Source organism: Staphylococcus sp. T93 (assembly GCF_016743875.1).
Classification (GTDB): Bacteria; Bacillota; Bacilli; order Staphylococcales; family Staphylococcaceae; genus Staphylococcus; species Staphylococcus aureus.
Map to the genome: position 1 here is coordinate 115,343 of NZ_CP068247.1, position 115,343 is coordinate 230,685.

Annotated in this window: 116 protein-coding genes (2 of these 116 running past the window's edge); 87 read left to right on the forward strand and 29 right to left on the reverse strand. The window is 31.4% G+C overall.

All coding sequences use genetic code 11. The annotated features are described in order from the left end of the window. From argS to JG553_RS00580, 9 genes are all read left to right on the forward strand, one after another. Nucleotides 1-572, forward strand: the 3' end of a protein-coding gene (gene argS / locus JG553_RS00540; RefSeq protein WP_001021145.1) for an arginine--tRNA ligase. Its footprint begins 1,090 nt before the window's first position; only the last 572 of its 1,662 coding nucleotides appear in the window; the start codon falls outside the window, past its left edge; the stop codon is at nt 570-572. 388 nt (nt 573-960) lie between these two features. Then, nucleotides 961-1,596, forward strand: coding sequence for an endonuclease III domain-containing protein (locus tag JG553_RS00545; protein WP_000901764.1), 636 nt, complete (start codon nt 961-963; stop codon nt 1,594-1,596). Nucleotides 1,597-1,974: 378 nt separating this feature from the next. Beyond that, nucleotides 1,975-2,862, forward strand: a complete 888-nt coding sequence (locus tag JG553_RS00550) for an ABC transporter substrate-binding protein (protein ID WP_000749059.1) — start codon at nt 1,975-1,977, stop codon at nt 2,860-2,862. A 147-nt stretch (nt 2,863-3,009) separates the two neighbouring features. Continuing rightward, nucleotides 3,010-3,960 carry a FecCD family ABC transporter permease gene (locus JG553_RS00555; protein ID WP_001790232.1) on the forward strand — a complete coding sequence of 317 codons (951 nt, stop codon included), beginning with the start codon at nt 3,010-3,012 and terminating at the stop codon, nt 3,958-3,960. A 54-nt stretch (nt 3,961-4,014) separates the two neighbouring features. Next, nucleotides 4,015-4,734 (forward strand): HAD family hydrolase, encoded by a 720-nt coding sequence (locus tag JG553_RS00560; RefSeq protein WP_000365354.1) that lies wholly within the window; start codon nt 4,015-4,017, stop codon nt 4,732-4,734. Beyond that, nucleotides 4,718-5,518, forward strand: coding sequence for an alpha/beta fold hydrolase (locus JG553_RS00565; protein ID WP_000362967.1), 801 nt, complete (start codon nt 4,718-4,720; stop codon nt 5,516-5,518). The genes JG553_RS00560 and JG553_RS00565 overlap by 17 nt, the downstream gene beginning before the upstream one ends. 135 nt (nt 5,519-5,653) lie before the next feature. Then, the gene (locus JG553_RS00570) at nt 5,654-6,160 is read left to right on the forward strand and encodes an SA0570 family protein (protein WP_000735558.1); all 507 of its coding nucleotides are present in this window, start codon (nt 5,654-5,656) and stop codon (nt 6,158-6,160) included. A 161-nt stretch (nt 6,161-6,321) separates the two neighbouring features. Continuing rightward, a complete protein-coding gene (locus tag JG553_RS00575; RefSeq protein WP_001222133.1) occupies nt 6,322-7,038 on the forward strand; it encodes a hypothetical protein in 717 nt (238 codons plus the stop codon). A gap of 168 nt (nt 7,039-7,206) precedes the next feature. Further along, on the forward strand, nt 7,207-7,995 hold the full coding sequence (locus JG553_RS00580) for an alpha/beta fold hydrolase (protein WP_001045421.1): 789 nt from the start codon (nt 7,207-7,209) through the stop codon (nt 7,993-7,995). Between the two features lie 250 nt (nt 7,996-8,245). Here the strand turns inward: JG553_RS00580 and sarA are convergent, their stop codons facing one another. The 4 genes from sarA to sroA form a co-directional block, all read right to left on the reverse strand. After that, nucleotides 8,246-8,620 carry a global transcriptional regulator SarA gene (sarA, locus tag JG553_RS00585; protein ID WP_001018677.1) on the reverse strand — a complete coding sequence of 125 codons (375 nt, stop codon included), beginning with the start codon at nt 8,618-8,620 and terminating at the stop codon, nt 8,246-8,248. 947 nt (nt 8,621-9,567) lie between these two features. Beyond that, the gene (locus tag JG553_RS00590; protein ID WP_001553862.1) at nt 9,568-10,497 is read right to left on the reverse strand and encodes a DMT family transporter; all 930 of its coding nucleotides are present in this window, start codon (nt 10,495-10,497) and stop codon (nt 9,568-9,570) included. Nucleotides 10,498-10,691: 194 nt separating this feature from the next. After that, entirely contained in the window at nt 10,692-10,916 is a 225-nt protein-coding gene (locus tag JG553_RS00595) for a DUF2922 domain-containing protein (protein ID WP_000169042.1), read from the reverse strand. Between the two features lie 16 nt (nt 10,917-10,932). Next, nucleotides 10,933-11,136, reverse strand: coding sequence for a sigS mRNA-stabilizing protein SroA (gene sroA, locus JG553_RS00600; protein ID WP_000036088.1), 204 nt, complete (start codon nt 11,134-11,136; stop codon nt 10,933-10,935). Between the two features lie 158 nt (nt 11,137-11,294). Here sroA and JG553_RS00605 point away from each other — a divergent pair, with 158 nt between their 5' ends. From JG553_RS00605 to JG553_RS00645, 9 genes are all read left to right on the forward strand, one after another. Further along, on the forward strand, nt 11,295-11,855 hold the full coding sequence (locus JG553_RS00605) for a tyrosine-type recombinase/integrase (protein ID WP_001044914.1): 561 nt from the start codon (nt 11,295-11,297) through the stop codon (nt 11,853-11,855). A gap of 18 nt (nt 11,856-11,873) precedes the next feature. Beyond that, on the forward strand, nt 11,874-14,276 hold the full coding sequence (gene mnhA2, locus JG553_RS00610; protein ID WP_000060776.1) for a Na+/H+ antiporter Mnh2 subunit A: 2,403 nt from the start codon (nt 11,874-11,876) through the stop codon (nt 14,274-14,276). Further along, nucleotides 14,263-14,688, forward strand: a complete 426-nt coding sequence (gene mnhB2 / locus JG553_RS00615) for a Na+/H+ antiporter Mnh2 subunit B (protein ID WP_000661906.1) — start codon at nt 14,263-14,265, stop codon at nt 14,686-14,688. Before mnhA2 ends, mnhB2 begins: the two co-directional genes overlap by 14 nt. Next, a complete protein-coding gene (gene mnhC2, locus JG553_RS00620; protein WP_001048985.1) occupies nt 14,685-15,029 on the forward strand; it encodes a Na+/H+ antiporter Mnh2 subunit C in 345 nt (114 codons plus the stop codon). Before mnhB2 ends, mnhC2 begins: the two co-directional genes overlap by 4 nt. Beyond that, nucleotides 15,019-16,515 (forward strand): Na+/H+ antiporter Mnh2 subunit D, encoded by a 1,497-nt coding sequence (gene mnhD2 / locus JG553_RS00625; RefSeq protein ID WP_000950548.1) that lies wholly within the window; start codon nt 15,019-15,021, stop codon nt 16,513-16,515. The genes mnhC2 and mnhD2 overlap by 11 nt, the downstream gene beginning before the upstream one ends. Continuing rightward, nucleotides 16,516-16,998 carry a Na+/H+ antiporter Mnh2 subunit E gene (gene mnhE2, locus JG553_RS00630; RefSeq protein ID WP_001071973.1) on the forward strand — a complete coding sequence of 161 codons (483 nt, stop codon included), beginning with the start codon at nt 16,516-16,518 and terminating at the stop codon, nt 16,996-16,998. It begins immediately after the preceding gene. Beyond that, nucleotides 16,995-17,297, forward strand: a complete 303-nt coding sequence (mnhF2, locus tag JG553_RS00635; protein ID WP_000616642.1) for a Na+/H+ antiporter Mnh2 subunit F — start codon at nt 16,995-16,997, stop codon at nt 17,295-17,297. Before mnhE2 ends, mnhF2 begins: the two co-directional genes overlap by 4 nt. Further along, nucleotides 17,272-17,709: a Na+/H+ antiporter Mnh2 subunit G gene (mnhG2, locus tag JG553_RS00640; protein ID WP_000406611.1), complete on the forward strand. Its 438-nt coding sequence runs from the start codon at nt 17,272-17,274 to the stop codon at nt 17,707-17,709. Before mnhF2 ends, mnhG2 begins: the two co-directional genes overlap by 26 nt. Before the next feature lie 339 nt (nt 17,710-18,048). Then, nucleotides 18,049-20,091, forward strand: a complete 2,043-nt coding sequence (locus JG553_RS00645; RefSeq protein ID WP_000402172.1) for a cation:proton antiporter — start codon at nt 18,049-18,051, stop codon at nt 20,089-20,091. Nucleotides 20,092-21,517: 1,426 nt separating this feature from the next. Here JG553_RS00645 and mntC read toward each other — a convergent pair. From mntC to JG553_RS00660, 3 genes are read right to left on the reverse strand one after another with little or no spacing between them, the layout of a single operon-like run. After that, on the reverse strand, nt 21,518-22,456 hold the full coding sequence (mntC, locus tag JG553_RS00650; protein ID WP_000737655.1) for a manganese ABC transporter substrate-binding lipoprotein MntC: 939 nt from the start codon (nt 22,454-22,456) through the stop codon (nt 21,518-21,520). After that, nucleotides 22,453-23,289 carry a metal ABC transporter permease gene (locus JG553_RS00655; protein WP_000889252.1) on the reverse strand — a complete coding sequence of 279 codons (837 nt, stop codon included), beginning with the start codon at nt 23,287-23,289 and terminating at the stop codon, nt 22,453-22,455. The genes mntC and JG553_RS00655 overlap by 4 nt, the downstream gene beginning before the upstream one ends. Next, nucleotides 23,283-24,026 carry a metal ABC transporter ATP-binding protein gene (locus tag JG553_RS00660; protein WP_000894461.1) on the reverse strand — a complete coding sequence of 248 codons (744 nt, stop codon included), beginning with the start codon at nt 24,024-24,026 and terminating at the stop codon, nt 23,283-23,285. The genes JG553_RS00655 and JG553_RS00660 overlap by 7 nt, the downstream gene beginning before the upstream one ends. Before the next feature lie 121 nt (nt 24,027-24,147). Here JG553_RS00660 and JG553_RS00665 point away from each other — a divergent pair, with 121 nt between their 5' ends. Further along, nucleotides 24,148-24,792, forward strand: coding sequence for a metal-dependent transcriptional regulator (locus tag JG553_RS00665; RefSeq protein ID WP_000954654.1), 645 nt, complete (start codon nt 24,148-24,150; stop codon nt 24,790-24,792). 79 nt (nt 24,793-24,871) lie between these two features. Here the strand turns inward: JG553_RS00665 and JG553_RS00670 are convergent, their stop codons facing one another. Next, the gene (locus JG553_RS00670; RefSeq protein WP_001108545.1) at nt 24,872-25,624 is read right to left on the reverse strand and encodes a M50 family metallopeptidase; all 753 of its coding nucleotides are present in this window, start codon (nt 25,622-25,624) and stop codon (nt 24,872-24,874) included. A 235-nt stretch (nt 25,625-25,859) separates the two neighbouring features. Between JG553_RS00670 and tarA the strand changes: the two genes are divergently transcribed. Beyond that, nucleotides 25,860-26,624: an N-acetylglucosaminyldiphosphoundecaprenol N-acetyl-beta-D-mannosaminyltransferase TarA gene (gene tarA, locus JG553_RS00675; RefSeq protein WP_000215388.1), complete on the forward strand. Its 765-nt coding sequence runs from the start codon at nt 25,860-25,862 to the stop codon at nt 26,622-26,624. 60 nt (nt 26,625-26,684) lie between these two features. Here the strand turns inward: tarA and tagH are convergent, their stop codons facing one another. Then, entirely contained in the window at nt 26,685-27,479 is a 795-nt protein-coding gene (gene tagH, locus JG553_RS00680; protein WP_001103232.1) for a teichoic acids export ABC transporter ATP-binding subunit TagH, read from the reverse strand. A gap of 346 nt (nt 27,480-27,825) precedes the next feature. Here tagH and tagG point away from each other — a divergent pair, with 346 nt between their 5' ends. The 4 genes from tagG (at nt 27,826) to tagD (ending at nt 31,359) form a co-directional block, all read left to right on the forward strand. After that, nucleotides 27,826-28,638 (forward strand): teichoic acids export ABC transporter permease subunit TagG, encoded by an 813-nt coding sequence (gene tagG, locus JG553_RS00685; protein ID WP_001273058.1) that lies wholly within the window; start codon nt 27,826-27,828, stop codon nt 28,636-28,638. Between the two features lie 98 nt (nt 28,639-28,736). Then, nucleotides 28,737-29,840 carry a teichoic acid glycerol-phosphate primase TarB gene (gene tarB, locus JG553_RS00690; protein ID WP_001101603.1) on the forward strand — a complete coding sequence of 368 codons (1,104 nt, stop codon included), beginning with the start codon at nt 28,737-28,739 and terminating at the stop codon, nt 29,838-29,840. Next, nucleotides 29,837-30,898: a glycosyltransferase family 2 protein gene (locus JG553_RS00695; RefSeq protein WP_001212874.1), complete on the forward strand. Its 1,062-nt coding sequence runs from the start codon at nt 29,837-29,839 to the stop codon at nt 30,896-30,898. The genes tarB and JG553_RS00695 overlap by 4 nt, the downstream gene beginning before the upstream one ends. Nucleotides 30,899-30,960: 62 nt before the next feature. Further along, complete coding sequence (gene tagD, locus JG553_RS00700) at nt 30,961-31,359, forward strand: glycerol-3-phosphate cytidylyltransferase (RefSeq protein ID WP_000832260.1); 399 nt, start codon at nt 30,961-30,963, stop codon at nt 31,357-31,359. 116 nt (nt 31,360-31,475) lie between these two features. Here tagD and pbp4 read toward each other — a convergent pair whose 3' ends face one another. Further along, nucleotides 31,476-32,771: a penicillin-binding protein PBP4 gene (gene pbp4, locus JG553_RS00705; protein WP_000793070.1), complete on the reverse strand. Its 1,296-nt coding sequence runs from the start codon at nt 32,769-32,771 to the stop codon at nt 31,476-31,478. 420 nt (nt 32,772-33,191) lie between these two features. Between pbp4 and JG553_RS00710 the strand changes: the two genes are divergently transcribed. The 14 genes from JG553_RS00710 to JG553_RS00775 all read left to right on the forward strand — a co-directional run bounded on the left by JG553_RS00710 (nt 33,192) and on the right by JG553_RS00775 (nt 47,267). After that, nucleotides 33,192-34,919, forward strand: a complete 1,728-nt coding sequence (locus tag JG553_RS00710) for an ABC transporter ATP-binding protein (RefSeq protein ID WP_000817954.1) — start codon at nt 33,192-33,194, stop codon at nt 34,917-34,919. A gap of 358 nt (nt 34,920-35,277) precedes the next feature. Continuing rightward, complete coding sequence (locus tag JG553_RS00715; RefSeq protein WP_000479279.1) at nt 35,278-36,507, forward strand: NupC/NupG family nucleoside CNT transporter; 1,230 nt, start codon at nt 35,278-35,280, stop codon at nt 36,505-36,507. Nucleotides 36,508-36,761: 254 nt separating this feature from the next. Then, nucleotides 36,762-36,854: a hypothetical protein gene (locus tag JG553_RS00720; RefSeq protein ID WP_001788321.1), complete on the forward strand. Its 93-nt coding sequence runs from the start codon at nt 36,762-36,764 to the stop codon at nt 36,852-36,854. A gap of 177 nt (nt 36,855-37,031) precedes the next feature. Then, nucleotides 37,032-37,865, forward strand: coding sequence for a YitT family protein (locus JG553_RS00725; RefSeq protein ID WP_001044662.1), 834 nt, complete (start codon nt 37,032-37,034; stop codon nt 37,863-37,865). Between the two features lie 281 nt (nt 37,866-38,146). Then, on the forward strand, nt 38,147-38,944 hold the full coding sequence (locus JG553_RS00730) for an ABC transporter ATP-binding protein (protein ID WP_001080809.1): 798 nt from the start codon (nt 38,147-38,149) through the stop codon (nt 38,942-38,944). Nucleotides 38,945-38,979: 35 nt separating this feature from the next. Then, nucleotides 38,980-39,984, forward strand: coding sequence for a FecCD family ABC transporter permease (locus JG553_RS00735; protein WP_000184741.1), 1,005 nt, complete (start codon nt 38,980-38,982; stop codon nt 39,982-39,984). Continuing rightward, nucleotides 39,981-40,997, forward strand: a complete 1,017-nt coding sequence (locus JG553_RS00740) for a FecCD family ABC transporter permease (protein WP_000625878.1) — start codon at nt 39,981-39,983, stop codon at nt 40,995-40,997. Before JG553_RS00735 ends, JG553_RS00740 begins: the two co-directional genes overlap by 4 nt. 233 nt (nt 40,998-41,230) lie before the next feature. After that, the gene (gene dhaK, locus JG553_RS00745; RefSeq protein WP_000976269.1) at nt 41,231-42,199 is read left to right on the forward strand and encodes a dihydroxyacetone kinase subunit DhaK; all 969 of its coding nucleotides are present in this window, start codon (nt 41,231-41,233) and stop codon (nt 42,197-42,199) included. A 41-nt stretch (nt 42,200-42,240) separates the two neighbouring features. After that, entirely contained in the window at nt 42,241-42,825 is a 585-nt protein-coding gene (gene dhaL / locus JG553_RS00750) for a dihydroxyacetone kinase subunit DhaL (protein ID WP_000867203.1), read from the forward strand. Then, the gene (gene dhaM, locus JG553_RS00755; RefSeq protein ID WP_001124167.1) at nt 42,818-43,180 is read left to right on the forward strand and encodes a dihydroxyacetone kinase phosphoryl donor subunit DhaM; all 363 of its coding nucleotides are present in this window, start codon (nt 42,818-42,820) and stop codon (nt 43,178-43,180) included. The genes dhaL and dhaM overlap by 8 nt, the downstream gene beginning before the upstream one ends. 115 nt (nt 43,181-43,295) lie before the next feature. Beyond that, nucleotides 43,296-43,793, forward strand: a complete 498-nt coding sequence (locus JG553_RS00760) for a hypothetical protein (protein WP_001164085.1) — start codon at nt 43,296-43,298, stop codon at nt 43,791-43,793. Between the two features lie 455 nt (nt 43,794-44,248). Continuing rightward, nucleotides 44,249-45,316, forward strand: a complete 1,068-nt coding sequence (locus JG553_RS00765) for a YkvI family membrane protein (RefSeq protein ID WP_000980137.1) — start codon at nt 44,249-44,251, stop codon at nt 45,314-45,316. A gap of 150 nt (nt 45,317-45,466) precedes the next feature. Next, nucleotides 45,467-46,510 (forward strand): alpha/beta hydrolase, encoded by a 1,044-nt coding sequence (locus JG553_RS00770; RefSeq protein WP_001030771.1) that lies wholly within the window; start codon nt 45,467-45,469, stop codon nt 46,508-46,510. Nucleotides 46,511-46,838: 328 nt separating this feature from the next. After that, the gene (locus tag JG553_RS00775) at nt 46,839-47,267 is read left to right on the forward strand and encodes a hypothetical protein (RefSeq protein WP_000198504.1); all 429 of its coding nucleotides are present in this window, start codon (nt 46,839-46,841) and stop codon (nt 47,265-47,267) included. A gap of 208 nt (nt 47,268-47,475) precedes the next feature. On the opposite strand, the gene JG553_RS00780 is transcribed toward JG553_RS00775, so the two are convergent. After that, entirely contained in the window at nt 47,476-47,982 is a 507-nt protein-coding gene (locus tag JG553_RS00780; RefSeq protein WP_000940134.1) for a GNAT family N-acetyltransferase, read from the reverse strand. A gap of 112 nt (nt 47,983-48,094) precedes the next feature. Here JG553_RS00780 and graX point away from each other — a divergent pair, with 112 nt between their 5' ends. The 7 genes from graX (at nt 48,095) to JG553_RS00815 (ending at nt 55,890) form a co-directional block, all read left to right on the forward strand. Further along, complete coding sequence (gene graX / locus JG553_RS00785; protein WP_000802946.1) at nt 48,095-49,018, forward strand: auxiliary protein GraX/ApsX; 924 nt, start codon at nt 48,095-48,097, stop codon at nt 49,016-49,018. A 15-nt stretch (nt 49,019-49,033) separates the two neighbouring features. Beyond that, nucleotides 49,034-49,708 carry a response regulator transcription factor GraR/ApsR gene (graR, locus tag JG553_RS00790; RefSeq protein WP_001166505.1) on the forward strand — a complete coding sequence of 225 codons (675 nt, stop codon included), beginning with the start codon at nt 49,034-49,036 and terminating at the stop codon, nt 49,706-49,708. After that, nucleotides 49,701-50,741, forward strand: a complete 1,041-nt coding sequence (gene graS / locus JG553_RS00795) for a histidine kinase GraS/ApsS (RefSeq protein ID WP_001061252.1) — start codon at nt 49,701-49,703, stop codon at nt 50,739-50,741. Before graR ends, graS begins: the two co-directional genes overlap by 8 nt. A 143-nt stretch (nt 50,742-50,884) precedes the next feature. After that, nucleotides 50,885-51,646 carry an ABC transporter ATP-binding protein VraF gene (vraF, locus tag JG553_RS00800; protein ID WP_000985996.1) on the forward strand — a complete coding sequence of 254 codons (762 nt, stop codon included), beginning with the start codon at nt 50,885-50,887 and terminating at the stop codon, nt 51,644-51,646. Beyond that, nucleotides 51,636-53,525, forward strand: a complete 1,890-nt coding sequence (gene vraG, locus JG553_RS00805) for an ABC transporter permease VraG (protein WP_000143623.1) — start codon at nt 51,636-51,638, stop codon at nt 53,523-53,525. Before vraF ends, vraG begins: the two co-directional genes overlap by 11 nt. A 724-nt stretch (nt 53,526-54,249) precedes the next feature. Beyond that, nucleotides 54,250-54,867, forward strand: a complete 618-nt coding sequence (locus JG553_RS00810; RefSeq protein ID WP_000491755.1) for a DUF47 domain-containing protein — start codon at nt 54,250-54,252, stop codon at nt 54,865-54,867. Nucleotides 54,868-54,882: 15 nt separating this feature from the next. Then, the gene (locus JG553_RS00815) at nt 54,883-55,890 is read left to right on the forward strand and encodes an inorganic phosphate transporter (protein ID WP_000120368.1); all 1,008 of its coding nucleotides are present in this window, start codon (nt 54,883-54,885) and stop codon (nt 55,888-55,890) included. 587 nt (nt 55,891-56,477) lie between these two features. Here the strand turns inward: JG553_RS00815 and JG553_RS00820 are convergent. Beyond that, nucleotides 56,478-57,275: a LysM peptidoglycan-binding domain-containing protein gene (locus JG553_RS00820; RefSeq protein WP_000731644.1), complete on the reverse strand. Its 798-nt coding sequence runs from the start codon at nt 57,273-57,275 to the stop codon at nt 56,478-56,480. Between the two features lie 360 nt (nt 57,276-57,635). On the opposite strand from JG553_RS00820, the gene JG553_RS00825 reads away from it, so the two are divergent. From JG553_RS00825 to JG553_RS00870, 10 genes are all read left to right on the forward strand, one after another. Beyond that, a complete protein-coding gene (locus JG553_RS00825) occupies nt 57,636-58,280 on the forward strand; it encodes a Bax inhibitor-1/YccA family protein (RefSeq protein ID WP_000081602.1) in 645 nt (214 codons plus the stop codon). Between the two features lie 696 nt (nt 58,281-58,976). Beyond that, nucleotides 58,977-61,127 carry a helix-turn-helix transcriptional regulator gene (locus JG553_RS00830; protein ID WP_001129754.1) on the forward strand — a complete coding sequence of 717 codons (2,151 nt, stop codon included), beginning with the start codon at nt 58,977-58,979 and terminating at the stop codon, nt 61,125-61,127. 145 nt (nt 61,128-61,272) lie between these two features. Further along, complete coding sequence (sarX, locus tag JG553_RS00835) at nt 61,273-61,632, forward strand: HTH-type transcriptional regulator SarX (protein WP_001090985.1); 360 nt, start codon at nt 61,273-61,275, stop codon at nt 61,630-61,632. Nucleotides 61,633-61,821: 189 nt separating this feature from the next. Beyond that, on the forward strand, nt 61,822-62,538 hold the full coding sequence (locus JG553_RS00840; protein WP_000532966.1) for a YebC/PmpR family DNA-binding transcriptional regulator: 717 nt from the start codon (nt 61,822-61,824) through the stop codon (nt 62,536-62,538). Continuing rightward, nucleotides 62,538-63,011, forward strand: a complete 474-nt coding sequence (locus JG553_RS00845) for a cupin domain-containing protein (protein WP_000833483.1) — start codon at nt 62,538-62,540, stop codon at nt 63,009-63,011. Before JG553_RS00840 ends, JG553_RS00845 begins: the two co-directional genes overlap by 1 nt. A gap of 91 nt (nt 63,012-63,102) precedes the next feature. After that, on the forward strand, nt 63,103-63,219 hold the full coding sequence (locus JG553_RS00850; protein WP_001789973.1) for a hypothetical protein: 117 nt from the start codon (nt 63,103-63,105) through the stop codon (nt 63,217-63,219). Between the two features lie 144 nt (nt 63,220-63,363). After that, nucleotides 63,364-64,008, forward strand: a complete 645-nt coding sequence (locus JG553_RS00855) for a ribonuclease FAU-1 family protein (protein ID WP_000865624.1) — start codon at nt 63,364-63,366, stop codon at nt 64,006-64,008. A gap of 115 nt (nt 64,009-64,123) precedes the next feature. After that, nucleotides 64,124-64,990, forward strand: coding sequence for a LysR family transcriptional regulator (locus tag JG553_RS00860; protein ID WP_000687411.1), 867 nt, complete (start codon nt 64,124-64,126; stop codon nt 64,988-64,990). 200 nt (nt 64,991-65,190) lie between these two features. Next, on the forward strand, nt 65,191-66,411 hold the full coding sequence (locus JG553_RS00865; RefSeq protein WP_000367064.1) for a sugar efflux transporter: 1,221 nt from the start codon (nt 65,191-65,193) through the stop codon (nt 66,409-66,411). Next, the gene (locus JG553_RS00870) at nt 66,408-66,896 is read left to right on the forward strand and encodes a DUF456 domain-containing protein (RefSeq protein ID WP_000152582.1); all 489 of its coding nucleotides are present in this window, start codon (nt 66,408-66,410) and stop codon (nt 66,894-66,896) included. Before JG553_RS00865 ends, JG553_RS00870 begins: the two co-directional genes overlap by 4 nt. Nucleotides 66,897-66,994: 98 nt before the next feature. Here JG553_RS00870 and JG553_RS00875 read toward each other — a convergent pair whose 3' ends face one another. Continuing rightward, on the reverse strand, nt 66,995-67,684 hold the full coding sequence (locus JG553_RS00875; protein WP_000842860.1) for a DUF1129 domain-containing protein: 690 nt from the start codon (nt 67,682-67,684) through the stop codon (nt 66,995-66,997). A 126-nt stretch (nt 67,685-67,810) separates the two neighbouring features. Here JG553_RS00875 and JG553_RS00880 point away from each other — a divergent pair, with 126 nt between their 5' ends. The 4 genes from JG553_RS00880 (at nt 67,811) to JG553_RS00895 (ending at nt 69,775) form a co-directional block, all read left to right on the forward strand. Beyond that, nucleotides 67,811-68,254: a GNAT family N-acetyltransferase gene (locus JG553_RS00880; protein ID WP_001259678.1), complete on the forward strand. Its 444-nt coding sequence runs from the start codon at nt 67,811-67,813 to the stop codon at nt 68,252-68,254. Between the two features lie 66 nt (nt 68,255-68,320). Next, on the forward strand, nt 68,321-68,716 hold the full coding sequence (locus tag JG553_RS00885; protein WP_000733431.1) for an SA0632 family lipoprotein: 396 nt from the start codon (nt 68,321-68,323) through the stop codon (nt 68,714-68,716). A 137-nt stretch (nt 68,717-68,853) separates the two neighbouring features. Further along, nucleotides 68,854-69,153, forward strand: coding sequence for a hypothetical protein (locus JG553_RS00890; protein ID WP_000545115.1), 300 nt, complete (start codon nt 68,854-68,856; stop codon nt 69,151-69,153). A 79-nt stretch (nt 69,154-69,232) separates the two neighbouring features. Next, on the forward strand, nt 69,233-69,775 hold the full coding sequence (locus JG553_RS00895) for a GNAT family N-acetyltransferase (protein ID WP_000638613.1): 543 nt from the start codon (nt 69,233-69,235) through the stop codon (nt 69,773-69,775). A 95-nt stretch (nt 69,776-69,870) separates the two neighbouring features. Here the strand turns inward: JG553_RS00895 and JG553_RS00900 are convergent, their stop codons facing one another. The 4 genes from JG553_RS00900 to JG553_RS00915 all read right to left on the reverse strand — a co-directional run bounded on the left by JG553_RS00900 (nt 69,871) and on the right by JG553_RS00915 (nt 72,630). Then, nucleotides 69,871-70,437: an LOG family protein gene (locus JG553_RS00900; protein WP_000820892.1), complete on the reverse strand. Its 567-nt coding sequence runs from the start codon at nt 70,435-70,437 to the stop codon at nt 69,871-69,873. 1 nt (nt 70,438) lies between these two features. Further along, on the reverse strand, nt 70,439-70,897 hold the full coding sequence (locus tag JG553_RS00905) for a YaiI/YqxD family protein (RefSeq protein WP_000148828.1): 459 nt from the start codon (nt 70,895-70,897) through the stop codon (nt 70,439-70,441). 2 nt (nt 70,898-70,899) lie between these two features. Beyond that, nucleotides 70,900-71,583: a hypothetical protein gene (locus tag JG553_RS00910; protein WP_000358498.1), complete on the reverse strand. Its 684-nt coding sequence runs from the start codon at nt 71,581-71,583 to the stop codon at nt 70,900-70,902. Nucleotides 71,584-71,754: 171 nt separating this feature from the next. After that, nucleotides 71,755-72,630 carry an undecaprenyl-diphosphate phosphatase gene (locus JG553_RS00915; RefSeq protein ID WP_000469890.1) on the reverse strand — a complete coding sequence of 292 codons (876 nt, stop codon included), beginning with the start codon at nt 72,628-72,630 and terminating at the stop codon, nt 71,755-71,757. 218 nt (nt 72,631-72,848) lie between these two features. Between JG553_RS00915 and JG553_RS00920 the strand changes: the two genes are divergently transcribed. Together JG553_RS00920 and JG553_RS00925 are read left to right on the forward strand one after the other, a co-directional pair. Then, nucleotides 72,849-74,480 carry an ABC transporter ATP-binding protein/permease gene (locus JG553_RS00920; RefSeq protein WP_000737143.1) on the forward strand — a complete coding sequence of 544 codons (1,632 nt, stop codon included), beginning with the start codon at nt 72,849-72,851 and terminating at the stop codon, nt 74,478-74,480. Continuing rightward, entirely contained in the window at nt 74,477-76,150 is a 1,674-nt protein-coding gene (locus tag JG553_RS00925; protein WP_000857602.1) for an amino acid ABC transporter ATP-binding/permease protein, read from the forward strand. Before JG553_RS00920 ends, JG553_RS00925 begins: the two co-directional genes overlap by 4 nt. Before the next feature lie 126 nt (nt 76,151-76,276). Here the strand turns inward: JG553_RS00925 and mgrA are convergent, their stop codons facing one another. Further along, nucleotides 76,277-76,720 carry a global transcriptional regulator MgrA gene (mgrA, locus tag JG553_RS00930; RefSeq protein WP_001283444.1) on the reverse strand — a complete coding sequence of 148 codons (444 nt, stop codon included), beginning with the start codon at nt 76,718-76,720 and terminating at the stop codon, nt 76,277-76,279. 226 nt (nt 76,721-76,946) lie between these two features. On the opposite strand from mgrA, the gene JG553_RS00935 reads away from it, so the two are divergent. The 5 genes from JG553_RS00935 (at nt 76,947) to JG553_RS00955 (ending at nt 82,501) form a co-directional block, all read left to right on the forward strand. Next, nucleotides 76,947-77,873 carry a CobW family GTP-binding protein gene (locus JG553_RS00935; protein WP_000794407.1) on the forward strand — a complete coding sequence of 309 codons (927 nt, stop codon included), beginning with the start codon at nt 76,947-76,949 and terminating at the stop codon, nt 77,871-77,873. Nucleotides 77,874-77,975: 102 nt separating this feature from the next. Then, the gene (locus tag JG553_RS00940; RefSeq protein ID WP_000435107.1) at nt 77,976-78,884 is read left to right on the forward strand and encodes an aldo/keto reductase; all 909 of its coding nucleotides are present in this window, start codon (nt 77,976-77,978) and stop codon (nt 78,882-78,884) included. A 34-nt stretch (nt 78,885-78,918) separates the two neighbouring features. After that, the gene (locus JG553_RS00945) at nt 78,919-79,206 is read left to right on the forward strand and encodes a hypothetical protein (RefSeq protein ID WP_000180419.1); all 288 of its coding nucleotides are present in this window, start codon (nt 78,919-78,921) and stop codon (nt 79,204-79,206) included. Between the two features lie 282 nt (nt 79,207-79,488). Further along, on the forward strand, nt 79,489-81,042 hold the full coding sequence (locus JG553_RS00950) for an SLC13 family permease (RefSeq protein ID WP_001288049.1): 1,554 nt from the start codon (nt 79,489-79,491) through the stop codon (nt 81,040-81,042). Between the two features lie 85 nt (nt 81,043-81,127). Beyond that, on the forward strand, nt 81,128-82,501 hold the full coding sequence (locus tag JG553_RS00955; protein WP_000952049.1) for a cryptochrome/photolyase family protein: 1,374 nt from the start codon (nt 81,128-81,130) through the stop codon (nt 82,499-82,501). A 154-nt stretch (nt 82,502-82,655) separates the two neighbouring features. Here JG553_RS00955 and JG553_RS00960 read toward each other — a convergent pair whose 3' ends face one another. The 3 genes from JG553_RS00960 to JG553_RS00970 all read right to left on the reverse strand — a co-directional run bounded on the left by JG553_RS00960 (nt 82,656) and on the right by JG553_RS00970 (nt 84,162). Next, nucleotides 82,656-82,940 carry a hypothetical protein gene (locus tag JG553_RS00960; protein WP_000154465.1) on the reverse strand — a complete coding sequence of 95 codons (285 nt, stop codon included), beginning with the start codon at nt 82,938-82,940 and terminating at the stop codon, nt 82,656-82,658. Continuing rightward, complete coding sequence (locus JG553_RS00965; RefSeq protein WP_001191874.1) at nt 82,937-83,554, reverse strand: DUF1361 domain-containing protein; 618 nt, start codon at nt 83,552-83,554, stop codon at nt 82,937-82,939. The genes JG553_RS00960 and JG553_RS00965 overlap by 4 nt, the downstream gene beginning before the upstream one ends. 185 nt (nt 83,555-83,739) lie before the next feature. Continuing rightward, nucleotides 83,740-84,162 (reverse strand): PPC domain-containing DNA-binding protein, encoded by a 423-nt coding sequence (locus JG553_RS00970; protein ID WP_000776018.1) that lies wholly within the window; start codon nt 84,160-84,162, stop codon nt 83,740-83,742. A 208-nt stretch (nt 84,163-84,370) separates the two neighbouring features. Between JG553_RS00970 and norA the strand changes: the two genes are divergently transcribed. From norA to csbB, 10 genes are all read left to right on the forward strand, one after another. Continuing rightward, a complete protein-coding gene (gene norA / locus JG553_RS00975; RefSeq protein ID WP_001041272.1) occupies nt 84,371-85,537 on the forward strand; it encodes a multidrug efflux MFS transporter NorA in 1,167 nt (388 codons plus the stop codon). 292 nt (nt 85,538-85,829) lie between these two features. Further along, the gene (locus JG553_RS00980) at nt 85,830-86,282 is read left to right on the forward strand and encodes a hypothetical protein (RefSeq protein ID WP_000216727.1); all 453 of its coding nucleotides are present in this window, start codon (nt 85,830-85,832) and stop codon (nt 86,280-86,282) included. Nucleotides 86,283-86,455: 173 nt separating this feature from the next. Beyond that, nucleotides 86,456-86,938, forward strand: coding sequence for a Cys-tRNA(Pro) deacylase (ybaK, locus tag JG553_RS00985; protein ID WP_001107241.1), 483 nt, complete (start codon nt 86,456-86,458; stop codon nt 86,936-86,938). Between the two features lie 249 nt (nt 86,939-87,187). Then, complete coding sequence (locus tag JG553_RS00990) at nt 87,188-87,952, forward strand: DeoR/GlpR family DNA-binding transcription regulator (protein ID WP_000972699.1); 765 nt, start codon at nt 87,188-87,190, stop codon at nt 87,950-87,952. Then, a complete protein-coding gene (gene pfkB, locus JG553_RS00995; RefSeq protein WP_000640743.1) occupies nt 87,949-88,869 on the forward strand; it encodes a 1-phosphofructokinase in 921 nt (306 codons plus the stop codon). The genes JG553_RS00990 and pfkB overlap by 4 nt, the downstream gene beginning before the upstream one ends. Nucleotides 88,870-88,874: 5 nt before the next feature. Continuing rightward, nucleotides 88,875-90,833 (forward strand): PTS fructose transporter subunit IIABC, encoded by a 1,959-nt coding sequence (locus JG553_RS01000; RefSeq protein WP_001266541.1) that lies wholly within the window; start codon nt 88,875-88,877, stop codon nt 90,831-90,833. A gap of 307 nt (nt 90,834-91,140) precedes the next feature. Further along, complete coding sequence (gene nagA / locus JG553_RS01005; RefSeq protein ID WP_001292245.1) at nt 91,141-92,322, forward strand: N-acetylglucosamine-6-phosphate deacetylase; 1,182 nt, start codon at nt 91,141-91,143, stop codon at nt 92,320-92,322. Nucleotides 92,323-92,542: 220 nt separating this feature from the next. Beyond that, on the forward strand, nt 92,543-93,892 hold the full coding sequence (locus tag JG553_RS01010; protein WP_000450257.1) for a hemolysin family protein: 1,350 nt from the start codon (nt 92,543-92,545) through the stop codon (nt 93,890-93,892). Nucleotides 93,893-94,113: 221 nt separating this feature from the next. Continuing rightward, complete coding sequence (locus JG553_RS01015) at nt 94,114-94,953, forward strand: aldo/keto reductase (RefSeq protein ID WP_000931237.1); 840 nt, start codon at nt 94,114-94,116, stop codon at nt 94,951-94,953. A 131-nt stretch (nt 94,954-95,084) separates the two neighbouring features. Next, nucleotides 95,085-96,068, forward strand: a complete 984-nt coding sequence (gene csbB / locus JG553_RS01020; protein ID WP_000702782.1) for a lipoteichoic acid-specific glycosylation protein CsbB — start codon at nt 95,085-95,087, stop codon at nt 96,066-96,068. A 71-nt stretch (nt 96,069-96,139) separates the two neighbouring features. Here the strand turns inward: csbB and saeS are convergent, their stop codons facing one another. The 8 genes from saeS to queC form a co-directional block, all read right to left on the reverse strand. Next, on the reverse strand, nt 96,140-97,195 hold the full coding sequence (gene saeS, locus JG553_RS01025) for a two-component system sensor histidine kinase SaeS (protein ID WP_000244412.1): 1,056 nt from the start codon (nt 97,193-97,195) through the stop codon (nt 96,140-96,142). Beyond that, complete coding sequence (saeR, locus tag JG553_RS01030; protein ID WP_000149344.1) at nt 97,195-97,881, reverse strand: response regulator transcription factor SaeR; 687 nt, start codon at nt 97,879-97,881, stop codon at nt 97,195-97,197. Before saeR ends, saeS begins: the two co-directional genes overlap by 1 nt. Further along, on the reverse strand, nt 97,856-98,329 hold the full coding sequence (locus JG553_RS01035) for a DoxX family membrane protein (protein WP_001037807.1): 474 nt from the start codon (nt 98,327-98,329) through the stop codon (nt 97,856-97,858). Before JG553_RS01035 ends, saeR begins: the two co-directional genes overlap by 26 nt. A gap of 341 nt (nt 98,330-98,670) precedes the next feature. Further along, nucleotides 98,671-99,111 carry a DM13 domain-containing protein gene (locus tag JG553_RS01040; RefSeq protein ID WP_001093553.1) on the reverse strand — a complete coding sequence of 147 codons (441 nt, stop codon included), beginning with the start codon at nt 99,109-99,111 and terminating at the stop codon, nt 98,671-98,673. A gap of 279 nt (nt 99,112-99,390) precedes the next feature. Next, nucleotides 99,391-99,975 carry a hypothetical protein gene (locus JG553_RS01045; protein WP_000637687.1) on the reverse strand — a complete coding sequence of 195 codons (585 nt, stop codon included), beginning with the start codon at nt 99,973-99,975 and terminating at the stop codon, nt 99,391-99,393. 98 nt (nt 99,976-100,073) lie between these two features. Continuing rightward, on the reverse strand, nt 100,074-100,787 hold the full coding sequence (gene queE, locus JG553_RS01050; RefSeq protein WP_001062972.1) for a 7-carboxy-7-deazaguanine synthase QueE: 714 nt from the start codon (nt 100,785-100,787) through the stop codon (nt 100,074-100,076). A gap of 3 nt (nt 100,788-100,790) precedes the next feature. Beyond that, complete coding sequence (gene queD, locus JG553_RS01055) at nt 100,791-101,210, reverse strand: 6-carboxytetrahydropterin synthase QueD (RefSeq protein ID WP_000941336.1); 420 nt, start codon at nt 101,208-101,210, stop codon at nt 100,791-100,793. Between the two features lies 1 nt (nt 101,211). Next, entirely contained in the window at nt 101,212-101,880 is a 669-nt protein-coding gene (gene queC / locus JG553_RS01060) for a 7-cyano-7-deazaguanine synthase QueC (protein WP_000446724.1), read from the reverse strand. 350 nt (nt 101,881-102,230) lie between these two features. On the opposite strand from queC, the gene JG553_RS01065 reads away from it, so the two are divergent. From JG553_RS01065 to JG553_RS01115, 11 genes are all read left to right on the forward strand, one after another. Then, nucleotides 102,231-102,824, forward strand: coding sequence for an anthranilate synthase component II (locus tag JG553_RS01065; protein WP_000604514.1), 594 nt, complete (start codon nt 102,231-102,233; stop codon nt 102,822-102,824). After that, nucleotides 102,808-103,959 (forward strand): chorismate-binding protein, encoded by a 1,152-nt coding sequence (locus JG553_RS01070; protein ID WP_001217785.1) that lies wholly within the window; start codon nt 102,808-102,810, stop codon nt 103,957-103,959. Before JG553_RS01065 ends, JG553_RS01070 begins: the two co-directional genes overlap by 17 nt. After that, nucleotides 103,959-104,567: an aminotransferase class IV gene (locus JG553_RS01075; RefSeq protein ID WP_001175781.1), complete on the forward strand. Its 609-nt coding sequence runs from the start codon at nt 103,959-103,961 to the stop codon at nt 104,565-104,567. Before JG553_RS01070 ends, JG553_RS01075 begins: the two co-directional genes overlap by 1 nt. Before the next feature lie 65 nt (nt 104,568-104,632). Further along, nucleotides 104,633-104,839 (forward strand): hypothetical protein, encoded by a 207-nt coding sequence (locus JG553_RS01080; protein WP_001790169.1) that lies wholly within the window; start codon nt 104,633-104,635, stop codon nt 104,837-104,839. Nucleotides 104,840-104,926: 87 nt separating this feature from the next. Continuing rightward, on the forward strand, nt 104,927-105,637 hold the full coding sequence (locus JG553_RS01085; protein ID WP_000708692.1) for a 5-oxoprolinase subunit B family protein: 711 nt from the start codon (nt 104,927-104,929) through the stop codon (nt 105,635-105,637). Next, the gene (locus JG553_RS01090) at nt 105,621-106,625 is read left to right on the forward strand and encodes a 5-oxoprolinase subunit C family protein (RefSeq protein WP_000022323.1); all 1,005 of its coding nucleotides are present in this window, start codon (nt 105,621-105,623) and stop codon (nt 106,623-106,625) included. The genes JG553_RS01085 and JG553_RS01090 overlap by 17 nt, the downstream gene beginning before the upstream one ends. Before the next feature lie 473 nt (nt 106,626-107,098). Then, nucleotides 107,099-109,039, forward strand: a complete 1,941-nt coding sequence (ltaS, locus tag JG553_RS01095) for a polyglycerol-phosphate lipoteichoic acid synthase LtaS (protein ID WP_000098285.1) — start codon at nt 107,099-107,101, stop codon at nt 109,037-109,039. Nucleotides 109,040-109,309: 270 nt separating this feature from the next. Beyond that, on the forward strand, nt 109,310-111,193 hold the full coding sequence (locus JG553_RS01100) for an ABC-F family ATP-binding cassette domain-containing protein (protein ID WP_000525111.1): 1,884 nt from the start codon (nt 109,310-109,312) through the stop codon (nt 111,191-111,193). 11 nt (nt 111,194-111,204) lie between these two features. Then, nucleotides 111,205-112,986, forward strand: a complete 1,782-nt coding sequence (gene recQ / locus JG553_RS01105; RefSeq protein WP_000983677.1) for a DNA helicase RecQ — start codon at nt 111,205-111,207, stop codon at nt 112,984-112,986. Between the two features lie 221 nt (nt 112,987-113,207). Beyond that, nucleotides 113,208-114,185 carry an ABC transporter ATP-binding protein gene (locus JG553_RS01110; protein ID WP_000589260.1) on the forward strand — a complete coding sequence of 326 codons (978 nt, stop codon included), beginning with the start codon at nt 113,208-113,210 and terminating at the stop codon, nt 114,183-114,185. After that, nucleotides 114,178-115,343 carry the 5' portion of an ABC transporter permease/substrate-binding protein gene (locus tag JG553_RS01115; protein ID WP_000180991.1) on the forward strand. 349 nt of this gene lie beyond the right edge of the window, so 1,166 of the gene's 1,515 nt are visible here — the first part of the coding sequence; it begins with the start codon at nt 114,178-114,180; its stop codon lies beyond the right edge, outside the window. Before JG553_RS01110 ends, JG553_RS01115 begins: the two co-directional genes overlap by 8 nt.

A 115,343-nucleotide genomic window follows, 5' to 3' on the forward strand; every position in this document is an offset into this window, starting at 1 on the left:
TTCAAATCATGCAAATGGTTCGTTTAATGGAAAATGGTAAAGAAGTGAAGATGAGTAAACGTACTGGTAATGCGATTACATTAAGAGAAATTATGGACGAAGTTGGCGTTGACGCTGCACGTTATTTCTTAACTATGCGTAGTCCTGATAGTCACTTTGATTTTGATATGGAATTAGCGAAAGAGCAATCTCAAGACAATCCAGTTTACTATGCTCAATATGCACATGCGCGTATTTGTTCAATTTTAAAACAAGCGAAAGAGCAAGGTATTGAAGTGACTGCTGCGAATGATTTTACAACGATTACTAATGAAAAAGCGATTGAATTGTTGAAAAAAGTAGCTGATTTCGAACCTACAATTGAAAGTGCTGCTGAGCATAGATCGGCACATAGAATTACTAATTATATTCAAGATTTAGCTTCTCATTTCCATAAATTCTATAATGCTGAAAAAGTGTTAACAGATGATATTGAAAAAACAAAAGCACATGTTGCTATGATTGAAGCGGTCAGAATTACATTGAAAAATGCATTGGCAATGGTCGGTGTAAGCGCACCTGAATCAATGTAAGAACATTTATATACACTCCAACGTAGAGTTTCTCGAAAGATACTTTGTGTTGGAGTGTTTTTTTTAGGTATGTGACATATTGGGGAATGCTTAGTATGTGAATAAGGTTAAGAGGAACACAGTTGGATGCTCTGCACAACTGCATAAGAGAGCCTGAGACATAAATCAATGTTCTATGCTCTACAAAGTTATAATGGCAGTAGTTGACTGAACGAAAATTCGCTTGTAACAAGCTTTTTTCAATTCTAGTCAACCTTGCCGGCGGGGCCCCAACAAAGAGAAATTGGATTCCCAATTTCTACAGACAATGCAAGTTGGGGTGGGACGACGAAATAAATTTTACGATAATATCATTTCTGTCCCACTCCCTCTAAAATGGAGGGTGTAAATGTTAGGAACTGATGAATTATATAAAGTTTTATATGAACATCTCGGACCACAATTTTGGTGGCCTGCTGATAATGACATTGAAATGATGTTAGGTGCAATTTTAGTTCAAAATACTAGATGGCGAAATGCAGAAATTGCATTGAATCAGATTAAAGAACATACGCATTTTAATCCAAATCATATATTAGAACTACCTATTGAAACGTTACAATCATTGATACATTCAAGTGGCTTTTATAAAAGTAAATCACTGACGATTAAAACATTATTAACATGGTTAGCACGACATCATTTCAATTATCAAGAGATTAATGAGCGATATAAAGGTGGATTAAGAAAAGAATTATTATCTTTGAAAGGTATTGGAAGTGAAACAGCAGATGTCTTACTTGTTTATATATTCGGACGTATTGAATTTATTCCAGATAGCTATACAAGAAAAATATATGATAAATTAGGATATGAAAACACTAAAAATTATGATCAATTAAAAAAAGTAGTCACATTACCAAATCATTTTACAAATCAAGATGCTAATGAATTTCATGCTCTGTTAGATGTATTTGGTAAACATTACTTTAGAGACAAAGATATAAAGAATTATGATTTTTTAGAACCTTACTTTAAAAAGTAAACGCTGTGAAGTTAGATAGATGAGTTTATATGAAATATAAAAAATAATTTACTATTTTCTTTTAGTATGTGGACTTATATAATAAATAGAAGCATATAAAGAAAAAAACAGTTGTTTGTTTGTGCAGCAACTGCATAAGAGCCCCTAATCGCTAAAGCTCAAGGGGAGTAAAGGAATACAGTTGTTTGTGCAGCAACTGCATAAAAGCCTCTAATCACTAAAGGTGAAGAGGAACGCAGTTGGATGCTAAGGCACAACTGCATAAAAGCCTCTAATCGCTAAAGATGAAGAGGAACGCAGTTGGATGCTACCGCACAACTGCATAAATCCCTCTAATCGCTAAAGCGAAAAGTGGGATTAAAAAGGAGATGTGATAGTGTGAAGAAATCGTTAATTGCTTTTATTTTGATTTTTATGCTTGTCCTGAGTGGCTGTGGTATGAAAGATAATGATAAACAAGGTAGCAATGATAATGGCTCGTCTAAATCGCCGTACCATAGAATTGTTTCGTTAATGCCTAGTAATACTGAAATTTTATATGAATTAGGATTAGGTAAATACATAGTTGGTGTTTCAACGGTTGATGATTATCCAAAAGATGTGAAAAAGGGTAAGAAACAATTTGATGCTTTGAATCTAAATAAAGAGGAACTTTTAAAGGCAAAGCCAGATCTAATTCTTGCGCATGAGTCGCAAAAGGCAACTGCTAATAAAGTATTGTCATCATTAGAGAAACAAGGCATCAAAGTAGTGTATGTTAAAGATGCACAATCAATTGATGAAACTTACAACACATTTAAGCAAATTGGGAAATTAACGCATCATGATAAGCAGGCTGAACAACTTGTTGAGGAAACTAAAGATAATATCGATAAAGTCATAGATTCAATTCCTGCTCATCATAAAAAATCAAAAGTATTTATTGAGGTTTCATCAAAGCCTGAAATATATACAGCAGGGAAGCATACATTTTTTAATGATATGTTAGAAAAATTAGAAGCCCAAAATGTGTATAGTGACATTAATGGTTGGAACCCTGTAACGAAGGAAAGTATTATTAAAAAGAACCCAGATATATTAATTTCGACGGAAGCTAAGACAAGATCAGATTATATGGATATCATCAAAAAAAGAGGTGGATTCAATAAAATTAATGCTGTCAAGAATACACGTATTGAAGTTGTAAATGGTGATGAAGTATCAAGACCAGGTCCACGTATTGATGAAGGATTAAAAGAATTAAGAGATGCAATTTATAGAAAATAAACCATTCTAATTATGCCCCTTATTGCTACATGTAAAAAATACATGTTTGAGATAAGGGGTTTTTAAAATATATTTAGTGAATGATAGCAACGCGAGTATGTGATTGCTATAATGAATGTAATTATCGATGAAAGAAAAGAGAATGCTATGACATTTAATAAAGTATTATTGAGCTGGATAGTCATATTGATTATAACAACTAGCATATATCTATTTTGGCAGTTGGGCGATATCAATGATGTATTTAACCAGTCTATTTTAATCAATGTTAGATTACCGAGATTATTAGAAGCATTGTTGACAGGTATGATATTAACTGTTGCAGGCCTTATATTTCAAACAGTTTTAAATAATGCATTGGCAGATAGCTTTACATTAGGATTGGCAAGCGGCGCTACATTTGGTTCAGGATTAGCATTATTTTTAGGTTTAACAACGTTATGGATTCCTGTATTTTCAATAACATTTAGTTTGATAACATTAATAACTGTATTAGTCATTACGTCGGTATTGAGCCAAGGCTATCCAGTTAGAATCTTAATATTAAGTGGTTTAATGATTGGTGCGTTATTCAATTCACTTCTATATTTTTTGATTTTATTAAAACCTCGCAAATTAAATACAATTGCCAATTATCTGTTTGGTGGTTTTGGTGATGCAGAATACTCAAATGTATCTATAATAGCAATCACATTTATCATTGCATTGTTTGGTATATTTATCATTCTTAATCAACTAAAGTTATTGCAATTAGGAGAACTAAAAAGTCAGTCACTAGGCTTAAATGTTCAATTGATTACATATATCGCGTTATGTATAGCTTCTATGATAACGGCGATAAATGTCGCATATGTTGGCATCATTGGATTCATTGGTATGGTGATACCGCAACTCATTAGAAAATGGCAGTGGAAACAATCATTAGGAAGACAATTGGCTTTAAATATTGTAACTGGAGGACAAATAATGGTTATGGCAGATTTTATTGGTAGCCATATATTGTCACCAGTACAAATACCGGCAAGTATTATCATTGCATTAATTGGTATACCAGTGTTATTTTACATGCTAATATCTCAGTCGAAACGGTTACACTAGCACACGACATTTGCTAAAATAAAAATAACTATAAACATAAAGAGGGCATAAGCGATGGATTTGAATCAAATTAAAGCAGTTGTATTTGATTTAGAAGGTACGTTGTTGGACAGAGTTAAATCTCGAGAGAAATTTATCGAAGAGCAATATGAACGATTTCATGACTACTTAATTCATGTTCAACTGGCAGATTTTAAAAAAGCATTTATTGAGCTAGATGACGATGAAGATAATGATAAACCTGATTTATATAAAGAAATCATTAAACGTTTCCATGTAGATAGGTTAACTTGGAAAGACTTATTTAATGATTTTGAAATGCATTTTTATCGTTATGTATTTCCTTATTACGATACTTTGTATACACTAGAAAAGCTATCGCAAAAAGGCTTTCAAATTGGTGTTATCGCAAATGGTAAATCTAAGATTAAACAATTTCGATTACATTCACTTGGTTTGATGCATGTTATTAATTATTTATCAACATCAGAAACAGTTGGTTTTCGTAAACCACATCCTAAAATTTTTGAAGATATGATTGATCAACTAGGGGTATTACCTGAGCAAATTATGTATGTTGGCGATGATGCGTTAAATGATGTAGCTCCAGCACGAGCTATGGGCATGGTTAGTGTATGGTATAAACAAGAAGATGCTGAAATTGAACCACTCGAAGAAGAAGTTGATTTTACAATTACAACAGTGGAAGAATTATTAACCATTTTACCAATAAAAAATGATAATAAAGGAGAAAATTATGGATCTATTTACTAGAAAAGATGGAACATCGATACATTACAGTACATTAGGTGAAGGCTATCCTATCGTATTGATTCATACTGTACTTGATAATTATTCTGTGTTTAATAAATTAGCAGCAGAATTAGCAAAATCATTTCAAGTTGTGTTAATTGATTTACGTGGACATGGCTATTCTGATAAACCTCGTCACATTGAAATAAAAGATTTTTCTGATGACATTGTTGAATTACTTAAATATTTATATATTGAAGAAGTTGCATTTGTATGCCATGAAATGGGTGGAATCATTGGTGCGGATATTTCAGTACGTTATCCTGAATTTACATCATCACTTACGTTGGTAAATCCAACATCTATTGAAGGTGAATTACCGGAAGAACGTTTATTTAGAAAATATGCCCATATTATTCGAAACTGGGATCCTGAAAAACAAGATAAATTTTTAAATAAGCGTAAGTATTATCGTCCGAGAAAAATGAATCGATTCCTCAAACATGTCGTAGATACAAATGAAATATCAACTAAAGAAGAAATTCAAGCAGTTAAAGAGGTATTCAAAAACGCTGATATTTCTCAAACTTATAGAAATGTCGTAGTACCGACAAAAATTATTGCAGGAGAATTCGGTGAAAGAACAACAAGATTAGAAGCTAAAGAAGTAGCTGATTTAATCCAAAATGCGGACTTTGAAGTATATCAAGAATCAAGTGCATTCCCATTTGTTGAAGAGCAAGAAAGATTCGTCGAAGATACAGCTGCATTTATCAACAAACATCACGATGAAAAGCATGTTTAATTTTTAGTGATAAGTGAAATATAAAAGTAGTAATTATTATTTGTAATATAATTGTAATATGACTGTTGTTTTAGAAATGATTGTTGTATAATGGTTGTGAGCACAAGACGATATAAATAAAAGGAGAGAGTGCTTATGAAAAAGCTACTAACGGCAAGTATAATTGCATGTTCTGTTGTAATGGGAGTAGGCTTAGTGAACACTAGTGCCGAAGCAGCAAGTGGCAACTCTATTGATACTGTTAAACAATTAATTAAGGGTGATCAGTCATTAGAAAATGTGAAAATTGGCGAATCTATTAAAGATGTTTTAACTAAGTACAAAAATCCGATGTATTCTTACAATGAAGATGGAACTGAACATTATTACGAATTCCATACTAAAAAAGGTATGTTATTAGTAACTACTGATGGTAAGAAAAACAATGGTAAAGTAACTCATATTTCAATGATGTATAATGATGCTAATGGTCCAACATATCAAGCTGTTAAAAATTATGTTGGCAAAGCAGTAACACATACGGAATATAGCAAAGTTGCTGGTAATTTTGGATATATTGAAAAAGGCAAAACGACTTATCAATTTGCCTCAGCACCAAAAGATAAAAACATAAAATTATATCGTATTGATTTGGAAAAATAATAATTAAATTAATCGTGCTTAACCGACAAGTTAAATCGCAATACTTGTCGGTTATTTTATTACATGGCATAATACAGTGAATATTAATTTTTATGATTTGCGAAGGGGAAATTAAACCAATACAATAAATAAAGATGTTTCATTTTAAAGGAGTACTACCAATGCGTATTAACGATAAAATTTTACTAGAAAATATAGAAGATTACTTTAATCATAAAGGTTTATCACCGCATTTGATTGATGATATTAAAGAGAAAGTAATTACTGATATAAAAAATTCTGAAAAGAAAGATCAAGATTATATTGAATATAAAAGAAAATCTCCAGCACAAATCATATTAATGATTCAAAGGAATTTGTTTGCTTTACAAATGAATCCAGTTATTTTCTTTATTATAAACTTCATTCTCATATCCTATTTATATGATAAACAGTATGTTCAGTTTCAAGCTATTACTGGAATGAGTCTATTTTATTGTTTAGTGATTTTTCCAATGACTATTGTTGTATACCTAAGGGTGTCTCAAAAGAATTACTTGCGTAGTAATAAAATAGAAATGATTATGGGTACAATTATCGCTATCATATCCTTGTTATTAATTATATTACAAGCATTTAATATTACTTGGGGCGTTATACCAATTACAAATTTTGGACATCAATTTTTCTTTTTCATTGGTATTATTTTAGTAATTGCCGGCATATTTTATAAGCGACTTGAGTTTTCGGGAATCGGGTTATTATTTTGTCAAAAAACCGTCGATGCAATGATTCATAATCCACAATCAGCCCAGATTTTTTCATTAATTATATGGATATTATTAGTAGTTCTAGTTATATATTTCACAATTAGATTATCTTCACGTACAAGATTATAAATATGATAAAACTATTCACTTGATTAATTGTATTAATTGAGATGAATAGTTTTTTTATTGTTGGAATAACTTTTGGTAATTTATAAATAATTTAAAAAAATTGTTTATAAAATGGAAGCGTATATAGAATGAAGGTTGGGTATATAGTTTATTGAGGGAGGTGTCACAATGAATAAAGTCACAATTAATCCTCAAATCCAATTAACTTATCAAATTGAAGGTAAAGGGGATCCTATAATATTACTTCATGGATTGGATGGTAATTTAGCTGGATTTGAAGATTTGCAACATCAACTAGCATCATCATATAAAGTACTTACTTACGATTTAAGAGGTCATGGCAAGTCTTCTAAAAGTGAATCATACGATTTAAACGATCACGTTGAGGATTTAAAAATTCTAATGGAGAAGTTAAATATTCATGAGGCACATATTCTAGGACATGATTTAGGTGGGGTAGTTGCTAAGTTATTTACAGATAAATATGCTTATCGTGTAAAATCATTAACTACCATTGCATCGAAGAAAGATGACTTAATACACAGCTTTACTCAATTGTTAATACAATATCAAGATGATATAGCGGGTTTTAATAAGTCTGAAGCGTATATTCTTTTATTTTCTAAATTGTTTAGAAATCAAGAGAAGACGATGAAATGGTATCAAAAACAAAGAATATATAGCATTAAGTCTGAGGATGATAGTGCGGTGGCAATTCGTTCATTAATTTTGCATAAAGATGAACCTATGTATTTAAAAAAACGTACATGTGTACCTACTTTGTTAATTAATGGGGAACATGATCCTTTGATTAAAGATAAGAATCATTTTAAATTGGAAGCGCATTTTTTAAATGTTACGAAAAAAATCTTCGAACATTCAGGACATGCACCGCATATTGAAGAACCAGAAGCATTTATGAATTATTATTTAAAATTTTTAAAAAGCGTATCATAATATGTGATATATAAACCTAGGGCATAAAGTCCTTAGGCAATGTGAAAAAGCTGATTACTATTCATTATTTGATAGAAATCAGCTTTTTTTGAAATGTATTTGATATATACTGCTCGTTATGCGGCTATCTTCCTTATATTAAGTGCCATTAGTGCAAAACCTCTTAACAATTAGGTAAAAAGAGCATAAAAAAAGGAAGTTTAATAGAATGTATCATCTATCAAACTTCACCAAATTGCGCTAAACAAAATTATAGTTCAATTTCGTTGTTTGCTTCAGTGATTCGTTTATTTACTCGACTCAATAATGATTCGATTTTTTTACGTTGTTGTGCATTAACAAGAATTAATACAGTTCTTTCATCATGCTCATTACGTTTTTTATCGAAGTAATCTTCTTGAGATAAAATTTTAACTGCTTTAACAACTTGTGGTTGTTTGTAGTTTAAATGATTAATAATATCTTTAAGATAGTATTCTTTCTCTTTGTTTTCGCTGATGTATGTCAATACAGCGAATTCTTCAAAGCTAATTGAAAATTCCTTTTTAATTAAACTTTTTAATTTGTCAGCATAAGTGACCATTGATAACAACTCAAAGCAATCATTGATTTTTGTAATTGCCATGTTTAAAACCTCCCTATTTGATGCATCTTGCTCGATACATTTGCCCGATAATATATTGATATCTAATCTTTATTTATTATAGATATGTTAGTCATAATTTTGCATTAAATAAGTTTTATTAAATATATTTAATGCTCTATTATTTAGTTAATTATAACTAATTAAAAATGAGAAGTAAACAAAAAAGTGTTTATAAAACAAATTATTCATTAGACACAGTGATTGTATTTCTGGGTTAGCATTTGGTTTAGTCAAAAATATCAGCATTTTTTATAATTTACCTTAATTTAATCGACAATACAAGGTAATTTATTTAATGAAACGATTTAGCGCAATTAAATGTTTCGATATTCAATGTGTGTCTAAAGAGATTCTTTGTTATAGCTTAACTCTTCCAAGTTAACTTCTTCTACTATTTATACCCATTTTTCAGAATTTTATCACTAAAAATGAAAAATTTTTATAATTTTTTTAATTTAGTAATTCTCAGTGCAGTTTTAATGATAAGAAAAACACATTAATTTAGTGATTAAAACCAATCTATAGCACGTTAAAGTGTCTATACGTTATTCCGATTGATAACGGGTAACAAATAATAGAAAGTACGATAATTGATCATGCATTAAAGCACTTTTATTTTTCAAACTCGACTCAATGAATTATAAAAAGTTGTGCATTTTGACTTATTTTTAATTAATTGAATAACCAACTATGAAATATTAGCACGAATAACATAATTTTTGCTATTAATTTGGTGTAAATTATTAAAAAATAACATTAATTTAGGTCTTAAGAATGAGTTGACTATCGAATTTGCTAAATTAAAATTTGTTGTGTCAAAGCATACTACCCAAATCAACGCTTTTCTAAAGATTTTTAGACCACAAAAAAATAGCTTATCACTTTTAAAAATAATTACAAGTTAAAATGATAAGCTAAAAGTTAATTTAAAATAATCTTAAAAGTATAATGCCTGTCAAAATACATAATAGACCAATAGTTTTTCTGGATGTCATTGCTATTTTAGGTGAACCAAATAATCCAAAGTGATCTATCAATATGCCCATTAGAATCTGGCCAAACATCCCAATAAGTGTTGTTAATGCTGCACCCATATGAGGCATTAAGATAATGTTAGCTGTTACAAAAGCCATGCCAAGTATACCGCCAGTAAAATAGATAGGCTTTAATTTACCGAATTTTAAATGACTTGTTTTTAGTTTTAAAGAACGATTAAAAATAGCGGTTAAAATCAATAGCGCTATTGACCCAATTGTAAATGATACTAATGATGCAAAGGCTGGTGAATGAGTATGACTAGCTAAAGCACTATTAATTGTCGTTTGAATAGGTGGAAAGAAACCAAAAATAAATCCTAATAGAAGCCAAAACAGTAAATACTTTTGATCAGTTAGTAATAAATTATTCTTGTTAAATTGATTCATTATGACGATGCCGACAATGAGTAACAATACTCCAATTGCTTTAATTAAATTAAAATCATGAATTGTAGCGCCAAATAATCCAAATGTATCAATAATGACACCCATAATAATTTGACCCGCAACTGTTGCAATTACAGTTAATGTTGCACCTAATTTTGGCAATAACAATAAATTGCCAGTTAAAAAGCTAACCCCAAGCAAACCACCGACTACCCATGTGTAGTTAAATGATTGATTATTGTAAAAGTGAATAGTAAATACTTCTGGATTGATAATGATATTTAAAATAATTAAACAAATTGTTCCAACTGAAAATGAAATGAATGAAGTATAGAAAGGCGATTTAGTATACAGTGATAGTCTTGAATTGACAGATGTTTGGATAGGAATAAGCATTCCAACTAGGACACCAATGATATAGAAAAGAAGCATATGAATAAAGTCTCACTTTCCAAAGTTAATAATAAAATCATATATTTACATTATCATTATAGAGAAAATATACAACTCATTTACAATAATGTTGAAAAAAACAGGACATTATTACAACAAAATCACCCTAGACAATCATGATGAAAGTCTAGGGTGTTAGTATTTATACTAAATTAATTGCGCTTTCTTTATATCTATTTCTTATCTTCAAATAAAACAGTTGTTGTTTTATCAATAATTTGAGCAGAATGTACTTTGGTGATAGTACCACTATTTGACTTTATAATATTTAAATCTACTAATGCATTCATACTATCACGTGCAACTTGCTCGGTCACTACGTTGTTTAATTGTGGTAATTGCAGTTTTACAGGCTTGTCTAGTGAAGATTTAAAACTTAATTCAAGTGTTTTAGTCATGAATATGTCCTCCTGATTAAATTGATAAAGATTTGATGAGTTCGATATTGCTATATGTTTCTCCAGTAAGTCGCTCAATAAGTTTGCTGAATGTTTTAATTTGGTCGTTTGATGCATCAGGGTTAATGTTAGCGAATCGACGCTTAAATTCTGTTTGTTTGCCGTTAGCGTCTACTTTAGTAAATGATAATACAATAGTGATGTGGTTTATTTTACTCATATTTTAAAACCTCCTTTCACACTATATATCGAAACAAAATAATAAAATGGCTAATTTTATTTTCTATGTTTAAAATCTATAAAAAAGGCAATAGATATATGTAACTAAAATATAATATAGCTATGATTAAGACACTTAAAGCAAGGGGAGGTTGAGTAATGAATAAAGTAGAAGCGATTAAATTTAATGATGATATTGTTAAAATGTATGAAGCGCTCAAGATAAAATCTGAACGTGACTATTTATTCTTTAAGTTAGCTATACATAGTGGATTGAAAGTATCAGAATTATTAACAATTACAGTCTCTCAAGTTAAGAGACTAATTGAAAAGTGTACGTTATCAGAAATGTGTAAAGCACATTTTCATTCGTTGATTAAAATTAGGTTACCAGAAACATTATCGAAAGAACTACTTCAATATATAGAGGACAGGAGTCTTTCGAATGAAGACGTTCTTTTTCAATCACTACGAACAAATCAAGTATTATCTAGACAGCAAGCATATCGAATAATTCACCAAGCATCAATTGAAGCTGGTATAGATAATGTAGGACTAACGACATTGCGTAAGACATTTGCATATCATGCTTATCAAAAAGGTATACTTATACCAGTCATTCAAAAGTATTTAGGGCATCAATCTGCTATTGAAACACTAAATTTTATCGGTTTAGAAAATGAGTGTGAACATAGTATTTATATTTCATTACAATTATAGAAACAAAGGAGGCTAATAATGAGTTTGGTTTATTTATTAATTGCTATACTTGTGATTATGGCGATGATACTTCTAATGTCTAAACGTAGAGCATTGGCTAAATATGCCGGGTACATAGCGTTGGTTGCACCTGTAATTTCATCTATCTATTTTTTGATTCAAATACCATCAGTAGCTAAACTGCAATATCTTTCTACCTCTATTCCATGGATTAAGACATTAGATATTAATTTAGATTTACGTTTAGATGGTTTAAGTTTAATGTTTTCTCTTATTATTTCACTTATTGGAATTGCAGTATTCTTCTATGCAACTCAATATTTATCCTCTCGAAAAGACAATTTACCAAGGTTTTATTTTTATTTAACGTTATTTATGTTCAGTATGATTGGTATTGTATTATCAGACAATACGATATTGATGTACATTTTTTGGGAATTAACGAGTGTATCATCATTTTTATTGATTTCATATTGGTATAACAATGGTGACAGTCAATTTGGTGCGATTCAATCATTTATGATTACAGTATTTGGTGGATTGGCGTTATTAGTTGGTTTTATTATGCTGTATATCATGACAGGAACGAATAACATCACAGAGATATTAGGACAAGCAGATCATATTAAGAATCATGGATTGTTTATCCCTATGATTTTTATGTTTTTATTAGGTGCATTTACAAAATCAGCACAATTTCCATTTCATATTTGGCTACCTAGAGCAATGGCTGCACCTACACCTGTAAGTGCTTATTTACATTCAGCCACGATGGTAAAAGCTGGTATCTTTTTATTACTTCGATTTACACCATTATTAGGTCTTAGCAATATGTACGTATATATCGTTACGTTTGTTGGTTTAATAACAATGTTATTTGGTTCAATTACAGCTTTAAAACAATGGGATTTAAAAGGTATCCTAGCGTACTCTACAATCAGTCAACTTGGGATGATTATGGCTATGGTGGGTATAGGTGGCGGATATGCTCAACACCAACAAGACGCAATAGCATCTATTTATGTATTTGTATTATTTGGTGCGCTATTTCATCTAATGAATCATGCCATCTTTAAATGTGCGCTTTTCATGGGAGTAGGTATTTTAGATCATGAAGCAGGTTCAAGGGATATACGAATTTTAAGTGGAATGCGTCAACTATTTCCTAAAATGAATCTAGTCATGACGATAGCGGCTCTATCTATGGCTGGAGTACCATTTTTAAATGGATTTTTAAGTAAAGAAATGTTTTTAGATGCATTAACACAAACTGGACAATTATCCCAATTTAGTTTGATTTCAATGATAGCTATCGTGTTTGTTGGTGTTATTGCGAGTGTTTTTACATTCACATATGCACTATACATGGTAAAAGAAGTATTTTGGACAAAATATGATTCTAAGGTTTTTACTAAAAAAAATATCCACGAACCATGGTTGTTTAGTTTACCATCTCTTATATTAATGGTGCTAGTACCTGTAATCTTTTTTGTACCAAATATATTTGGGAAGGGGATTATCGTTCTAGCATTAAGAGCTGTATCAGGTGGTAATCATCAAATTGATCAATTGGCACCACATGTTTCGCAATGGCATGGATTTAACATACCGCTTCTTTTAACCATCATCATTATTTTATTGGGTAGTGTACTAGCAATCAAAGTAGATTGGAAAAAAGTGTTCACAGGTAAAATTAGACAGATTTCAGTTTCAAAAAGCTATGAGATGGTATATCGACATTTTGAAAAGTTTGCTACGAAGCGATTTAAACGTGTTATGCAAGATCGTTTAAACCAATACATTATTATGACCTTAGGCATATTTATGATTATCATTGGATATGGTTATATTCGAATTGGACTTCCTAAAGTACATCAGTTACATGTTTCTGAATTTGGGGCATTAGAAATTATATTAGCAATCGTAACTGTCACAATTGGTATTTCTTTAATTTTTATACGTCAACGACTGACAATGGTCATTTTAAATGGAGTCATCGGATTTGTTGTGACCTTATTCTTTATAGCAATGAAAGCCCCTGATCTAGCATTGACTCAGCTAGTAGTTGAAACAATAACGACGATACTATTTATTGTCAGTTTTTCAAGATTACCAAACGTGCCAAGATCTAACGCTAACAAAAAAAGAGAAATAATTAAAATTTCTGTATCACTCTTGATGGCACTTATTGTTGTATCATTAATTTTTATTACACAACAAACAGATGGTTTATCATCAATATCAGACTTTTATTTAAAAGCTGACAAACTAACAGGTGGTAAAAATATTGTAAATGCGATACTTGGTGACTTTAGAGCATTAGATACATTATTTGAAGGATTAGTGTTAATTATTACTGGGCTAGGTATTTACACATTATTAAATTATCAAGATCGGAGGGGACAAGATGAAAGAGAATGATGTCGTGTTAAGAACGGTCACGAAACTTGTTGTATTTATTTTATTGACTTTCGGATTCTATGTCTTCTTCGCAGGTCATAATAATCCTGGTGGTGGGTTTATTGGTGGTTTAATATTTAGTTCAGCGTTTATTTTAATGTTTCTGGCTTTTAATGTTGAAGAGGTTTTAGAAAGTTTACCGATTGATTTTAGAATTTTAATGATTATTGGAGCATTGGTATCATCTATTACTGCGATAATACCTATGTTTTTTGGAAAACCATTTTTGTCTCAATATGAAACAACTTGGATACTTCCAATTTTAGGACAAATTCATGTAAGTACAATAACACTTTTTGAATTAGGTATTTTATTCTCAGTTGTTGGTGTTATTGTCACAGTGATGTTGTCGCTTAGCGGAGGTCGATCATGAATTTAATATTATTACTAGTTATAGGATTTTTAGTGTTTATAGGAACATATATGATTTTATCAATCAATTTAATTCGTATTGTAATCGGAATTTCAATATATACTCATGCTGGTAATCTCATTATTATGAGTATGGGAACGTATGGTTCTAGTAGATCAGAACCACTAATAACTGGTGGAAACCAATTGTTTGTTGATCCCTTGTTACAAGCTATTGTACTAACTGCAATAGTTATAGGGTTTGGGATGACTGCGTTTTTACTTGTACTTGTTTATAGAACTTATAAAGTAACAAAAGAAGATGAAATTGAAGGCCTAAGGGGGGAAGATGATGCTAAGTAACTTATTGATTTTACCAATGTTATTACCATTCCTTTGTGCCTTAATCCTTGTATTTTTAAAAAATAATGATCGTATTTCTAAATATTTATACTTAGGTACAATGACTATCACCACAATTATTTCATTAATGCTATTAATTTATGTTCAGCGTCACCGTCCAATTACGCTAGACTTTGGAGGATGGTCAGCGCCCTTTGGTATACAGTTTTTAGGAGATTCTTTAAGTTTAATTATGGTTACAACCGCTTCGTTTGTGATTACTTTAATTATGGCATACGGATTTGGGCGTGGCGAACATAAAGCAAATCGTTATCACTTGCCATCGTTCATATTATTTTTAAGTGTTGGCGTGATAGGCTCTTTTCTAACATCAGATTTATTTAATTTATACGTCATGTTTGAAATTATGTTACTAGCGTCATTTGTACTCATTACACTTGGACAATCTGTAGAACAATTACGTGCTGCAATTATTTATGTTGTCTTGAATATTATTGGTTCATGGCTATTCTTATTAGGTATAGGTTTACTTTATAAAACAGTAGGTACATTAAACTTTTCACATATTGCAATGCGTTTGAATGACATGGGAGATAATCGCACTGTTACAATGATTTCATTAATCTTCTTAGTCGCATTTAGTGCGAAAGCAGCGCTGGTCCTTTTTATGTGGCTACCCAAAGCCTACGCTGTGTTAAATACTGAGCTTGCAGCATTATTTGCAGCGTTAATGACCAAAGTAGGGGCCTATGCATTAATTCGATTCTTCACTTTACTATTTGATCAACATAATGATCTCATACATCCATTGCTAGCAACTATGGCTGCTATAACTATGGTCATCGGCGCTATAGGTGTCATTGCTTATAAAGATATTAAAAAGATTGCAGCTTACCAAGTCATAATCTCAATAGGATTTATCATTTTAGGTTTAGGAACAAACACGTTTGCAGGTATTAATGGTGCAATATTTTATTTGGTAAATGACATTGTTGTAAAAACATTGCTATTTTTTATTATTGGTAGTTTAGTTTACATTACAGGCTATCGACAATATCAATATTTGAATGGCTTAGCTAAAAAAGAACCTTTATTTGGAGTTGCGTTTATTATAATGATTTTTGCTATTGGCGGCGTGCCTCCATTTAGTGGCTTTCCGGGGAAAGTACTTATTTTCCAAGGTGCATTGCAAAATGGCAATTATATTGGACTAGCGTTAATGATTATTACTAGTCTAATTGCAATGTACAGTTTATTTAGGATACTTTTTTATATGTATTTTGGAGATAAAGATGGGGAGGAAGTTAATTTTAAGAAAATCCCGCTATATCGAAAAAGAATTTTAAGTATTTTAGTAGTTGTGGTTATCGCAATCGGAATTGCTGCACCTGTTGTGTTAAATGTTACAAGTGATGCAACTGAGTTGAACACGAGTGATCAATTATATCAAAAACTTGTAAATCCGCATTTGAAAGGAGAGGACTAAATGAATCAAATAGTTTTAAATATTATCATTGCATTCTTATGGGTATTATTTCAAGATGAAGATCATTTTAAATTCTCGACTTTCTTTTCTGGATATCTAATTGGTTTAATTGTCATTTATATATTACACAGGTTTTTCAGCGATGATTTTTATGTTAGAAAAATATGGGTAGCTATTAAATTTTTAGGTGTTTATTTATATCAATTAATAACATCTAGCATTAGCACGATTAATTATATTCTTTTTAAAACAAAAGATATGAACCCTGGATTACTTTCATATGAAACAAGACTAACAAGTGATTGGTCAATAACATTTTTAACAATTTTAATTATTATAACTCCAGGGTCTACAGTAATACGAATTTCTCAAGACTCTAAAAAGTTTTTTATTCATAGTATCGACGTGTCAGAAAAAGAAAAAGATAGTTTGTTAAGAAGTATTAAGCATTATGAAGACTTAATATTGGAGGTGTCGCGATGATACAAACAATAACACATATTATGATTATTAGTTCACTCATTATTTTTGGAATTGCATTAATCATCTGTTTATTTAGATTAATCAAGGGACCTACAACAGCAGATCGTGTCGTTACATTTGATACAACAAGTGCTGTCGTAATGTCAATTGTGGGTGTGTTAAGTGTACTTATGGGCACCGTTTCTTTCTTAGATTCAATCATGCTCATTGCCATTATATCTTTTGTAAGTTCTGTTTCAATATCACGCTTTATTGGTGGGGGGCATGTGTTTAATGGAAATAACAAAAGAAATCTTTAGTCTTATTGCTGCTGTGATGTTGTTGTTAGGTAGTTTTATTGCTCTTATTAGTGCAATAGGTATCGTGAAATTCCAAGATGTTTTCTTAAGAAGTCACGCTGCGACAAAAAGTTCAACTTTATCCGTGTTATTAACTTTAATCGGTGTATTAATTTATTTTATTGTGAATACAGGATTTTTCAGTGTGCGTTTATTACTGTCACTTGTTTTTATTAATTTAACTTCACCAGTCGGCATGCACTTAGTCGCTCGCGCTGCTTATCGCAACGGCGCTTATATGTATCGAAAAAATGATGCTCACACACATGCATCAATATTATTAAGTTCAAATGAACAAAACTCTACAGAAGCATTACAATTACGTGCTGAAAAACGAGAAGAGCATCGTAAGAAATGGTATCAAAACGATTGAAGTGTTGGCTAAATTGTTAAGCATAACAATGCTTTTGAAAATCTGTTTTCAAAATTAATCATTAAAAGAGTACTTTGAAATTGGTTAGTCGATTTTAAGGTGCTCATTTTTTGTATTATAAGTTAATGTTGTTATGTGAAAGCAAGTTGTTTATTTATACAAACAATTAGTGATAAAATAAAATTAAATAATTGCAAATTTAAGTACTGCAATCGTAGACATATATCTATATTAAAGTGCTTTTGTGGTCGCTAACTCAATTTATCCTCTAAAGTATAATTACAACGAGATGTGATACTTAATTTTCAATTAAACAATACTTTTTAGAGAGGTGAAAGTTTGGAAATATTTGAAACAATTCTTATATTTATAGCTGTTGTGATACTAAGTTCGTTTGTCCATACTTTCATACCTAAAGTACCCCTAGCATTTATACAAATTTTCTTGGGCATGTTACTATTTATTACCCCAATCCCTGTTCAATTTAATTTTGATTCTGAATTGTTTATGGTAACAATGATTGCGCCTTTGTTATTTGTAGAAGGTGTTAATGTTTCTAGAGTCCATTTAAGGAAATATATTAAGCCAGTGATGATGATGGCATTAGGATTAGTCATTACTACTGTGATAGGTGTAGGTTTATTTATTCATTGGATTTGGCCAGATTTACCTATTGGAGCAGCATTTGCAATTGCTGCCATTCTTTGTCCTACTGATGCAGTAGCAGTGCAAGCAATCACTAAAGGAAAGGTCTTGCCAAAAGGAGCAATGACAATTCTTGAAGGTGAGTCATTATTGAATGATGCTGCTGGTATTATTTCATTTAAAATAGCTGTTGGAGTATTAGTTACAGGTGCTTTTTCACTTGTTGATGCTGTTCAGTTGTTTTTAATTGCATCAATTGGTGGCGCAGTGGTTGGTTTACTTATAGGTATGGCATTAGTAAGGTTCCGATTAACATTGATGCGTCGAGGATATGAAAACATTAATATGTTTACAATTATTCAATTGTTAACACCATTTGTTACGTATTTAATTGCTGAATTGTTTCACGCATCAGGAATCATTGCAGCAGTAGTTGCAGGACTTGTACATGGTTTCGAACGTGACAGAATTATGCAAGTACGTACACAACTGCAAATGAGTTACAATCATACATGGAATATACTAGGTTATGTTTTAAATGGCTTTGTTTTTTCAATATTAGGATTTTTAGTACCTGAAGTTATTATTAAAATTATCAAAACAGAACCGCACAATTTAATCTTTTTAATAGGCATCACTATTGTTGTTGCTTTAGCTGTCTATCTATTTAGATTTGTTTGGGTTTATGTCTTATATCCTTATTTTTATTTAGCCATCAGTCCATTCCAAAAAATGATGACTAAAAATGATGATGATAATCCAACGACTGAGAAACCACCAAAGCGAAGTTTATACGCTTTAATTATGACGTTATGTGGTGTGCATGGAACAATTTCTTTAGCAATCGCATTAACGTTACCGTATTTTTTAGCAGGGCATCATGCTTTTACGTATAGAAACGACTTATTATTTATTGCATCTGGTATGGTTATTATTAGTTTGGTAGTTGCGCAAGTATTATTGCCATTATTAACGAAACCTGCACCTAAAACAGTAATTGGCAATATGTCGTTTAAAGTTGCTAGAATTTATATATTAGAACAAGTTATTGATTATCTAAATCAAAAATCTACTTTCGAAACAAGTTTTAAATATGGTAACGTGATTAAAGAATATCATGATAAATTAGCATTTTTAAAAACTGTAGAGAAAGATGATGAAAACTCTAAAGAATTAGAACGTCTACAAAAAATTGCTTTTAATGTAGAAACAAAAACATTAGAGTCTTTAGTAGATGAAGGACAAATAACGAATAGTGTACTTGAAAACTATATGCGTTATGCTGAAAGAACACAGGTATATAGACAAGCATCATTAATAAGAAGAATGATTGTATTATTACGAGGTGCTTTATTAAAACGAAGAGTACAAACGAGAGTGAACTCCGCATCTTCACTTAGTGTTACGGATAACTTAATGGAATTAAATAAAATTAATAAATTAGTCCATTATAATGTGGTTAGTCGTTTGTCTAAGGAAACAACAAAAGATAATACACTTGAAGTTGGAATGGTTTGTGACGGTTATTTAATGCGAATTGAAAACTTAACACCATCAAATTTCTTCAACTCAGCAAGTGAAGATACGATTACTAAAATTAAATTAAATGCATTGAGAGAACAACGTCGCATTTTACGTGAGTTGATTGATACAGATGAAGTATCAGAAGGTACAGCGTTAAAACTAAGAGAAGCCATCAATTATGATGAAATGGTTATTGTAGATAGTATGACGTAGTTCCTAATTATGCTAAAAGGGATTGATGAAAAACTGAAGGGCTTTTCATCAATCCCTTTTATTTTAGGGGAATTGAATAGATAGTTTTAAACTATACGAATTATTAATATTTGAGATTTAATTGAAATAAGTTTTAAAAATTGGAGGAGATAGATTAAGCGAAGTCATTTAAAGGTGAAGTTAAGTGTATTCACAAAAAATAGCCACACTCATATGACATCGGATGAGTGTGGCTTAAGGATCTATGGGGGGAGGAAACCATAGATGTTTACTTTGATAGGCCAGATTAAATATCAAAGTATGCGATTATTTATAGCTTGATGCAAAAGTGGTATGCCTATTAAAAGTTACTGCACATAGCTTTTAATATTCCGTTCAAAGGAAAGGGGCATACAATTGAACAATCTGTAATAGTACTTTTAACCAGCTATGCTAAAAGTCTAGTAGGGAGAACAGTTGTCCAATCACATAAGAACCTCTAACTTCGTTAGTACGATTAAGAAAAGCTTTTTAGTTAGTATGTAATACAATTTATTGACGCGCGTGAATCTCTTTTATAAGAGTGTGTAGGGAATGGCGTTGTATAAATTGTATTAGAAGAACTTCTAACGCATCTCTGTGGTTAAAAGAGATGAAGGGAACGACAGTTTAATTAAAACTGCATAAGAACTTCTAGCTTTTCTCTCTCGTTCAAAGAGAAGCAGCTGTTCGCAGTTTAATCAAAACCACATAAAGCTTTTAACTTTACTCTTTGATTTAAAGAGTGATAAATGTTTACAGTTTAATTAAAACTGCATAAGAACTTCTAGCTTTTCTCTTTCGTTCAAAGAGAAGCAGCTGTTCGCAGTTTAATCAAAACCACATAAAGCTTTTAACTTTACTCTTTGATTTAAAGAGTGATAAATGTTTACAGTTTAATTAAAACTGCATAAGAACTTCTAGCTTTTCTCTTTCGTTCAAAGAGAAGCAGCTGTTCGCAGTTTAATCAAAACCACATAAAGCTTTTAACTTTACTCTTTGATTTAAAGAGTGATAAATGTTTACAGTTTAATTAAAAACTGCATAAGAACTTCTAGCTTTTCTCTTTCGTTCAAAGAGAAGCAGCTGTTCGCAGTTTAATCAAAACCACATAAAGCTTTTAACTTTACTCTTTGATTTAAAGAGTGACAAATGTTTACAGTTTAATTAAAACTGCATAAGAACTTCTAGCTTTTCTCTTTCGTTCAAAGAGAAGTTCTAATACCACCATATCGTGCGATCGGGAACGGTATATATATTAATAGGAGGGTAATATATATTTAACGCACGATATGGGACTATTAGCCTTCGACTTTGTTATGTTGATGTGTGGCCTAAAATATTGGAGATACCAATATTTTAGGTTGCATCAACATCAATTCATCTTACTTCATTAAAACACAGCGTGTTATTTCATGCTTCCGTGTACAGTTTCAATATTTGATTTCATCATTTTGTAGTAAGAGTCACCTTTAGTGCCTTCTTTACCGATTGAATCTGTGTACACTTCACCAAAGATATCTTTCTTCGTTTCTTCAGATAAACTTTCCATTGCTTTCTTATCAACACTTGTTTCTACTAATAAGTGTTTTAATTTGTGCTTTTTAACAAACTCAATAGCTTGTCTCATTTGTTCAGGTGTACCTTGTTTTTCAGTGTTAATTTCCCAAATATAACCTGGTGTAATACCGTATTGTTTTGAGAAGTACTTGAAGGCACCTTCACTTGTAATCATGGCACGTTGTTCTTTTGGAATGTCATTAAATTTGTCTTTACTGTCTTTACTGTCATTATTTAATTTTTCCAATTGAGCAATGTATTTGTTACCTTGCTTTTCATAATCTGCTTTATGTTTTTTGTCGTTATCGATAAATGTTTGTTGAATTGTTTTTACGTATTTAATACCGTTATCTAAACTTAACCATGCGTGTGGATCTTGTTTATCTTTGTTGCCTTCTTCACCGTTTAAATAGATAGGTTTAACATCTTTTGATACTGCGATAACTTTTTTATCTTTTAATGATTTACCAGCCTGTTCTAAGGCTTTTTCAAACCAACCGTTACCAGTCTCTAAATTTAATCCGTTGTATAAAATAACGTCAGCGTCAGTTAACTTTTTAATATCTTTAGGTTTAACTTCATATTCATGAGGATCTTGACCAACAGGTACAATACTATGAATATCGACGTTGTCTCCACCAACATTTTTAGCCATATCATATAAAATTGAATTCGTCGTTACTACTTTTAATTTGCCATTTGACTTATCACTGCTTTGTTTACCACCAGTACCACATGCAGCAACTAGAAGTAATAAGGCTAATAATAAAGGTACTAATTTTTTCATGTTAAACTTCCTCGTTTCTTTCTATTCGTAAATTTTGTGAAAAATAATGTGATGATATAAATTACAAACGTACAAAGTACGATTGTCGCACCACTAGGAATGTTGTAAATATAGCTGTAATAAAGTCCGACAATTGAACTTATGACACTTATTAAACTTGCTATAATCATCATTGAGTATAGTTTTTTACTAATTAAAAATGCTGTAGATGCAGGTGTAATTAATAATGCAACTACAAGAATAATACCTACCGTTTGAATACTTGCTACTGTTACTAATGAGAGTAACAACATCACAAAGTAATGTAATAACGTCGTATTTAGACCACTCATTCTACTAAACGTTGGATCGAATGTAGAAATCATTAATGGACGATAGAAAATAATGATTAGAATAAGGACGATTGAACCAATCACAATAGTTGTTAAAAATGCACTATTTGTGATTGCCAGTAAATTACCAAACAGAATATGGTACAAATCTGTCGTAGTGTTTATTAAGCTAATAATAATAATCCCCGAAGCTAAGAAAGCGGTAAAACTAATTCCAATAGCGGCGTCAGGTTTCGTTTTACTACTAGATGTGATATAACCGATAAAAATACTTGCGATCATACCAGTTATAAGTGCGCCTACAAACATTGGAATACCAAATAAGAATGATAGGGCAACACCAGGTAATACTGCGTGACTCATTGCATCTCCCATTAATGAAAGACCACGTAATACAATTAAACTACCAACTGTACCACAAACTATCCCTACAATAATTGAAGTTATCAATGCTCGATTCAAGAATTGATATGTAAATAAATGTTCGACAAACTCTAACATGTTATATTGCTCCTTTGACTAGGGTCACTACAGTCAGTGCTACTCATAAATGTTTCGTTTAAGCGAGTGACACTCATAGCCTCTTCACTATCACCAAAGTATCGTAATGTTTGATTTAATAGAATAATGCGATCAAAGTATTGCTTTGCTTTTGATAGATCATGGTGGATGATAAGAATAAGTTTTCCTTGTTGTTTTAAGTTCTCGATTTTTGTCATGATTAATTTTTCGTTACTAAAATCAATTCCGACAAACGGCTCATCTAGAAAATAAACTTCACTTTCGGACATCAATGCTCTTGCTACTAGCACACGTTGTAATTGTCCACCACTTAATTCTGAAATTTGTCGATGACGTAAAGATTCTAATTCTAAATCGCTTAATAACTGTTTGAGTTTATCCCTTGCTGATTTATTAGGTCGTCTAAACCATCCAATTTCTTTGTAGCAACCTGATAAAATCACTTGTTCCACACTTATAGGAAAATCTAAATCAATATGTGCTTTTTGTGGAATATATGTAATATGTTGCAGTTGTTGTTGTATAGGTTTGTTATATAACAATTTAGTACCGGTAGCATTAAATTCACCAATTAAAGACTTGATAAGGGAAGATTTACCAGCACCATTCGGGCCCATGATACCAATTATTTCGCCGCGTACTGGTATCGATAAGGAAATGTTTTTAAGTACATGCTTATTACCTAAAAACAGATTTAAATCTTTTGTTTCTAACAAACGTTTATACCTCCTAATTAAAAGTTTAGGCTAACCTAATTAATTGTATAATAAACTGAGAATATTTATCATGTCAAGTAAATTCGTGATATAATATAGACAATGTATGTGAGGTGAAAGTATGTTAACTGAAGAAAAAGAGGACTATTTAAAGGCAATCCTTACGAATAATGGCGATAAAAACTTTGTGACAAATAAAATCTTATCTCAATTTTTAAATATTAAGCCTCCATCTGTAAGTGAAATGGTAGGACGTCTTGAAAAAGCAGGCTATGTTGAAACAAAACCATACAAAGGTGTTAGATTAACAGAGGATGGTTTAACGCATACGCTTGATATCATTAAGAGACATCGACTATTAGAATTATTTTTAATAGAAATATTGAAATATAATTGGGAAGAAGTACATCAAGAAGCAGAAATTTTAGAACATCGAATTTCAGATTTATTTGTTGAAAGGCTGGATAGCCTGTTAAATTTCCCAGAAACTTGCCCGCACGGCGGTGTGATTCCTAGAAATAATGAATATAAAGAGAAATATATAACAACGATTTTGAATTATGAACCTGGTGATATCGTTACAATCAAACGTGTGAGAGATAAGACCGATTTGCTAATATATTTGTCTAGTAAAGATATTTCTATTGGTAATGAAGTGGAAATTGTATCGAAAGATGAAATGAATAAAGTAATTATCATTAAACGTAATGATAATGTAATTATTGTCAGTTACGAAAATGCAATGAACATGTTTGCTGAAAAATAAAATAAAGAAGCCATAAAGATATCCATGATTGAACTGATAAAGACATATGGATAATTGCTTTAGGCTTCTTTTTTATTAGTTAATTTATCAAGTGAGTATATTTGAGTAAAATATTCACTGCATAAAGATTGAAGATAATCCAGATTGTACTATAAATGAAGATAGGTACATGACTGAGTTCTTTAAGTGCACTACCATCCCACTGTGGACTCGGACGCTGGAAAGTCAATTTAGCAATCGTCCAACTAGATTGTAGAACTTCGCCTAATAATACACCTAAAATATATTGATAACTCATTGTGACAAGTAGTTGAATTTCTACTATATTTTCATCTTTTAATATAAAATACAACATGATAGAAATTAAAGTTATAACAACAATGGGTGAGCCTTTTCTAGATGTTAAAATTAAAAAATAAATAAATATCAATAAATAGGTAAATATAAAGAAACTAGGTATCTGATAATGGCTCGACGCTAAACCTATCAATAACATAATAGGTGGCATAAAATAACCACCAATCGTTGTAAGCCATTGGCCTGCTAGATGTCTAGATTGTGTAATTGCGAATCCTTGTTGTAATGTCTGTTGTCGCTCTCGTGGACTTGTTACAATGACTAAATCTTTTGCACGGCCACCAGCGAGTTTATTAAACAGTACATGACCAAATTCATGTGTTAAAACAGGGATATAGTTTAAAATGACATCTAAATAGTTCAAAACAGGCTTATGTCTATATTGATGAATAGCAATATAACAAGCTGCAACAATAACGATAATGTATATATTAAGTTGAATTGTCGTATTAAAAAAGTTTGATAAATAATTCATTGTTAACCTCATATAAGATATTAATTTAAAGTTTGCTTATCACTTATTATAAATGATATTGGCATCAATAGCGTTAGACTTTAGACTTACCTTAGTTAAACTAATTTTAATTTTTGAAAAGGTGAATATGTGTTAAAATAAAGCAAAATCATTTCGATATAAATAGGATGAATATAAATACTGTTAATATTGATTACACTAACATAATAATGAAATAAGATAGGAGATTCCTGTTATGACTGTTGAAGAAAGATCCAATACAGCCAAAGTTGACATTTTAGGGGTCGATTTTGATAATACAACAATGTTGCAAATGGTTGAAAATATTAAAACCTTTTTTGCAAATCAATCAACGAATAATCTTTTTATAGTAACAGCCAACCCTGAAATAGTGAATTACGCGACGACACATCAAGCGTATTTAGAGTTAATAAATCAAGCGAGCTATATTGTTGCTGATGGGACAGGAGTAGTCAAAGCTTCGCATCGTTTAAAGCAACCTCTAGCGCATCGTATACCTGGTATTGAGTTGATGGATGAATGTTTGAAAATTGCTCATGTAAATCATCAAAAAGTATTTTTGCTAGGGGCAACTAATGAAGTTGTAGAAGCGGCACAATATGCATTGCAACAAAGATATCCAAACATATCGTTTGCACATCATCACGGTTATATTGATTTAGAAGATGAGACAGTAGTGAAACGAATTAAACTGTTTAAACCTGATTACATATTTGTAGGTATGGGATTCCCTAAACAAGAAGAATGGATTATGACACATGAAAACCAATTTGAATCTACAGTGATGATGGGCGTAGGTGGTTCTCTTGAAGTATTTGCTGGGGCTAAAAAGAGAGCGCCTTATATCTTTAGAAAATTAAACATTGAATGGATATATAGAGCATTAATAGATTGGAAACGTATTGGTAGATTAAAGAGTATTCCAATATTTATGTATAAAATAGCCAAAGCAAAAAGAAAAATAAAAAAGGCGAAATAATCATGATGACAAAAATAAAACCGAGGAAATCCTTAAATGGAGATTCTCGGTTTTTTCGGTTTATTTAATAACGAAGCGGGACTCATCGAGTTTGTTTCTAAATTCTTTTTGTTCGGCTTTGGATTTCTTTTTAAAATCGTTAAGGAAAGCTTCATATTTAGGTAATACATCATCAAGTTCACCGTAATCTTTTAACTTTCCGCCTTCAATCCAAGCAATCTTAGTACAAAATTGTCTCACTTGTCCTAAGTTATGACTAACGAAAAAGATGGTTTTGTTTTGCTCTTTAAACTCGTAAATTTTATCTAAACATTTTTGTGCAAAAGTTTGGTCACCTACAGATAAAGCTTCGTCAATGACTAAGATATCTGGATTAACTGTGATATTAATTGAAAAACCAAGTTTTGCACGCATACCACTTGAATACTTTTTAACTGGTTGATAAATAAACTCACCAAGTTCACTAAATTCAATAATCTTAGGTGTCATCGCTTTAATTTCTTTTCGCTTAAAGCCCATACATAACATTTTAAATTCGATATTTTCAATCCCTGTAAGTTGTCCACTCAAGCCAGCACTAATTGCGATAACGCTGACTTCACCATTACGATCCACTTTGCCAACAGTAGGCGACAAAGAACCGCCAATGATATTGCTCAACGTTGATTTGCCGGAACCATTGATGCCAACAAGCCCTATGACGTCACCTTCATATGCTTTTAAACTAATGTCATCTAAAGCGAAAAATGTTTTGTTTTTATGTTTGGGAATGAGCGCATCTTTCATACGTTCTTTATTTGTACGATAAATACGATATTCTTTTGTTACATTTTTAATGTTTACCGAAACGTTCATTTGTAGACCTTCCTTATTCACATTTATCTAGATTATAATATACTACTCAACAGTTGTTAAATTTTAAAACCTGTTGTAAAGTGTATAGAAGATTTTGTTATTATCAGAGTGGGTGTTTTGACACAAAATGTTAATCATCAATGATAACAATGATATTTAAAAACTAAACTTATTTCAACTTACATGATTGTATACTATAATGTATTTGTAATAAACTAATATTTTAAAGAACTAGACAATAATTTTGATAGCATCCATGTATAGTGATAGTATTTACAACAATTATTATAATACTATTTAGTTAAGTAGAGAAATAGTTAAACATTTGAAAGTGTGGTTTAATGGAATGTCAGCAATAGGAACAGTTTTTAAAGAACATGTAAAGAACTTTTATTTAATTCAAAGACTGGCTCAGTTTCAAGTTAAAATTATCAATCATAGTAACTATTTAGGTGTGGCTTGGGAATTAATTAACCCTGTTATGCAAATTATGGTTTACTGGATGGTTTTTGGATTAGGAATAAGAAGTAATGCACCAATTCATGGTGTACCTTTTGTTTATTGGTTATTGGTTGGTATCAGTATGTGGTTCTTCATCAACCAAGGTATTTTAGAAGGTACTAAAGCAATTACACAAAAGTTTAATCAAGTATCGAAAATGAACTTCCCGTTATCGATAATACCGACATATATTGTGACAAGTAGATTTTATGGACATTTAGGCTTACTTTTACTTGTGATAATTGCATGTATGTTTACTGGTATTTATCCATCAATACATATCATTCAATTATTGATATATGTACCGTTTTGTTTTTTCTTAACTGCCTCGGTGACGTTATTAACATCAACACTCGGTGTGTTAGTTAGAGATACACAAATGTTAATGCAAGCAATATTAAGAATATTATTTTACTTTTCACCAATTTTGTGGCTACCAAAGAACCATGGTATCAGTGGTTTAATTCATGAAATGATGAAATATAATCCAGTTTACTTTATTGCTGAATCATACCGTGCAGCAATTTTATATCACGAATGGTATTTCATGGATCATTGGAAATTAATGTTATACAATTTCGGTATTGTTGCCATTTTCTTTGCAATTGGTGCGTACTTACACATGAAATATAGAGATCAATTTGCAGACTTCTTGTAATATATTTATATGACGAAACCCCGCTAACCATTAATAAATGGAAGTGGGGTTCATTTTTGTTTATAATTTAAGTAAATAACATATTAAGTTGGTGTATTATGAACGTTTTAATAAAGAAATTTTATCATTTGGTAGTTCGAATACTTTCTAAAATGATTACGCCTCAAGTGATTGATAAACCGCATATCGTATTTATGATGACTTTTCCAGAAGATATTAAGCCTATCATCAAAGCATTAAATAATTCGTCGTATCAGAAAACTGTTTTAACAACACCAAAACAAGCGCCTTATTTATCTGAACTTAGCGACGATGTTGATGTGATAGAAATGACTAATCGAACATTGGTAAAACAAATTAAGGCTTTGAAAAGCGCGCAGATGATTATTATCGATAATTATTACCTATTGCTAGGTGGATATAATAAGACTTCTAATCAACACATTGTTCAAACGTGGCATGCAAGTGGTGCATTAAAAAACTTTGGCTTAACAGATCATCAAGTCGATGTGTCTGACAAGGCAATGGTTCAGCAGTACCGTAAAGTTTATCAAGCGACGGATTTTTACTTAGTGGGTTGTGAACAAATGTCACAATGTTTTAAACAGTCTTTAGGTGCAACAGAAGAGCAAATGCTGTATTTTGGGCTTCCGAGAATTAATAAATATTACACAGCTGATAGAGCAACGGTTAAGGCAGAGTTAAAGGATAAATATGGAATTACAAATAAGTTGGTATTATATGTACCAACATATAGAGAAGATAAAGCAGATAATAGGGCTATTGATAAAGCTTATTTTGAAAAATGTTTACCAGGATATACACTGATTAATAAATTACATCCATCAATTGAAGATTCAGACATTGATGACGTATCTTCAATCGACACGTCTACATTAATGCTAATGTCAGATATAATTATTAGCGACTATAGTTCGCTGCCAATAGAAGCTAGCTTGTTAGATATTCCAACTATATTTTATGTGTATGATGAAGGAACATATGATCAGGTGAGAGGCCTGAATCAATTTTACAAAGCAATACCGGATAGCTACAAAGTGTATACTGAAGAAGATTTAATAATGACGATACAAGAAAAAGAACATCTATTAAGTCCGTTATTTAAAGATTGGCATAAGTATAATACTGATAAAAGTTTACATCAGCTCACAGAATATATAGATAAGATGGTGACAAAATGAGGTTTACGATAATCATACCTACATGTAATAATGAGGCAACAATTCGACAATTGTTAATATCTATTGAGAGTAAAGAACACTATAGAATCCTTTGTATTGATGGTGGTTCTACTGATCAAACAATTCCTATGATTGAACGGTTACAAAGAGAACTCAAGCATATTTCATTAATACAATTACAAAATGCTTCGATAGCTACGTGTATTAATAAAGGTTTGATGGATATCAAAATGACAGATCCACATGATAGTGACGCATTTATGGTCATAAAACCAACATCAATCGTATTGCCAGGTAAATTAGATAGGTTAACTGCTGCTTTCAAAAATAATGATAATATTGATATGGTAATAGGGCAGCGAGCTTACAATTACCATGGTGAATGGAAATTGAAAAGTGCTGATGAGTTTATTAAAGACAATCGAATCGTTACATTAACGGAACAACCAGATTTGTTATCAATGATGTCTTTTGACGGAAAGTTATTCAGTGCTAAATTTGCTGAATTACAGTGTGACGAAACTTTAGCTAACACATACAATCACGCAATACTTGTCAAGGCGATGCAAAAAGCTACGGATATACATTTAGTTTCACAGATGATTGTCGGAGATAACGATATAGATACACATGCTACAAGTAACGATGAAGATTTTAATAGATATATCACAGAAATTATGAAAATAAGACAACGAGTCATGGAAATGTTACTATTACCTGAACAAAGGCTATTATATAGTGATATGGTTGATCGTATTTTATTCAATAATTCATTAAAATATTATATGAACGAACACCCAGCAGTAACGCACACGACAATTCAACTCGTAAAAGACTATATTATGTCTATGCAGCATTCTGATTATGTATCGCAAAACATGTTTGACATTATAAATACAGTTGAATTTATTGGTGAGAATTGGGATAGAGAAATATACGAATTGTGGCGACAAACATTAATTCAAGTGGGCATTAATAGGCCGACTTATAAAAAATTCTTGATACAACTTAAAGGGAGAAAGTTTGCACATCGAACAAAATCAATGTTAAAACGATAACGTGTACATTGATGACCATAAACTGCAATCCTATGATGTGACAATATGAGGAGGATAACTTAATGAAACGTGTAATAACATATGGCACATATGACTTACTTCACTATGGTCATATCGAATTGCTTCGTCGTGCAAGAGAGATGGGCGATTATTTAATAGTAGCATTATCAACAGATGAATTTAATCAAATTAAACATAAAAAATCTTATTATGATTATGAACAACGAAAAATGATGCTTGAATCAATACGCTATGTCGATTTAGTCATTCCAGAAAAGGGCTGGGGACAAAAAGAAGACGATGTCGAAAAATTTGATGTAGATGTTTTTGTTATGGGACATGACTGGGAAGGTGAATTCGACTTCTTAAAGGATAAATGTGAAGTCATTTATTTAAAACGTACAGAAGGCATTTCGACGACTAAAATCAAACAAGAATTATATGGTAAAGATGCTAAATAAATTATATAGAACTATCGATACTAAACGATAAATTAACTTAGGTTATTATAAAATAAATATAAAACGGACAAGTTTCGCAGCTTTATAATGTGCAACTTGTCCGTTTTTAGTATGTTTTATTTTCTTTTTCTAAATAAACGATTGATTATCATATGAACAATAAGTGCTAATCCAGCGACAAGGCATGTACCACCAATGATAGTGAATAATGGATGTTCTTCCCACATACTTTTAGCAACAGTATTTGCCTTTTGAATAATTGGCTGATGAACTTCTACAGTTGGAGGTCCATAATCTTTATTAATAAATTCTCTTGGATAGTCCGCGTGTACTTTACCATCTTCGACTACAAGTTTATAATCTTTTTTACTAAAATCACTTGGTAAAACATCGTAAAGATCATTTTCAACATAATATTTCTTACCATTTATCCTTTGCTCACCTTTAGACAATATTTTTACATATTTATACTGATCAAATGAGCGTTCCATTAATGCATTCCCCATCATATTACGTTGCTTCTCGCCACCAAGGTTTTTATAGTCTCCTGCACCCATGATAACTTGATTAATTCTAAATTTACCTCGTTTGGTAGTAATCGTATGGTTGTAATTTGCTGTATCACTTGATCCAGTTTTTAAACCATCTGTACCCGGCAAACTCATTTTTGCACCTTCCAATGAAAAGTTGAATGTGTAATACGTAACTGCATGCGTTGTTGGTGCTAACTGCTTTGTAAAGTCTAATATTTTAGGTGTCTCTTTAATCACGTGTAAATCTAAAATGGCATAGTCTCTAGCAGTCGTTACAGTACGTTCTTGGTCTTTATACTTTGTTGGTGCAAATGTACGTAATCTTGAATTTTCAGCACCCGTTGGATTGACGAAATGTGTATTTTTCATTCCGATAGCTTTAGCTTTGTTATTCATTAAATCAACGAAATCGCTGGTGTTTTTTGAAACCTTCTTAGCTAAAATTAATGCCGCGGCATTACTAGAATTAGATACTGTAATTTGTAATAGGTCTGCGATTGTCCATACTTGTCCAGGATATAGTTTCGTATTACTCAACTCAGGTAGTGTAGACATAATATATTCTTTGTTCGTCATTGTGACTGTGTCATCAAGTGAAAGCTGCCCCTTATTTACAGCTTCCAATGTTAAGTACATTGTCATTAATTTAGTCATAGACGCTGGATTCCACTTAGTATCGATATTGTATTGATACAGTAATTGTCCAGTTTGACTTACATTAACAGCACTCGTCGGTTCGTATGCAGCCGACAAACCTGCATAACCATATTGATTTGCTGCTTGTACAGGGGTTACGTCACTGTTAGTAGCTTGTGCATATGGTGTCATAATACTTAATGTTAAACATAAAATGATGATAATAGATATTAAATTTTTCATAAAGCGTTAATCTTCCCTTTTCCAATTCTTAAATATTCCCTAAAAGCAATGGTTATTCCTACTTACGGAAATCATTGCTAATTCACTTCACCTTAATTAAATTGTTGAAAATAAAGTTTTCTGCAGTTAATTTGAAAAATAATGCAAATATATTACGTGTGTAGCTAAAGGTGTTATAATGTTTGTACGAAGAGCAAACTTACTCAAAAGCGATTAATTTTCATGTTTTAATATAAAGACTTTGAGAAGTTATTACAAAAAATGCAATAGAAATATTCTATCATATAAATGTTATGAGCGGTATTTTGGGGCAACACTTTATTTGATTTTTAAAGTTTTGTTGGGAGAAAGTATATGATAGAAATGCATGTATCTATCTAAATGAATTAACTATAAATTTCAAACAGAAGAGGTAAAACTATGAAACGAGAAAATCCATTGTTTTTCTTATTTAAAAAACTATCATGGCCAGTGGGTCTTATCGTTGCAGCTATCACTATTTCATCACTAGGGAGCTTAAGTGGACTATTAGTGCCACTGTTTACTGGACGAATTGTAGATAAATTTTCCGTGAGCCATATCAATTGGAATCTAATCGCATTATTTGGTGGTATCTTTGTCATCAATGCTTTATTAAGCGGATTAGGTTTATATTTATTAAGTAAAATTGGTGAAAAGATTATTTATGCGATACGCTCAGTTTTATGGGAGCATATCATACAATTAAAAATGCCATTCTTTGACAAAAATGAAAGTGGTCAATTAATGAGTCGATTAACTGACGATACGAAAGTGATAAATGAATTTATTTCACAAAAGCTACCTAACTTATTACCATCAATCGTTACATTAGTTGGGTCACTAATCATGTTATTTATTTTAGATTGGAAAATGACATTATTAACATTTATAACGATACCGATATTCGTTTTAATTATGATTCCTCTAGGTCGTATTATGCAAAAGATATCGACAAGTACACAATCTGAAATTGCAAACTTCAGTGGTTTGTTAGGGCGTGTCCTAACTGAAATGCGTCTTGTTAAAATATCAAATACAGAGCGTCTTGAATTAGATAATGCACATAAAAATTTGAATGAAATATATAAATTAGGTTTAAAACAGGCTAAAATTGCGGCAGTTGTACAACCAATTTCAGGTATAGTTATGTTGCTAACAATTGCAATTATTTTAGGTTTTGGTGCATTAGAAATTGCGACTGGTGCAATCACTGCAGGTACATTAATTGCAATGATATTTTATGTTATTCAGTTATCTATGCCTTTAATCAATCTTTCCACGTTAGTTACAGATTATAAAAAGGCAGTCGGTGCAAGTAGTAGAATATACGAAATCATGCAAGAACCTATTGAACCGACAGAAGCTCTTGAAGATTCTGAAAATGTATTAATTGATGACGGTGTATTGTCATTTGAACATGTAGACTTTAAATATGATGTGAAGAAAATATTAGATGATGTGTCGTTCCAAATCCCACAAGGTCAAGTGAGTGCTTTTGTAGGCCCTTCTGGGTCTGGTAAAAGTACGATATTTAATCTGATAGAACGTATGTATGAAATTGAGTCAGGTGATATTAAATATGGCCTTGAAAGTGTCTATGATATCCCGTTATCTAAGTGGCGACGCAAAATTGGATATGTTATGCAATCAAATTCGATGATGAGTGGTACAATTAGAGACAATATTTTATACGGAATTAATCGTCATGTTTCAGATGAAGAACTTATTAATTATGCTAAATTAGCGAACTGTCATGATTTTATCATGCAATTTGATGAAGGATATGACACGCTTGTAGGTGAACGAGGATTGAAACTGTCTGGCGGACAACGTCAACGTATTGATATTGCTAGAAGTTTTGTTAAAAATCCTGATATTTTGTTACTTGATGAAGCAACAGCTAATCTCGATAGTGAAAGTGAATTGAAAATTCAAGAAGCTTTAGAAACATTGATGGAAGGTAGAACAACGATTGTCATTGCGCATCGTTTGTCTACAATTAAAAAAGCCGGTCAAATTATATTCTTAGACAAAGGACAGGTAACAGGTAAAGGTACGCATTCAGAACTGATGGCATCACATGCGAAGTATAAAAACTTTGTAGTGTCTCAAAAATTAACAGATTAATTTTATATATATAAGTAAGCTTGGAGCAAATACACATATACCATCGAGGAAATTAAAGTGTGGCACATTGATGGATATAGATGTTAATAAATTGCTTCAAGCTTTTGTCTATTTTAAATCATTTGAGAAGTTACGACATAATAATTCTTAAATTAATGAAATCGATATTTTAAGAAAAAAATGCTCATGGTATAATACAAGTTATAAGCAAACATACATATATTAAATACTGTAGCCACGAGTCATAATTCTTCATATTTTACATAGCAATTTAACTGATTTTAGAGTCCACGGTACAGAAGTTTGATATTTCAATGTTTCTAAATTTTTAAAAAATTAAATCATAGGTGGGTGCCAAATGTTTTTATTAATCAACATTATTGGTCTAATTGTATTTCTTGGTATTGCGGTATTATTTTCAAGAGATCGCAAAAATATCCAATGGCAATCAATTGGGATCTTAGTTGTTTTAAACCTGTTTTTAGCATGGTTCTTTATTTATTTTGATTGGGGTCAAAAAGCAGTAAGAGGAGCAGCCAATGGTATCGCTTGGGTAGTTCAGTCAGCGCATGCTGGTACAGGTTTTGCATTTGCAAGTTTGACAAATGTTAAAATGATGGATATGGCTGTTGCAGCCTTATTCCCAATATTATTAATAGTGCCATTATTTGATATCTTAATGTACTTTAATATTTTACCGAAAATTATTGGAGGTATTGGTTGGTTACTAGCTAAAGTAACAAGACAACCTAAATTCGAGTCATTCTTTGGGATAGAAATGATGTTCTTAGGAAATACTGAAGCATTAGCCGTATCAAGTGAGCAACTAAAACGTATGAATGAAATGCGTGTATTAACAATCGCAATGATGTCAATGAGCTCTGTATCGGGAGCTATTGTAGGTGCGTATGTACAAATGGTACCAGGAGAACTGGTACTAACGGCAATTCCACTAAATATCGTTAACGCGATTATTGTGTCATGCTTGTTGAATCCAGTAAGTGTTGAAGAGAAAGAAGATATTATTTACAGTCTTAAAAACAATGAAGTTGAACGTCAACCATTCTTCTCATTCCTTGGAGATTCTGTATTAGCAGCAGGTAAATTAGTATTAATCATCATCGCATTTGTTATTAGTTTTGTAGCGTTAGCTGATCTATTTGATCGTTTTATCAATTTGATTACAGGATTGATAGCAGGATGGATAGGCATAAAAGGTAGTTTCGGTTTAAACCAAATTTTAGGTGTGTTTATGTATCCATTTGCGCTATTACTCGGTTTACCTTATGATGAAGCGTGGTTGGTAGCACAACAAATGGCTAAGAAAATTGTTACAAATGAATTTGTTGTTATGGGTGAAATTTCTAAAGATATTGCATCTTATACACCACACCATCGTGCGGTTATTACAACATTCTTAATTTCATTTGCAAACTTCTCAACGATTGGTATGATTATCGGTACATTGAAAGGCATTGTTGATAAAAAGACATCAGACTTTGTATCTAAATATGTACCTATGATGCTATTATCAGGTATCCTAGTTTCATTATTAACAGCAGCTTTCGTTGGTTTATTTGCATGGTAATATGTCGAAGAGTGACTATGATAATACATTTTAACTAATAAATATGTCCAGGCATGTCGTCTATTGATATAGGTGAGATGCTTGGACTTTTTTATTATTGATATAAAGGTATTTAAATATTTTTAAAGTTACCGAAATTGAAGCATTATAAAAACCAAGTGCACATGGTAATACACTTGGCTTTTATGGGAAATGAATATTATTGTACATATGACAGTAAGGACTAGGTACAGTCATAGTACTTCGAGCAAAATTTGTTTTGTTATTATAAACAACACAAAGGAGATAACTTCTCTATTGAAGAAGTTAAAAACATTATAGCAGACAATGAAATGAAAGTAAATTAAAAATTCAGAATATTTTTAATTATTATATTGTGAGTGATATTTATTAGGGAAAGCTATTCTTCATATAAATTAGTTAAATAGTAAATCTTTGTTAGAACTCTTTCCATAGAGTTGTGACAGCATTTTTGTTGTGCTACTATTTTTATAGTCTAATAAATATATAAAGGGGATGGTTTCGTGAATAAAACGGTTAAAGATTTAATACTAGTTGTCTTAGGTTCATTTATCTTTGCTGCAGGTGTAAATGCATTTATTATTTCTGGTAACTTAGGTGAAGGCGGGGTTACAGGTTTAGCAATTATTTTATATTATGCGTTTCATATTTCACCAGCCATCACTAACTTCTTGGTCAACGCAGTATTGATTGCCATAGGTTATAAATTTTTGAGTAAGAGAAGTATGTACTTAACTATTCTTGTAACAATTCTTATTTCAATATTTTTGAGTTTAACAGAATCATGGCAAGTAGAAACTGGAAACAGCATTGTGAATGCCATTTTTGGTGGTGTAAGCGTTGGACTAGGAATCGGAGTAATTATCCTTGCAGGCGGTACAACAGCAGGTACAACAATTTTGGCGAGAATTGCAACGAAATACCTCGATGTAAGCACGCCATATGCTTTGCTTTTCTTCGATATGATCGTTGTTGCAATTTCACTTACAGTTATTCCACTTGATAAAGTATTAGTAACAGTAATATCACTTTATATAGGAACAAAAGTGATGGAATATGTCATAGAAGGTTTAAACACTAAAAAAGCTATGACGATTATTTCAACTAATCCCGACAAACTTGCCAAAGCAATAGACGAGCAAATTGGAAGAGGTTTAACCATTTTAAACGGACATGGCTATTATACGCGTGAAGAAAAAGATGTCTTATACGTTGTTATTTCTAAAACACAAGTTTCAAAAGCAAAGCGATTAATTAAACAAATCGATAAAGATGCATTCCTCGTAATTCATGATGTAAGAGATGTCTATGGTAATGGCTTTCTTGCAGATGAATAAATAAATGGTATGAGCACACATACTTAAATAGAAGTCCACGGACAAGTTTTTGAACTATGAAGACTTATCTGTGGGCGTTTTTTATTTTATAAAAGTAATATACAAGACATGACAAATCGAGCTATCCAATTTAAAAAGTAATGTTAGTCAATAAGATTGAAAAATGTTATAATGATGTTCATGATAATCATTATCAATTGGGATGTCTTTGAAAATTGATAATTTAAAAATAGAAATTATTTTTTATAAACAGAAAGAATTTTATTGAAAGTAGGGAAATTATGAATCGTTTGCATGGACAACAAGTTAAAATTGGTTACGGGGATAACACGATTATAAATAAATTAGATGTTGAAATACCAGATGGCAAAGTGACGTCAATCATTGGTCCTAACGGCTGCGGGAAATCTACTTTGCTAAAGGCATTGTCACGTTTATTGGCAGTTAAAGAAGGCGAAGTATTTTTAGATGGTGAAAATATTCATACACAATCTACGAAAGAGATTGCAAAAAAAATAGCCATTTTACCTCAATCACCTGAAGTAGCAGATGGCTTAACTGTTGGGGAATTAGTTTCATATGGTCGTTTTCCACATCAAAAAGGATTTGGTAGATTAACTGCTGAGGATAAGAAAGAAATTGATTGGGCAATGGAAGTTACAGGAACTGATACATTCCGACACCGTTCAATCAATGATTTAAGTGGTGGTCAAAGACAACGTGTTTGGATTGCAATGGCATTAGCACAAAGAACTGATATTATCTTTTTAGACGAACCAACAACATATTTAGATATCTGTCATCAATTAGAAATACTAGAATTAGTTCAGAAGCTAAATCAGGAACAAGGTTGTACAATTGTCATGGTTCTTCATGATATCAACCAAGCGATTCGTTTCTCAGATCATCTTATTGCGATGAAAGAAGGGGATATCATCGCTACAGGTTCAACAGAAGACGTATTAACACAGGAAATATTAGAAAAAGTTTTTAATATTGATGTTGTTTTAAGTAAAGATCCTAAAACTGGAAAACCTTTACTGGTAACTTATGACTTATGTCGCAGAGCTTATTCTTAATTAAGTAAGTTAATATGATAAAAAGGACAATTAACATGACAAATAGAGAGAACCCAACGCCATTGAAGTTTTTATCCTATATTATAGGTTTAAGTATGATACTACTAATCACACTATTTATTTCTACATTAATAGGTGACGCCAAAATTCAAGCCTCTACAATTATAGAGGCTATTTTTAATTATAATCCTAGCAATCAACAGCAAAACATCATCAATGAGATTAGGATTCCCAGAAATATAGCAGCAGTAATTGTAGGTATGGCGCTTGCAGTTTCTGGTGCGATTATACAAGGTGTTACTCGTAATGGTCTTGCTGATCCGGCGCTCATAGGTTTAAATTCAGGTGCTTCATTTGCTTTAGCATTAACATATGCAGTTTTACCAAACACTTCATTTTTAATATTGATGTTTGCTGGATTTTTAGGTGCTATTCTAGGAGGTGCTATTGTATTAATGATAGGCCGATCTAGACGTGATGGATTTAATCCGATGCGTATTATTTTAGCGGGTGCAGCAGTAAGTGCTATGTTAACAGCGCTAAGTCAAGGTATTGCATTAGCTTTTAGACTAAATCAAACAGTAACATTTTGGACTGCTGGAGGCGTTTCAGGCACAACATGGTCACACCTTAAGTGGGCAATTCCATTAATTGGTATTGCGTTATTCATTATATTAACAATTAGTAAACAACTTACCATTTTAAATCTTGGTGAATCATTAGCTAAAGGTTTAGGTCAAAATGTAACAATGATCAGAGGCATATGTTTAATTATTGCTATGATTCTAGCAGGTATTGCAGTTGCTATCGCTGGACAAGTTGCATTTGTAGGTTTGATGGTACCTCATATAGCAAGATTTTTAATTGGAACTGATTATGCTAAAATTCTACCATTAACAGCCTTGTTAGGTGGGATACTCGTGCTTGTTGCCGATGTGATAGCACGATATTTAGGAGAAGCGCCTGTTGGTGCAATCATTTCATTTATCGGTGTTCCTTACTTTTTATATTTAGTTAAAAAAGGAGGACGCTCAATATGATTAGTTCAAATAATAAACGCAGACAATTGATAGCACTGGCTGTTTTTAGCATTCTACTATTTCTAGGTTGTACTTGGAGTATTACCTCAGGTGAATACAACATACCTGTTGAAAGATTTTTCAAAACTTTAATTGGACAAGGTGATGCCATTGATGAGTTAATCTTATTAGATTTCAGGTTACCTCGGATGATGATTACTATTTTGGCTGGCGCAGCGCTTAGTATTAGTGGTGCAATAGTGCAAAGTGTCACAAAAAATCCAATAGCTGAACCAGGTATATTAGGTATTAACGCAGGTGGCGGATTTGCAATCGCATTATTTATTGCAATTGGTAAAATTAATGCTGACAACTTTGTTTATGTACTGCCGTTAATAAGTATACTAGGTGGTATCACCACTGCATTGATTATTTTTATTTTCAGTTTTAATAAAAATGAAGGTGTTACACCTGCGAGTATGGTATTAATAGGTGTAGGTTTACAAACAGCATTATATGGTGGCTCAATTACAATTATGTCAAAATTTGATGATAAGCAATCTGATTTCATCGCTGCTTGGTTTGCAGGTAATATTTGGGGTGACGAATGGCCATTTGTCATTGCATTTTTACCGTGGGTGTTGATTATTATTCCTTACTTACTATTTAAATCGAATACACTAAATATTATTCATACGGGTGATAATATTGCACGAGGTCTAGGTGTAAGGTTAAGCAGAGAACGTTTAATATTATTCTTTATCGCAGTGATGTTATCATCTGCTGCTGTAGCAGTAGCAGGTTCAATTTCGTTTATCGGATTAATGGGTCCGCATATTGCCAAACGTATCGTTGGACCACGTCACCAGTTGTTTTTACCAATTGCCATTTTAGTAGGGGCATGTTTACTTGTTATAGCTGATACAATTGGCAAAATTGTATTACAACCAGGTGGGGTTCCAGCAGGTATTGTCGTAGCAATTATTGGTGCACCGTATTTCTTATATTTAATGTACAAAACGAAAAATGTATAGTGTCAATGGACACAACTTATTGCTATGAAAGGCACTTTATTATAAGGCTTTTCATAGCATTTTTTATTTAATGAGCCACTCAAGACTATTTATTTTTTCAATAATGAACCATTAAGTTATCAAGAGGATCTTATCAAAAATATATTTGATAACGGTATCAGGTTAATTCTTTATGATAGCGCATTCATTTATTCTGTTTTATACTATGACTGATAATACCAAGGAGGTACAACATGATGAAAAAGTTAATCAATAAAAAAGAAACATTTTTAACTGATATGCTTGAAGGATTGTTAATTGCGCACCCAGAGTTAGATCTGATTGCTAATACAGTTATTGTAAAAAAAGCTAAGAAAGAACATGGTGTAGCAATAGTCTCTGGAGGTGGAAGCGGACATGAACCTGCGCATGCCGGTTTTGTTGCAGAAGGTATGCTAGATGCAGCGGTTTGTGGCGAAGTATTTACATCACCTACACCTGATAAAATATTAGAAGCTATTAAAGCAGTAGATACTGGTGATGGTGTATTACTAGTTGTAAAAAACTATGCAGGTGACGTGATGAATTTCGAAATGGCACAAGAGCTTGCAGAAATGGAAGGTATAAATGTTCAAACTGTTATTGTTCGTGACGACATTGCTGTGACAAACGAAGTACAACGTCGTGGTGTTGCAGGAACAGTGTTTGTTCATAAGCTTGCCGGTTATCTTGCTGAAAAAGGTTATTCATTAACAGAGATAAAATCGCGTGTAGAAGCGTTGTTACCTGAAATTAAAAGTATTGGTATGGCAATTGAGCCACCGCTTGTTCCAACTACTGGAAAATATGGCTTTGATATTGAAGACGACAAAATGGAAATCGGTATTGGTATACATGGTGAAAAAGGTATTCATAGGGAAGAAGTAAAGGATATTGATCATATTGTTGGAACATTGTTAGACGAATTGTATAAAGAAGTTACTGCCAATGATGTCATATTAATGGTAAATGGTATGGGTGGTACGCCGTTATCTGAATTAAATATCGTAACTAAATATATTCAACAAAATTTAGCTGCAAGAACGGTTAATGTTGCTAAATGGTTTGTTGGTGATTATATGACATCTTTAGACATGCAAGGTTTTTCTATAACTATCGTGCCTAATAAACCAGAATATTTGGAAGCATTTTTAGCACCAACAACAAGTCAATACTTTAAATAAGAAGTGAATATGAATAAATATACATTTATGAGGTGGCACAAATGAAAGTGAATGATATGAAAGCACGTTTATTAAATTTAGAAGAAACGTTTAAAAAACATGAATCTGAATTAACTGAATTAGATCGAGCAATTGGTGATGGTGACCACGGGGTTAACATGGTTCGTGGGTTTAGTAGTCTTAAAGACAAACTTGATGATAGCTCAATGCAATCATTGTTCAAATCAACTGGTATGGCATTGATGTCAAATGTTGGGGGTGCATCAGGACCACTGTATGGCTTTAGCTTTGTTAAAATGTCTGCAGTCACCAAAGATGATATGGATAATCAAGATTTCATTACACTAATTCAGGCATTTGCCGAAGCGGTTGAATCACGTGGTAAAGTTACTTTAAATGAAAAGACAATGTATGATGTAGTAGCGCGAGCAGCAGAGAAGCTTAAAAATGGTGAAACTTTAACATTCAATGATTTACAGCAATTAGCAGATAATACAAAAGATATGGTAGCAACGAAAGGTAGAGCTGCATATTTTGGAGAAGAATCAAAAGGTTATATTGATCCAGGTGCTCAAAGTATGGTTTATATTTTAAACGCTTTGATTGGAGATGAAGATAATGCCTAAAATTATACTTGTTAGCCACAGTAAAGAAATTGCAAGTGGTACAAAATCTTTGTTAAAGCAAATGGCAGGTGACGTTGATATTATACCAATCGGGGGATTACCAGATGGTTCAATTGGAACTTCATTTGATATCATCCAAGAAGTTTTGACTAAATTAGAGGATGATGCATTGTGTTTTTACGATATTGGATCTTCAGAAATGAATGTAGATATGGCAATTGAAATGTATGATGGTAATCATCGTGTGTTAAAAGTTGATGCACCAATTGTTGAAGGCAGTTTTATCGCAGCAGTAAAGCTATCAATCGGCGGTTCAATTGATGATGCATTAGCAGAAATCAAACAATCATTTTAGTTAAAATTTACTAATAATGAAAAATGTAAACCTTTTTCAAATGAAACTTTATAAAAAATATGATAGTATATATGTAAATGTTTAATAAAATCTGGAGAAATAGGAGGACATTGCCATGCAACACCTTATAAAAAAACATGTATTGAATGGCGAGTTTGATTTAGTACGACAATTGATGTCCGAAACAGATTTTATGGAATTTGAAGAAGCATATATTTCAAGTGCGCATGAAGTAGAAAGTATGATGTTTTATACATGTATTTTAGATATGATTAAGTACGAAGAATCATCTGAAATGCATGACTTAGCATTTTTATTGCTTGTGTATCCACTAAGTGAATATGAAGGTGCTTTGGATTCTGCTTATTATCATGCAGACGCTTCCATAAAACTTACTGACGGCAAAGAAGTTAAAAGTTTGTTACAAATGTTATTATTGCATGCGATACCAACACCTGTTATTTCAGATAAGAAGGCTTTTGATATCGCCAAGCAAATTTTAAAATTAGATCCTAATAATAATGTTGCTCGTAACGTCTTAAAAGACACTGCCAAACGTATGGACAACGTTGTTGTTGATATAAATGAATTACACCAACGTAATGCACGTTAATTACATTTCAATTATATTAGCTTAATAATAGTTTTAACATTTGGTTGGGTTGGGCATATGTTCCAGCCTTTTTTAATACTTAAAAACTAACGAAGTATACTTGTGTGCACAAATGGTTTTTATACAACATTTTATAAATTTATACATTTTAATAAAGAACATACGATAGATGGTTTAAACCTTGTTAACTGAGAAATTTTGATATGTATTCTTCGAAATTTAACTAAATATACGAAATTCAAGAAGCACAATAATTAATCATTTTTCCTATACAAAAGTTCGTATGACTGCATTATAAAAGCATAAATTTATAATTTTTTTAAATGTCATTGAACGTGATAATGTGAATGGATTGAGCAATTTTGAAAAAGTGAAAAATAACCTATGCGACTTGCAATTAATTTTCAGTACGTTATAATGCACACTGTGCAAAATTAAGGAGGTCTATTATTCACATGATGATGAATAAAGAAGCAACAAAAATTGGATTTGCCTACGTCGGCATTGTAGTGGGCGCAGGATTTTCAACTGGACAAGAAGTTATGCAATTTTTCACTAAATATGGCTTGTGGGCTTATTTAGGTGTTATTATATCTGGTTTTATTTTAGCTTTTATTGGGCGCCAAGTAGCAAAAATTGGTACTGCCTTTGAAGCGACAAATCATGAATCAACATTACAATACGTATTCGGTGAAAAGTTTAGTAAAGTCTTTGATTATATTTTAATCTTCTTCTTATTTGGTATAGCTGTAACCATGATAGCTGGTGCAGGCGCAACATTTGAAGAAAGTTATAACATACCTACATGGCTAGGTGCTTTAATTATGACATTAGCGATTTATATTACGTTGCTATTAGACTTTAATAAAATAGTACGTGCACTAGGTATCGTTACACCATTTTTAATTGTTTTAGTTGTATTAATCGCTGGCGTTTATTTATTTAAAGGTCATGTTTCATTAGCAGAAGTTAACCAAGTAGTGCCTGAAGCAAGTATTTGGAAGGGAATCTGGTTTGGTACAATATATGGTGGATTAGCTTTTTCTGTAGGTTTTAGTACCATCGTAGCAATCGGTGGGGATACTGAAAAGCGTACAGTGTCAGGTGCAGGCGCGATGTATGGTGGTATTATCTATACTGTATTACTAGCATTGATCAACTTTGCATTGCAAAGTGAATATCCAACTATTAAAAATGCCTCAATTCCTACATTGACGTTAGCAAATAATATCCATCCTTTAATAGCAACAGTGTTATCTGTTATTATGCTGGCGGTTATGTATAATACTATTCTAGGACTAATGTATTCATTTGCAGCACGTTTTACAGAACCATACAGTAAAAATTATCATATCTTTATTATTATAATGATGGTAGCAGGTTATTTATTAAGTTTCGTAGGATTTGCTGAATTAATTAATAAGTTATATACAATTATGGGATATGTAGGCTTATTTATTGTAGTAGCTGTAATTATTAAATATTTCAAACGTAAAAATGCGGATAAAAAACATATTGCTTAATATCATATGAGGGATATCCGAAACTTTACAATTGAATCACTTTGTTTTAACCTTAAAAGCAATTCGTCTCTACTCTTATCGGGCGAATTGCTTTTTATATTTATTCAGTCTATTAATATGAGCGTCTAACAAATAGAGAGGTACGATGTAATGAATAAAGATAATAAATGGACGATGATAACTGCGCTTTTTATAACTGTAATCAGTGTATTGTTAGCATTTCATCTGAAACAACATTATGACCAAATTACAAATGAGAACCATGCTAATAAAGACAAAATTAATATTAAAAATAAAAATGTGCGCATTTATCAAAACCTTACATACAATAGAGTTTTCCCTAACAGTAAATTAGATATTATTACACCTGTTGATATGTCTTCTAATGCCAAACTGCCAGTTATTTTTTGGATGCACGGTGGTGGTTATATTGCGGGTGATAAGCAGTATAAAAACCCATTATTAGCGAAAATTGCTGAACAAGGGTACATTGTTGTGAATGTAAATTATGCATTGGCGCCACAATATAAATATCCCACACCATTAATTCAAATGAATCAAGCAACTCAATTCATTAAAGAAAATAAAATGAATTTACCTATTGATTTTAATCAAGTAATTATTGGCGGTGATTCTGCAGGTGCTCAATTAGCTAGCCAATTTACGGCAATACAGACGAATGATCGCTTAAGAGAAGCCATGAAATTTGATCAGTCATTCAAACCATCGCAAATTAAAGGTGCTATACTATTTGGTGGTTTTTATAATATGCAAACAGTTAGAGAAACTGAGTTTCCAAGAATACAGTTATTTATGAAAAGTTATACTGGCGAAGAAGATTGGGAAAAGAGTTTTAAAAACATTTCACAAATGTCGACAGTAAAACAATCGACAAAAAATTATCCACCAACATTTTTATCTGTTGGAGATAGCGATCCATTCGAAAGTCAAAATATAGAATTCAGTAAGAAATTACAAGAATTGAATGTACCAGTAGATACTTTGTTTTATGATGGTACGCATCATTTACATCATCAGTATCAATTTCACCTTAATAAACCTGAATCGATAGATAATATCAAAAAAGTGTTACTTTTCTTAAGTCGTAATACATCCTCTAGTGGTATTCAAACTGAAGAGAAACCACAAATAGAAAATCCGAGTAATGAATTACCGTTAAATCCTTTAAACTAATGATAAACAGTAGTAATTTATTACTTAAGCAACATTTAAGATTTTCAAATTAAAAACGAAGAATTTAAAACATGTGGTGCTAATGTGTAAGAGTCTGAGATATAATAAATTGTTAGCGGTTCTTTATCATTTCTATCTCACTCTATTATGATGTGACATTTATTTTACAAACTAATTTGTTTTGAACCTGAAAATAACTTTTTACAACTAAATTGTCGAAAAACAGTGTGTACATGATATAATAAATTTATAAATTGAAAAGAATTCAAAAGAAAAATTAAAATATAGATTGAGCACGAAGTGATTTGAAATAAGGTTGTGAAAGGGAATGACAAGGTCAGCATTAAAACCATTTAAAAATAAACGCGTTATGGTTACTGGACGTATACAACGTGTTTTGTTTAAAAATTATTTAGATAGACATAGCACATTTAAGCCGAATGTAAGGATATTATTAAAAGATGTATTTGTTTCAGGTGTATCAATAGATCATTTATGGTTATATGAGACAAATAAATACTATGCATTGGCAATGGAACTTATTCATCAACGAGTAAAATTTAGTGCGAATGTTGTACCGTATTACAAAATAAATAGAAATAATAATTTATTCGTACAAGATTATGGAATTAAGCGTAAAGGTAGGTTAATTACTGAAGAAGCTTACAATCAAAACAATCAGTATCAGGATAAGATATATGAAAAATTACCGGATATAGATTTTAGACTCGAAGATTTTTATAGTAAGGAAAACTAAACAACATATATAAAGCACCACTAATCGTAGTTGATAGTTAATCAATTACACATTAGTGGTGTTTTATTTTGAATTTAAATTTGATAAATGAATAAGAGTGTACGTATTTATTTGAGATTAGATAACATTGATAAGTATGAGTAATGTATTAGGTAACCATTAAATTCGTTGTTATACGATTCTGATACAAGATTATGATAAAATAGCTTTAATTAAGAATTTTAGCCATCATATAGTCATCATAATATTTACCATCGATAAATAACTTATCTTTTAAAACGCCTTCGATTTGAAAATCGGCACTTTTAAAAAGCTCGAGGGCAGGTTGGTTATTGAGTGGTACATTTGCTTCAATTCGGTGTATTTGATTGTTTAAACACCAAGCCATAATGGCATCAAGAAGTGCTTGGCCAATTCCACGATGTTGATATAATTTCTTTACACCTAAATCAATTTTAGCAACATGTTTAATGCGTTGAAATGGTGTCGTATTAACAAAGGCAAAGCCAACGAGTTGTTCATCACTTTCAGCAACGAAGATGACTTTATGCGGAGAAGTGATATATTCTTCTAATTGTTTACTAGCCGATGTGACGCTAGGATCATATTCTCCTGGTGTGTAGAACATATACGGAGATTCGTCGTATATGTTCGCTAACATTGAAATGAAATTTTCTACATCTTTGATACTAACTCTACGTATAATATGGGCCATAAAAAGCCTCCAGTATTTTGAAATTTTAAAACATTTGCTACTATTATAATATATATGTAACTAAAAGGTGGAGTAATATGTTTTTTGGTTACAGTTTAAAGGAGTATTTTAGATGAAACCTAAAGTTTTATTAGCAGGTGGAACAGGATATATTGGTAAGTATTTAAGTGAAGTGATTGAAAATGATGCTGAACTTTTTGCTATATCAAAATATCCAGACAATAAAAAAACAGATGATGTTGAAATGACTTGGATTCAGTGTGATATATTTCATTACGAACAGGTTGTTGCAGCAATGAATCAAATAGATATTGCTGTATTCTTTATCGACCCAACAAAGAATTCTGCCAAAATAACACAATCATCAGCAAGAGATTTAACATTAATCGCAGCAGATAATTTTGGTCGAGCAGCGGCTATCAATCAAGTAAAAAAAGTAATCTACATACCTGGGAGTCGTTATGATAATGAAACAATTGAACGCCTAGGTGCATATGGTACACCTGTAGAAACAACAAATTTAGTTTTTAAACGTTCTTTAGTTAATGTAGAATTACAAGTTTCAAAGTATGATGATGTTAGATCAACGATGAAGGTAGTTTTACCAAAGGGATGGACATTAAAGAACGTTGTAAACCATTTTATTGCATGGATGGGTTACACTAAAGGAACTTTTGTGAAAACAGAAAAATCACATGATCAATTTAAGATATATATTAAGAATAAGGTGCGACCGCTCGCAGTATTTAAAATAGAAGAAACAGCTGATGGAATAATAACTTTAATTTTATTGAGTGGAAGTTTAGTGAAAAAATATACAGTTAATCAAGGGAAGTTAGAATTTAGATTAATCAAAGAGTCGGCAGTCGTTTATATACATCTATACGATTATATCCCTCGATTATTTTGGCCGATTTATTACTTTATACAAGCACCAATGCAAAAAATGATGATTCATGGCTTTGAAGTTGACTGCCGGATTAAAGATTTTCAAAGTCGATTAAAATCAGGAGAAAATATGAAATATACTAAATGATATTGGGTGATATGGATGCAAATACTACTAGTAGAAGATGACAATACTTTGTTTCAAGAATTGAAAAAAGAATTAGAACAATGGGATTTTAATGTTGCTGGTATTGAAGATTTCGGCAAAGTAATGGATACATTTGAAAGTTTTAATCCTGAAATTGTTATATTGGATGTTCAATTACCTAAATATGATGGGTTTTATTGGTGCAGAAAAATGAGAGAAGTTTCCAACGTACCAATATTATTTTTATCATCTCGTGATAATCCAATGGATCAAGTGATGAGTATGGAACTTGGCGCAGATGATTATATGCAAAAACCGTTCTATACCAATGTATTAATTGCTAAATTACAAGCGATTTATCGTCGTGTCTATGAGTTTACAGCTGAAGAAAAACGTACATTGACTTGGCAAGATGCTGTCGTTGATCTATCAAAAGATAGTATACAAAAAGGTGATCAGACGATTTTCCTGTCCAAAACAGAAATGATTATATTAGAAATTCTTATTACCAAAAAAAATCAAATCGTTTCGAGAGATACAATTATCACTGCATTATGGGATGATGAAGCATTTGTTAGTGATAATACGTTAACAGTAAATGTGAATCGTTTACGAAAAAAATTATCTGAAATTAGTATGGATAGTGCAATCGAAACAAAAGTAGGAAAAGGATATATGGCTCATGAATAATTTGAAATGGGTAGCTTATTTTTTGAAATCTCGCATGAACTGGATATTTTGGATATTGTTTTTAAACTTCCTTATGTTAGGCATTAGTCTAATCGATTATGATTTTCCAATAGACAGTTTATTTTATATTGTTTCTTTGAATTTAAGTTTAACAATGATTTTTCTTTTATTGACATATTTTAAAGAAGTAAAATTATATAAGCATTTTGACAAAGATAAAGAAATAGAAGAAATTAAACATAAAGATTTAGCGGAAACGCCATTTCAACGTCATACAGTTGATTATTTATATCGTCAAATCTCAGCGCACAAAGAAAAGGTTGTTGAGCAACAGTTGCAATTGAACATGCATGAACAAACCATTACAGAATTTGTGCACGACATAAAAACACCTGTGACAGCTATGAAATTATTAATTGATCAAGAAAAAAATCAAGAAAGAAAACAAGCATTACTATATGAATGGTCTCGTATAAACTCGATGCTAGATACACAGCTGTATATTACTAGATTAGAATCTCAACGTAAAGATATGTATTTTGATTACGTGTCACTTAAACGCATGGTCATTGATGAAATACAATTAACAAGACATATTAGTCAGGTTAAAGGTATTGGTTTTGATGTTGACTTTAAAGTGGATGATTATGTTTATACAGATATAAAATGGTGTCGTATGATTATTAGACAAATTTTGTCAAACGCATTGAAATATAGTGAGAATTTTAATATTGAAATTGGGACAGAATTAAATGATCAACATGTTTCGTTATATATTAAAGACTATGGGAGAGGTATTAGTAAAAAAGATATGCCGCGAATATTTGAACGAGGATTTACGTCAACGGCTAACAGAAATGAAACGACGTCTTCAGGTATGGGTCTATATTTAGTAAATAGTGTAAAGGATCAATTAGGTATTCACCTGCAAGTCACGTCGACTGTTGGTAAGGGGACAACTGTCAGATTGATTTTCCCATTACAAAATGAAATTGTTGAACGCATGTCGGAAGTGACAAATTTGTCATTTTAAACATGTGTTTTGTTACTTAGAATTGATACATCAATGCAGCTTCAACGTTATAATAAGATAGATGTTAGTCATATGTTAAATTGAAGATACAAGTGCCAAAGCCTAAAGGAAATGAAGTTAAGATAAATTATAGGAGTGTTAAAGTGGCAATTTTAGAAGTAAAACAATTAACAAAAATATATGGAACTAAAAAAATGGCACAAGAAGTGTTGCGAGATATCAATATGTCTATTGAAGAAGGCGAGTTTATTGCTATTATGGGTCCCTCTGGATCTGGGAAAACGACATTATTAAATGTTTTAAGTTCAATTGATTATATTTCACAAGGTTCTATTACATTAAAAGGAAAAAAATTAGAAAAGCTTTCAAACAAGGAATTATCTGATATACGCAAGCATGATATTGGTTTTATTTTTCAAGAGTATAATTTACTGCATACATTGACTGTTAAAGAAAACATAATGTTACCACTAACGGTACAGAAGTTAGATAAAGAACATATGTTAAATCGTTATGAAAAAGTAGCAGAAGCATTAAATATATTGGATATTAGTGATAAATATCCCTCTGAATTGTCTGGTGGACAAAGGCAACGAACATCAGCTGCCAGAGCATTTATAACATTGCCTTCTATTATATTTGCTGACGAACCAACAGGTGCACTGGATTCTAAAAGTACTCAAGATTTATTAAAACGATTAACAAGAATGAATGAAGCATTTAAGTCTACAATTATTATGGTAACGCATGATCCTGTTGCAGCAAGCTATGCAAATCGAGTAGTGATGCTAAAAGATGGTCAAATTTTCACTGAATTATACCAAGGGGATGACGATAAACATACCTTTTTCAAAGAAATAATACGTGTACAAAGTGTTTTAGGTGGCGTTAATTATGACCTTTAACGAGATAATATTTAAAAATTTCCGTCAAAATTTATCACATTATGCCATCTATCTTTTTTCGTTAATTACGAGTGTAGTATTGTATTTTAGCTTTGTAGCATTAAAATACGCTCATAAACTAAACATGACAGAGTCATATCCAATTATAAAGGAAGGCTCACAAGTCGGAAGCTACTTTCTATTTTTCATCATAATTGCATTTTTGTTATATGCCAATGTGTTATTTATTAAACGACGAAGTTATGAGCTTGCATTATATCAAACATTAGGTTTATCTAAATTCAACATTATTTATATACTAATGCTCGAACAATTACTAATATTTATAATTACGGCAATATTAGGTATTATTATTGGTATTTTTGGTTCGAAACTGTTATTAATGATTGTCTTTACATTATTAGGAATTAAAGAAAAGGTTCCAATTATTTTTAGTTTGAGGGCGGTATTTGAAACATTAATGTTAATCGGTGTCGCTTATTTTTTAACATCTGCTCAAAATTTTATATTAGTGTTCAAACAATCTATTTCACAGATGTCAAAGAATAACCAGGTTAAAGAAACAAATCATAATAAAATTACATTTGAAGAGGTTGTTTTAGGCATCTTAGGTATAGTATTGATTACCACAGGATACTATCTATCTTTGAACATTGTTCAATATTATGATTCTATCGGTACACTTATGTTTATTTTATTGTCAACTGTGATTGGGGCATACTTATTTTTTAAAAGCTCTGTTTCTCTAGTTTTTAAAATGGTGAAGAAGTTTAGAAAAGGTGTTATAAGTGTAAATGATGTCATGTTCTCATCATCTATTATGTATCGTATTAAGAAAAATGCTTTTTCACTTACGGTCATGGCAATCATTTCAGCGATTACTGTTTCAGTTCTTTGCTTTGCTGCTATAAGTAGAGCGTCCTTATCAAGTGAAATAAAATATACTGCACCACACGACGTTACAATTAAAGACCAACAAAAAGCTAATCAATTAGCAAGTGAATTAAACAATCAAAAAATTCCTCATTTTTATAATTATAAAGAAGTAATTCATACGAAATTGTATAAAGATAATTTATTTGATGTAAAAGCGAAAGAACCATACAATGTAACAATTACTAGTGATAAATACATCCCTAATACTGATTTGAAACGTGGGCAAGCTGATTTATTTGTAGCGGAAGGTTCTATCAAAGATTTAGTGAAACATAAGAAGCATGGTAAGGCAATTATAGGAACGAAAAAACATCATGTTAATATTAAGTTACGTAAAGATATTAATAAAATCTATTTTATGACAGATGTTGATTTAGGTGGACCAACGTTTGTCTTAAATGACAAAGACTATCAAGAAATAAGAAAGTATACAAAGGCAAAGCATATCGTCTCTCAATTTGGATTCGATTTGAAACATAAAAAAGATGCTTTAGCATTAGAAAAAGCGAAAAATAAAGTTGATAAATCTATTGAAACAAGAAGTGAAGCGATAAGCTCAATATCAAGTTTAACCGGAATATTATTATTTGTAACATCATTTTTAGGTATTACATTCTTGATTGCTGTATGTTGCATTATATACATAAAGCAAATAGATGAAACCGAAGATGAGTTAGAGAATTATAGTATTTTGAGAAAGCTTGGATTTACACAAAAAGATATGGCAAGGGGACTAAAGTTTAAAATTATGTTTAATTTTGGGTTACCTTTAGTTATTGCACTATCACATGCATATTTTACATCATTAGCATATATGAAATTAATGGGTACAACGAATCAAATACCGGTTTTCATAGTAATGGGATTATACATTTGTATGTATGCTGTTTTTGCAGTGACGGCTTATAATCATTCCAAGCGAACAATTAGACATTCCATATAAAATATACAGATGGCTTTCAGTAGAGTAGTGGATTCGGATTCACGAACTATACTGGAAGCTTTTTATTATAAATGAAGAGAAGTTATATTTTTAGCATGTATAGTTGAATACTGGGTTAAAATACCATATTAATAATGAAGTAAAGGTATGAGTGATTATGAAAGTGTTTTGAATGAAATATATTTAATTGGTGATGCTTTTAATTGAAAAGATTAACAGGATTCAACTTTGTAAATTGTATTAAATGTGAGAAAATAAAAGTATATTCATTGAGAGATATATGAGTCAATGATCGTTTTAAACAAGATAAGTGTATTTTAATATGTAAAAGTTATGTAATAAATATTGTATCGTTGCAAATTTCCCAACTATATCCATTTACAATTTTTAGAGTTGTATAGATAAAAAATTGCCTATACAATAACTTTTTCAAAACAAATGCCTACTACTATTTAAATTTTATGTAAAAGTTAAGTTTCGGAATTGTTAAAAATTTGTAAATTGAATTGTGGGATTGTAAATTTTGTGCTATTTTCATATAAGGGCAAATACAGTAAATTGTTTACTGTGAGGCATTTTTGAAATTAATATCAGTACACTAAAATTATACTGACGATTGATAATAACAAATTTGTATCATTAGTTTGTAAATTCACTTGTCTTAATTTGAAACAAATTATAACTGAATGTGATTGGTGACAATCGCTTAAATGGAGGATTTTAAATGTTTAGTAAGAAAAAAGATAAGTTTATGGTTCAATTAGAAGAGATGGTTTTCAATCTGGATCGTGCTGCTATTGAATTCGGTAAAATGGATTTCAATACACATTTAGATTTAAAAGCATACTCAGACAACATTAAAACTTATGAGTCACATGGTGACGAATTAGTACATCAAGTAATTACTGATTTAAATCAAACATTTATCACACCAATTGAACGTGAAGATATTTTATCATTATGTGATGCAATTGATGATGTTTTAGATGCAATTGAAGAAACGGCAGCTATGTTTGAAATGTATTCAATCGAATACACAGATGAATATATGGCTGAGTTTGTTGATAACATTCAAAAAGCAGTTGCAGAAATGAAACTTGCTGTCGGCTTATTAGTCGATAAAAAATTATCACATATGCGTATTCATTCAATTAATATTAAAGAATTTGAAACAAACTGTGATGGTATTTTAAGACAGTCAATTAAACATATTTTCAATAGCGAAACAGATCCAATCACTTTAATTAAAATAAAAGATATTTATGAAAGCATGGAAGAAATCGCTGATAAATGTCAAATCGTAGCAAATAATTTTGAAACTATTATTATGAAAAATAGCTAAGGGGAGTATATATTTATGTCATATATAATCATCGTCACTATAGCTGTAGTTATTTTCTCGCTGATATTTGACTTTATCAATGGATTCCATGATACAGCCAATGCAGTAGCTACTGCTGTATCTACTAGAGCGTTAACGCCTAAAACGGCAATTTTAATGGCAGCAGTGATGAACTTTATAGGTGCTTTAACATTTACGGGCGTTGCAGGCACCATTACTAAAGACATTGTCGATCCATTTAAATTGGAAAATGGATTAGTTGTTGTGTTAGCTGCAATACTTGCGGCTATTATTTGGAATTTAGCTACTTGGTTTTACGGAATTCCAAGTTCGTCTTCACATGCACTTATAGGTTCAATTGCGGGTGCAGCAATCGCATCTGAAGGCTCATTTGGAGTGTTACATTACCAAGGTTTCACAAAAATTATTATTGTATTAATCGTTTCACCGATTATCGCATTTTGTGTTGGTTTCTTGATGTATTCAATTTTTAAAGTTATCTTTAAAAATGCAAATTTAACAAGAGCGAATCGTAACTTTAGATTTTTCCAAATTTTCACAGCAGCGTTACAATCATTCTCTCACGGTACGAATGATGCGCAAAAATCAATGGGTATTATTACGTTGGCATTGATTGTCGCTAATGTACAGAATGATGGCAGTGTTGAACCACAGTTATGGGTAAAATTTGCCTGTGCGACAGCAATGGGGCTTGGTACTGCAATTGGTGGCTGGAAAATTATCAAAACTGTAGGTGGTAATATTATGAAAATACGTCCAGCAAATGGTGCTGCGGCCGATTTATCATCTGCATTAACAATTTTTGTTGCATCATCGCTACATTTCCCATTATCAACAACTCACGTTGTGTCATCATCAATCTTAGGTGTTGGTGCTTCTAACCGAGCTAAAGGTGTAAAATGGAGCACTGCGCAACGAATGATCATTACATGGGTGATTACATTACCTATTTCAGCATTGTTAGCAGGTTTACTATTCTATATACTTAACTTATTTTTCTAATTGAAAATAAAACTAAACTGAACTTCAGTATCACAAACATATGGTGGTATTGAAGTTCAGTTTTTTATGTAAGTAGATAACATATTTTATAGAATTTACGTAGAATGACCAAGACAAAGCATTTTAATTAGGAGGCTATATTATAAATGTATTCCATGGAACATAATCAGTTAGGTCATTAAAATATATGTAAGAGCAAAATAATGATTTAATAGTTTATATTCTTCAATGAAGGAATAATTAAATAGTTATCAACTTGTTTAATTAACCTAAATTGTATTGGGCTTTATTTAATATAAATTTGTATATGTAGACGAAAAAGCGTAAAATACTGGTATAACAAATTAAATCATTATATAGTCAACTTAGTTGCATTATTTTGATTTTTAATATATTATGCATTTAATTTAATCAAATAGGTAGGTTGTTAATTTTTACCTAACTACCATTCATACAAAATATAAATATGTATGATAGGGAAGGGTGAGATAATTTTTTGTACCAAAATGAAAATTTTTTTCAAAAATAAAAAACTAGCAATCTCACATGATGTGAATTGCTAGTATATATCAGTACAATTTATTTAATTAATGGATGAATGCATAGCTAGAAACTTCTGAAGCTGGAATTGTACGGTAGTTCATATTGTATGGACCATATGTGTAATTCATTTCAGAAATCAAGATACTACCATCACCATTGACACGTTCAACATAAGCAACATGACCATATGGACCAGGTGTGCTTTGCATAATTGAACCAACTGATGGTGTGTTGTTTACTTGGTAACCATCATTAGCTGCGTTACCAGCCCAATACTTAGCGTCTGACCAATATGTGCTAATTGGACTACCAGCTTGAGCACGACGGTCAAATACGTACCATGTACATTGACCAGCAGTGTATAAATTTTGGTGATTAAAAGATGATGCATTGCCATTGCTACCTGTTGTAGCTGTTGGTGTTGTACCACCTGATCCACCATTAGGAATTTGTAATGTTTGGTTAGGCATAATTAAATAACCACGTAAGTTATTGGCTGCCATTAATTGATCAACTGAAACACCATATCTGCTAGCAATGATATTTAATGATTCACCAGCTTGTACAGTATGAGATGATGCTGAACCAGCTTGTGGAGAAGTGTTTGACGTATTTTGTGCATCACTTCCACCTACTGAGATAACTTGACCAGGGAATACCAAGTTGTTATCTAATTGGTTATTTTGTTTAATACTCTCTACTGAAGTGTTGTATTTTTGAGCAATACTCCATAATGATTCACCAGATTGTACTGTATGTTGTGTAGAAGCTTGTGCATCATGATGCGTTAAAAATGCAGCTGCACCAGATGTTGCTGTTATTGCAAATGCTAATTTTTTCAAAGGGACTCCTCCTTAAAATTATGTTTTACTACTTTTAAAAATTATTAAGACAATTTATATAGTAAATTAAGTTTTCGTTTTATATTACGATTTCCATATTATCAAAAATAAGTAGCTTTGTGTGGTTTGTTATTATCTTGTAATATTATTAACATTTTAGGATATCGGTTCATATTTTTATAAATGCTGATTTGATAGTGTATAAAAGCGTTTTAGTGATTTTAACTAATTATAAAAAATTATATTTTGTAACATTGTAAAATGTAAAATTACTATACTTGTTAAAGGTTATTTCTTTTGATGAAGCAAAATTTACTGTAAAATTTGACGCATAAAACGACGGTAGAAGGAGGAATTATTTTGTCGCAAAATACAAATCATTCATATTATCATCAAAACCAGCATGCTCAATCAATAAGTAAAGTGTGGCTTTATTTTATGTATTATTGGATTATATTTGGCATAGGATGCTATCTAGGTCAGTTTTTACCATTAAGTTGGCGACAACCCTTGTCATTTGGATTACTGATTATTATTTTAGCAACACTTGTTTTTGAAAGAGCGAGACGGTTCGGTTTAATTATTTCACATATTTACGCTGTAGTGATTGGCTTATTGTCATACGCAACGTTTACCACGTATTTACAAAATTTAGGACCAGATATTTTCTATAAAAATATCGCATTAGCAATTTTTGCATTTATAGCATTTGGTATTATTGGTTATTTCTTCGTTGGAGATGCATCGAGTATAGGCAAATATTTATTCGTTACATTAATAACATTAATTATTGCGAGTCTAATTGGTATTTTTCTTCAAAATCCTATTTTTTACACTATTATTACCGTCGTTAGTCTGTTGTTATTTCTACTTTATACTTTGTATGATTTTAATCGTTTAAAAAGAGGTGACTATTCACCAAGAGAAATGGGATTTAATCTATTTATTAATTTGTTGAATATTATTAAGGATATACTTTACCTTGCTAATATGTTCAGAAGATAAACAGTTAAATTAATAAAGAAATTTGTATAAAGTTTTGGAATAATCAATAATGAATATCAACCTTAAACTGGAGCGATTGTCATAAGTTAGAAACTTAGACTGAGATTTTACTGATAAAGCAATAAAAATATATTACCTTAATTGTAAAGATATTATTAATCATTGAAATGATTAACTGCTATAGTTCTAAAGTAAACAAATCTTAGAAGATAAACTTTAAACAGGTGTACTTGCCTTTCTAATTACACTTTTATTAGAAAAGTAAAGTATAGCTACGTATTAATTTTAAAATCGAAACATTAATAGGAAGAAGTATAGATAATATAAACAATTTAATGTTAGTTTGAGCTCATCTCAAAAGTAGAATGTGATTTAAATAAGTGTTTATTTTTAAATTGAAAATGAATATATAACTAACAAAAGATAATAGTAATACGTTGTAGATGTGGTCATTTAAAATTATTTTGAAAATACTAAAAAGTAGTGTGTTTTCAATTGGATAGTTTAATTAAACTGACTACATCTATTTTTGTAATATTTAAATGATTGATATATAAGTTTAAAAATTAACCATTATATAGTTTTATTTATTTTTGATTTGGTATTCGTATTGTGTTAAATTTACGTTTAATTAAATAAGTTAAATATTATAGGGAATGATAAAAGTGGTACTTAAATATAGAAAGAGGTAAAGTTATGGCAAAATCATGCTTGCATATACTTACTAATAATGAATATGCGACAACGCGTTGCCAAGATGGCATAGTCTTATTTTGGCCAATTGACGGGGAAATCGAACTACAAAAATTTCGTAAAAGTAAAATAATTGAAGATGATATATATATTATTAATCATCTGGATGTATTTAGTATTAAGAATAATAAAAAAACGATCATGTTGTATTTGAGTAGCGATTGGTTTGCGGAATTAGGCTTTACTTTCTTTAATTACCACTATACAGCAAAGTTGATTAAATCATCCTATAATTTGAAATGTCTACTATTAAAATTGACATATCGATACCTTGATAATCAGCCTCTTAATGACGCTGATATTAGAAAATTACAGGATATTATTAAAATCATTGCAAAAGAAGCAAGTATGGATAAAAAGATTGCACAAAATCAATATCGATATGCGTATTATGGTGATTTGCGTGATGAGCTCGAATATATTTATCAAAATGTAAATCAACGATTGACATTAAAAAGTGTCGCTGATAAATTATTTGTCTCAAAGTCAAATTTGTCATCACAATTCCACTTACTTATGGGCATGGGTTTTAAAAAATATATTGATACTTTGAAAATTGGTAAATCGATTGAAATTCTACTTACTACTGATAGTACTATTAGCAACATAAGTGAACATTTAGGTTTTAGTAGTAGCTCCACTTACTCTAAAATGTTTAAAAGTTATATGGATATAACACCGAATGAATATCGTAATTTATCAAAATATAATAAATGTTTAATGCTAAAGCCAGAACCACTAGTAGGCAAAATGGTGCAAGAAGTAAAAGAAATCATATTGAATTATATTGAACATTATAAAAACCACCTAACTGATGTTATACATATTGATGAAGACAAATTTGAAACACCTAAATTGTTTCAAACGGTTATTCAAATAAATACTTATACAGAAATGAAATTAGTTTTCTTAGAAGGAATCTTTAAAACCTTATTGAATAAGAACAGTCAAGTTGTCTTTTTCATCATGCCATCGATTCTAAAAAGTAAAAATACCATGTCCGAAGAAGAAAAATTCACAATCATTAAAACAATAATTGAAAGTGATCTAAAGATAGCATTTAATATAAATAATATTGAAACAACTTATTTTGTTGAAGAAGCTTTTATGAGTGTTTTCAGACAAATATCTCCAAACGAATTAAGTAATCATAATAATTACGAAGTGCATTTTGTTTTTGATTTATCATTGATGGAAATTAGAACAATTTATCGAATGATATTAAAATTACATAACATCATGTTGAATGTGAAATTAGGATTGAACATTACCTGTTTATTTGAAAAACCTTCAGTTTTTAAATCACTAGTATCACAAATAAAGCGACTTAAATTCGATTCGTTAATAATAGATAATGCAAATTTAAGTAGCCCTTATTTGATGGGGGAAAGTGATGAGTTACTATTGAAAAATATTTTGCATTTTAAAAATTTAAAACAAGTAATTAATGAATTGGATATTGAACAAGAAAAGCTGATTTTTCTAAATGTTGAAAATCATAAACTGCTTAATAATAAAGAACGAGATCTAAGTAATAGTGCTCCATTAATTTATAAGACATTAAGTGCGCTGTATCACAACTTTGATGGCTTTGGATTAAACATTTTTGACAATCATCAAGCATTTAATGCGATGCATCTATATGACAAAAATGGATTTAAAACAACACTAGGTCTTATATTAGAAAAGTTTATCGAATATGTCTCGAAACCAAAATACGAAAACAGTTATTATTCTATTTTTGATATAGAGAATTATTATTGTCTTGTTATTTATGATTGGCGAGTGATAGAGAGCGAGACAATTATGAGTAATTTTGAGGATAGTCAAGTTTATATAAATTTTAAAAACAATGTTTTAAACGATAAATATCTAATTGTAATAGAAACATTGGACGAAAATAGTGGCAACATTAATCATTTGATTTCTAAAGAATTAAGAGATAAATATGAATGGAACCCTAGTTTACTATCTAAAATTGACAACTACCTTAAACCAGCAATAGAGATTAAAGAGCATAATTTTAGTGATAATTCCTTGAATATTAACGTTACTTTTAATGCGTTATACATAATTAAAATAGGAAAAAAATAACACCTTGATATGTATTGCAAAATTTAATTTGCATTTGTTGGTAATTTTGACAACGTATTAAAAACAAATGAGAAAGACAATGGCTGAAAAATTTAAGATAATAATGACAGAAGCATTGTCTTTATATATTTGGGGGTGCAACATTTTGAATACTGAGAAATTAGAAACATTGCTTGGCTTCTATAAACAATATAAAGCATTATCTGAATATATTGATAAAAAATATAAGTTGTCGCTAAATGATTTAGCAGTCTTAGATTTAACGATGAAGCATTGCAAAGATGAAAAAGTACTTATGCAATCATTTTTAAAAACTGCAATGGATGAGCTAGATTTAAGTAGGACAAAATTATTAGTTTCTATAAGAAGACTAATTGAAAAAGAAAGACTTAGTAAAGTTAGATCATCTAAAGATGAGCGTAAAATTTATATTTATTTAAATAATGATGATATATCTAAATTTAATGCTTTATTTGAAGATGTAGAACAATTTTTAAATATTTAATTGAAATTGAGTGTCGAAAGCATAGAATTTGCTTATCGGCACATTTTTAATTTATACATATTTTAAAACTAAGTAACAGTTTGAAGAAATCGTAGTTCAATAATGTTAATTGTGAAAATGTATATAAACATAAAAAAATCATGTATAATATATGTTGTTAATTAAACAGTTCGAAAGCGAGATGACATTATGGGACGTAAATGGAATAACATTAAAGAAAAAAAGGCCCAAAAAGATAAAAACACAAGTAGAATATATGCGAAATTTGGTAAGGAGATTTATGTTGCAGCAAAATCTGGTGAACCCAATCCAGAATCTAACCAAGCTTTAAGGTTGGTGCTTGAACGCGCTAAGACATATTCAGTGCCGAATCATATTATTGAAAAAGCAATAGATAAAGCTAAGGGTGCTGGAGACGAAAACTTTGATCACCTAAGATATGAAGGATTTGGCCCAAGCGGATCAATGCTAATTGTTGATGCGTTAACAAATAATGTAAATCGTACTGCCTCTGATGTGCGAGCTGCTTTTGGTAAAAACGGCGGTAATATGGGTGTATCTGGATCAGTTGCTTATATGTTTGATCATGTGGCAACATTTGGTATTGAAGGAAAGTCTGTTGACGAAATACTTGAAACATTAATGGAACAAGATGTAGATGTAAATGATGTGATTGACGATAATGGATTGACAATAGTCTATGCTGAACCAGATCAATTTGCAGTCGTTCAAGATGCGCTTCGTGCAGCAGGTGTTGAAGAATTTAAAGTTGCTGAATTTGAAATGTTACCTCAAACAGATATTGAACTTTCTGAAGCGGACCAAGTAACATTTGAAAAATTAATCGATGCATTAGAAGATTTAGAAGATGTACAAAACGTATTCCATAATGTGGATTTGAAATAATGAAATCAGCAGAACAATGGATTGATGAATTGCAACTTGAATCACATCCTGAAGGTGGTTTCTATAGAGAGACAATTCGAGAAGTATTGAAAGATGGACGCAGAGCGCCGTTTAGTAGTATTTATTTTTTACTTACAGATGACAATATTTCGCATTTTCATCGAATTGATGCTGATGAAGTATGGTACTATCATGCTGGCGATTCTCTAACAATTCATATGATAAATCCGGATGGGGAATATACGACTGCAACATTGGGTACTGATATCCAAAATGGAGATGTATTGCAATATGTAGTGCCTAAAGGAACAATTTTTGCTTCTTCAATCGAAATATCAAATACTTTTAGTTTAGTAGGTTGTATGTGTCAACCGGCATTTGAGTTTAAGCAGTTTGAATTGTTTAAGCAATCTGAATTAATTACGCAATATCCGCATCTTAAATCAGTAATCGAAAAATATGCTTTAAAATAAAAGTGATCAATGAAGTGGTTTGAAGGTTGTTAATAAACCTTTGAGTCACTTCATTTTTATATGTATTCTTGATTGAATCAGAATAGATTTGATGCTTCAGCTGTTTTTAATGAAAATAGCATTAAATGATTTTGAAAACGATAAGAGTGTGTTATTTATATTTTTGAAAAATCACTTTTATGAAGAAATGTGTGTACTATCTAATTAATATTGTCTATTTTAAGTAAATTGAAGCGAGTTGTAGTAAAATAATAATAAATATTTTCATATGATTAACAAAAACTATAAAACTGTATCATGACATGACATCATTTATGTAGTTTTATATAATAATGACAAGGAGTTGGTGACTGTGAAAGTAAAGTATATAGATAAACGTCACTGGCGTCGCCTAATTGATAGGGAATACACAGAGGTAAAAGTTAATAATAATAGGTTTAAGGGTATTATAGGCTTAGTCACGATGAAAAAGGTTCGTGATCCTTTAGAGGTGACGGTAGTTGGACAAAATATCATTGTCGCAGATGACAATTATAAATGGTTGCAAATACTACCTGAAAAGAAACGTTATAGTATAACTGTAATGTTTGATAATAAAGGCAATCCATTAGAATATTATTTTGATATAAATATCAAAAATATAACGCAAAAAGGTAATGCGCGTACAGTAGATTTATGTTTAGATGTTTTAGCATTACCAAGTGGTGAATATGAGTTGGTAGATGAAGATGATTTAATGTTTGCATTAGAAAGTGAGCAAATTACAAAAAAGCAATTTCATGAAGCATATATGATTGCACATCAAATTATGGCAGAGTTAGAAAATGATTTTAAAGGATTCCAAAAGAAAATCATGTACTGCTTTAATAAAATTAATGCAAAGGCTCAAAAAAATCATCAAAAGCCACAAAATAAAACTAATATTGAAAAAAGCAAACAAATAAAGCCTAAGCAATATAATCAAACTAAAAATCACCAACAACAAAAGAAAAACTAAGTAATTCAAGCTGCAGCCATACCAATAAAATTGGTGAAATTATTCGTTAGTAATGAACTCATGAATGCTTGTAGCCATGAAAGTTCAATAATTGAATAATTTATGGGGGGAAATTATGAAGATTGAAGACTATCGTTTACTAATAACATTAGACGAAACGAAAACGTTACGTAAAGCGGCTGAAATTTTATATATATCTCAACCTGCTGTTACACAAAGACTAAAAGCTATTGAAAATGCTTTTGGAGTAGATATTTTTATCAGAACAAAAAAACAATTGATTACAACAACTGAAGGAACAATGATTATTGAGCATGCTCGTGACATGTTGAAAAGAGAGCGATTATTTTTTGACAAAATGCAGGCACATATTGGTGAAGTGAATGGAACAATATCAATCGGGTGTTCTTCTTTGATTGGACAAACCTTACTTCCTGAAGTTTTGAGCCTATATAATGCCCAATTTCCTAATGTTGAAATACAAGTGCAAGTTGGTTCAACTGAACAAATTAAAGCAAATCATAGAGATTATCATGTTATGATAACTCGTGGAAATAAGGTAATGAATTTAGCTAACACACATTTATTTAATGATGATCATTATTTTATTTTTCCAAAAAATAGACGAGATGATGTTACAAAGTTACCATTTATAGAGTTTCAAGCTGATCCGATTTATATAAATCAAATAAAAGAATGGTATAACGATAATTTAGAACAAGATTACCATGCAACTATTACAGTGGATCAAGTAGCAACTTGCAAAGAAATGTTGATTAGTGGTGTAGGTGTTACAATCTTGCCAGAAATTATGATGAAAAATATCAGCAAAGAACAATTTGAGTTTGAAAAAGTAGAAATTGATAATGAACCGCTGATTCGTTCGACATTTATGAGTTATGATCCGAGCATGTTGCAATTGCCACAAGTTGATTCTTTTGTAAATCTCATGGCGAGCTTTGTTGAACAACCAAAGGCGTAGTTTTAGACTAATTTAAGGTTTGTATTTAATTTTAAACTATTCGGTTAAATTGAACGTAGTTGGTTGCTAATGCACCAACAGCAAAAGAGCCCCTAATTAATAAATTAAAAGGGGACAAAGGAATACAGTTGGTTGCTAATGCACCAACTGCATAAGAGCCCCTAATTAATAAATTAAAAGGGGCTCTAAGAAGCGGGGTTATGGATATGTTTGCAGCGTTATTACAAATAAAGAATTATAAACTCTTTGTTGCTAATATGTTTCTACTAGGTATGGGTATTGCGGTTACGGTCCCATATCTTGTTCTTTTTGCAACTAAAGATTTAGGTATGACAACAAATCAGTATGGATTACTTCTAGCATCTGCAGCGATTAGCCAGTTTACAGTAAATTCAATTATTGCTAGATTTTCGGATACGCATCACTTTAATAGAAAAATTATTATTATTCTCGCATTATTAATGGGTGCGCTTGGTTTTTCAATATACTTTTTTGTAGATACAATCTGGTTATTCATATTACTATATGCGATTTTCCAAGGATTATTTGCACCAGCAATGCCCCAACTTTACGCATCTGCTAGAGAATCTATCAATGTTTCAAGCTCTAAAGATAGAGCTCAATTTGCCAACACAGTATTACGTTCAATGTTCTCATTGGGCTTTTTATTTGGTCCATTTATTGGTGCCCAATTAATCGGATTAAAAGGCTATGCTGGATTGTTTGGTGGAACAATAAGTATCATTTTATTTACTTTAGTACTTCAAGTGTTTTTCTATAAGGATTTAAACATTAAACACCCTATTAGTACGCAACAACATGTTGAAAAAATTGCTCCTAATATGTTTAAAGACAAAACGCTTTTATTACCATTTATTGCATTTATTTTATTACACATTGGACAATGGATGTATACGATGAATATGCCTTTATTTGTTACTGATTATTTAAAAGAAAATGAACAACATGTCGGTTATTTAGCTAGTTTATGTGCTGGTTTAGAAGTGCCATTTATGATCATTCTTGGCGTTTTATCATCTAGATTACAGACTCGAACATTGTTGATTTATGGAGCGATTTTTGGTGGTTTATTCTACTTCAGCATTGGGGTATTTAAAAACTTCTATATGATGTTAGCAGGACAGGTGTTTTTAGCTATTTTCTTAGCGGTTCTTTTAGGAATTGGTATTAGTTATTTCCAAGATATCTTACCAGATTTTCCAGGATACGCTTCAACACTATTTTCTAATGCAATGGTTATTGGACAGTTAGGCGGTAACCTATTAGGTGGTGCTATGAGTCACTGGGTAGGTTTGGAAAATGTATTTTTTGTATCAGCAGCATCAATCATGTTAGGTATGATACTTATATTCTTTACTAAAAATCAAAAAATTACAAAAGAGGATGTGATATCAACATGACAATTATTTTATGGCTACTTATCATCGCTGCCTTCATGTTAGCATTTGTTGGGTTGATTAAGCCGATTATTCCTTCTGTTTTAGTATTATGGGTTGGCTTTTTAATCTATCAATTTGGCTTTCATAATCAGCATTTATCATGGGTGTTTTATGTATCTATGGCATTGCTAACAATATTAATTTTATGTGCCGACTTTTTAGCTAATAAATATTTTGTGAATCGCTTCGGTGGTTCTAAGTTTGGAGAGTATGCAGCTTTAATTGGTGTGGTTATTGGATGTTTTGTTTTACCGCCATTTGGAATTATTATTATACCTTTTATTTTGGTATTCATAGTTGAATTAATACAAGGCTATTCATTTGAAAGAGCAGTTAAAGTAAGTATAGGTTCAATCGTAGCATTTTTAACAAGTAGTATAGCTCAAGCAATCATTATGTTTATAATGATTGTATGGTTCTTTATAGATGCTTTATTGATTAATTAATAAAAAGCTTATTGCAAAATATGTTTTTCGGTAACTGTAATTTAGTGATTTTATCATTAACAGTACCAAATTCGCATATGATGTAATAAGCTTTTTGTTTATAAAAATGTATGAGAATGTTTTTTCGAAATATTTCTTTCAATGCGTAATCCAATAGGCATAACTATAAATGAAAATATAATAAATACCCAATTGCTTACCTGAATATATGGTCCAAAGGCAAGTAATGATTGTGGAATAAAGAATACATAGAAAAATCCTACAATTAGTAGAATGATTGCTAAATAGGTGAATATCCATATCCAATTTGAATTGTTAAAACACTGCAGTTGTATTGTTTTAAAACTAAACCATATAAATAAAAAGACAATAAAGAATCCAACGACTACTGAAAACGGGAATGAAACAAAATATAAATTACTTCCATTTTTTTCCATGAAAAATCCTAAAAATCCTTTGAGAAAACTAACAATCCCAATTAATAGAACGATGTGTTGATAGATATATTTAAAAATATTTTTAAATGTTTCATTAGGCATCGCTTTTAGTTCTTTTATTGCATGTGCTTTTGGGTCGTGATTGAAAAAATCTAAGGCTAATAAACCATGTTGTTCTGCGCTTAATAATTGTTTGAGTATACGGTTAATAATTAACTCTGTATCATGAGGGTTGACGCGAAAGTCAGAGCGCATATAAGTCATATAATTCTCGAAGATTTCTCTATCAGTATTGCTTAATCTTAATGATTTAACATTATTTTCTTTTGTTAATTGCGCAGTACTTTTCATTGTTACTTAAGCGCTCCTTTAAAAATGTTTAATTCCAAATTAAAATGGAAATGATTTTATAGTATTAATAAGGTCAATCATATCATATTAAACGCATAAATATAACGATTAATATTGGAGAGGAAAATGAGGACACTTAATAAAGATGAACATAATTATATCAAGCAAATAGCTAATATACATGAGACATTATTGTCGCAAGTAGAATCCAACTATAAATGTACTAAACTGAGTATTGCTCTTAGGTACGAGATGATATGTTCAAGATTAGAACATACAAATGATAAAATTTATATATATGAAAATGAAGGTCAATTAATAGCGTTTATTTGGGGACATTTTAGTAATGAAAAAAGTATGGTTAACATTGAACTGCTATATGTTGAACCACAATTTCGCAAACTGGGAATAGCTACGCAACTGAAGATTGCGCTTGAAAAATGGGCAAAAACTATGAATGCAAAGCGAATAAGCAATACAATTCATAAAAATAATTTGCCAATGATATCTTTGAATAAAGATTTAGGTTATCAAGTGAGTCATGTGAAAATGTATAAAGATATTGATTAGAATTAGGATTATGTTGCTAATTCATGTTAAAATTAAAAAAGATTTAATGACGTTAAGGAGTTTTATATGAAGAAATTAATCATCAGTATTATGGCGGTCATGCTATTTTTAACAGGTTGTGGTAAAAGTCAAGAGAAAGCCACTCTGGAAAAGGATATCGATAATTTACAAAAAGAAAATAAAGAATTAAAAGACAAAAAAGAAAAGCTTCAACAAGAAAAAGAAAAATTAGCAGATAAGCAAAAAGACCTTGAAAAAGAAGTGAAAGATTTAAAACCTTCAAAAGAAGATAACAAGGATGATAAAAAAGACGAAGACAAAAATAAAGACAAAGATAAAGATAAAGAGGCATCACAAGATAAGCAATCAAAAGATCAAACTAAGTCATCGGATAAAGATAATCACAAAAAGCCTACATCAGCAGATAAAGATCAAAAAGCTAATGACAAACACCAATCATAATCGAATTGCTTACTTGTTATAGATGAAAGGTACAGCGTTTTAAACCTTATTTTAAGGGTATGTATTAATTAAAATGTGGTCATGATTGAAACAGAATGTAAAAATAGACAACATAATTAATAAAGGAGAGAAACGGCATGCATGAACAAGATTTTAGAATTTTAGAGGGTCAAGATATTACTTTGCCAGAATTAGGTAGAGAATTAGAAAATATTACAGGACATACGATTGCTGATTCTACTGGCGAAATTAAGCGTGTAATTGCACATTTACCAAACTTTGAGTCCGATACAGATACTTTTGTTGCTACATATCGTTTAAACCATCAACAAGATTTTATAGATGCAACTTTTACTGCGCTGAAATCAGATAGAGCACGTTTAAAAGAAGTGCCAGTTCATGTTGAACTTATAAGTTATATTTCTAAATCAAAATAAACTGCTATCTAAAACGCAAAGTTGATCAAAATATCGATTTTGTGTTTTTTATTGAGAAATTATATAGGAGTGTCAATCGATGATTTATTGTGAAACAGAGCGTTTAATATTAAGAGACTGGCATGAAGATGATCTGTTACCTTTTCAAAAAATGAATGCGAATTATGACGTACGTAAATATTTTCCAAGTTTATTGAGTTATCGTCGTTCAGAATTAGATATGAGAACTATGGATGCGGTTATTAAAGATTATGGCATTGGATTATTTGCTGTAGAAGATAAAGAGTCCCATCAATGGATAGGCTTTATAGGTTTGAATTATATTCCAGAAACAAGCGATTATCCATTTAAAGAATTACCGCTTTATGAAATAGGTTGGCGCTTGTTGCCAGAATTTTGGGGAAAAGGATTAGCAACTGAAGGCGCAAAGGCAACATTGAAGTTAGCAGAAGAACATCAAATATACGATGTCTATAGTTTTACAGCAGAAGCAAATAAAGCTTCACAACGTGTAATGGAAAAAATTGGCATGACAGTGTATGATCATTTCGAATTACCCAATCTAAGTAAGTATCATTTATTAAAAAGGCAAGTGCGCTATTACATTAATCTTCGAAAGTGAAAAATTTATACATAAGCGTAACAAACACCCCTAACATTGTTTAGCTGATGATAACAATATTAGGGGTGTTTGTTTATTTTTTAACCTTAGAATGATTAATCGTATGAACGAGTACCCAGAGGTTTGAAATTTAATATTGATTCAATTAATGATTCCTTAGTGTCGCATAACGGTGCAAGAGCACGATACTTAGGATCAATAAAACCTTCCTCAATCATATGGTCAATCATTGTTTGTAGTGGATTGAAAAAGCCATTAATATTATAAATGGCAATAGGCTTTTCATGGATACCTATTTGAGCCCAACTATACATTTCGAAAAATTCTTCTAGTGAACCTGCGCCACCAGGAGCCATGACAAATGCATCTGCAAGTTCTGCCATTTTATTTTTACGTTCATGCATAGAATCAACTAAAATTAATTCAGTTAAACGTTGGCTTGTGATTTCATGTTCATCTAACATTTTAGGCATGACGCCAATAGCTTTGCCGCCATGATCTAATACACCATCTTGAATGGCACCCATAATGCCAATTGACCCTGCACCAAATACTAATTCATAACCTTGTTCAGCAAAATATTTACCTAAATCGTATGCTTTTTGTACATATGAAGGGTCATGACCTTTGCTTGCACCACAATAAACTGCGATTCGTTTCATGTTAATCCAGCTCCTTAATTCGATGAATGACTTTTAATAGTGATTGTTCAAACACTTTTTGATCTTGCTTTGTAAAAGGTGGGGGACCTTTGTGGCGACCACCTTGTTTTCTAATTTGTGCATTCATATATCGTTTATCTAATAGTTGTTGAATATTTTTGGAATTGTATATCTTCCCATTATGATGCATGACAATTAAGACTTTGTCGACTAATAAACTTGCGAGTCCATAATCTTGAGTGACTACGATATCATCCTTCGTTGATAATTGAACAATTTTGTAATCAACTGCATCTGGTCCATCATCAACATATAATGTTGATACATGTGGAGGATATAATTGGTTCGAAAAATGGCTGAAGCTCCGAATAATTGTCACAAAAATGCCTGTCTCAGTTGTTAAATCTATAATAGAATCAACAACAGGACAAGCATCTCCATCAATAATAATATGTGTCACAATTATGCCTCTGTATTGTTTTCTTTATTTTGTTGAGAGGCGCTTTTGGCAACATAATCTTTATATTTTTTAAATGACTTGATGCGTGCTTTATCAGCTTCTTGTTGGCGTTTTTGTTCTTCTTTGTGTCGTTTTTCAATATTTTTTTGTAACTTTTTATTCATTTTAGCGATTTCTTTGCGATTTTTTTCAGCTAGTTTATCGCCTTTTTTCTCAGTTTTCTCATCTAATTTATTAGGTGTTAAGCCTGCTTTTTCTTCGTATTTTTGTGATTTTTTCATATCTTTAATACGTTGTATTTCATTCTTTTCGCGGGCTTTTTGCTCTTCTTTATGACGCTTTTCGATATTTTTTTGAAGTATTTTATTCATTTTATCAGCGTCTTTACGATTTTGTTTAGCTAATTTTTCGCCTTTTTTCTCAATATAGGCAGGATCATGTTCTCTAGCAAACTTTTTAAGTTCACGTTTATTTTCAAAATCTTGTTTTTTATCGCCGACATATTCTTTAACATCACTCGCTGTGTTACTGATTGCTGCAGATGTTTTTGAAGCAACTTTACTTGTAGCATCTGTAACTTTTTGTACGTCCGGATGTTGTTTGATACGTTTACGTTCAACAATTAACGGTACCAATACAATTGGTAATACATTAATCATAAATTTGATGACTTTTTTCTTATCCATAGATCTTGCCTCCATAATTACTTTATTAATTTTACATACCCTATGATACATCAATATAAACGATGATAGTAGTGAATCACTATTAAGTATTTCAGATGTTTTTTAAAAGAAGACAATAAAAACTGCCAATCAAGTGATTCCTTAATTGACAGTCTATATTTTAAAAGGAAATTAAATACCTTTACCAATGCCAAATCCGAAGTAAAGTATAGCAATAAAGATTACTAATACAATTCTGTAAATGGCAAATGGAATTAGTTTGATTTTGTTAATTAGATGCAAGAATGTTTTGATTGCAATTAGTCCAACAGTAAATGCAGCTAAAAAGCCTAAAATATAAAAAGGTATATCAGCAATCTGAATATCTTGATAATGTTTTAATAAAGATAAACCACTAGCTGCTAACATAATTGGAACAGCCATAATAAATGTAAAGTCCGATGCTGCTTTATGATTTAATTTCATTAATACCCCAGTTGAAATTGTTGAGCCTGAACGGCTGAAACCAGGCCACATAGCTACTGCTTGAGAAATACCAATTACAAATGCTTGGAAATAACTGATTTGATCTACTGTTTGTGGGTTTTTAACTTTAGCTGAGTATTTATCAGCAATAATCATATAGATAGCACCTACGAATAAGCCAATCATAACAGTTGGCACACTAAATAAATGTTCTTCGATGAAATCATCAAATAGTAAGCCTAAAATACCTGCTGGCACCATACCCACTAATACATGTAATAAATTTAAACGTCTTGGCTTTGAACGTCTTTGTTGATCGTTATCTCCTTCAACATGTTTGTGTTTACCAATATGTAAAATCTCTAAGAAGCGTTCGCGGAACACCCATGCTGCTGCAAAGACGGATCCTAATTGGATGACGATTTTAAATGTAAATGCTGACTGAGAACCTAAAAATTCAGATGATTTTAACCACATATCATCAACTAGGATCATATGTCCAGTAGAGGAAACAGGTGCAAATTCTGTTAATCCTTCGACGACCCCTAAGATAATACCTTTTATTAATTCAATGATAAACATAATGTACCCACTTTCATTACTCAATTTAATTTATTTAAATATCAAAATTACCATATCATGATAGCATATTCATTTAAAGACATGCTAGTTATAGTTATAATACTAGACTAAAGATGTATATATTCATTTTCTTTTACATGTAAAACTACAATATTTTATTGAGCTATTTAATTTGATTTTAAGGAAAACCTTTTATAATAGGTTTAGGTGATATAATTGTGAAAAAATTAACAACAATACTGTTTCAATATAAAATTTTTCCGGTACTCATGTTCTTGGTCAGTACTGGTCTCGGCATAATCGTTATAACGCAAAATATTTTAATAGCAGATTTTTTAGCTAAAATTATAAGACATCAATTTCAAGGTTTATGGATTGTATTATTTATTTTATTAGGTGTTTTACTTTTAAGAGCAACTGTGCAATTTCTAAATCAATGGTTAGGTGATACATTAGCATTTAAAGTTAAGCATATGCTTAGACAGCGGGTTATTTATAAAAATAATGGTCATCCAATCGGTGAACAAATGACTATACTCACAGAAAACATTGATGGTCTAGCACCTTTTTATAAGAGTTATTTGCCTCAAGTGTTCAAATCAATGATGGTTCCGCTCATCATAATCATTGCAATGTTTTTCATCCATTTCAATACCGCATTAATTATGTTAATAACTGCACCATTTATTCCTTTGTTTTATATTATTTTCGGTTTGAAAACGCGAGATGAGTCAAAAGATCAAATGACTTATTTGAATCAATTTAGTCAACGGTTTTTAAATATTGCTAAAGGTTTAGTGACGTTAAAGCTATTTAATCGTACAGAGCAAACAGAGAAGCATATTTACGACGATAGTACTCAGTTTAGAACTTTAACAATGCGCATTTTACGCAGTGCTTTTTTATCGGGATTAATGCTCGAATTTATAAGTATGTTAGGTATTGGATTGGTTGCATTGGAAGCAACGCTAAGCTTAGTAGTATTTCATAATATTGATTTTAAAACTGCGGCAATTGCGATTATTTTAGCGCCTGAATTTTATAATGCAATTAAGGACTTAGGGCAAGCGTTCCATACTGGAAAACAAAGTGAAGGTGCCAGTGACGTTGTGTTTGAGTTTTTAGAACAACCGAACTATAATAATGAATTTCTATTAAAGTATGAGGAAAACCAAAAGCCATTTATTCAGTTAACAGACATATCATTTCGATATGATGATTCTGATAGATTGGTATTAAATGATTTAAATTTGGAAATATTTAAAGGTGATCAAATTGCACTTGTAGGTCCAAGCGGGGCAGGTAAATCCACTTTGACACATCTTATTGCAGGTGTTTATCAGCCAACAATAGGTACTATAAGTACAAACCAGCGTGATTTAAATATAGGAATACTTAGTCAACAGCCATATATTTTCAGTGCTTCTATAAAAGAGAATATTACGATGTTTAAAGATATAGAAAATAATACTATTGAAGAAGTGCTAGACGAAGTAGGTTTATTAGACAAAGTGCAATCTTTCACAAAAGGCATTAACACAATAATAGGTGAAGGAGGCGAAATGTTATCTGGTGGACAGATGAGACGCATAGAACTTTGCCGTCTTTTAGTTATGAAGCCAGATCTCGTTATATTTGATGAGCCTGCAACTGGTTTAGATATTCAAACAGAACACATGATTCAGAACGTTCTGTTTCAACATTTTAAAGATACAACGATGATTGTCATTGCACATAGAGATAATACAATTCGCCATTTACAACGACGCTTGTATATAGAAAATGGAAGACTGATTGCTGATGATCGCAATATTTCAGTAAATATAACAGAAAATGGTGATGACTTATGAAAACACGACTAAAATTTCAAGTAGATAAGGATTTATTGTTAGCTATAGTTGTTGGTGTTTGTGGAAGTTTAGTTGCGCTCGCCATGTTTTTCTTAAGTGGTTATATGGTGACACAAAGTGCACTTGGTGCGCCACTATACGCTCTGATGATTTTAGTCGTTACAGTAAAATTGTTTGGGTTTTTAAGAGCTATTACTCGATACGTAGAGCGCCTTATTTCTCATAAAGCTACATTTACAATGCTACGTGATATTCGGGTACAGTTTTTCGGTAAATTAGTAAATGTCATTCCTAATGTTTACCGTAAACTGAGTTCTAGTGATTTAATTTCACGTATGATTAGTCGTGTTGAGGCATTACAAAATATATATTTACGTGTTTATTATCCACCAGTCGTCATCGGTTTGACAGCGCTAGTTACAGTCATAGTTTTGGCGTTCATTTCAATCGGCCATGCGCTATTGATTATGGTTAGCATGTTGTTCACTTTACTCATTGTTCCTTGGTTAAGCTCAAAAAAAGCACGTACTTTAAAGAAACATGCAGCTAATGAACAGGCCCGATTTTTAAATCATTTTTATGATTATAAAGCTGGTATGGATGAACTACGTCGATTTAATCAAATTAATCATTATCGAGATAATTTGATGGCTAAATTAAATCATTTTGATAAATTACAACTTAAAGAGCAACGCTTTTTAACGATTTATGATTTTATATTAAATATTATTGCTATGCTTTCGATTTTTGGTAGTTTAGTTCTAGGATTAATTCAAATTAATGCAGGCCAACTAAATATTATTTATATGACGAGTATAGTTTTAATGGTCTTAACTTTATTTGAACAAGCTGTACCAATGACAAATGTCGCGTATTATAAAGCGGATACTGACCAAGCATTGCACGATATTAATGAAGTGATATCTGTACCTTCTACTAATGGAAAAAAACGTCTTAATGATAAGTATGATGCAACGAACATTTATGAAGTTAAGGATGCTAGTTTTAAGTATTGGAATCAGCAAACGTATGTGTTGTCGGATATTAATTTTAATGTTAATAGAGGCGAAAAGATTGCGATTGTGGGTCCTTCTGGTTCAGGAAAAAGTACATTACTACAAATTATGGCAGGGTTATATCAATTAGATAGTGGCTCTGTTCGTTTCGAAAATATGGATATGTTTGAAATAGATGACAAAGATAAGTTTGAATCGTTAAATGTCTTGCTACAATCTCAACAATTATTTGATGGTACAATACGTCAAAATTTATTTACCGATGAAAAAGATGAAGCGGTGCAAGCAATATTTAAGCAATTAGATTTAGAACATTTGGCACTAGAACGTCAAATTGACTTAGATGGTCATACATTATCTGGCGGAGAAATTCAGCGTTTAGCGATTACGAGGATGTTATTAAAAGATACTGCATCAACATGGATTTTAGATGAACCAACAACTGCATTAGATAAACAAAATAGTTTAAAAGTTATGGATTTAATTGAAGCACATGCAGAAACATTAATTGTTGCTACACACGATTTAACTTTATTGTCACGTTTTGAGACCATCATTGTGATGATAAATGGTAAAATAGTTGAAAAGGGAAACTATCAACAATTACTAGCTAATCAAGGTGCTTTATGGAATATGATTCAATATAATGCATAAAAAAACTGCTTGATAGGCTAAGAAACCTTTCAAGCAGTTTTTTAACTAACAAGCTTACGCGTGCTAATTGTTTTTCTATTCTTAATAAATTCTAAACATTACTTTAATTGTCATGACAAAAGTTAATTATTTTTCCTTTGTTTCATCAAATGCATGAATGACTTTACCTAATAAGCGATTAAGTTCTTTAACTTCATCTTGCGATAAAGAAGAAGCTGAAGCGACTTTGTCAGATGCATTACTTAATTCTGGTCTAATAGTTTCACTTTTGTCAGTCAAGTGAATAAATACTTCACGTTGATCGACTTCGGAACGTTCACGCTTAATTAAGTCTACTTGTTCCATTCGTTTTAATAATGGTGATACTGTACCAGTATCGAGTGCTAATTCAGTTACGACTTTCTTGACGTTTACAGGAGATTCATCCCATAAAATTGTTAAGACAAGAAATTGTGGGTATGTTAGATTGTACTTCTTAAAAACTTTGTTAGAGTAGTAGCGATTAACTTGTCTTTGAGCATTGTACAAACTAAAGCATAGCTGTTCTTTTAAATTATGTTGATCAGACATTAAAGTTCTCCTCCAGACATACTATCCGTTTTTTTCTCTTTTCGGATTGGTAATCATTAAAAAGTTGATTGTTTATTAATTCACAACTTTCTTTGATTCAATGCCATGCTAAAATTAAAGTATGTTTAAAGTTTAGAAGATATTTTTGATTAAATCAAGCAAAAAGATAATTTAATATATATGTTATCATTTTTAAAAATAACTGTAATAGAAAAGAGAATATAAAATGAAAAATAATAAAGATGAAAAAATAAGAATATCCATAATTAACGGATTTTTGGGTAGTGGTAAAACCACGTTACTGACACATTATATTAGTGAATTATTAAAAAATGATGAGAAAATTAAAATCATCATGAATGAATTCGGTACTTTTGATATTGATAGCAATAGTATTTCAAATGAAATTGAAGTCCATTCATTGATTAATGGTTGTGTTTGTTGCGATCTTAAACAAGAACTTGTCTATGAACTAAAAGCCATTGCTTTAAAAGGGGACGTTAATCATGTCATCATAGAAGCGACAGGCATTGCGCATCCTTTGGAATTACTAGTTGCATGTCAAGATCCGCAAATCGTTAATTTCTTTGAAAAGCCGATTATTTATGGTGTATTAGATGCGACTCGATTTTTAGAACGTCATCAATATACCGAAAATACAGTTTCGCTGATGGAAGATCAGTTGAAACTAAGTGACATGATTATTATTAATAAAATTGATCTTATAACTGATGACAGTCTTGAGAAAATTGATAAGCAATTAGGTATGATTTGTGCAAGTATTCCAACTTATAAAACAACCTATGGAAAAGTTTCGTTGGAAGAATTGGACTTAACTGTTAAAGACAGAGAGATATCGTCTCATCATCACCATCATCATGGGATTAAAAGTATGACTTACACGTTTACAGGTCCGATTGATCGTCATTTGTTTTATCAATTTATAATGAAATTACCGGAATCTGTTCTACGTTTGAAAGGTTATGTGTCATTTAGAGATCAACCAAATGCAATTTATGAATTTCAATATGCATATGGTTTACCAGACTATGGAATAATTGGCATGCAATTACCATTAACGATTGTTATTATTGGTGAAACTTTAGATACAAATCACATACGTAATCAATTGGATATGCTACAATTTACGTAAATCAGAAAATGTGTTGTTTCAATTTAACGGAAATAGCACATTAATTTCTTAATACTTTTATTGTGAATATTTTGTGACATTGAGGGATGGAGTGGATGAGATATGGAACAAATAATGATTAATCACTATGTTCATTTTTCTAGGCTTGTACAAGGTTTTTGGCGTGCAAATGAATGGAAGATGACTGCGAAAGAGTTAAATTATTTTATAAATGAATTAGTTGAACGTGGAATTACAACGATGGATCATGCTGATATTTATGGAGATTATCAATGTGAATCACTGTTTGGTAATGCTTTGGATTTATCACCCGAATTAAGAAATAAAATTCAAATTGTTACGAAATGTGGTATCATTTTGCCTTCTAAGCAATTTGATTTTACAAATGGACATCGTTATGATTTGAGTAGTAAGCACATCGTGAAATCTGTTGAACAGTCATTAATCAATTTGAATGTAGATTATTTAGATAGTCTACTCATTCATCGTCCTTCACCATTGATGGATCCAGAACAAGTTGCTGATGCATTAACTAAACTTGTTAAACAAGGTAAGTTGAAGTCATTCGGGGTGTCGAATTTTAATCATTCACAATACCAATTGTTAAATCAATATATTATGAAAGAAAGACTACATATTAGCATCAATCAATTAGAATTATCGCCATATCACGTTGATAGTTTACAAGATGGAACAATGGATTCAATGTATCAAAACCATGTTCAAATCATGGCTTGGAGTCCTTTTGCAGGCGGTAAAATTTTCGACAAGGAAGATATTAAAGCGCAACGTATTATGAAAGTTGTTCAATCAATAGCTGACAAATATGGTGTGAGTGACACAGCTGTGATGATAGCGTGGTTAGTAAAAATACCGCATCGTATCATGCCGATACTTGGAACAAGTCAGTTAAAGCGTATTGATCAAGCAATCGAAGGGCTACAACTTAATTTAGATGATCAGTCGTGGTTTGACATTTACACCGCTATTATCGGACAAGATATTCCGTAAACTTATTTACTTTTAAATCATAAAGGAGCATATCATGACAAACGAAGATAAACGTTTCGAACAATTAAGATTTGAACGCAAATTTATAGTTATTCCGTATTTAATTTATGCAGTCATTGTATTACTATTAAATATTTTCTATTCTGATTTGAAAATAACAATGACATTATTCGGACTTTTCTTTGCGTATAATGTAGTCATTTTGTTCATAGCATTTGTTAAACATTATAAACGCACATTGTTACTAAGTCTTATATTAACAGTGCTTAGTGGCGCGGCATTCTTTGGAATTATTTATGTTTATGGCATTAATCATTTTTAAACATTAAAAAGAGACTATCTACAATAATCTCATTTGCATTTTATCTAACTAAGTTTAACTTTTGCTTAGAAAAATGATGCTATGAGGATATTCAGTAGATAGTTTTTTTATGATCTAATATTTAAACTTAGATATCGTTTTGTAATTAACCGAGATAACTCATCACCTAGCAATATTATTTACAAAATATTTCGATAAAATTGTGTATTTTGCATAAATTAAAAATGTATGTTTTAAAAAATTGTTATAATTAAATTAAGATTAAACAAAGGGGTGACTGTTATGTCAGAAGAAAAACATGTAGTTGAACATGAACAACAAAAGAAAGAAAAGACAAAAAAGCAATACAAGCCATTTTGGATTGTCATGAGTTTTATAATACTTATAGTTGTACTATTACTCCCGGCACCTTCAAGTCTGCCGATAATGGCTAAGGCAGTACTAGCTATTTTAGCTTTTGCAGTTATTATGTGGGTAACGGAAGCTGTATCATATCCGGTGTCAGCAACTTTAATTATTGGCTTAATGATATTACTTTTAGGATTTAGCCCTGTTCAAAATTTAGGGGAGAAGCTAGGTAATCCGAAAAGTGGCAGTGCTATTTTAGCTGGAAGTGACCTTCTAGGAACTAATCATGCATTATCATTAGCGTTTAGTGGATTTGCAACTTCAGCTGTAGCTCTCGTTGCAGCTGCATTATTTTTGGCTGCTGCTATGCAAGAAACGAATTTGCATAAAAGACTAGCTCTTTTAGTGTTATCAATTGTTGGTAATAAAACTAGAAATATAGTTATTGGAGCAATTATCGTTTCAATTGTACTTGCATTTTTCGTTCCTTCTGCAACAGCTAGAGCAGGGGCAGTTGTACCAATCTTGCTGGGTATGATTGCGGCATTTAAAGTTTCCAAAGATAGCAAGTTAGCGTCTTTATTAATAATTACTTCAGTACAAGCTGTGTCAATTTGGAATATTGGTATCAAAACGGCGGCAGCACAAAATATCGTAGCGATTAATTTTATAAACCATCAATTAGGATTTGATGTTTCATGGGGCGAGTGGTTCTTATATGCAGCGCCTTGGTCCATAGTTATGTCCGTAGCTTTATATTTCATCATGATTAAAGTGATGCCTCCAGAAATTAATACAATAGAAGGTGGTAAAGATTTAATAAAAGAAGAATTGCATAAACTTGGCCCCGTTAGCCCACGTGAATGGCGTTTAATTGTTATATCGATGTTATTATTACTGTTTTGGTCAACTGAAAAAGTATTACATCCGATTGACTCTGCATCCATTACTATTATTGCTTTAGGTGTTATGTTAATGCCGAAAATTGGTGTCATGACATGGAAACATGTTGAAAATAAAATACCATGGGGAACAATTATCGTGTTTGGTGTAGGTATTTCACTAGGTAACGTTCTTTTGAAAACAGGTGCAGCTCAATGGTTAAGTGATCAAACTTTTGGTGTTTTAGGTTTAAAACATTTACCTATTATCGCGACAATTGCACTTATCACGCTTTTTAATATATTGATTCATTTGGGCTTTGCGAGTGCAACAAGTTTATCATCAGCGTTAATACCTGTTTTTATTTCGCTAACCTCTACGTTACACTTAGGAGACCAGTCTATAGGATTTGTTTTAATTCAACAATTTGTTATTAGTTTTGGTTTCTTATTACCTGTTAGTGCACCTCAAAATATGTTGGCTTATGGCACTGGTACTTTTACGGTTAAAGATTTCTTGAAGGCAGGTATACCATTGACAATTGTAGGGTATATTCTAGTGATAGTTTTTAGCATGACTTATTGGAAATGGTTAGGTTTGCTTTAATTAAAAATATAAATAAGAATCTAGGTTATTTTAAAGTGACAAAAAGCTTAATAAAATAAAAAGATAATTGAAGGGTGTTTTGTTTATGGCAATTGCTGTGTTATTAAATCGAATGTTTCGAATGGAACACAATCCATTATTTGAATATATTTATCAACAAAAAGAAGACATTGATGCATGTTATTTTATCATTCCGGAAGAGGACATGTCTTCAGCTTCTGATTTGAAAGCACAGTTTTATCGCGGTACTTTGCAGCGCTTTTACCAATCGTTGCACGCAGAAAAGCTTACACCTTATGTTATGTCTTATGACGATATCATTTCATTTTGTAAAGAAAACAATATCTCTGAAGTAGTGACTGCGGGTGATATTATGAGTTATCATCTTGAAGAATATGATATTTTACATCAACGTTCTTTATTCAATGAAGCACGCATTGCCGTTACTTTGATACGTGGGAATCATTACTTTAAAGCGAGTAAAACAATGAATCAACAAGGGGAGCCATACAATGTTTTTACTAGTTTCTATAAAAAATGGCGACCTTACTTGAGGCATAGAGACGTATATCACTATGATTTAAAATCATTCGAAAACTTTGTCATTGCATCACCTGATGATTTAGTGTTTGATGACATAGCATTTGGATCCTCACAAATAATTGAACAGAATAAATGGCAACATTTTTTAGATCAAGATATACAGAATTACGAAAGCGGAAGAGACTATTTACCTGAAGTATTAACAAGTCAGCTAAGTGTTGCTTTAGCATATGGATTATTAGATATTATTGAAATTTTTAATGATTTATTGGCGCGTTATGATGAAGATGAGGCAAACTATGAAGCATTTATACGTGAACTCATTTTTAGAGAATTTTATTATGTGTTAATGACACAGTATCCTGAAACCTCATACCAAGCTTTCAAACCTAAATATCGACAGATAAAATGGTCGCAAAATGAAGCGGATTTTAATGCATGGTGCGAAGGGCAAACAGGATTTCCAATCATTGATGCAGCAATAATGGAATTGACACAAACTGGTTTTATGCATAATCGAATGAGAATGGTTGTGTCGCAATTTTTAACCAAAGATTTATTTATAGATTGGACATGGGGAGAAAAATTCTTTAGAAAGCACCTTATTGACTATGATGCAGCATCAAATATTCATGGATGGCAATGGTCTGCTTCTACAGGTACGGATGCAGTGCCGTATTTTAGAATGTTTAATCCAATAAGACAGAGTGAACGCTTTGATGCTAAAGCTTTGTATATCAAAACATATCTTCCGATTTTTAATCAAATTGATGCAAAATATTTGCATGATACACAACGCAATGAGTCCAACCTTTTTGAACAGGGGATTGAATTAGGTAGTCATTATCCAAGACAAATGGTAGATCATCAAGAAAAACGTACACAAGTTTTAGCTACATTTAAAGCGCTAGACTAATTCGGCTCAATTGATAGATCTGGCATGAGTAAAATCTGGAGCAGAATATAAAGTTCTTAAGCAATATAAATAAGCCAATTTCTATTATTGATGTGATAGAAATTGGCTTTCCTCAAATATATAAGTTGTATTTAGTTTTCTTATTAATTTGATGTTATCTTAGTATGTCCGTAAATAAAGTGAGGTATAGTACGACATACTCTAAAAACGTAGCGAGATAAATATATTTCAATCTAACTTTTATGTTTTGAGGCACTTGCCATTTAGGATATTGTCGTTCGTAATACGACACTTGTTGTATAAATACACCTAGTCCAAATGGCAGCATCATGAGTAAGATACTTCTTAAATAACTTAAACCAATATCATGCCATATGTGTCCAATAATCAATTGAAAGACAATGATAGATACTATTAAAACGATTATATTTATTGTCACTTGTTCAAACGCACTCCTTTTCCAAATAATAGAATTGCTGCTTGCATGACAACCATAAAACATACAAACATAGCAGTTTTAAGCGTTAGACTTTCTAGAATGTGATTTAGAACATGTAAGGGCTCATTAAAGAAATAAACGGAATGTAAGCGTAAGAAACGACCAATATAAATTCCGAATCCATTTAAAAACATTAGCACGACAACAATTAATCTATTAAGCCAACGGTGAGAAGTCAATGTTAGTATTTCAAAATAGATTAAAATCATCACATAAACCGCTAAGAAGACACCAAGCAGTAAATAGGTAAAGTATTTCCACTCACTTAAATTTAGTCCTGCGTAAAAGTTGAATTGAAATTGGTTCAAATGGATTAAATCAGTTACCATATAAAATGTATTTGGTAAAAGTAACACAAATATAAAACTATATATGATAAAGAGTGGCCATTCATACTTTTTATTCGGTTTGAATAATCGTAATAATAGACTAAGCTCAAAAGGTATATATGCTAAAAACAAATTTAAAGTCATAAATTGAAAAATTTTAGTCTCAAAAAGGGAGACGATAAATAAAATTAAAAAGTAAATTCTAGCGATGTATCGAGATTGCATCAATAATAAACACTACTTTCTAATGAAAAAGTTATTCATTCAAATGTGATAGTTATAAACGCATTCAATTCCTAATTAAAAATTTAATTTAACTCGTTGAAGTATATTAATAAACGAGAATGCATTTATGATTAAGCACTTATGATAACTTGTAATAAAATTTGATTCAACTAAAAAGTAAAGTGCTATTGAGGATCAAGTAAATTTAAACCGACTGCATCTTTGAATGAACGTTGAATGTCCAAATCAGTTACAGTAAGAATGATTTCAGCAGTTGCAGAAACAATTGCTTTAGCGAGATGTCCGCTAAAAGTTTCATATGATTGAGTACCGAAAGTAGCATGCAAATGTGCAAAATGACCATTGTCTAGACGAGAAATATTACCTAATAAGCTCGTCAATTCCAGTGGCTCAGTAATATGTTTTTCTTCGTATTGTTTCGTTGTTAAATTGAAAAATTTTAATACAACGTCATCACATGCACCAATGCCGCTGACAGATGTAAATGTTAAGTCTTGGTCATCTGCAAAGGTTGTTATACATTCAACGATATCTTCTCCTTTTTCCAACACTAGTAGTATAGTATGATTACTTTTTTGCAATTTCATATGATCAATCCCCTTTATTTTAATATGTCATTAATTATACAATTAAATGGAAAATAGTGATAATTACAAAGAAAAAATATTGTCAAATGTAGCAATGTTGTAATACAATATAGAAACTTTTTACGAATATTTAGCATGAATTGCAATCTGTCGTGGAAAAGAAGAATAACAGCTTTAAGCATGACATGGAGAAAAAAGAGGTGAGCATATGAATAAACAGATTTTTGTCTTATATTTTAATATTTTCTTGATTTTTTTAGGTATCGGTTTAGTAATACCAGTCTTGCCTGTTTATTTAAAAGATTTGGGATTAACTGGTAGTGATTTAGGATTACTAGTTGCTGCTTTTGCGTTATCTCAAATGATTATATCGCCGTTTGGTGGTACGCTAGCTGACAAATTAGGGAAGAAATTAATTATATGTATAGGATTAATTTTGTTTTCAGTGTCAGAATTTATGTTTGCAGTTGGCCACAATTTTTCGGTATTGATGTTATCGAGAGTGATTGGTGGTATGAGTGCTGGTATGGTAATGCCTGGTGTGACAGGTTTAATAGCTGACATTTCACCAAGCCATCAAAAAGCAAAAAACTTTGGCTACATGTCAGCGATTATCAATTCTGGATTCATTTTAGGACCAGGGATTGGTGGATTTATGGCAGAAGTTTCACATCGTATGCCATTTTACTTTGCAGGAGCATTAGGTATTCTAGCATTTATAATGTCAATTGTATTGATTCACGATCCGAAAAAGTCTACGACAAGTGGTTTCCAAAAGTTAGAGCCACAATTGCTAACGAAAATTAACTGGAAAGTGTTTATTACACCAGTTATTTTAACACTTGTATTATCGTTTGGTTTATCTGCATTTGAAACATTGTATTCACTATACACAGCTGACAAGGTAAATTATTCACCTAAAGATATTTCGATTGCTATTACGGGTGGCGGTATATTTGGGGCACTTTTCCAAATCTATTTCTTCGATAAATTTATGAAGTATTTCTCAGAGTTAACATTTATAGCTTGGTCATTATTATATTCAGTTGTTGTCTTAATATTATTAGTTTTTGCTAATGACTATTGGTCAATAATGTTAATCAGTTTTGTTGTCTTCATAGGTTTTGATATGATACGACCAGCCATTACAAATTATTTTTCTAATATTGCTGGAGAAAGGCAAGGCTTTGCAGGCGGATTGAACTCGACATTCACTAGTATGGGTAATTTCATAGGTCCTTTAATCGCAGGTGCGTTATTTGATGTACACATTGAAGCACCAATTTATATGGCTATAGGTGTTTCATTAGCAGGTGTTGTTATTGTTTTAATTGAAAAGCAACATAGAGCAAAATTGAAAGAACAAAATATGTAGCATAAGTATTTTGGTGTATATTGATATAAAGTAAAGCGTAATATTATGAATGATTAGCATCGTTTTTCTTATGAATTTTATTAAGAAAATTCGATGCTTTACATTTAAAAAGATTCGATTGACTAAATGTTTTACTCTTTATATTTAAATGTTATATGTAACAAAAAATGATTTTGAGTAATAAACATGTTACAAATATTACATTCTTTTTAAATTGCAATCCACATACCTAATTCATTAACGTTAATGTGTTAAGATGATAAAAAATGAGTAAGGAAATGTGGGTAAGGGGATGACAGTAAAAAATTTATTTTTAGGCTTTGTTGCTGTAATATTAACCGTTTGTTTAATTGGTTTATTAATATTAGCAACAAATGAAGATGCGCTTGCTAAGGTACATAAAACAATTAATACGCTTAACGCGATAAATGTATCAACTGAAGATACTTATAAAAAGAAAATGGATATTCTCAATATTCATACTGCTAAAGCATCTGAAGTGAATGAAAATGTGAAAAAGCAAAATCATTTTAAACATCGTGTGAATGCAAATAAATCAAATTCTTTTAACGAACAAGAGTGCCAAGTTATTGCTGATCGTTATGCAGATAAGCATATCAATGATAATTATGGTTTAGAAAGAATTTCTAAGACAAATCATGGATATAATTATGTGTATTCCAATGATAATTCAACTAGTAAGCAACATGTAAGTATTTCAAATCAAGGCATAATAACGAAATAATAGATGGAACAGTGTATTCTAATTGGATATACTGTTTTTATTTTGCAATAATTTAATTTAAAAAGGTGAATTCAACTTATAAAATGATGTAAATGTTATGTCAAAATCAACCAATCCGTAATGTATTTTAAAATGTTAATATAGTTCTGAAGAAGTATAAATGAGGTGTTGAAATGGCTAAAAATAAGAAAACGAACGCGATGCGTATGCTTGATCGTGCAAAAATTAAATACGAAGTTCATAGCTTTGAGGTACCAGAAGAACATTTATCTGGTCAAGAAGTCGCAGAACTCATACAAGCAAATGTTAAAACAGTATTTAAAACGCTTGTTCTAGAAAATACAAAACATGAACATTTTGTATTTGTTATCCCAGTAAGTGAAACTTTAGATATGAAAAAGGCAGCTGCTTTGGTTGGAGAGAAGAAATTGCAGCTTATGCCTTTAGATAATTTGAAAAATGTAACGGGATACATTCGTGGTGGGTGTTCGCCTGTTGGTATGAAAACATTGTTTCCAACAGTCGTTGACAAATCGTGTGAAAATTATAGTCATATCAGTGTGAGTGGTGGGCTTCGAACAATGCAAATCACAATAGCTGTTGAGGATTTGATTACAATAACTAAAGGCAAAATTGGAGCAGTTATCCATGAATGATTAATAACAACAAAAAGTATGGGGCAAGATTAGGAGTGTGACAGAGATGAAATTTTTATAAAATTCATTTCTGCCACACTCCTTTTTGATTGAATTAGCATTTTACGATCATAAACAGTCATTATAATTGAGTATTTGAACATAAAAATGTAATTTTATCGTAACAATTTGAGTGTTTGTGATTGTTTTTGGTAATTTATGATTGAAAAGTGAAAGCGTACTCATTATAATACAAAGTGAGATGGGGTGATGATGATAATTACTGAAAAAAGACACGAGTTAATATTAGAAGAACTTTCGCACAAAGATTTTTTGACTTTACAAGAATTAATAGATCGAACTGGTTGCAGTGCTTCAACAATACGAAGAGATTTATCTAAACTACAACAATTAGGGAAATTGCAACGTGTGCATGGTGGTGCAATGTTAAAAGAAAATCGTATGGTTGAGGCGAATTTAACTGAAAAATTAGCAACGAATCTTGATGAAAAGAAAATGATTGCTAAAATAGCAGCTAATCAAATCAACGATAATGAATGCTTATTTATCGATGCTGGTTCATCTACATTGGAGCTAATTAAATATATTCAAGCGAAAGATATCATTGTGGTAACCAATGGTTTAACACATGTAGAAGCTTTACTTAAAAAAGGTATTAAAACAATTATGCTAGGTGGTCAAGTTAAAGAAAATACACTTGCTACGATTGGTTCTAGTGCTATGGAGATATTAAGACGATATTGTTTCGATAAAGCTTTTATCGGGATGAATGGATTAGATATTGAACTTGGATTAACTACTCCCGATGAGCAAGAGGCATTAGTTAAACAAACAGCAATGTCATTAGCCAATCAATCATTTGTACTTATAGATCATTCTAAGTTTAATAAAGTATATTTTGCTCGTGTACCTTTGCTAGAAAGTACGACAATCATCACATCTGAAAAAGCATTAAATCAAGAATCGTTAAAAGAATACCAACAAAAGTATCACTTTATAGGAGGGACTTTATGATTTATACAGTGACTTTCAATCCTTCAATTGACTATGTCATTTTTACGAATGATTTTAAAATTGATGGTTTGAACAGAGCAACAGCAACATATAAATTCGCTGGGGGGAAAGGTATTAATGTCTCGCGCGTCTTAAAGACATTGGATGTTGAGTCAACTGCCTTGGGATTTGCAGGTGGATTTCCTGGGAAATTCATTATAGATACATTAAATAACAGTGCAATTCAATCGAATTTTATTGAAGTTGATGAAGATACACGTATTAATGTGAAATTAAAAACAGGACAAGAAACAGAAATCAATGCACCGGGTCCTCATATAACGTCAACACAATTTGAACAACTGTTACAACAAATTAAAAATACAACAAGCGAAGATATAGTTATTGTTGCTGGAAGTGTACCAAGTAGTATTCCAAGCGATGCGTATGCGCAAATTGCACAAATTACAGCACAGACAGGTGCTAAATTAGTAGTCGACGCTGAAAAAGAATTGGCTGAAAGCGTTTTACCATATCATCCACTATTTATTAAACCTAATAAAGATGAATTAGAAGTGATGTTTAATACAACAGTGAACTCAGACACAGATGTTATTAAATATGGTCGTTTGTTAGTTGATAAAGGTGCGCAATCTGTTATTGTCTCGCTTGGCGGTGATGGTGCTATTTATATTGATAAAGAAATCAGTATTAAAGCAGTTAATCCACAAGGGAAAGTGGTTAATACAGTTGGCTCTGGTGATAGTACAGTTGCAGGCATGGTGGCTGGAATTGCTTCAGGTTTAACGATTGAAAAAGCATTCCAACAAGCAGTCGCATGCGGTACTGCCACGGCATTTGATGAGGACTTAGCAACACGGGACGCTATAGAAAAAATAAAATCACAAGTTACGATTAGCGTACTTGATGGGGAGTGAAAATAATGAGAGTAACAGAGTTATTAACAAAAGATACAATAGCAATGGATTTAATGGCAAATGACAAAAATGGTGTTATTGATGAGTTAGTAAATCAATTAGACAAAGCAGGTAAATTAAGTGATGTCGCGTCATTTAAGGAAGCGATTCACAATCGAGAATCACAAAGTACAACTGGTATCGGCGAAGGTATTGCCATTCCACATGCCAAAGTGGCCGCAGTTAAGTCACCAGCTATTGCGTTTGGTAAATCTAAAGCAGGCGTAGATTATCAAAGTTTGGATATGCAACCAGCACACTTATTCTTTATGATTGCAGCGCCAGAAGGTGGCGCCCAAACACATCTAGATGCTTTAGCTAAGTTGTCTGGTATTTTAATGGATGAAAATGTACGTGAGAAATTATTACATGCTTCATCACCTGAAGAAGTACTAGCGATCATAGATGAGGCTGATGATGAAGTGACAAAAGAAGAAGAGGCAGAAGCTGAAGCACAACAAGTTGCAACTGCAGAACAATCATCTAAACAATCTAATGAGCCATATGTGTTAGCAGTAACTGCTTGTCCAACAGGTATTGCACACACATATATGGCACGTGATGCATTGAAAAAGCAAGCGGATAAAATGGGTATTAAAATTAAAGTAGAAACGAATGGTTCAAGCGGCATTAAAAACCATTTAACTGAACAAGATATTGAAAATGCAACAGGTATCATTGTTGCTGCTGATGTTCATGTTGAGACGGATCGCTTCGATGGTAAAAATGTCGTAGAAGTACCAGTAGCAGATGGTATTAAACGCCCAGAAGAATTAATTAATAAAGCATTAGATACAAGTCGTAAACCTTTTGTTGCCCGTGATGGTCAAAGAAAAGGTAACTCAAATGACAGTCAAGAAAAATTAAGCCCAGGTAAAGCATTCTATAAACACTTAATGAACGGTGTTTCTAACATGTTGCCACTTGTAATATCTGGTGGTATTTTAATGGCAATTGTATTTTTATTTGGAGCAAATTCATTTAATCCAAAAAGCTCAGAGTACAATGCGTTTGCAGAGCAGCTTTGGAACATTGGTAGTAAAAGTGCATTCGCGTTAATCATTCCAATTTTATCTGGATTCATTGCACGTAGTATTGCGGATAAACCTGGTTTCGCTTCAGGTCTTGTAGGTGGTATGTTAGCAATTTCAGGTGGTTCAGGATTTATTGGTGGTATTATTGCAGGTTTCTTAGCAGGTTACTTAACACAAGGTGTTAAAGCCATGACACGTAAGTTACCACAAGCATTAGAGGGATTAAAGCCAACATTAATTTATCCACTATTAACAGTGACGGCTACAGGCTTATTGATGATTTATGCCTTTAATCCACCAGCATCTTGGTTAAATCATTTGTTATTAGATGGATTAAACAATTTATCAGGTTCTAATATTGTATTATTAGGTTTAGTTATTGGCGCTATGATGGCGATTGATATGGGCGGTCCATTCAACAAAGCGGCATATGTTTTTGCAACAGGTGCGTTGATTGAAGGTAATGCAGCACCAATTACAGCTGCAATGATTGGTGGTATGATTCCACCGTTAGCAATTGCGACAGCGATGTTAATTTTTAGACGTAAATTTACAAAAGAACAACGTGGTTCAATTATCCCTAACTATGTGATGGGTATGTCATTTATTACAGAAGGTGCGATTCCATTTGCAGCTGCCGATCCATTACGTGTTATTCCTTCAATGATGATTGGTTCAGGTATAGGTGGCGCAATTGCTTTAGGCTTAGGTTCACGAATTACTGCGCCACATGGTGGTATTATTGTAATTGTTGGTACTGATGGTGCACACTTACTTCAAACTCTTATTGCACTTCTAGTTGGCACATTAGTTTCAGCATTAATTTACGGTTTAATCAAACCAAAGTTAACTGAAACAGAAATCGAAGCTTCAAAATCAATGGACGAGTAGTTTTAATGATGTAAAATGATTGTTAGCAAAGAGCTTCATATTAAGTTGTATGTTCAATGAATATATGTTAGTTTTATATATCGTGTTAACGGTAGCTTATACAAAGCTGTAAAAACACTTTCTATTAATTCAGTTTTTATGAATTGATATGAAAGTGTTTTTATTTTTAGATAAATGAATGAAGAAATAGACACCACAAATGTATAGACTTTTTTAATATTTTGCAAAAAGTTATGCCAAACGAAGCAGATATAGTAAAATATGAGTGTCTTAAAGTGAAAATTTATAAATAAAGAAGGGTTTATACGTGTCAGAATTAATTATATATAACGGCAAAGTTTATACTGAAGATGGCAAAATCGATAATGGTTACATTCATGTGAAAGATGGACAGATTGTTGCAATTGGAGAAGTGGATGATAAAGCAGCAATTGATAATGATACGACAAATAAAATTCAAGTGATTGATGCTAAAGGTCATCATGTATTACCAGGTTTTATTGATATACATATTCATGGTGGTTATGGTCAAGATGCAATGGATGGGTCATACGATGGCTTAAAATATCTATCCGAAAATTTGTTGTCTGAAGGGACGACATCATACTTGGCCACTACAATGACGCAATCGACTGATAAAATAGATAATGCACTTACAAATATTGCTAAATATGAAGCGGAGCAAGATGTTCACAATGCAGCGGAAATTGTAGGTATACATTTAGAAGGACCATTTATATCTGAAAATAAAGTTGGTGCTCAACATCCGCAATACGTTGTACGCCCATTTATCGATAAAATTAAACATTTTCAAGAGACTGCTAACGGATTAATAAAGATTATGACGTTTGCACCTGAAATTGAAGGTGCAAAAGAAGCGCTTGAAACGTATAAAGATGACATTATTTTTTCAATTGGTCATACAGTAGCAACATACGAAGAAGCAGTTGAAGCTGTTGAGCGAGGAGCTAAACATGTCACGCATTTATATAATGCAGCGACGCCATTCCAACATAGAGAACCAGGTGTTTTTGGAGCAGCATGGTTGAATGATGCTCTACATACCGAAATGATTGTTGATGGCACTCATTCTCATCCGGCATCGGTTGCAATTGCTTACCGTATGAAAGGTAATGAACGTTTTTATTTAATTACCGATGCAATGCGTGCAAAAGGTATGCCTGAAGGAGAATATGATTTGGGTGGACAAAAAGTAACTGTTCAATCGCAACAAGCACGTCTTGCAAATGGTGCGCTTGCTGGTAGTATTTTAAAAATGAATCATGGGTTACGTAACTTAATATCATTTACAGGTGATACATTAGATCATTTATGGCGAGTAACAAGTTTAAATCAAGCCATTGCATTAGGTATCGATGATAGAAAAGGTAGTATTAAAGTAAATAAGGATGCAGATCTTGTTATTCTAGATGATGATATGAATGTAAAATCTACAATAAAACAAGGCAAGGTTCACACATTTAGCTAATAAATAATCATAATTAAATGTATGCAATAGATTTAATCTGTTAACATAAGCACTTTATATTATGATAAAATAGAAGCAATAACATTTTTTTCTGGGGGTGTCTAAATGGGAAGGCGATAACATGTAGTTGTAATTTAAGTCATAGTGATAAATTTGAATGCGTGTTACCCATGAGTGACACATATAACATGGAGGTGAATCCCTAGAAATAGGGAATTAATTGGAAACTTCGACCATAATTAGTTTGATTATATTTATTCTATTAATTGCATTAACCACTGTATTTGTTGGTTCAGAATTTGCATTAGTAAAAATTAGAGCAACAAGAATTGAACAGCTAGCAGATGAAGGAAATAAACCTGCTAAAATAGTAAAAAAGATGATTGCTAATCTAGATTATTATCTTTCTGCTTGTCAGTTAGGTATAACAGTAACATCTTTAGGGTTAGGTTGGCTTGGTGAACCAACGTTTGAAAAGCTATTACACCCAATATTTGAAGCAATCAATTTACCAACTGCATTAACGACGACGATTTCGTTTGCAGTGTCATTTATAATCGTTACGTATTTGCATGTAGTACTTGGTGAATTAGCGCCTAAATCTATAGCTATTCAACATACTGAAAAGCTTGCTTTAGTATATGCAAGACCATTGTTCTATTTCGGTAACATTATGAAACCATTGATTTGGCTGATGAATGGTTCTGCACGTGTTATTATTAGAATGTTTGGTGTAAATCCTGATGCCCAAACTGATGCAATGTCAGAAGAAGAAATCAAAATTATTATTAACAATAGTTATAATGGTGGAGAAATCAACCAAACTGAATTGGCATATATGCAAAATATCTTTTCATTCGATGAAAGACATGCAAAAGATATAATGGTACCTAGAACTCAAATGATTACACTAAATGAACCTTTTAATGTAGACGAATTACTAGAAACAATAAAAGAACATCAATTTACGCGTTATCCAATTACTGATGATGGTGATAAAGACCACATTAAAGGATTTATTAACGTCAAAGAATTTTTAACTGAATACGCTTCTGGAAAAACGATTAAAATAGCAAACTATATACATGAGTTGCCAATGATTTCAGAGACAACACGTATCAGTGATGCATTAATTAGAATGCAACGTGAACATGTACATATGAGTCTTATTATAGATGAATATGGTGGAACGGCAGGTATTTTAACGATGGAAGATATTTTAGAAGAAATCGTTGGAGAAATTCGTGATGAATTTGATGATGATGAAGTGAATGATATCGTTAAAATTGATAATAAGACATTCCAAGTAAATGGCAGAGTACTATTGGATGATTTAACTGAAGAGTTCGGTATAGAATTTGATGACTCTGAGGATATTGATACGATAGGTGGATGGTTACAATCTCGTAATACCAATTTACAAAAAGATGATTACGTGGATACAACTTATGATCGCTGGGTTGTTTCAGAAATCGATAACCACCAAATTATTTGGGTGATATTAAACTATGAATTTAATGAAGCGAGACCTACTATCGGACAGTCTGATGAAGATGAAAAATCAGAATAGATATTAATATATAAACCAACTAAGAATGATTTAATTCATTTTTGGTTGGTTATTTTTTTGACTAAAATTAATGAAAAGTGAAAATAGTATTGGAACTCAATATCTTTAATGATTTAATGAATAATTTTTATTGAAAGCGATAATTCGTATTAATTGAGTTTGTTGAAAAATTTAGGGTAATGTAAAGATATAAAAGATACATAGATTGGAGAGATATAAAGATGTTGAATGAGATACAAATATTAAATAATGGATACCCGATGCCTTCAGTTGGGTTAGGTGTTTATAAAATCTCTGACGAAGATATGACTAAAGTTGTAAATGCTGCAATTGACGCAGGCTATAGAGCGTTTGATACAGCATACTTTTATGATAATGAGGCTTCACTAGGACGAGCATTAAAGGATAATGGCGTCGATAGAGAAGATTTGTTTATAACAACGAAGTTATGGAATGACTATCAAGGTTATGAGAAAACATTCGAATATTTCAACAAATCGATTGAAAATTTACAAACTGATTATCTTGATTTATTTCTAATACATTGGCCTTGTGAAGCAGATGGTCTATTTTTAGAAACATATAAAGCTATGGAAGAACTTTACGAGCAAGGTAAGGTAAAAGCAATAGGTGTATGTAATTTTAATGTTCATCATCTAGAAAAATTAATGGCTCAATCAAGTATCAAACCAATGGTGAATCAAATTGAGGTACATCCATATTTTAACCAACAAGAATTACAAGAATTTTGTGATCGTCACGATATTAAAGTGACTGCATGGATGCCTTTGATGAGAAATAGAGGACTACTAGACGACCCTGTCATTGTTAAAATTGCTGAAAAATATCATAAAACACCAGCACAAGTTGTATTACGTTGGCATTTAGCACACAATAGAATTATTATTCCAAAATCTCAGACACCTAAACGCATTCAAGAAAATATAGATATTTTAGATTTTAATTTAGAATTAACAGAAGTAGCTGAAATTGATGCTTTAAATAGAAATGCAAGACAAGGTAAAAATCCAGATGATGTGAAAATTGGGGATTTAAAATAACTGGATGTTAAATTTTACGTTTATGAATGCCTTTTAATGTGTACATTAAAATAAATGAGTTGGTTTTTACTATTTGATAAAACAATACTCAGGTACATTCAAAATCTTTTAAATAAAAAGGATGGACATAGATGAAAATTAGAGTCGTCATTCCTTGTTTTAATGAAGGGGAAGTCATTACACAAACACATCAACAATTAACTGAAATACTTTCACAAGATAGTAGTGTGAAAGGCTATGATTATAATATGCTTTTCATAGATGATGGTAGTACGGATACCACTATAGATGAAATGCAACATCTTGCCACAATAGATAGGCATGTCAGCTTTATTTCTTTTAGTAGAAATTTTGGAAAAGAAGCAGCTATGATTGCAGGTTACCAGCATAGTACTGAATTTGATGCAGTCATCATGATAGATTGTGATTTGCAACATCCACCTGAATATATTCCGAAAATGGTTGAAGGTTTTATGGAAGGCTATGATCAAGTGATTGCAAAGCGTGATAGAAGTGGTGAAAATTTTAGTCGCAAAACATTAAGCCATTTGTATTATAAGTTAGTTAATTGCTTTGTAGAAGAAGTACAATTTGATGATGGTGTTGGTGATTTTAGACTTTTAAGCCAAAGAGCTGTTAAATCCATTGCATCACTTGAAGAATATAATCGATTTTCAAAAGGGTTATTTGAATGGATAGGCTATAATACTAAAGTGTTTACGTATCAAAATGTTGAGAGACAAAAAGGGGAATCTAAGTGGTCCTTTAAAAAGTTATTTAATTATGGTATTGATGGATTGATTTCCTTTAATAGTAAACCTTTGAGAATGATGATTTATCTTGGCTTGTTTATCTTTTCAATAAGCGTGTTATATATTATCTATTTATTCATCAATATTATGATATCTGGTGTTAATATTCCGGGATATTTTTCAACGATTGCAGCTATTTTATTATTAGGCGGCATACAGTTAATTTCAATTGGTGTTGTAGGTGAATATATTGGCAGGATATATTATGAAGTTAAGGCACGTCCTAAATATATTATTCAAGCTACAAATCTTTCAAGTCTTGAAAATGATGAGAAGGATACCCATAAAGTTTATTCTAAATAAACAAAAAAAGAAGCCCTCATTAATGGGAGCTTCTTTTTAGTCTTTGCATTTTATTTTATAAATAAATCGGATTATGACGTAATGTCTAATTTGTGTAATGTTACAGTCATCGTAGTTCCTACATCTATATCACTGCTTACACTGATTTTTGCGTTATTTTGTTGCGCGAGTTCATTAGCTATATATAAGCCTAATCCAGAACCACCCGTTTTTGTATTACGAGAGTTTTCTACTCTGAATGTACGTTCGAATATACGTTCTTGTAGTTCTGGTATAATGCCAATACCTTCATCGCTAATAGCAATGTCGATAGTATCTTGATCTTCGTTTTCACTAATATTAATATCAATGCGACTACCAACATTTGAAAATTTTAGCGCATTATCAAGTAAGTTTGTTAAAATACGCTCAAGTGGCGTTCGATATTGATAAAATGCATCAATTTCGTTACAGAAATTCACTTCTAATGTGCGGTTTTCATGTTTGATACGTTGCTCATATGGTTGCAATATTGATACAAGTAATTGGTCTAGTTGTATTAATTCTGGGGGATATGTTTTACCTGTATTTAAAGTGATAATATGAGTCATATCATCAAATAATGTTGATAATCTGTTTGCTTGTTTAATTAATATGTCGTATGACTCTTTAATCTCATGATCCTTAGTGATTATACCATCACGTAGTCCTTCAGAATATGAAATAATGCTTGCTAAAGGTGTTTTTAAATCATGGGCTAAGTTTTGAATCAGTTCTGTTTTTTCTTGTTGTTCGGATTTAATTTGATTCATTTGTTGCGTAATTTCAGAAGCCATTTTATTAAAAGATTGATTTAATTCATAAATTTCTTTTGGTGAATTAAACGTTTTATCATTGCTTGCGTAATTTCCGTTAGCAAATTGCTTAGTTTTTATATTAAACTGCTTAATTTTTTGTATAAGTGGATTAATAAAAATACTACATATTAATAAGGTTAAACAGCTTGTAATTATTGTCGTTAAGGTCAAAGTTAGTGTCATATGGCCGTTAAACCACATTAAAATATATGCAATTGCTAAAATAGTTGAAGTTAATAGTATACTCGATACGACGCCAATAATGATTTGACTTCTAATTGATAACACCATTATCGGCTCCTTTCAAATTTATATCCTAATCCCCATACAGTTGTGATGGTATATGTTGTAAAGCTCTCTTTTTCTAATTTTTCTCTAATACGGTGTATATGGACATTCACGGTATTAGCATCTTCGTAATAGTCATATCCCCAAACTTTTTCAAGTAATTCTGATTTAGAAATAACTTCATTTTCTCTAGAAGCTAAATACCACAATAACTCAAATTCCTTAATACGCATAGGGACTTCGTGACCATTTACAGTCACAACTTTACTTAAGTTAATAAGTGTTAATTCATCAAACGACAGTTGTTCAACTGGTTGATGATGGTATTTCTTCATTCTTGTAAGTAAATTATTAATACGTAAAACGAGTTCCCTTGGACTAAATGGTTTTTTGACATAGTCATCTGCACCTAAAGTTAAGGCGTAAATGGTATCATGTTCTTGTGTTTTGGCAGTTAAATAGATAAAGGGGATATCTAATTTTTGCCTTTTCATTTCTTTGACAATGTCGTAACCATTAACTTCTGGCATCATGATATCAAGTACCATGATATCAATATCATTTGATAGTAAAGAAATTGCTTCTTTACCGCTAGTTGTCGTTGTTACTTTGTAACCTTCATATTCAAAATAGGTTTGACAAATGTCTACAATGTCTTGTTCATCATCCACGATCAGTAAGTGGGTCATCTATTTTTTCACCTCTGTTCTTACGACCTCTAAAGTAATTAATGATTTCTTTAAGTGAAATCTGTTTTAACAATGAGTGACTCATTAGTAAAAGGATAAAGAAAGTTAATTGAAGAGGATACGTAAATATCATATCTGCTAAGATATAATTTATCATAACAAAGGCTCCAAAGAAACTAGCAGCATATGCAAAAACTCCAAAAATTAAACCTAATCCAATTGCAATCTCTCCGAGTGGGACAACAATATCAAATAATGACGTCGTATGTGCAACTATATTTGCGAAAAACCACTTATACCACTCTGGTGAATCAGTATTGTTAGCGATGACTGGTACTAAACCTTTCAGCGTAAATCCGCCCGTTAATTTTTCGTAGCCTTGCATTAACATAACAATACCTGAACCCACACGAATGATAAATGTAACGAGTAGCAATAATTTATTCATGATGTTCACATTCTTTCTATTTATTGTGTGTAATTTATATAAACATAAGATTAAGCAACATAATGCGATTTGTAGTGTTATGTGAACAGGAAGTGTTTGAGCTCATGGGTTGCTTAAGCTAAACAAACCTCAAGCTCTAAAAAAATTTACTTATGTGCTCTGCAATCTTATGGGATTTAATAGTTGTATATATATTGAAAAAAGGAAAGTATGATTTCTACAAGCTAGGGGGGCTGTGAAATCATACGCTTTCCATTGAGTAATGAGTGTAATGTATATTTTAAAAATTTGTAATGTATAGTAATAGTATGTTGTAAATAAAAGTTTAACTCAGAAATTGATTATTTTAATTTAGCGCCGCCGAAGATGACGTGAGCTTTTTTACAATAGATTGTTACTTCATCATATTTGCTTAAATCTACATTTTTAAGATCAAATGTTTGTTTTTCTTTATCGTAGTCAACCATTGCGATTTCTTTACCGTTTTTAATGTCGCCATTTTTTGTTAGGTAGACGTATAAATCTGGACCTTTTGATGATTTGTAGTTAGTAAGCATTAATTTACCATTTTTAATCTCAGCTTTACCTTCAACAGTTTCACCGTTTTTAGAACTGAATGTACCTGTTAGGTGTTTTGTTTTATCAGTTTTAACATTGCTATCTTCTGACTTTGTTTTTTGTTCAGTTTTGTTACCTTGATCTTGTGAATTAGAATTACCACAAGCACCTAAAGCTAATGTTGTGATAACAGCACCAGCTGCTAAAAAATATTTTGTATTCATGCTAACTCCTCATTTCTTCAATTTGATAAGTTAAGTTTAAAATGAAGGCAAATAATATGCCATTAACTAATTCTTAACTTCGTTTAAATATCGCTTAACTAATATTGAAGAAAGAATAATTTGAAAATGAAAATAATTGTCTGATTTAAATAAATAGGGGTCAAAATAAGAGGAGGGCGTTTTTTTAAGTAAGGAAATATTTATCTGAACTAGATAACACTATAAAACACTTCTGATATTTTGAACTAAGAATATCAGAAGTGTTTAATAGTTTTGGTATTAAAATTTATAAACCTTTTGCCACAATAAAAACAACAAGAAAATAAGATAGACGATTAAATACAAGTACCAATATGGTGTTAAAACCATCATAACGATAAATGAAATGTTAATAATGATAAGTCCTTTAATCATTAGTTTCTTTATTTTGTTATTATTTTCAGCAGTTTCATCTAAGCTATTAAATGTTGAAATAAACAACATAATACCACCAATGATGAAAATGGCAGGGGCTAAAAATGGAATAGACATATATATTGATTGTGTACTTGAAAAGTCGGTAACACGTTGCGTTAAACTGACAACAATCGTTAATATGATAGCAATAAATTTTTGGTCTGTAATGTATACAGGTTTTAATTTTTTATCAATGTAAAACTGTAGTATCGTCCAAATGATAAACATCGTTATAGTACACAGAGTAATAAAGTTATATTTATCAATTATGAATGTATTTATAAAGGCGTTTATCGTAATAGATAACAACATTGCACTTAATGATAAATGTTGCATTTGATGCCTATATAAATTGAATCCAGTTATAAGTACGACGATAGCAATATTAATTAATATATATACAATCATGATGGACTCCTGTTCGTTATACTTCAATCAACTATTATATCAATTAATATATTGTTATTCATTAGATATGACTTGCAAAAAGTAAAATAAGTTATCCTTTATACACCTTTTTTATTGCTCCAAAGTAATGTATGAAGTTGTGGTAACACATAAACGTGATTCATATCATTACTTTGCATAACTAAATCCACCAACTGCTCGTAGCGTTCTAACAACTTTTCGGTATGATTATCTACGCTGTCTGATAAATATGGGTTACCAACTTGTAAATAGAAGGGAATATCTGGATAACGGTGGTGTATCATTTTGGCAAAATCATAATCTTTATCGTCGAATACAACTACTTTTAAGTTTAATGATGAAGGTACGCATTGTGTAATCACTTCATCTAACTTTTTTAAATCAGGTGTCATAGTTGAACTTGGTGGTTTTGGACTAATCGTTAAATCATCAATTTGTGTCATCCAAGGTTGGAATTTACTGCCTTGTGTCTCCAGTGCGCTGAAAATACCTTTATCTTGAAATAAGTCAACTAACTCTTGGATACCTTTAATTAATGCTGGGTTACCACCAGAAATTGTAACGTGGTTAAATAAATCGCCACCAATTCGTTTTAATTCATCATAAATTTCTTCAGCGGTCATGAGTTTTATATCGCCTTTAGCACTACCATCCCAAGTAAATGCAGAATCACACCAGCTACAGCGATAATCACATCCAGCTGTTCTCACAAACATCGTTTTTCTACCGATTACTCGACCTTCACCCTGAATGGTTGGACCGAATATTTCGAGTACAGGAATTTTAGCCATTAGTTACACCTGTTCCTTTGGTCTAAATACGACATAACTTGTTGGTGTTTCTCTTACAAATACTTGAATACATTTTGGTTGGTGTTCGAGCGATGCCAAATTTTCTTTAACAATTTGATAAATTGTTTCCGCTACGATTTCAGTTGAAGGGATTTTGTTTTTAAAAGCAGGTAAGTTATTTAACAGTTGATGGTCAAATTTACCGTGTATCATCTTTTTCAAATGGCTAAAGTTCACTAAGAAGCCAGTGTCATCTAGTTTATCACCGACAATTGTTAAATTAACAAAGTAAGTATGACCATGGACATTTTGACAAATACCTGCTTCTTCACATGGAATGTGATGTGCAGCCGAAAAATTAAAATCTTTATTTAATTCGAATTGATATGGATGCGTTGTACTAGGATAGATTTGTTGTAACATTTTAAAGCGCTCCTTTACTTTCAAGATATTGATTTAGTCCACGTTGACGTAAATGACAAGCTGGACATTCACCACAGCCATCCCCAATGATACCGTTATAGCATGTTAATGTTTTTGTACGAATATAATCTAAAACTTCGAGTTCATCACTTAATTTCCACGTTTCTGCTTTGTTTAACCACATTAAAGGAGTATGAATGACAAAATCTTTGTCCATAGCTAGGCTTAATGTTACGTTCATTGATTTTATAAAACTATCGCGACAGTCTGGGTAGCCTGAAAAGTCTGTTTCACATACGCCTGTAATAATATGCTTAGCCCCAATTTGATAAGCTAGAGCGCCTGCAAACGACAAGAAAAGTAAATTTCTAGCTGGAACAAATGTATTAGGTATACCATCTTCATTATTAGTAATTTCCATATCATGTTGTGTTAATGCGTTTGGAGTAAGTTGTGATAATAATGACATATCTAAAACGTGATGTTTCATTCCTTGATCTTGTGCAATTTGTTTTGCGACTTCAATTTCAGTATCATGTCTTTGGCCATAATTAAACGTTACGAGTTCAACTTCTTTGAAATGTTTTTTTGCATAAAAGAGACATGTTGTACTGTCTTGACCACCACTAAAGACAACGATGGCTTTTTCATTATTTAATACACTTTCCATTTTGTAATTGCTCCTATCATTAATAATATTAATAAAGAGGTTAATGGCATTGATAAGCCCGTTTTTAATTTATAAAATAAAAAAAGCCTATCTCCATAAAAGATAGACGAAAGAAATGGGTTGCTCCTATAATATATATTAAAGGTTTACCAACGAATGTTTGAAATTTCAATGTCTAGTTTTTTATAGAGGGTTTCAGCTAGGAACCTCTGATATTCATTTATGTACGATGAATAGAATATACCATATATTAGTTAAAATCAAGGTCAGGATAATGACAATGCTTTTAAAGTTTTAGCTACATCCAATACATATTATAAAAATAAAACACATTTAGAACGGAGTATACAATGATTCTAGTCATAGATAATAATGATTCATTTACATATAATTTAATAGACTATATTAAGACTCAAACGAAACTAACAGTTCAAGTTGTTGGTATTGATAATCTGCTGATAGAAGACGTCATTAATATGAAGCCAAAAGCAATTGTTATTTCGCCTGGGCCGGGTAATCCGGATGATTATCCTATCTTGAATGAAGTGTTAGAACAATTTTATCAGCGTGTACCTATACTAGGTGTATGTTTAGGATTTCAATGTATCGTGTCTTATTTTGGTGGAAATATCATTCACGGCTATCATCCTGTACACGGACATACTACACAGTTACGCCATACCAATGAAGGTATTTTTCAAGGACTGCCTCAAAATTTCAATGTAATGCGTTATCATTCATTAATTGCTGACGGAGCGACTTTTCCAAATTGCTTAAAGATTACAGCAAAAAACGATGAAGCGATTATTATGGCATTTGAGCATATTAGATTTCCGGTTTTTGGTGTGCAATATCATCCTGAATCTATTTTGAGTGAATACGGTTATCGACAAGTTGAATTATTTTTATCGAAGGTAGGTGATTACTGTGAGAATAGAATATAATTATCGCTACTATTTAACTGAAAATGAATATAAGCAATACCATATTCAATTAAAGGGATTTATAAAGAAGTATGTTGCTACTAAGTTGGCTGATGTGGGAGAAGTGATACACTTTGCACAAGCGCAGCAACGACAAGGTAGATATGTCTCGTTATATTTAAGTTACGAAGCGGCAAAGTATTTTAATCATGCTATGTGTACACATTCATTAGCTAAAGATGATATTTATGCAGCAGCTTATAGTTTTGAAAAAGCGGAAAGCATAAATTCAACATATGAACATCAAACTTCTTATGTATCAAAGTATCATTTTTCATTTGTTGAATCTTCTGAGGTTATGATGACTAATATTAAACGTGTCCAACAAGCAATTGTTGAAGGCGAAACGTATCAAGTGAACTATACGGCGCGCTTAACGGATAACATTTATTATCCTATTAGTACTTTATATGAACGATTAACTCAATTTAGTAATGGTAATTATACTGCGTTATTACAAACTGATGAAATCCAAGTAGCGTCTATCTCACCAGAATTATTTTTTCAAAAAGGACAATTTAACAATGTCGATAACGTTATCATAAGCAAACCGATGAAAGGGACAATGCCTAGAGGTAAAACGGAAGCTGAAGATCAACAGTATTATAAAACATTGCAAACTTCTTCGAAAGATCGTGCAGAAAATGTCATGATTGTTGATTTACTAAGAAACGATATAGGGAGAATATCACAGAGTGGCTCAATTAAGGTGTATAAACTATTTTTTATTGAGGCATATAAAACTGTATTTCAAATGACTTCGATGGTAAGTGGAACTTTAAAAAATAATACAGACTTAACTCAAATTTTAACATCGTTATTTCCTTGTGGTTCGATTACAGGTGCACCGAAACTGAATACAATGAAATATATTAAACAATTAGAAAGTTCACCTCGTGGTATATACTGCGGAGCAATTGGACTATTACTTCCAACTGAAGATGATAAAATGATTTTTAATATTCCGATTCGCACTATTGAGTATAAATATGGACAAGCGATTTATGGAGTCGGAGCAGGTATTACAATTGATTCTAAGCCAAAAGATGAAGTGAATGAATTTTACGCAAAAACCAAGATTTTGGAGATGTTATAATGCAATTATTTGAAACAATGAAAATTGATAATGGACATATCCCTAGACTTACTTATCATACTAATCGCATAAAATGTTCTTCTGAGCGATTAAACTTTAAATTTGATGAACATGCATGGCGAAATGAATTAAACGATGTAACAACAAAGTATCACAGTGGTCAATATAGACTTAAAATCGTATTAAATGCTGAAAGCAAATTTGAAACGATAGTGTCACCTTTACCTGAGAAAAGTAGTTTTACAGCAAAATTTCAAGTGTTGCCCAAAGTAGTTAATCCAACTTTTATAAAAAATAAAACGACAGAACGAAAGCATTTAGCACACAATCATGAAACAGATTTAATATTGCTAACTTCAGAGGACGGCAAGGTCCTTGAATTTGATATTGGCAACATTGTCATTGAAGAGGATGGAAAATGGTACACACCAAGTTATAAAGATGATTTCTTAAAAGGATGCATGCGTGATTATTTAATAGATAGTGACAAACTTGTTGAAAAAGACTTTAATAAAAACGAATTGATTTATAAATATCATAACAATGAGATACGTTTATTTTTGATAAATAGTTTACGAGAGGTTGCCGATGTCCACCTTTGCCTTTAAAATTAGTATGATAATAAAGTAGAAAATGATGTGAAAACAAATTTAAAAATTAAATGGGGCCAAATATGATTATTGTTTATATTGTGCTGTTGTTAATTCTTGTATACGTAAATTATCGATTAGTGAATCGATTGCTATCTGAAAATAGAATATATGTTGTTCGTTTGATAGCAACAATTACTACTGTTATAAGCTTTATCCTTGTATACGCATTAATTCACGAACTTATGCCTTTTGTTGTGCGGGCAATGGATTTAATGTACCACCAGTAAATTTAGTGAGTAGGTAAAATGAACTATTCAATCGATTCTATAATTAAAAATGAAAGTAAAGTAACCAAATATTGAAGAGGTGTACAAATGAAAATATATAGTCAAGGTGACCAAGCCATTGTAGTCGCAATTGAAAAAGAAGTATCTAAAAGTTTAACCGAAGATTTATTAACACTTCGCTCATATTTAATTGAACAAAATTATCCATTTATTATAGAAATTGTGCCATCAGAATCAGACATGATGATTGTCTATGACGCAAGGGATATGATTAAACACCATAATATACAATCACCTTTTTTATACATGAAAGCACTAATAGAATCGATTCATTTAAACATAAAACATGATTTTAACCAGCAAGATTTGATTGAAATACCAATTGTGTATGGTTCGAAATATGGTCCGGATTTAGAATCACTTTTAAAACATTACAAAATCAAGCTAGAAACTTTTATTGAATTACATTCTAAGGCGCAATATTTTGTTTCGATGATGGGATATTCACCTGGGTTTCCTTATTTAACTGGATTAAATAAGAAATTGTATATTAATCACACGAGTAAACAGAAAAAATTCATTCCAGCTGGTTCTGTAGTACTTGAAGGGAAAAAATGCGGTATTGTAACTACGGATACAATTAATGATTGGTTAGTTATTGGTTATACACCATTATCACTTTTTAATCCGAAAGAATCAGATTTCGCACGCTTAAAGTTAGGCGATAATATTAAATTTAGACCTATCAATGAAAATGAATTAGAAGTAGGAGCGTTTAAAGATGTCAATCATAATTGAAAAAAGTGGCTTATTCAGTAGCTTTCAGGACTTTGGCAGAAGGGGATATGAACATGATGGTGTAATTCCATGTGGTGCACTTGATACTTTAGCACATGAAATTGCTAATCGATTAGTTGCAAATGACAAGAATGAAGCAACTTTGGAAATGACTAATAAAATGGCAACGATTCGTTTTACAGAACCTACGCTGATTGCATTAGCAGGGGGTAATGTCAAAGCTTACACTGAGCATATGACTATATCTCCATATAAATTGTATTTGTTAGATAAAGGCGATGTTTTAAAGTTTAGAGAAACAAGTTATACATCGCGAGTGTATTTAGCTGTGGGAGGCGGATTTGAATTAGATGCATGGTTAGGATCTAACTCAACCGACTTTAATGTAAAAATTGGTGGTTTTAAAGGTAGAACATTACAAGATGGCGATGAAATAAAGCTTAAGAGAGATTATACAGCTCGTCATCATAAGTTATTTGAAAACCTTGCTCACACGAAACAAACAGATTGGGGTATTGATGGATACGCCTTGTCATTTAATTATATGTCTGATGTATTTCATGTCGTTAAAAATAAAGGTACGGAAGATTTTAAAGAAGATGCCATTCAAAGATTTGTGAAACATGATTATAAAGTAACGAGCAAAGCAAATCGCATGGGGATGATGCTTGAAGGTGAAAAAATCAAAGCTTTTTATGAAGATATGCCACCGTATCAGACTGTCAAAAAAGGAACGATACAAATTAAGCGTGATGGCACACCTATTATCCTATTAAATGATCATTATACGCTAGGTAGCTACCCGCAAATCGGTACAATCGCAAGTTATCATTTAACGAAATTAGCACAAAAACCGCAAGGATCACGTTTGAAATTTCAATTTATAGATATTTTAACGGCTGAAAAGAACCTTGTTAAGTATAGTAACTGGTTAAACCAATTATTCCATGGAATAGAATATAGAATGCAATTAGAAATGATGAAATAATATTTGGTACGTAGCTCATACTCGAGTCCGATGCAAATAATTTCCTCCTAATGTATAATGAAATAATACTGTGTTTTATCTGCGAAATGTATCATTTTCTAATTCGTTTCACAGTAAAATGAAAAGATAAAGTGTGTTTTTACTTGAATTTTGACTAAAATTACTCTATATTTATTAATTGAGCTATGCTTATTATTACAATTTGATTACAAATTTTAAATTTGTTAATTGAATGATAATATTAAATAAAGAAACTTACACAAGCAAATATGAGTTGTAGCCCAAAATACTTGTTAAATCAAAGTTGAAAGCTACAAATAATGAAAATTATAAACTTGAATCTGAAAGTAATTACTATAATTATGACAATGTTAACTTTTAAACGCACTTATTAATTAACTACATAATGTTAATATCTAATTTATTCAAGTACTTTCGCAAGATTTATTATCTAAATAACGGGGGAAAGAATCATGAGTTCACAAAAAAAGAAAATTAGTCTTTTTGCGTTCTTCTTATTAACCGTAATAACGATTACCTTGAAGACGTATTTTTCTTATTATGTTGATTTTTCTTTAGGTGTTAAAGGTTTAGTACAAAACTTAATATTATTGATGAATCCTTATAGTTTAGTAGCACTGGTTTTAAGTGTGTTCCTATTCTTTAAAGGCAAAAAAGCATTTTGGTTCATGTTCATAGGCGGCTTCTTATTGACGTTCCTATTATATGCCAATGTTGTGTACTTTAGATTCTTCTCTGATTTTTTAACGTTTAGTACTTTAAACCAAGTAGGTAACGTAGAATCTATGGGTGGTGCGGTTAGTGCATCATTCAAATGGTATGACTTTGTTTATTTCATTGATACGTTAGTTTACTTATTCATTTTAATATTTAAAACAAAATGGTTAGACACAAAAGCATTTAGTAAGAAATTTGTTCCTGTCGTAATGGCGGCTTCAGTAGCATTATTCTTCTTAAACTTAGCTTTTGCTGAAACTGACAGACCAGAATTATTAACACGTACATTTGACCATAAATATTTAGTGAAATATTTAGGACCTTATAACTTTACAGTATACGATGGTGTTAAAACTATCGAAAATAATCAACAAAAAGCGCTAGCATCTGAAGATGACTTAACAAAAGTATTAAATTATACGAAACAACGTCAAACAGAGCCTAACCCAGAATATTATGGGGTGGCAAAGAAGAAAAATATTATTAAGATTCATTTAGAAAGTTTCCAAACCTTCTTAATTAATAAAAAGGTTAATGGTAAAGAAGTAACACCGTTTTTAAACAAATTATCAAGTGGGAAAGAGCAATTCACATACTTCCCTAACTTTTTCCATCAAACAGGTCAAGGTAAAACATCTGACTCTGAATTTACAATGGATAACAGTTTATACGGTTTACCGCAAGGTTCTGCCTTTTCATTAAAAGGAGATAATACGTATCAGTCATTACCAGCAATTTTAGATCAAAAGCAAGGCTACAAATCTGATGTCATGCACGGTGACTATAAAACATTCTGGAACAGAGACCAAGTATATAAACACTTTGGTATCGATAAATTCTATGATGCAACATACTATGACATGTCAGATAAAAACGTTGTAAACTTAGGCTTGAAAGACAAAATTTTCTTTAAAGATTCTGCTAATTATCAAGCTAAGATGAAATCACCATTCTATTCTCATTTAATTACATTGACTAACCACTATCCATTCACATTAGATGAAAAGGATGCAACTATTGAGAAATCAAACACAGGTGATGCAACAGTTGATGGTTATATTCAAACAGCACGTTATTTAGACGAAGCATTAGAAGAATATATTAATGACTTGAAGAAAAAAGGATTATATGACAATTCAGTGATTATGATTTATGGTGACCACTATGGTATCTCTGAAAACCATAACAATGCCATGGAAAAACTATTAGGTGAAAAAATCACACCGGCTAAATTTACAGATTTAAACAGAACTGGTTTCTGGATTAAAATCCCTGGTAAATCTGGTGGTATCAATAATGAATATGCTGGTCAAGTCGATGTAATGCCAACAATTTTACATTTGGCTGGTATAGATACGAAGAACTATTTAATGTTCGGTACTGATTTATTCTCTAAAGGTCATAATCAAGTAGTTCCATTCAGAAATGGTGACTTTATAACAAAAGATTATAAATATGTTAATGGTAAGATTTATTCTAATAAAAATAATGAACTCATAACTACTCAACCAGCTGATTTCGAAAAGAATAAAAAGCAAGTTGAAAAGGATCTCGAAATGAGTGACAACGTGCTTAATGGTGATTTGTTTAGATTCTACAAAAATCCAGACTTCAAAAAGGTAAATCCTTCGAAGTATAAATATGAAACAGGACCTAAAGCAAACTCTAAAAAATAATATCTAAACACGAACTCGGATTGATAAAATATCAATCCGGGTTTTTATTATGTTCTTTTATATTATGTTTTACATTATATGTGTTGATAAAAAGGTATATTATAAAGATCATTAGCATAGTCATCAAAGCCTTAACAAGTTTTATTTATAGTTGAAGCAACAATATATTAAATTATGACACTTAACGGTATCGATTTCTTTTGATTTCAAAAAGGTGTATAATGTATAGAACTGATTTAAGTACGTAGAGATTTCAACAGAAGAAGGAAGATGGGTATGGAAGCATATAAAATTGAACATTTAAATAAATCTTATGCCGATAAGACTATATTCGATAACCTAGATTTATCAATTTCAGAAGGTGAAAAAATAGGTTTAGTAGGCATAAATGGTACAGGGAAAAGTACGTTGTTAAAAGTAATTGGTGGTATTGATGATGATTTTACAGCCAATGTTATGCATCCAAATCAATATCGAATTCGATATTCGTCTCAGAAACAGGACCTTAATGAAGATATGACAGTTTTTGATGCAGTATTAAGTTCTGATACAACAACTTTACGCATCATCAAGCAATATGAGCAGGCAGTACAAGCTTATGCGGATGACCAAAGTGATAAATTGTTCAAGCGAATGATGGATGCGCAAGATGCTATGGATCAACATGATGCTTGGGACTATAACGCTGAAATTAAAACAATCCTCTCAAAACTAGGTATACATGATACTACTAAATACATTAAAGAATTATCCGGCGGACAACAAAAACGTGTTGTACTTGCTAAAACATTAATAGAACAACCAGATTTATTGTTATTAGATGAACCTACGAACCATTTAGACTTCGAATCAATCAGCTGGTTGATCAATTATGTGAAGCAATATCCTCATACTGTTTTATTCGTAACCCATGATCGATATTTTTTAAATGAAGTTTCCACTAGAATTATTGAACTAAACAGAGGTAAGTTAGCGTCATATCCTGGTAACTATGAATCTTATATTGAAATGCGCGCTGAAAGAGAAGTAACACTTCAAAAGCAACAACAAAAGCAACGAGCTTTATATAAGGAAGAACTTGCTTGGATGAGGGCTGGAGCTAAGGCTCGTACTACAAAGCAACAAGCTAGAATTAATCGATTTAATGACCTAGAAAATGAAGTTAACCAGCAATATAAAGACGATAAAGGTGAATTGAATCTTGCTTATTCAAGATTAGGTAAGCAAGTGTTCGAATTAGAAGACTTATCAAAGGCTATTAATGATAAAGTATTATTTGAACATCTGACGGAAATTATTCAAAAAGGTGAGCGTATTGGTGTTGTTGGGCCAAATGGAGCTGGTAAAACAACACTCTTAAATATTTTGAGTGGAGAAGACCAACAATTCGAAGGTAAATTGAAGACTGGGCAGACGGTTAAAGTAGCTTATTTTAAGCAAACAGATGAGACCCTGGATAGAGATATTCGTATGATTGATTATTTAAGAGAAGAAAGTGAGATCGCAAAAGAAAAAGATGGAACCTCGGTATCTATTACACAACTTCTTGAACGATTTTTATTTCCAAGTGCAACTCATGGTAAAAAAGTTTATAAATTATCTGGTGGAGAGCAAAAGCGTTTGTATTTATTACGTCTACTCGTACACCAGCCAAATGTTCTGTTGTTAGATGAACCGACAAATGATTTAGATACTGAGACTTTAACAATACTTGAAGATTATATTCATACTTTCGGTGGTACAGTGATTACCGTAAGCCATGATCGCTACTTCTTAAATAAAGTTGCACAGTCATATTGGTTTATTCATGATGGTCAGATGGAAAAGATTATCGGAACTTTTGAAGATTATGAAAGTTATAAAAAATCATTAGATAAAAATAAATCCACATTGAAGCAACAATCTAAATCTTCTACAACTGTACGTAAGAAAAATGGTTTATCATATAAAGAAAAATTAGAATATGAACAATTGATGAAACGCATAGAACAAGCGGAAGTAAGAATGGAAGAAATTGATGTGCTCATGATTGAGGCAAGTGCAGATTATGGGAAAATTAAAGAATTAAACGAAGAAAAAGAACAACTTGAAATTCAATATGATTTAGACATCACAAGATGGAGTGAGTTAGAAGAAATTAAAGAACAACAATAAGGGGTCAATTTATGATGCAACAAACATTATCGCATTACTTTGGGTATGAAACGTTTCGACCAGGACAAGAAGAAATTATTAGCAAAGTATTAGACCATCGTAATGTGCTTGGTGTCTTACCAACTGGTGGAGGTAAGTCTATATGCTATCAAGTACCAGGTTTATTGTTAGGTGGTACAACAATTGTAATAAGTCCACTAATATCATTAATGAAAGATCAAGTGGATCAATTAAAAGCGATGGGAATTCAAGCTGCTTTTTTAAATAGTAGTTTGACTCAAAAAGAGCAACAACGTATTGAAAAAGCATTATCAAATGGAGAAATTCAATTTTTGTATGTTGCACCAGAACGATTTGAAAACCGATATTTTTTAAATATGCTTCAGCGTATAAAGATTCACTTAGTCGCGTTTGATGAAGCGCATTGTATTTCTAAATGGGGTCATGATTTCAGGCCGAGTTACCAAAATGTTATTTCAAAAGTATTTACGTTACCTCAAGATTTTACAATAATAGCGTTGACAGCAACTGCCACGGTTGAAGTACAGCAAGATATTAGAGAAAAGTTAAATATCGCTCAAACTGATCAAATTAAAACGAGTACTAAGCGTAGAAACTTAATTTTTAAAGTAAATCCTACTTATCAACGTCAAAAATTTATATTGGATTATATTAAAACACACGATGAAGATGCAGGTATTATTTATTGTTCTACACGTAAGCAAGTTGAAGAGCTTCAAGAAGCCTTAGAAAGTCAGAAAATTGAAAGTGTTATATATCATGCAGGTTTGAGCAATAAAGAAAGAGAAGAAGCGCAGAATGATTTCTTATTTGATCGTGTTAAAGTAGTCGTTGCTACAAATGCTTTTGGTATGGGTATTGATAAATCCAATGTACGCTTTGTTATTCATTATAATATGCCTGGAGATTTAGAATCTTATTATCAAGAAGCGGGTCGTGCAGGTCGTGACGGGTTGAAAAGTGAATGTATTTTGTTATTTAGCGAACGCGATATCAATTTACACGAGTATTTTATAACAGTCTCTCAAGCTGATGATGACTATAAAGATAAAATGGGCGAAAAGTTAACTAAAATGATTCAATATACAAAAACAAAAAAATGTCTAGAAGCAACAATTGTCCATTATTTTGAACCGAATGAAAAATTAGAAGAATGTGAACAATGTAGTAATTGTGTTCAACAAGATAAATCATATAATATGACACAAGAAGCTAAGATGATTATTAGTTGCATCGCTCGTATGAAACAACAAGAGAGTTATAGTGTTATCATTCAAGTGTTAAGAGGAGAGTCAACAGATTATATTAAGTATAAAGGTTATGACCAAATTTCAACCCATGGTTTAATGAAAGGTTACACAACATCAGAATTAAGTCACTTAATAGATGAATTAAGATTCAAAGGGTTCTTAAATGAAAATGACGAAATATTAATGTGTGATACTTCAATTAAAAAATTACTCAGTAATGAAGTAGAAGTATTCACAACACCATTTAAGCAAAAAGCGACTGAAAAAGTATTTATAAATACGGTTGAAGGGGTTGACCGAGTATTATTCAGTCAGTTGGTAGAAGTTCGTAAAAAGTTAAGTGACAAATTAACGATAGCACCTGTAAGTATATTTTCTGATTACACGTTGGAGGAATTTGCTAAACGTAAGCCTGCTTCGAAACAAGATATGATTAATATTGATGGCGTAGGTAGTTACAAATTAAAACATTATTGTCCAGCATTTTTAGAAACGATTCAAAATTATAAAGCCAAAGTATAGTGAAGACACCTAGTAAGCATTCCTTGTTTTACTGGGTGTTTTTTTGAATTCAAGGTAAAATAACACTATTTCTTAACTGGAGATTACCTATTATTCATTATTTTATTAAAAAAGTTCAAGGATAAATCATTTAAATTTGAAAATTGTAATAAACGTGGTTAAATAGGGAATACATACATATAATCTCGGTTTTATGCTATGAGAAAAAAAGAGGTGGCAAAGTGATTAAGTTTAAAAATGTAACTAAGCGTTATGGCAAACATGTTGCTGTCGATAACATTAGTTTCAATATTAATGAGGGTGAATTTTTTGTGCTAATTGGACCTTCAGGTTGTGGAAAAACTACGACATTAAAAATGATTAATCGACTCATTCACTTAAGTGAAGGTTATATTTATTTTAAAGATAAACCAATAAGTGATTATCCAGTATACGAAATGCGTTGGGATATTGGATACGTATTGCAGCAGATTGCATTATTCCCACATATGACAATCAAAGAAAATATTGCACAAGTGCCACAAATGAAAAAGTGGAAAGAAAAAGATATAGATAAAAGAGTAGATGAATTACTTGAAATGGTTGGATTAGAACCTGAAAAATATAAAAACAGAAAACCTGATGAATTGTCAGGGGGGCAACGACAACGTGTAGGAGTTATACGTGCGTTAGCAGCTGATCCACCAGTTATTTTAATGGATGAACCGTTTAGTGCATTAGACCCAATCAGCCGAGAAAAACTTCAAGATGATTTAATTGAATTACAAACTAAAATTAAGAAGACAATCATATTTGTTACACATGATATTCAAGAGGCGATGAAACTTGGTGATAAGATTTGTCTTTTGAATGAAGGGCATATTGAACAAATTGACACACCAGAAGGATTTAAAAATAATCCTCAAAGTGAATTTGTTAAACAATTTATGGGTAGTCATTTAGAAGATGATGCGCCATGTGTTGAAGAGAACGCAATTATCCGTGACTTGGATATTATGAAACCAATCGATGAGGTTACATCTATGAGCGCTTATCCAATTGTTTATGACAATCAACCAATTGAAGTATTGTATCAACTTTTATCAGAGAGCGAGCGTGTCATTGTCATGCAAGAAGATAGCGTAGGTCAATATGTTATTGATAGGAAAGATATCTTCAAATATTTGTCCCAGAAAAAGGAGGTAGCTCAACATGACTAACTTTTTCGACATATTGAGTGAACGTAAGGGGCAACTCTTTTCGACAATGATAGAACATATTCAAATATCATTTATCGCATTATTGATTGCAACTGCTATTGCGGTACCATTAGGTATTTTATTAACGAAGACTAAAACGATATCTGAAATCGTAATGAATATTGCGGCAATTCTTCAAACCATACCATCGTTGGCATTATTAGGTTTAATGATTCCTTTATTTGGTATCGGTCGTGTGCCAGCAATTATTGCACTTGTAGTGTATGCGTTGTTACCAATTTTAAGGAATACGTATACTGGAATTAAAGAAGTTGATCCATCACTCATTGAAGCGGCTAAAGGTATAGGTATGAAACCATTTAGACGTTTAACTAAAGTCGAACTTCCGATAGCAATGCCTGTTATAATGGCTGGTGTAAGAACGGCTATGGTATTAATTATAGGTACAGCAACACTAGCAGCATTAATTGGTGCAGGCGGACTAGGAGATTTAATTTTATTAGGTATAGACCGTAACAATGCATCGTTGATATTATTAGGTGCAATTCCAGCAGCCTTATTGGCAATTATATTTGATTTAATTTTAAGATTTATGGCTAAATTATCTTATAAAAAGTTATTGATGACGTTAGGTGTTATAGTGATGATTATTATACTGGCTATCGCTATTCCTATGTTTGCACAAAAAGGTGATAAAATTACGTTAGCTGGAAAGCTTGGCTCCGAGCCATCGATTATTACAAATATGTATAAAATTTTAATAGAAGAAGAGACCAAAAATACTGTAGAAGTGAAAGATGGTATGGGCAAAACAGCATTTTTATTTAATGCTTTAAAATCTGACGATATAGATGGGTATTTAGAATTTACTGGAACAGTTTTAGGTGAATTAACAAAAGAACCATTGAAGTCAAAAGAAGAGAAAAAAGTTTATGAACAAGCTAAGCAAAGTCTTGAAAAGAAATATCAAATGACTATGTTAAAACCAATGAAGTATAACAATACGTATGCTTTAGCTGTAAAACGTGATTTTGCTAAACAACATAATATACGTACAATTGGTGATTTAAATAAGGTTAAAGATCAACTTAAACCAGGATTTACATTGGAATTTAATGATCGTCCAGATGGTTACAAAGCTGTTCAAAAGGCTTATAA

Excerpts from the sequence above, each read along its gene's own strand:
- JG553_RS00545 (WP_000901764.1), top strand. The coding sequence starts at position 961 with ATGTTAGGAACTGATGAATTATATAAAGTTTTATATGAACATCTCGGA.
- JG553_RS00555 (WP_001790232.1), top strand. The coding sequence starts at position 3,010 with ATGACATTTAATAAAGTATTATTGAGCTGGATAGTCATATTGATTATA.
- JG553_RS00560 (WP_000365354.1), top strand. The coding sequence starts at position 4,015 with ATGGATTTGAATCAAATTAAAGCAGTTGTATTTGATTTAGAAGGTACG.
- JG553_RS00565 (WP_000362967.1), top strand. The coding sequence starts at position 4,718 with ATGGATCTATTTACTAGAAAAGATGGAACATCGATACATTACAGTACA.
- JG553_RS00570 (WP_000735558.1), top strand. The coding sequence starts at position 5,654 with ATGAAAAAGCTACTAACGGCAAGTATAATTGCATGTTCTGTTGTAATG.
- JG553_RS00575 (WP_001222133.1), top strand. The coding sequence starts at position 6,322 with ATGCGTATTAACGATAAAATTTTACTAGAAAATATAGAAGATTACTTT.
- JG553_RS00580 (WP_001045421.1), top strand. The coding sequence starts at position 7,207 with ATGAATAAAGTCACAATTAATCCTCAAATCCAATTAACTTATCAAATT.
- sarA (WP_001018677.1), bottom strand. The coding sequence starts at position 8,620 with ATGGCAATTACAAAAATCAATGATTGCTTTGAGTTGTTATCAATGGTC.
- JG553_RS00590 (WP_001553862.1), bottom strand. The coding sequence starts at position 10,497 with ATGCTTCTTTTCTATATCATTGGTGTCCTAGTTGGAATGCTTATTCCT.
- JG553_RS00595 (WP_000169042.1), bottom strand. The coding sequence starts at position 10,916 with ATGACTAAAACACTTGAATTAAGTTTTAAATCTTCACTAGACAAGCCT.
- sroA (WP_000036088.1), bottom strand. The coding sequence starts at position 11,136 with ATGAGTAAAATAAACCACATCACTATTGTATTATCATTTACTAAAGTA.
- JG553_RS00605 (WP_001044914.1), top strand. The coding sequence starts at position 11,295 with ATGAATAAAGTAGAAGCGATTAAATTTAATGATGATATTGTTAAAATG.
- mnhA2 (WP_000060776.1), top strand. The coding sequence starts at position 11,874 with ATGAGTTTGGTTTATTTATTAATTGCTATACTTGTGATTATGGCGATG.
- mnhB2 (WP_000661906.1), top strand. The coding sequence starts at position 14,263 with ATGAAAGAGAATGATGTCGTGTTAAGAACGGTCACGAAACTTGTTGTA.
- mnhC2 (WP_001048985.1), top strand. The coding sequence starts at position 14,685 with ATGAATTTAATATTATTACTAGTTATAGGATTTTTAGTGTTTATAGGA.
- mnhD2 (WP_000950548.1), top strand. The coding sequence starts at position 15,019 with ATGCTAAGTAACTTATTGATTTTACCAATGTTATTACCATTCCTTTGT.
- mnhE2 (WP_001071973.1), top strand. The coding sequence starts at position 16,516 with ATGAATCAAATAGTTTTAAATATTATCATTGCATTCTTATGGGTATTA.
- mnhF2 (WP_000616642.1), top strand. The coding sequence starts at position 16,995 with ATGATACAAACAATAACACATATTATGATTATTAGTTCACTCATTATT.
- mnhG2 (WP_000406611.1), top strand. The coding sequence starts at position 17,272 with ATGGAAATAACAAAAGAAATCTTTAGTCTTATTGCTGCTGTGATGTTG.
- mntC (WP_000737655.1), bottom strand. The coding sequence starts at position 22,456 with ATGAAAAAATTAGTACCTTTATTATTAGCCTTATTACTTCTAGTTGCT.
- JG553_RS00655 (WP_000889252.1), bottom strand. The coding sequence starts at position 23,289 with ATGTTAGAGTTTGTCGAACATTTATTTACATATCAATTCTTGAATCGA.
- JG553_RS00665 (WP_000954654.1), top strand. The coding sequence starts at position 24,148 with ATGTTAACTGAAGAAAAAGAGGACTATTTAAAGGCAATCCTTACGAAT.
- JG553_RS00670 (WP_001108545.1), bottom strand. The coding sequence starts at position 25,624 with ATGAATTATTTATCAAACTTTTTTAATACGACAATTCAACTTAATATA.
- tarA (WP_000215388.1), top strand. The coding sequence starts at position 25,860 with ATGACTGTTGAAGAAAGATCCAATACAGCCAAAGTTGACATTTTAGGG.
- tagH (WP_001103232.1), bottom strand. The coding sequence starts at position 27,479 with ATGAACGTTTCGGTAAACATTAAAAATGTAACAAAAGAATATCGTATT.
- tagG (WP_001273058.1), top strand. The coding sequence starts at position 27,826 with ATGTCAGCAATAGGAACAGTTTTTAAAGAACATGTAAAGAACTTTTAT.
- tarB (WP_001101603.1), top strand. The coding sequence starts at position 28,737 with ATGAACGTTTTAATAAAGAAATTTTATCATTTGGTAGTTCGAATACTT.
- JG553_RS00695 (WP_001212874.1), top strand. The coding sequence starts at position 29,837 with ATGAGGTTTACGATAATCATACCTACATGTAATAATGAGGCAACAATT.
- tagD (WP_000832260.1), top strand. The coding sequence starts at position 30,961 with ATGAAACGTGTAATAACATATGGCACATATGACTTACTTCACTATGGT.
- pbp4 (WP_000793070.1), bottom strand. The coding sequence starts at position 32,771 with ATGAAAAATTTAATATCTATTATCATCATTTTATGTTTAACATTAAGT.
- JG553_RS00710 (WP_000817954.1), top strand. The coding sequence starts at position 33,192 with ATGAAACGAGAAAATCCATTGTTTTTCTTATTTAAAAAACTATCATGG.
- JG553_RS00715 (WP_000479279.1), top strand. The coding sequence starts at position 35,278 with ATGTTTTTATTAATCAACATTATTGGTCTAATTGTATTTCTTGGTATT.
- JG553_RS00730 (WP_001080809.1), top strand. The coding sequence starts at position 38,147 with ATGAATCGTTTGCATGGACAACAAGTTAAAATTGGTTACGGGGATAAC.
- JG553_RS00735 (WP_000184741.1), top strand. The coding sequence starts at position 38,980 with ATGACAAATAGAGAGAACCCAACGCCATTGAAGTTTTTATCCTATATT.
- JG553_RS00740 (WP_000625878.1), top strand. The coding sequence starts at position 39,981 with ATGATTAGTTCAAATAATAAACGCAGACAATTGATAGCACTGGCTGTT.
- dhaK (WP_000976269.1), top strand. The coding sequence starts at position 41,231 with ATGATGAAAAAGTTAATCAATAAAAAAGAAACATTTTTAACTGATATG.
- dhaL (WP_000867203.1), top strand. The coding sequence starts at position 42,241 with ATGAAAGTGAATGATATGAAAGCACGTTTATTAAATTTAGAAGAAACG.
- dhaM (WP_001124167.1), top strand. The coding sequence starts at position 42,818 with ATGCCTAAAATTATACTTGTTAGCCACAGTAAAGAAATTGCAAGTGGT.
- JG553_RS00760 (WP_001164085.1), top strand. The coding sequence starts at position 43,296 with ATGCAACACCTTATAAAAAAACATGTATTGAATGGCGAGTTTGATTTA.
- JG553_RS00765 (WP_000980137.1), top strand. The coding sequence starts at position 44,249 with ATGATGATGAATAAAGAAGCAACAAAAATTGGATTTGCCTACGTCGGC.
- JG553_RS00770 (WP_001030771.1), top strand. The coding sequence starts at position 45,467 with ATGAATAAAGATAATAAATGGACGATGATAACTGCGCTTTTTATAACT.
- JG553_RS00775 (WP_000198504.1), top strand. The coding sequence starts at position 46,839 with ATGACAAGGTCAGCATTAAAACCATTTAAAAATAAACGCGTTATGGTT.
- JG553_RS00780 (WP_000940134.1), bottom strand. The coding sequence starts at position 47,982 with ATGGCCCATATTATACGTAGAGTTAGTATCAAAGATGTAGAAAATTTC.
- graX (WP_000802946.1), top strand. The coding sequence starts at position 48,095 with ATGAAACCTAAAGTTTTATTAGCAGGTGGAACAGGATATATTGGTAAG.
- graR (WP_001166505.1), top strand. The coding sequence starts at position 49,034 with ATGCAAATACTACTAGTAGAAGATGACAATACTTTGTTTCAAGAATTG.
- graS (WP_001061252.1), top strand. The coding sequence starts at position 49,701 with ATGAATAATTTGAAATGGGTAGCTTATTTTTTGAAATCTCGCATGAAC.
- vraG (WP_000143623.1), top strand. The coding sequence starts at position 51,636 with ATGACCTTTAACGAGATAATATTTAAAAATTTCCGTCAAAATTTATCA.
- JG553_RS00810 (WP_000491755.1), top strand. The coding sequence starts at position 54,250 with ATGTTTAGTAAGAAAAAAGATAAGTTTATGGTTCAATTAGAAGAGATG.
- JG553_RS00815 (WP_000120368.1), top strand. The coding sequence starts at position 54,883 with ATGTCATATATAATCATCGTCACTATAGCTGTAGTTATTTTCTCGCTG.
- JG553_RS00830 (WP_001129754.1), top strand. The coding sequence starts at position 58,977 with ATGGCAAAATCATGCTTGCATATACTTACTAATAATGAATATGCGACA.
- JG553_RS00840 (WP_000532966.1), top strand. The coding sequence starts at position 61,822 with ATGGGACGTAAATGGAATAACATTAAAGAAAAAAAGGCCCAAAAAGAT.
- JG553_RS00845 (WP_000833483.1), top strand. The coding sequence starts at position 62,538 with ATGAAATCAGCAGAACAATGGATTGATGAATTGCAACTTGAATCACAT.
- JG553_RS00850 (WP_001789973.1), top strand. The coding sequence starts at position 63,103 with ATGCTTCAGCTGTTTTTAATGAAAATAGCATTAAATGATTTTGAAAAC.
- JG553_RS00860 (WP_000687411.1), top strand. The coding sequence starts at position 64,124 with ATGAAGATTGAAGACTATCGTTTACTAATAACATTAGACGAAACGAAA.
- JG553_RS00865 (WP_000367064.1), top strand. The coding sequence starts at position 65,191 with ATGGATATGTTTGCAGCGTTATTACAAATAAAGAATTATAAACTCTTT.
- JG553_RS00870 (WP_000152582.1), top strand. The coding sequence starts at position 66,408 with ATGACAATTATTTTATGGCTACTTATCATCGCTGCCTTCATGTTAGCA.
- JG553_RS00875 (WP_000842860.1), bottom strand. The coding sequence starts at position 67,684 with ATGAAAAGTACTGCGCAATTAACAAAAGAAAATAATGTTAAATCATTA.
- JG553_RS00880 (WP_001259678.1), top strand. The coding sequence starts at position 67,811 with ATGAGGACACTTAATAAAGATGAACATAATTATATCAAGCAAATAGCT.
- JG553_RS00885 (WP_000733431.1), top strand. The coding sequence starts at position 68,321 with ATGAAGAAATTAATCATCAGTATTATGGCGGTCATGCTATTTTTAACA.
- JG553_RS00890 (WP_000545115.1), top strand. The coding sequence starts at position 68,854 with ATGCATGAACAAGATTTTAGAATTTTAGAGGGTCAAGATATTACTTTG.
- JG553_RS00895 (WP_000638613.1), top strand. The coding sequence starts at position 69,233 with ATGATTTATTGTGAAACAGAGCGTTTAATATTAAGAGACTGGCATGAA.
- JG553_RS00900 (WP_000820892.1), bottom strand. The coding sequence starts at position 70,437 with ATGAAACGAATCGCAGTTTATTGTGGTGCAAGCAAAGGTCATGACCCT.
- JG553_RS00910 (WP_000358498.1), bottom strand. The coding sequence starts at position 71,583 with ATGGATAAGAAAAAAGTCATCAAATTTATGATTAATGTATTACCAATT.
- JG553_RS00915 (WP_000469890.1), bottom strand. The coding sequence starts at position 72,630 with ATGTTTATCATTGAATTAATAAAAGGTATTATCTTAGGGGTCGTCGAA.
- JG553_RS00925 (WP_000857602.1), top strand. The coding sequence starts at position 74,477 with ATGAAAACACGACTAAAATTTCAAGTAGATAAGGATTTATTGTTAGCT.
- mgrA (WP_001283444.1), bottom strand. The coding sequence starts at position 76,720 with ATGTCTGATCAACATAATTTAAAAGAACAGCTATGCTTTAGTTTGTAC.
- JG553_RS00935 (WP_000794407.1), top strand. The coding sequence starts at position 76,947 with ATGAAAAATAATAAAGATGAAAAAATAAGAATATCCATAATTAACGGA.
- JG553_RS00940 (WP_000435107.1), top strand. The coding sequence starts at position 77,976 with ATGGAACAAATAATGATTAATCACTATGTTCATTTTTCTAGGCTTGTA.
- JG553_RS00945 (WP_000180419.1), top strand. The coding sequence starts at position 78,919 with ATGACAAACGAAGATAAACGTTTCGAACAATTAAGATTTGAACGCAAA.
- JG553_RS00950 (WP_001288049.1), top strand. The coding sequence starts at position 79,489 with ATGTCAGAAGAAAAACATGTAGTTGAACATGAACAACAAAAGAAAGAA.
- JG553_RS00955 (WP_000952049.1), top strand. The coding sequence starts at position 81,128 with ATGGCAATTGCTGTGTTATTAAATCGAATGTTTCGAATGGAACACAAT.
- JG553_RS00965 (WP_001191874.1), bottom strand. The coding sequence starts at position 83,554 with ATGCAATCTCGATACATCGCTAGAATTTACTTTTTAATTTTATTTATC.
- JG553_RS00970 (WP_000776018.1), bottom strand. The coding sequence starts at position 84,162 with ATGAAATTGCAAAAAAGTAATCATACTATACTACTAGTGTTGGAAAAA.
- norA (WP_001041272.1), top strand. The coding sequence starts at position 84,371 with ATGAATAAACAGATTTTTGTCTTATATTTTAATATTTTCTTGATTTTT.
- JG553_RS00980 (WP_000216727.1), top strand. The coding sequence starts at position 85,830 with ATGACAGTAAAAAATTTATTTTTAGGCTTTGTTGCTGTAATATTAACC.
- ybaK (WP_001107241.1), top strand. The coding sequence starts at position 86,456 with ATGGCTAAAAATAAGAAAACGAACGCGATGCGTATGCTTGATCGTGCA.
- JG553_RS00990 (WP_000972699.1), top strand. The coding sequence starts at position 87,188 with ATGATGATAATTACTGAAAAAAGACACGAGTTAATATTAGAAGAACTT.
- pfkB (WP_000640743.1), top strand. The coding sequence starts at position 87,949 with ATGATTTATACAGTGACTTTCAATCCTTCAATTGACTATGTCATTTTT.
- JG553_RS01000 (WP_001266541.1), top strand. The coding sequence starts at position 88,875 with ATGAGAGTAACAGAGTTATTAACAAAAGATACAATAGCAATGGATTTA.
- JG553_RS01015 (WP_000931237.1), top strand. The coding sequence starts at position 94,114 with ATGTTGAATGAGATACAAATATTAAATAATGGATACCCGATGCCTTCA.
- csbB (WP_000702782.1), top strand. The coding sequence starts at position 95,085 with ATGAAAATTAGAGTCGTCATTCCTTGTTTTAATGAAGGGGAAGTCATT.
- saeS (WP_000244412.1), bottom strand. The coding sequence starts at position 97,195 with ATGGTGTTATCAATTAGAAGTCAAATCATTATTGGCGTCGTATCGAGT.
- saeR (WP_000149344.1), bottom strand. The coding sequence starts at position 97,881 with ATGACCCACTTACTGATCGTGGATGATGAACAAGACATTGTAGACATT.
- JG553_RS01035 (WP_001037807.1), bottom strand. The coding sequence starts at position 98,329 with ATGAATAAATTATTGCTACTCGTTACATTTATCATTCGTGTGGGTTCA.
- JG553_RS01040 (WP_001093553.1), bottom strand. The coding sequence starts at position 99,111 with ATGAATACAAAATATTTTTTAGCAGCTGGTGCTGTTATCACAACATTA.
- JG553_RS01045 (WP_000637687.1), bottom strand. The coding sequence starts at position 99,975 with ATGATTGTATATATATTAATTAATATTGCTATCGTCGTACTTATAACT.
- queE (WP_001062972.1), bottom strand. The coding sequence starts at position 100,787 with ATGGCTAAAATTCCTGTACTCGAAATATTCGGTCCAACCATTCAGGGT.
- queD (WP_000941336.1), bottom strand. The coding sequence starts at position 101,210 with ATGTTACAACAAATCTATCCTAGTACAACGCATCCATATCAATTCGAA.
- queC (WP_000446724.1), bottom strand. The coding sequence starts at position 101,880 with ATGGAAAGTGTATTAAATAATGAAAAAGCCATCGTTGTCTTTAGTGGT.
- JG553_RS01065 (WP_000604514.1), top strand. The coding sequence starts at position 102,231 with ATGATTCTAGTCATAGATAATAATGATTCATTTACATATAATTTAATA.
- JG553_RS01075 (WP_001175781.1), top strand. The coding sequence starts at position 103,959 with ATGCAATTATTTGAAACAATGAAAATTGATAATGGACATATCCCTAGA.
- JG553_RS01080 (WP_001790169.1), top strand. The coding sequence starts at position 104,633 with ATGATTATTGTTTATATTGTGCTGTTGTTAATTCTTGTATACGTAAAT.
- JG553_RS01085 (WP_000708692.1), top strand. The coding sequence starts at position 104,927 with ATGAAAATATATAGTCAAGGTGACCAAGCCATTGTAGTCGCAATTGAA.
- JG553_RS01090 (WP_000022323.1), top strand. The coding sequence starts at position 105,621 with ATGTCAATCATAATTGAAAAAAGTGGCTTATTCAGTAGCTTTCAGGAC.
- ltaS (WP_000098285.1), top strand. The coding sequence starts at position 107,099 with ATGAGTTCACAAAAAAAGAAAATTAGTCTTTTTGCGTTCTTCTTATTA.
- JG553_RS01100 (WP_000525111.1), top strand. The coding sequence starts at position 109,310 with ATGGGTATGGAAGCATATAAAATTGAACATTTAAATAAATCTTATGCC.
- recQ (WP_000983677.1), top strand. The coding sequence starts at position 111,205 with ATGATGCAACAAACATTATCGCATTACTTTGGGTATGAAACGTTTCGA.